The sequence below is a fragment of the Amphibacillus sediminis NBRC 103570 genome (assembly GCF_001552275.1).
Taxonomy (GTDB): domain Bacteria; phylum Bacillota; class Bacilli; order Bacillales; family Amphibacillaceae; genus Amphibacillus_B; species Amphibacillus_B sediminis.
The window spans coordinates 1-115,343 of the sequence record NZ_BCQW01000007.1; the positions used below are offsets into that span (position 1 = coordinate 1).

Consider the following 115,343-nt stretch of genomic DNA (forward strand, 5'->3'; position numbering starts at 1 on the left):
GCCCTTCGATGGGGCGAGTAATCGCAGCCCCAGCCAGTTACACTGCGATAAAATTTAAACTTTAACGCGTTTCAGTCTTAGAGCATTACTTACTACACTAACAGAACTAAATGCCATCGCTGCACCAGCAATCCAAGGCGCAAGCAGACCAAAAGCTGCTATTGGAATTCCCGCACTATTGTATGCAAAAGCCCAGAATAAATTTTGTCTAATGTTACGCATGGTTAACTTACTTAACTTCAATGCACGTGGTAAAAGTGTTAATTCACCACCTAGAATCGTTACATCTGCTGCTTCGATGGCCACATCAGTACCTGTTCCAATGGCTATACCTGTATCTGCCATAACAAGTGCTGGTGCATCATTAATTCCATCACCTACCATAGCGACACGATTTCCCCTTTCTTGTAGTTTCTTAATTTGCTCGGCTTTTTCTTCTGGAACAACTTGGGCAATGACCTGATCTATCCCAACCTCAGCCGCAATAGCCTGTGCTGTTATTTCGTTATCACCCGTTAACATAACAAGCTCAATGCCCATTGCCTTTAACTCTTGAACGGCTTGCTTAGCTGTTGGTTTTACTGTATCAGCAACCGCAATCATACCTTGATAATTCAAATCAATGCCAATAAGCATCACCGTTTTGCCTTGTTGTTCGAGCTCTTGCATTTGCAACTCATATTGTGAAGGATCGATACCGTGTTTGGACATTAGCTTACGTGTTCCCACGATGACATGACGACCAGCCACCTCTGCTTCAATTCCATATCCAGGTATAGCTCGAAAGCTAGCTGGTTCAACTAATTCTACTTCTTTATCCTTACCATATTGAACAATGGCTTCTGCCAATGGATGCTCAGAGCTATTTTCCGCACTAACAATTAATGGCAATACGTCATCATCAGCATGATAGTCTGTCACTACAGGCTTTCCATGAGTAATTGTCCCTGTTTTATCCAAAACAATCGTGTTGGTTTTCCCTGCTCGTTCTAAATGTTCACCACCTTTAAATAAAACCCCAATCTCTGCACCTTTTCCGGTTCCGACCATGATCGATGTTGGCGTAGCAAGTCCTAAAGCGCACGGACAGGCAATAACAAGGACAGCAACCGCAGCGATAAAAGCGGACTCAAAGCCACCAGTACCAACAAAGTACCATATGATGAAAGTTAAGATTGAGATAGCCACAACGACTGGAACAAAGATGCCAGAGATTGCATCCACTAAGCGCTGGATTGGGGCCTTCGAGCCTTGGGCTTCTTCTACAATCCGGATAATATTAGCAAGAGCAGTATCTTGTCCTACCTTAATCGCTTTAATTCGAATTGTTCCATTTTTATTGAGGGTAGCCCCAATAACTTGATCTCCTGCTACTTTTTCAACAGGAATGGACTCGCCAGTAATCATAGATTCATCAGTTGAGCTGTGACCAGACAGAATTTGACCATCTACCGGTATTTTCTCACCTGGTTTAACCATAATCGTATCTCCAACGATAACCTGATCGACAGGAATCATTAATTCTTCTCCATCACGTAAAACGCGAGCTTGCTTAGCCTGTAAATCTAGTAGCTTAGACAATGCTTCAGTTGTACGCCCTTTAGCTAGCGCTTCTAAATACTTGCCAAAAATAATCAGCGTAATGAGCATAGCGCTTGTTTCAAAATATAATTCGGCATGAACGGTATGCCCAGATCCTTGATGTCCTAAGGTTAAATAACCTTCATAGACACTATAAAAGTAAGCGGCACTTGTTCCTAAAGCAACTAAAACATCCATATTAGCTGAGCCACTTTTCAAACTTTTATAGGCACCTTGATAGAATTGCCACCCAATATAAAACTGGACAGGTGTTGCCAAAGTCATTTGAAACCACGGATTCATCAAGAAGTCAGGCATTTGTAATTGAAAAAGATGTACGCCCATCGTTAAAAAAAGCGGCAAAGTGAGAACAGCTGAAATAATCACCTTTCTTTTTAACTTTTCAATCGCTTTATTCTTAGCAGTAGCTCGATCAGTTTGGCTTACTTTCACCGCCGCGCCGTATCCGAGTTGGTCAATTCTACTAATCAGCTGATCTTGATTGGTTACCCCAGTAATATAATGGACTGTGGCTGCTTCTGTCGCTAAATTAACCGTTGCATCTGTTACCCCCTCCGCCTTGGATAGCACCTTTTCAATCCGATTTGCACAAGCTGCACAAGTCATCCCAGTGATATTTAATTCAAGTTGTTCAGTTTTTGCCCGATAACCAAGCTGGTCAATTTTATCTACAATAGCCTCTGGCTCGACTTGATTAGCATCATAATCTACACGAGCTTGCTCTGTCGCTAAATTAACATTAGCTGACACACCTTCTATGTTGTTTAACACTTTTTCAATCCGATGAGCACATGAAGCACATGTCATACCTTCAATATTTAATCGTGTACTTTTTATATTCGTCACCGTAACCCCCCTCTACTTACTAAACTGTTTAATCACATCAATTAATTCAGTAATCGACTCCTGACCTGACCCGGTTTGAATCGCATCTGATACACAATGGTGAACATGATCCTCCATCATTGCAAAACCAACCTTCTTCAACGCTGCATTAATGGCAGAGATTTGTACTAGAATGTCAACACAATAGCGGTCCTCCTCAACCATTTTTTGAATGCCTCTAACTTGCCCTTCGATTTTTTTTAATCTATTTAATAACTGCTTCTTATCTGGGTCAGAACGATGATGAACGTGTCTGACCTGATTCGGTGTTTGATTTTTCATTTAATCAGCTCCTTCACTTATACTATACCCCCCTATGGTATTAAAGTCAACCCGATAACTTAGCATAAAAATTTCTATTGATTTCAGCATAAAGTGAAACTTCGTTTAGCGGGGTTTCGACGCATAGGATGTGCTCGAGCAGACGTTGCGACACAACGTCGCGAACTTAGTTAGCTTCCTCTCTCCCCGCACTGAACATTAGTTGAACCAACCGGGCTGCCACTGCGATAAAGCGAAACTATTCTTATTTACAACAGAATAAAATTGAGCTACAATTTAAGCGAAGTTTAGCCTTTAAGCAATAATTGAACTACCCCACTTATCAACCTTGCGGTCTGATTGAAGTGGGAGATTCTGCCTTTAATGACCAGCTTCCGTTCGACTTTTCGAAATTGCTAAAGCGTGCGATAACTAAGGTATGCTAGTCAGCTATATCGACCTAAAACTCAAAATACCTGATATTTTAATTAAAAATTACTCCTAGCTATATTAGTTATTTTCTATCTAGAATTATTTATGCTATCATTTAGTTAGAGGGATAATAAAGTATTAGGCGTTGCAAAGTAGATTTAAATGACTATTATGCTGCCTTACTATGAAAGTTCCCTTTGTGGATATTCGATAGTATGGAAATGATAATTTTAAACCATTAGCCGGTGGGAAAAGTTTTAGAACATCTAAAGAAGGAAGGCGATCTGATGAATGTAGAACAAGCATTAGCCTTGCTGAAGGAAGCGGGTTACAAATATACTGACAAGCGAGCTGTTATTTTAGAATTCTTTGCCGAACAAGATCGTTATCGTACGGCAAAAGAACTGTTAACTTACATGAGTCCGAACTTTGAGGGTATCAGCTTTGATACGATTTATCGTAATTTACACTTATTTGATCAACTTGGAATTTTGGAATCAACTGAGCTTGGTGGCGAAAAACATTATCAAATGTGCTGTACACATCACCATCACCATCATTTTATCTGTAAGAAATGTGGTGTGACTAAAGAAATTAAAGGTTGTCCAATGGATAGTGTATCTAACGAGTTGAATAACTTTATGATTGACGATCATAAATTTGAAGTATACGGACTATGTCCTACTTGTCAATAAACTTGGTCATATCATGACTGACAATCATCATCTATTTTTCAGCAACTAGTTTCTTTAACTACAGGTCTTTTAAATTAACAACATAATAGATTTGAATGATCGAAAAAATAACTATGATATGTTCCCCCCTTAGGATAGACAGATATCACATTGAAACGCTGTTTTCATCTTAAGGGGCGTTTTATGTCCGAATCCTAGTCAGAATAACACGTTCTTTAATGGGTGCAGTTGTTATAGCTACTATAGCGTAACATTCTGCCATAGAAGGCTTATTAACTTCGCTTCAATTACTAAATGGAACACTACCTTTTTCAAGCAATCCCTGACTGAAGGAGGATCATTAATTTATCTTCTGAAAGATGACATTTTTTCTGATAAAGTGGGGGTTCGACTGATAGGATGTACTCGTACAAACGTTGCGAACTTAGTCAGCTTCCCCTCCCCACTGAACGTTAGTTGAACCAATCGGGCCCTTACTGGCTGTTGAATCTCCCACTTAGAGATGACGTGTTCCCTTATTTCTTGAAGCAGGAGGCTTACAAAAGTTCTTTGATGGGGCGAGTAATGGCAGCCCCAGCCAGTTACACCGCGATAAACGCAGACTTACTCCATGTCTGTTCTCTTTGTTTGCGATTTAAAGCACATTTGTTTTACTAACATCTTCATTGTTTTGATTACGTATGTATAGAAATAGTCTATTTACCGTGATCAGTAAAAAACCCAAAATGAAATAAACACATGAAAAAGCGATAATCGACAATGCCACATTTGCATAGCTACCAACACCTAGAGGAATTTCTCCATGAGGATTCAGAAAAAAATACGGATAAAAACCATCAAACAGACCTCTCAACAGTGAAACAATACTATAAATTAAAGGGTAAATTAACCAATAAAAGATACACGTATAACGATATCTTTTCTTGATTTCAAACACTAGCCAATTAATAAGAACCAGTATCGGAATGAAGTAATGGAGAGTAAAGTTCGTAACAATCCGAATTCCAGCATATTCCCCACCACTCGAAAGAAAGAAATGGTAGGTAAGAAAAGTTACAGCCATATAGATAATTGAGCAGCTTTTCAAATAATCTAATAATGCATTCGGATGCTTTTTTGATAAAATAGCAAAGCTACTGCATAAAAATGTTATAGAAACCAAAAGATTAGAGTGAATAGTGAATTTCGTTAAAGATACCAAAGGATCAGGTGAATAACCAATATGTAAGATAACACTAGTAAAACCTACGATTGAAATTAAGCTATGAACAATTAACTTTAATTGGATTATCATATCATTTTTTACTCCTTTATAAGCTAAAGTGAAACTTCGTTCAATGGGGGTTTCGACTGATAGGATGTACTCGTACAAACGTTGCGAACTTAGTCAGCCTTCTCTCTACCCACTGAACGTTTGTTGAACCAATCGGGACCTACTGGCTGTTGGATCTCCCACTTAGAGATGACGTGTTCCCTTATTTCTTGAAGCGGGAGGCTTACAAAAGCCCTTCGATGGGGCGAGTAATCGCAGCCCCAGCCAGTTACACTGCAGTAAATTAATCGTTTATCATTCTATTTTGCTTTCTTTATTCAGTAAGTTAGCAAACTGCTTCTTTCTAGTGAAATAAACAGCTGATTTAGCACATGCGCCTTGGCGTATTTGCGCCCAGATTCTATCGAGCTCCGCTCGATAAATTTCCGCTGAATTAAAAAAGCTGATTTTTAAAGACTTCAAACCTAAGTTAAAGTCCGTCTTTCCCCAAATCAAGTAAAGATCGTACCTAATCAATGATCGCTTCCATTGAAGATTGATCTAGATATTCAAGAAACTGTTCCTTTAAAATTACTTTAAACCCGCTCCTTTTAGGCAAGGCAGAAGTCTAACCAGCTGCCCTTCCCCATTATTGACCGTAAATTTTTACCCAATTAATATTAACATAAGTGCTCTTAGTTAAAAGTGTCTAAATATCTGCCTAAAAAAAGAGACCATCGTGATGATGGCCCCTTATTTCACTCTTGCATCTAATTTACAAAGCTATTTTATGCTTAATTTCTACTATTTAACTAAAAAAATTTAAAATGCTACCTTTCAATTTTCATTTCACAATCATAACTGGACAATTAGCTCGTTTAGCCACCTTATGACTGACACTTCCTAGTACCATTTCTTGTAATGTATTTAAGCCCCGGCTACCGATAACACAGATATCCACATTGTGCTCATTTGCATAATTAACAATAGTTGGACCAGGATCACCATGCAAAATGACAATTTCGTAAGGGATATTGGCTTGCTTCAATTTCCGTTCAGAAATAGCTAGTTTTTCTCTGCGACTTTTATCTAAATCCACTGCATTCCAATGATAGGAAGCCTCTGATTTAGATGTGGCTGCATCAACAACATATAAGACCGTCACTTTTGCCTCTGGGTTGTTGGATGCTAAAATTAATGCCTTTTCACAAGCACGAATCGCATACTCAGAACCATCAGAGGCTAACAGAATATGGTTAAACACGCTAATCACCCCTAACTATTTGTTAGTTATATTATACAACCTTTAACAATTTCCGTATAGCTATCCAATTATTTTTTATTATCAATTAAGTACTTTCCTAGAAGTGGTATCACATCCTTGTTCTCATGATAGATTTGGTCATAGAAATCTAGTGGTACGGGCTTCGGGCCAACTGATGGGGCAATTTCAATGGTGAAACAAGGCTTTTGAAAAGAAGTTAAAAACCAGTCTGTAAATCCTCCTCCACTTGGGTTTGGTCCAGGCTCAATTAATCGATAACCTGTCAATTTAGCCAAGCCTTCAGCTAATGGCCGATACTTTTCAATGATATCCCCTTGTAAATTATAACGCCAAAAAATCTCTTCTCCTGATGAATGATAGGCAATCGCACAATCGAACAGTTCATCTTCTGCTAGACGATAAAGCGCCTGGACTTCCGGCTCCGATAACGGCTTTTTCCCTTTGTAGTGACTTGACTTGGGTTCACCAGGATCTTGCTGAATATCTTCCCAACCTACTGGATATTGTCGATTTAAATCGACACCACGACTGTTTGCCTTCCAGCTTCGAAAATCGGTCGAGCCTTCATTCCAAGCAATTAAATCTTTATGATGAGGGAAACCACTCGCGCCTTCCTGAACCAGCGTTACCCCGTCGGGGTTTACCATTGGAACAAATGTTAATGCGAGTTGGTCTAACTGTTTCTCTCTCAAGGTTTTCCACGGGGCATCTTGGTCAGTAAAGAGTGTCTCAATTAAGTCAACAATTAGCGCAGAAGTAAGCCACTCACGTGCATGGTGGGCACCATGACAAAGCAACTTCTTATGACCCTTTCCTACCTTTACAGCAAAAATTCTCCTACCTTCAGCAGAATAGCCTATTGTGCTAAGACTAAGCTGATTAGCATAACGAGTTGCCAACCGATTTAGATCAGAACAAAGCTGGTAGTAACTGTACACTTGTTTAGGATTAATTATTTTATTCCCCATAAATACACCCCTTAACCATAAATATGTATGGTCAAGGGGTATTTAGTACGCTTTATTCAGATATTGCTCGTTTTGCTAGGAGCTGGATAACCATATCATCCATTGGCGGGTTATGTAAGCCAGCACGAACATCACGATAATACTGTTCGAAACGAAAGGCTTTTGATAATCCTCGTCCCCCGACAATACGCATAGCTAAATCAACAACCTGATTGGCTACATTAGTGGCAATCGTTTTTACTGCTGCCAAATCAGCTCCGAGTTCTTGACGCTGCTCTGGTGATCGTTTATCCCACTGATTAGCAACTTGGTACATAAAACTTCTTGCCTGTAGTAGCTTAAGTTCAATCTCACCAATTTTTTGTTGAATATGTGGCACTTCCGAGATCGGTGTCTTCAAGCTGTTGGGTTGAAAGCTTTTGGCAAAGGCAATCGCATCGTTACGTGCAGCTATTGCAATACCTAAGTAACATGCCGGTATATGTAGTAACCATCCTTTAGCTTGACGAGGATTAGCTTGTTTATTTAACTCGACAAGCATATCAGCTTCAACCTTAACCTGATCAAAGACCACATCATGGCTCCCGGTTCCTCTCATTCCTAGAGTATCCCATGTTTTGTCTATAGTAATACCCGCAAGGTCACTACTTATTAAAAAAGACCCTACTGTGTCCTTATCTTCAACATAAGCTGAAACAATATAATAATCTAAGACTGAAGCCATTGTAGCAAATGTCTTTCTGCCTGTGATTAAATAATGATTGCCTTGGCGAACCGCTTTCGTCTCTGGAACACCACCGCGGGTTGGACTTCCGGTCGCACGTTCCGAAGCAATCCGATTCACAAGTACTTGTTTTTCAGCAACTTGTTTAGCAAACCAATCAAATATTGAACGATCCCAAAGCTTCTCCTCGGCTAATTCTTTTACGATCCCCAGATGCCAACCAACCGATAAGGCCGTTGCTGCATCACCAGCCGCTAATCGTTCTTGAACAAGCAGAAAATCATAGAGTGATAATGCCTCACCCCCATATGTCTTTGGTAAGGTTAATGTCAAATAATGCTCAGCTCGCAGGTCATCAATGTTAGCTTGCGGTAAGTCAGCTGACTCCTCTGCCTGTTTAACGCGCTTGCTCATTGTGTCAGCTAGCCGCCCTGCCTTATCAACTAATTGTTGTTGTTGCTCATTTTGTATATAGGTATTAAACATACTCATTTAAGTTCTACCCCCTTAACGTCTATCCTACTATTTTATGCTTTTTTAGCAAAAGACGCAAAAAAAGCGTGAATTGGAAGTTCGATTTGATAACTAAAGTGAAACTTCGTTCAGTGGGGGACGACGCATAGGATGTGCTTGTGCAGACGTTGCGGACTTATTTCTTGAAGTGGGAGTCTTTCAAAAGCCCTTTGATGGGGCGAGTAATCGCCTGTTACACTGCGGTAAAACGTTTTCACACGGTCTATTTTAAGATTCGCCCGATCCCCTGATTGTACATCTACATTTTAGATAGAACTAAAAAACGTACACGAAGCTGCCGTTATCAACAGGTTCATGTACGTTAATTGTTAGTCTTGAATCCAATACGCCTTGGCATATTCACACACCCAGATTTTATCGAGCTTCGTTCGATTAATTCCTGTGAAAATCTGTGGTATTAGCCAGAGGCTTTAACTTGAATCAGACAAAATTTGAACTCCCAATGATGGAATACAAATAGCTCTTAGGCATTGATCTCACCACTTCGTAGAAAGGGAGACTTATGCCGGGACGTTACATAAAGAGTTCAGTCACACCTTTTTCAAAGCTTTTTTGTGTATCCTGAATAGCTTGTACAGATTGTGAGAGCTTCTCTGCATTCGCCTCTGTTTCAGCTATTCCAGCTGCTGACTCTTCTGCAACACTTGCTATATTGGTAATGGAATCATTAATCAGTTTCGTATTATCTAATACATCGTATAAAGAGTTTGACACAGTGGAGATTTCATCGCCGATTCCGGTAATAATCTTGTTTAATTTATTCAGGGTTTCTCCTGTCGTTTGGATTTGGTTTGAACCTTCACTCACAGCCTGGTAGCCCTCCTCAAGAACGTGTACAGCCGCGGTCGATTCTTGTTGGATACCAGTTGTTGTTTCAGTAATATCATTAACAGACAGACTTACCTGCTCTGCAAGCTTCCGTACCTCATCTGCTACAACGGCAAAGCCCTGACCATGCTCTCCAGCTCGTGCTGCCTCAATGGCTGCATTTAATGCTAATAAATTCGTTTGCTCTGCAACCTCTTGAATAACCGTAACAAGTTTGGTAATTTTAATGGTCATATCATCCAATCCTTTAACTTTATCCAAGGATTGCTTGATGGTTTTATCAATGATCGTCATCTTATTAATGGATTGATCCATCAAATTACGGCTCTCATTGGTAATGTTAAGCATTTCTGTTGATTCATTTTTAATATTTTCTCCATTTAAAGTAACGGACATGATCGTATTAGAAAACTGCTGCATCGTTTCAGTTAACGTAGCCGCAGACTGGGCCTGCTCGTCAGCTCCGCCAGAAATTTCTTGCATGGCAACCGTAATATTATTACTTCCTTCTGTTAGGTTTTTAACTGTTTCATCAAGTATTTCTGTTTGATAATTCATTTGTTCAGTTAGTTTAATAATAAAGTTAAACATTTTTGAATGCTTTTCATGTGCTTGAATAATACCCTCATTAATCTCAGTAAGTTCTTTATTATGTATTGAAACTTCAGGTAACTCAACTTCTTCGTCACTAGCTAATAAGATGATACGTTGCTCAATCTCTTTAAGCGCCTTCTTGTGTGATTGGCTAATCATAAAGGTTAGACCTATGCCAATACCTGTCACCAATACTCCCCCAATGATTACTTCAAGATAGTTCGCCTCAAGGGCATTTGTTGAAAATAAAATGTAACCAAACGCTAAAACATGTAGGATACTTACTACCAAGACTAGAATCAATAATTTAGCTTTCAATTTCATGAAGAACGCCCCTTTTCTCTTTATATTATTTATTTAATAAACAAGCTCACTAATTAGTGATATCGATAGAAAAACGCAAAAGATTCGCTATTCTTTTGCGCCTTAAACATTACGTCAAAACAAGGTAATTTTAAAGTATCTTTTCTATCGCTTGCTTAATCCGTTCTTGATCAAATGGTTTTACAATAAAATCTTTTGCACCTGCTTGAATTGCTTCGAGAACCATTTGCTGCTGCCCCATAGCTGAACACATCACAATTGTCGCATTGGGATCATTTTCTTTGATTTTACGTACTGCTTCCACACCATTCATTTCAGGCATGGTAATATCCATCGTAACAAGCTCAGGCTTTAATTCATTATACAAATCAACCGCAACTTGTCCGTTTTCTGCTTCTCCTACCACTTCATGTCCTAACGACTGAAAAATATTCTTTAATTGCATACGCATAAACGCTGCATCGTCAGTTACTAGTATGCGAGCCATTCTATTCTCTCCTTAGACCTCTTATTTCTCTTCAACAACTTGCTTGACTTCATTTAATTCCTCATGGTTTAATATGTAACTTAAATCAACTAATAATAATAAACGATCTTCAAGCTTAGCAACTCCGTTTAAGAAGTTAGCATTAACACCCTTAATCGTCGTAGGTGCCTCTTCGATGATCTCATCGTCAATATCAATGACATCTGAGGCAGCATCAACAATGAATCCAACTGAAACACCTTCCACAAGTGAAACTAGCATACGAGACTGATCTGTTTGCTCTGACCTTGGAAGACTCATACGTGCTTTTAAATCGATGACAGGGATGACCTCTCCACGCAGCTTGGTTATACCCTCAATAAAAGCAGAAGCTTGTGGCAAAGGAACTACTTCTTGTAATCTTTCAATTGAAACAATCTGTTGAATACTTGCGCCATAAGCTTGGCCATTTAATTGAAAAACGATATATTTATCCGTACTCATCCACTTACTCCTTTATCTTTAATTAGATATATGGTTTGCTTTTCCAGCACTAACGTCCTAAATTAAGCATAACCGCTTTAATGTGATAAATCAATAAGGATTTATGTCATCCTATTTTACTATTTATTAAGCAACAAATGTATCGCCAATTTTTGTTGGTCAGTATAGCTAACATCTACAAATAAGGCACGTTTAAAACCTGACAACGCCGCATCACCTTTCAAGACGGTGGGGTGTGTAATATCAGTTTTAATAGATTGTGTTGCTAAGTATGTAGCTAAACCTCCGGCAATCATGTTACCTAGCTCTCCTGCGAATGACTCCAGCATATCACCAGTGACTGGCATACCAAACATCGATTCACCAACAGTGGCAAAAAATTGATCATCCGCTTGTAGCACAAGCTCACCTTTAATATCACCAGTAAAACCGATTAGAACCCCAAACGCAACCTCCAAAGGTGGCTCAATGATTGCTGGGGCGCCAATTGCTGGCTCAAGGGGGATAGTTTTCTTCACTGTATCAATCGTTCCATTGTAGACATCTTTAATTATTTCATTTATACTTTTCTCTTCTACTACCATTAGATTTTCCCCTCCCAGAATAAAGTCATAAATAAATTAGACCTTATTAACTATATCTTTATACATGTTACTTATATTTTCGGTAAAATGTAATCACATATAAAGTCTTTTTCCCTATAATTTTATTTTTTGATTAATTAGACCTATTATAATGGTTGCTCAATCCTACAAATAGTAATAAAATGAAACTTCGTTCAGTGGGGGCGACGCCTAGGATGTGCTCGTGCAGACGTTGCGACACGGCATCGCGAACTTAGTCAGCTTCCTCTCTCCCACTAAACGTTAGTGTCCGTTACTGGTTGTTGGATCTCCCACTTAGACATGAAATATTCCCTTATTTTTTGAAGTGTGGGAGGCTTACAAAAGCCCTTCAATGGGGCGAGTAATCGCAGCCCCAGACAGTTACATTGCGATAAATAGACTAGATTAATAGCCAAAGATATAAAATGCTGGATTAGAGATACAACGCATTCATGCCAAAATAGTAAATTCCCGATATGTCTTTGTTAAAATAATCAATGAGGCTAACTAAATTCTTCGCTTTTGCGTGTGCTTTTAATGCTTATCCTAGACGACCTAATCCGTTAAGCTTCACCTTCATTCTAATCAAGAAAAGGACACCAAAAAAAGGACCTTAAGAGGAGAATCCTTCTTAACGTCCTTTGTTTTTAAACTGGAACGATCAACGTTCCCTTTTACCAGTCTTTACAACCATTAAATGCTCTTATTCAACAGCCGCTCGAATCTCAGCTATCATTTGGGTAACCGATTCAATTCCACCACTTGATAGATACCAATAATCCGGTGTTAAATCTACAATTTGATCTTCTTGTGCAGCATTCGTTTGGTTGATTAATTCGTTGTCTAGCGTAGCTGAGGCAGTATAGTCACCACCTGTAACCGCATTACGATCAACAACAAACAAATAATCTGGATTCATTTCAGCGACAAATTCAAAGCTAATGTTTTGTCCATGATTAGACTCTTCTATATCCTCAACAGTTGGTATAATACCAAAATCATCATGAATAATACCAAAACGAGAGCCTGGACCATAGGCACTAAGAGAACCATCATTTGTTAGGACAACCAAGCCCGTTTGATCTGTCGGGGCTAGTTCTTTTAATGCTTCCACATCAGCTTTTATTTGGGCAACGGCACTCTCTGCCTCAGCTTCTTTATCAAAAATTTCAGCCAAAGTCATGACATTACTTTCAAATGAAGTTATATAATCACCTGTATCTATCCCCAGATATATGGTAGGTGCAAGATTAGCTAATTCATCATAGGCTTCAGAAGTACGTCCAGAAATAATGATCAGGTCAGGATCAATAGCTGATAATGCTTCAAAATCCGGTTCAAATAACGTTCCAGCATTCTGGTATGTTTCATCTTCAAACTTGGCTAAATAGCTTGGAATATTTTGCTTTGGTAAAGCGATAATATCTACACCTAATGCATCAAGCGTGTCAAGTGTACCAAAATCAAAGACCACTACTTTTTCTGGATTGACAGGTACTTTAGTGACACCTAGGTCATGCTCCACTTCAATTTCAGTTTCTACTTCTGTTCCTTGTTGCTCTTGGTCTGAACTATTATTAGATTTATCACCAGAGCTATCTTTATTTGAACCACATGCTACGATAAACACAGTACAGATAAGCATAATGAGGATGAGTTGTAATTTCTTATTCAATTCTAAAACTCCCTTAATATAATTTATTTAAACAGATAACCGATTGCACCATCGAACAGCTTATTAATCAGGGCCCAGCCATTCATTTAAAAGGTTGTTCAATAAGTTATCTAGGTTTAACGATAAATAAAGTGAAACTTCGTTTAGTGGGGGTTTGGACACATAGGATGTGCTCGTGCAGACGTTGCGACACGACGCCGCAAACTTAGTCAGCTTCCTCTCTCTCCCACTGAACGTTAGTTGAACCAGTCGAGCCGTTACTGGCTGTTGGTTCTCCCACTTAGACATGGATGTGTTCCTTTATTTCTTGAAGTGAGAGGCTTACAAAAGCCCTTCGATGGGGGGAGTAACCGCAGCCCCATCTAGTTACATTGCGATTAAATGATCGTTATTGATCGTTAAAATGGCTTTACGAAAAATATAAGCAAATACGGCATTGATCAATATCTTGAATTTGAATATCCATATCATAAACTTCCTTCAAAACACCGTTATTAATAATTTCTTCTGTGGCACCCTTTTTAACAATTTTCCCATCTCTTAATGCCACAATATAGTCTGAGTAAACGGAGGCAAAATTCACATCATGTAAGACAATAATCACCGTTTTACCTAAATCATCAACTAATCGTCGTAATACTTTCATTATTTGAACAGAATGCTTCATATCTAGGTTATTTAAGGGTTCATCTAATAAAATATATTCTGTATCTTGAGCAATCACCATAGCAATATAGGCTCTTTGTTGTTGCCCACCACTTAACTGATCTAAGAATTTATTTTTAATATTATTTAAACCCATATAGCTAATGGCCTCGTCAATCATTTTTTGATCATGTTTGGTTAGTTTTCCTTGAGAATAAGGAAATCTTCCAAAGCTGACAAGCTGTCTCACCGTTAGACGCATATTAATATGGTTAGATTGACGAAGTATTGACATTTTTTTAGCGAGCTCTCTATTGTTCGCTTGGCTAACTTCTTCTCCATCAATCATTATTTCACCATGATCCTTAGCAATTAAGCGACTAATAATTGAGAGAAGCGTACTTTTACCAGCTCCATTCGGGCCGATAAATGATGTAATTTGTCCCTTAGGGATACTCATCGAAACCTGATCAACAACTGCCGTCTCACCATATCGTTTTGTCACTTCCTTAATCTCTACCATACGTTTTTCTCCTTTAATATAAGATACAAGAAATATATTCCACCAATTAAATTGATAATCACACTCAGGGTAGTTGAGAAGTTAAATAATCGATCAACGATTAATTGACCACCAACCAGAGCAATAATACTGATTAAACTCGTCCCTACTAGTAAAACCGTATGACGATACGTTTTAAATAACTCATAAGCAACGTTAACTACTAATATACCTAAAAACATAATAGGTCCTACTAAAGCAGTGGCTATTGCGATTAACACAGCGACAACGATCATTAAACGGCGTACCAAATAATCGTGGTCTAAACCTAAATTAATCGCATGTTCCTTTCCTAACGCCAAAACATCCAAAAATTTCAAGAAGCGAAATAAATAAATGAAAATTGCAACCAATAAAATAATGGCAAGGTAAAGCAAATCTGTTTGCACATTATTAAAGCTTGCAAACATTCGATTTTGTACGGAAAGAAATTCATTAGGGTCAATTAATACCTGCATAAATGTCGATAAGCTTTGAAAAAAGGTTCCAAAGATAAGACCCATAAGTAATAGTAGATAAATATTGTTTCCTTTTTTAAACAAAATTTGAAATAGCACTAAGGCAAAACCAACCATAATCGTAACAGAAAGGATAAAGTTAAGATTATGATTAATAACAGTTAAGCTTGTCGAGCCATAAAAGAAAATAATAAAGGTTTGAACCAATTGATAAAGGGAATCTAACCCGATTAAGCTCGGAGTCAAAATACGATTATTAGTAATAGTCTGAAAAATTACGGTTGAAACAGCAATCACACCACCCGTTATCACGATGGCTAACATTCGTGTCGCTCGACGGGATAGAATGTAACTTACATTTCCTTGTATATCCCAAAATAAATAAAGCAGGATCAAAATGAGTGTGATAGTTAGTAGGCTCCATATTTTAAAACGATTACTCATAAGCATTTCTCCTTATTATGAGATAGAGAAAGATAAAGCTTCCAATTACCCCTACAACTACCCCTACTGCAATTTCATAAGGAAAAATTATGACTCTACCCAAAATATCACACGCTAATAGAAATATCGCACCAACGAGAGCGGTATAAGGTAAGCTTCTTTTTAGATGATCCCCTTGATAAATCGAAACGATGTTAGGTACGATCAAACCGATAAAAGGAATGGTCCCAACAGTGAGTAGTACAACTGAGGTGATTAAGGCGACAATCGTCAAACCAAGATTCACTACCACTCGGTAGTTCAGTCCTAAGTTCTTTGAGAAATCTTCTCCTAAACCAGCAATCGTGAATCGGTTAGCAAAGATATAAGCAAGAATAACTAATGGAACACTTATATATAGCATTTCATATCGCCCTTCTAGAACTAAAGCGAAGTTTCCTTGCATCCAAGAGGACATGCTCTGAATCAAATCGTTACGATAAGCAACAAACGTTGTGATTGAACTGACAATATTACCAAACATTAACCCTACTAAGGGAATAAAGACAGCATCCTTTAATGTCACTTTCTCTAAAAGCTTCATAAAAATAAATGTACCTAACAAGCTAAACGCGAAAGCTACCAGCATACGCTGCATGGTGGTAGCATGACCGAAGGCGATCATAGCAACCAACATACCAAATCGTGCTGAATCCATTGTACCAGCTGTAGTCGGTGAGACAAATTTATTGCGACTTAGCTGTTGCATAATTAAACCACAAATACTCAGACCTACTCCTGCCATAATAATACTTAATAGTCGAGGAATTCGACTAATCAAAATAATCTGTATTTGCTGATCAGTTAGTGTTAGCAAATCTTTTGGAACAAGTGGAACAACACCAATAAAAATTGATAATGCTGATAGAATAATAAAAATAGGGATAAGATACTTAAACTTCATAACAAAATTCCTTTATACGATAATGAGATTCATTATCAATTAGATGTATTTAATTTTATCACGGATATGAAAACTGTCAATAGCATTTCCTTTTTTAATTAAATGTTTATTAAGTTTTTTATAATCTGTGTTAAAATAAGAGACAGAATAGATCTTGCTCTTTTACTAGTAGGATCTTTCATTTTAACAAAATATGATCATTTACAATAAAGAGGAGTGTTATGAATGGATGCATACCAAGCTTATATGCGTGAAGTTGCTCAACCAATGCGGGATGAGCTAACTAATAATGGTTTTACTGAGCTTACAACAGAAGCTGAAGTTGATCAATTTATGGCTGAAGCTAAAGGAAGCTCAATTGTTTTAGTTAATTCAGTCTGTGGCTGTGCAGGAGGGTTAGCACGCCCTGCTGTCCTCTATGCAATATCAGAGGGTGGGCTGAAGCCTGACAATCTAGTAACTGTATTTGCTGGTCAAGACCGAGAAGCAACCGCAAAAATGCGTGAATACTTTGGAGAAATTCCTCCTTCTTCACCATCTATTGCTATCTTACAGGATAACCAAGTCAAACATTTTATCCCACGCGAAGAGATTGAAGGGGCAGATGTAGAAAGTGTCGTTAATCATATTTTAACAGGCTTTCAAGCTAGTTAATCAACGCTATGCTGTTTTGTTCAAAATTGCCAAATTAGAAGCAAGTAGATCGAGGCGGCGATGGTTTGAGCAACGGAGCGTATGCCTTTAAATACGTGAGTCGCGCAAAAACAAGGCCAACAATGAGATACGACGATTATCATTTGGTAACTTTTTGAACTACCGCTAATAAAGGAGGAATGAGCACAAAACCAAACGCTCATTCCTTTTTTAAATGAAAACAGACATTAAACTTTTAGCCATAGGGCTTTGTCAAAAAAGTAAAGATAGCATTGCTCAACTGGAGCTTGATAAATGGTTTCTACCGCTTGCGTATACAACTTTAGCTGTGTTTGATATCTGTTTTTCAGCTTATCTTTTTCTAGCAAACTATTATTTATACGGTCTGTTTTATAATCAACAATTATCCAACCTCGCTCAGTTTGAATTAATAGATCAATGACACCTTGCAAAAAGATTTGTTCATCCTGCTCACCCTGCCAATCTAAGTAAACATCACGTGCTGGTAACATCAAACTAAAAGCGACTTCTCGTTTGACTTGATCATGTTGATTTAAAATTTCTGACATGAGCTCGGACTCTATAAATGCTAAAACGGCATCTACTTCAATTATGTCTGCCTGTTCCTGGGACAAAATCGCTTGTTCAACTAAACTTTGAGCAAATTCAGTAATCGTTTGTTTGCTCCACCCTTGCTTAAAGGGGATATGCTGCATGAGCGTATGCATGGCTGTTCCTTTTTCTGCAGCACTTAAACGTTGCTCTTGCTGCATAAAGCGAGGTCTCGTAATCATCGGTGCTTGAAATGCACGAATAATATCCTTGCCACTATTCTCGTCAATTTGCTCTTGCTGACGCTTAATTTCAGTAACAGTCTGTTTGGCCCGATGTAAGGTAGCTTGGTTGTATCGATATTGAAAAGCTAGCCGTTGTTCTACTTTTTGATCATGGTCAGACTCTGTTGTTATACGCTCTTGTCCTGTAATCACCTGTTCAAGATCAATAGCTACGGGCTCTTCTTCTTTGGACGCCATTTGGTAATCTGATGCAGATTGGAGTTTGATTTTCCAATTAGATTGATCCTGATAAATGTCTTCTGATAAAGCCGTGTAGGCATGTTCTCCCCTGATCTTCTCTGCGTGTTGATGCCTAATGATACTTGCTCCAATCCAATCCATGTAAGAGCTGGAATCTAACCGCATGGATGCCGGTAATACCCATTCCGAGTGATTAAGCACTTCTTGCCATTTAAGCTGTTTCTTTTCAAGATCATTAACGGTCCCAACCATCACCAATTTTTCTTTAGCACGTGTTAAAGCTACATACAGTACACGCATTTCTTCAGCCCATAATTCTTTCTGCAATTGCTGTTTAATCGCAAAATACATCAAGGTAGGGTACATAATACGATTAATGGGATCAATATATTTACTAGCAAAGCCATAATCTTTATGCAATAAATAGCGTTGGCGTAAATCCTGTTGATTGAACGGTTTATCCATTGCACCAAGGATAACGATTGGAAATTCAAGGCCCTTGCTTTTATGGATAGTTGTAATTCGGACAACATCTTCTTGTTCTCCTAAGGCTCGAGCCGCACCAAGATCCTCGCCCCGCTCTTCCATTCGCTCAATCATGCGTAAAAAGCGAAATAACCCTCGGAATGAGGTTTGCTCATATCCATGTGCTCGATCATAGAGGGCACGAAGGTTTGCTTGGCGCTGGCGCCCCCCTGGCATTCCCGCAACAAAATCATAATAGCCTGTTTCCCGATAAATTTGCCAAATGAGTTGAGCTAGACTCCCTTGACGCGCCGCATCTCGCCATCCCATTAATTGTCTTAAGAAACGCTCTAATCGCTGCCTTAGCTTGATCTGATCCGTTTGTTCCATCCATTTATGTAGCGCATCATAGTAACTAGCTTTTGGATCAGCCAATCTAATCTGAGCCAATTCATCTTCATTAAGTCCAACTATTGGTGATCTTAGCACACTTGCTAGTGGTATATCTTGTTTTGCATTGTCAATTACCTTTAATAAGTTAAGCATTACCTTGATTTCAATTGCTGACAAATAGCCTGTTGCAAGCTCGGCATAGACCGGGATGCCTTGCTTTTTAAGTTCTTCCATAATAGTAGGCGCCCATGTCATCGATCTAAGTAAGATGACAATATCTCGATATTGAGCGGGCCGACTGATTCCCTTGTCTTTATCAAAAATTAAGCTAGGCTCATTGCCATCAAGTCCAATCCATTTTTTGATATATTTAACATAAGCTCGTCCTTCTAGTTCCGCTTTCGCTAAATCTAATTCTGTTTCCTCTCTGCTTTCATCTGTACTTGCTTTTAATTTATCTGAACGATCAATAATGACTAGCTCAGCATCAAAATCTTGATTAGGAGCTTGATCATAGCTATGATTTCCATAAACCAACTCAGAGCCTTGATCGTAGTTCATTTCACCAACTTGCTCATCCAATAACTGTCTAAAGATAAAGTTCGCCGCCCAAAGGACTTCCTTTCGACTACGAAAGTTTTTGGCTAGCTCAATTTTCTTACCTGACATGGTTAATTCAGTAAACTGCTTATATTTCGTGATAAACAGAGAAGGCTCTGCATGACGAAAACGATAGATGCTTTGTTTCACATCACCTACCATAAATAAATTGCCCGGGTCCTCTCTTGTTACAAGTTGCAAAATGGTTTCTTGGACCATATTTGTATCTTGGTATTCATCCACTAATACTTCCTCATACTTGGCACGTAATGCTTTAGCAATGGCTGAAGGCTTAACCTGATCTTCAGTAGAAGAATCATCCATTAACAAGGCTAAAGCAAAATGTTCTAAATCAGAAAAATCAATTAATCCTTTTTCCTTTTTTATCTGCTGATAACTTACCTTAAATTGCTTAACCATCTTAACCAATTGAAGGATCGTTGGTTGCAATGCTTTCATCTCGGCTAAATAGGCTGATAATTGACGCGCAAATAGTTGTTCAGCCATATCTGTCAATCTTTTTTTTGCCCGACTTCTTAGCCCTTTAACTTGTTCTTTCTTATCTTCTGAGCAGTCCATTTTTTTACGTGATAAGGCTTTAAATGAGATAGATTGAAAGGCATGATATCCTTCTTCCCAGCTTAATTCAATGCTTGCCTTAATACGCTCAACCATAGCTAGGTCCTGTTCAATCGCCTCAGCATAATGTGAAGGTCCATCACTTTCTTGGGTGATCGCAATGGCCTTCTGTAGTTCGAGCATCGTTGCCTCTAATTGTGTTAGCACACCATCCTTTAAAATTCGCATCCATTTAAGCTCAGTAACATCCTGTTCATCGCCCACTGCATAGGTGGAAACAATACGATCAAGCCACACATCGGGCCATGGGCTTTGCGTAGCAAAATCATATAGATCTAATAGCAGTCTCTCTACCTCTTGATCACTACGATCACTAGAAAATCGATCAACCACCTCAAAAAATGCTTCTTGCTCCTCAAAAGACTGGCCATACCATTCCTCGAATAAAGACTCCAGCACCTCTTGACGTAATAAGTCAGCCTCAATCTCATCAGCAATTCTAAAACCTGGATCTAGGTCTAACAAATAGCTATGGCGCCTAACGAGGTCAAGACAAAAAGCATGAAGGGTCGAAATAGATGCCTGTTGTAACAAGGTTAATTGTTGCTTAAGGTGTTGCGACGAGGGATGTTGTTCTAATGATCGTTCCAATGCTTGAGCGATTCGATTACGCATTTCCTGAGCAGCGGCATTGGTAAAGGTGGCAACCAGCAGTCGATCAATATTGACAGGATTCACTTCATTCATCACTTTATGAATAATCCGTTCTACTAAGACTGCTGTCTTCCCTGACCCAGCAGCTGCTGCTACTAACGTATGCTGTCCTGATGTTTCAATCGCCTGTTTTTGGGCTTCTGTCCACTGAGGCATAGCGATTACTCCCTTCTAACATTTCTGTTAATAGTTGATCTTTGGGAAGCTCGGCTAACTTCCGGTACTGATTGTTTGGTAAGGAAGGGTCAAATTGACAAAGTGATTTAAAATCACAAAATTGGCACGCATTTTGTTGAGCGCGTTGATATGGATTTAGCTCGATATCACCGCTGGTAATAGCAACACCTGCCCTAACCATTAATGATCGGACATAATCTTGAAGGGTATCAAACATCTCAGTGCTTGCTACTTGTGAGCCGCTACGAAGCGTCCCATCCTTTTTTAATCCAGCAGGGATAATTGAACTCATACCAGTATCTAGCTCTTTATCCATTAAACTAATGACCTGTTCTTGATCAATCAATAAACCTTGCATTTTATACTTTTTGAAAAGCTTGTCCGCTACAGTGTCTGGACTAACAGCCTGTGATTCACTGAGAATGGGATCATGGACATGAAAATAAAGAACACCTGCAGGCATGGCCTTAATACCTAACCAATGTTCTGAATTGGCTAAGATTACATCTAAATAGGCGAGCATTTGTAATGCTAATCCATAATAGACCTCTATTAGATTCAAGCCCTTAGCACTTGATTTATAATCAATGATTCTTAAATACAGCTGATCTTCAAGCATCGCTTGATCAACCCGATCAATCCGTCCACGCAAAACAAGCTCATAACCATTGGGCAATGGCAGCCGAGTTGGTGGTAATGACTGATCAGTTAAACCAAAGCCAATTTCTAAACCGATAGGAGTAAACTGGCTTTTTCTAGACTGTTCACTTAATACGTAAGTAGCACGAGCAATGATTTGCTCAAGCTTTTTCTTCATATACTGATAACGATTTGAACTATGCAGAATTTGATGCTGCAAGATCGGGGCAAGCTTTGTGACTGCGCGAACCGCATACTGCTGTGCTTCAGCTTGATTTAACTCACCAAATGAACGACCCTCTAATTGAATCCACTCCGTTATCTGCTTTAGCGCTTCATGAAATAACTGACCGATATCCGGAGCATCAAGCTTATATGTGCTCCGTTCACTTAAGTTTAAGCTATATTTAGCAAAGTATTGATAAGAGCATTGGTGATAAGTTTCTAAACGTGAGACACTAGCCTTGACTTCTTTTGAATAGAGCTTATCCACTGTGTCTGGACTTAAAGGAGCAGCTTCATTCCGGTAAAATAAACTCTGTAAAATCGGTTCTATGGTAGGATCTTGATCCTTTCTACTCATAAACCATTTTAAAGCACTCCACCAAATCGAATCAATCGGATAAGCGCGTTGATATTTAGCTAGTTGTGCCGTTAATGCGGATAACGTTTTTCTCGGTGTTGTAATAAAACGCTCTGCCTCAATCATTTCTTCTGGATCTTGTAATAAAAGCGGTTCTGACAAATCTGGAAATAATGTTCTGATTCGTTTTATTAGCGAAGCAGGCATCATTGTCTTACCTTCATGGTCACTTAAAGGGCAACTTAACCAAAGACGATCTGTTGCCTTAGTCACTGCTAAATAAATGTAAAACCAATCATCAATTAACTGTTGGGTTTCACCATCAGCTAGAGTCAGTCCCTTTTGATTAAGCAACATGCGCTCTTCTTCTGATAGGATCGTATCCACTTTAGGCTTGCTTGGCCATTGCCCTTCATTTACTCCAAGTAAAAAAGCAACCTTCACTTGACTCATTCGTGATCGGTCAATTGACCCAACCACAACATGGTCCAGCGTTGGCGGAACATGAGCATAGGTCAACGTATCTAACCCTGCTTCTAACGTTTGCTGAAATAGTCCAATCGAAAGGGTTTCATCACCAATTAGCTCAACCATTTCATCTAATAGCTGGATAACAGCTTGCCAAACCTGCTCTTGCTCTCGAGCCTGCTCTACCTTCCCTAACTGATCCAGTTCATTTTTCCATTCTTCTAATTCTAGAGGAATACCAATTTGTTCAAGCCATTGGTACAAAGCAGTTGCCTGCTCTCGTACAGTTGTTGCCGCTCTAAGTGCCTGATCAAAAGGCGCGAGCATCGTTACGACTTGGTGTCGATAGCGGTTGACACGTTCCTGCATTTGTTTTTCATAATCTGTCTGCACCGCTTGATCAAAGCCTTTAAAACGCTGAAAAATCCAAGGCTCTTGACTTGTCCATTGCTTTCGTCCTCTAATACCATATTCGATAATATAATTCTCCAGTGTGTCAATGGCTTCTCGGTCAAGAGGATTAATTTGATCATTAGCGTTTAATAAGCCTGTTTTTAATAGGCGAAAGATTGCTTCATAACGCCAATTGCTCAGCACCACATCTAAAGCCGAGCGAATAAACTCTATTAACGGATGATCCAGCATTGTTCTTTTCTCATCAATAAATACAGGGATATGGTAATCCTCAAATAAAGTTGCAATCAAATGATGATACAACTCACTATCACGCATTAAAATGGCGATATCACGATAGCGATAGCCATGCTCACGAACAAGTTTGAGGATCTGTTGAGCTACACCCTCCACCTCAGCACGAGGATGGACAGCATAGGCAATGTCAATCGGTGCTTCTCCATAACTCGGAGGGGCTGGTCGCTTATCAAAGTAACGTTCAAGGTGAACGAGATAAGGCTGGCTTTGGCTAGATCGTTCAAGCTGCTCAATTCGGATCGTTTGCTTGTGATCAAGAGCTAGTTGATGTAATTGATCAAAAGTATCCTTGGTCTGGTTAAAGAGGTTAAACTTCTCTGTTTTTTTGGTTATCTGTTCTGGATCTAATGTTAAGGTAAACGTCATCGATGTTGCACGATCCATTAATGCTGCTAACACGGCCTGTTCTTGTGGGGTAAAACGGTGAAAACCGTCTACATAAATAATGGCATCCTTTAAAAAAGCAGAGCTTGGAATTTTTTCTGTTAATAAGGTCAAGCGATCTTCTCCATCCACATATTGATTGGCAAGCATGTCTGTTAAGCTAGCATAAAGATAATGAAGATCCTCTAGTTTCTGACTTAGCTGTGATACTGGTGCAGCTTCAGTCAGTGAAGTTGCTTGAGTCGCTATCATCTCCGGCGTAATCTGATAGCGTTTAAATTCAGTAATCATGGCTTCAACCTGTTCAATGAAGCCTCTTTTCTCAATCGATTTTTGGAATATTCTCCAATCTGTCTTTTTTTGCTCAATAATCTTGCGCAGCATCATTTGAATACCTGTTGAACTAATGAAGGGCTTTGTTACACCACCACATTCTTGCATTACTCGAAAGGCTAATCGTGAAAAGCTTAGTACTTGAGCTCTTATACTTCCCTTAAGCTTAGCACCTGCTAGTAAAGTATATTCTTGCTGAAATGTCATTTGATCAGGGACTAAATAGATAATGGGCTGTCCCTGTGGTTGCTCAGCTAACTGTTGGCGTATCTCTGTAACACAGTGGTCACTTTTAGAGGTTGTAGCGGGCCCTAATAAAAACCGAACCGTCATAAGTCTTCACCCTTTACTAAACGATCGATCACCTTTTTCTTATATCGATCATTTGTTCTCATACAAGTAGTGTAACATATTTTAATTTTGTTGTGTTAATTTCAGAGGGAATGATTAAAACTGGAAAGAGCTATATTAATGATTGGTTTACCTAATCATTCAATCCCATCATTAAAACCAACCAAAATTACCTGTTCATAGTATAGGAGATCGTTCTCCTGAATATCCCTTTACTAGATAGCTAGAAAAGCGATGAACAATTTGTAAAGAAATAAAAAATTGACATGGAGTTATTTTTCAGCGAGAGGTGGGAGCGGACCATTAACGGTCTGCTCAATTTGCTGACAAAGCTCCCTTTTCGGGAGGGCTTCAAGTTTTTGTGTGGAATCAATACAATTGAAAGCCTCAAAAGTTAGATACTTATTTGACTCACTCCAAGGGACACTTTCAGTGGGCACGACTCGATCGATCTCGGCAGAAAATTCTGCCTGTGCCGTCTGTGCTAGTTGCTCTTTTGCAGGAATCGTAATAATCATTAAAGTACATATTCAAGTAATTTCATGTTAACACGATAAAACGAGAGTCAATATGGTTTTGTAAACAAACCGGCAAAGTGGACGCTGAACTATATCAAAATGGGATATACTTGTACTAATTGTGTTCAGAAGGCTGTTTTATTTCACCTTTACGATATAATCGCTTCTCAATTTGTTTACCGAGTAGCCAAAATAATGAAATACCGATACCGACTAAGATTGTACGAAGTGGATTTTCGGCGAATGAAACCAAACTACTGCCTACGTAAGCCAACGAGAAAATCATCACTGATTTACCTAATAAAATAGCTAAGATAAATTGGTAAATACTAACGTTAGATAAAGCAGACACTAGGTTAATTATCGATGATGGTGAGAACGGAAAGCAAAGCAAAATAAATAATGGACCAAATCCATGTCGCTCAACCCAACTCGTTACTTTCCCGACCTGTTTATTATTATGTATCCACCTAAAAACCGCCTTATGCCGAAAACGTCGAATAACAAAGAAAAACATAATAGAACCTAGTGTTTCACCAATCCAAGAATATAAAAAACCTTTAAATAAACCATATGCAGCTGCATTAGTCATGACAATAACCGTTAATGGTAAAAAGGGAAGGAAGCTTTCGATAAACGGTAACAAAATCCCTGGTAATGGGCCGAACCCTTCATAAATAAATAGCAGCCTCTCGATAAGTACATCATATTGATTGGTTTCGAGGAGTTCACGAACTTGTTCAATTGTAATGCTTTGCTCTAATGCTTGCTTCATCTGCTCACCCCTCAGTACTGGATGTTTGCTGTTCACACCCTTATTATGATCTATTCCCAGAAAAAATGTAGTTATAACACTTTTATTTAGGCACGTTTTCGTATATAATAACAGAACACATGTTCTATAATCAATAAGGAGATGTTGATATGCGTTATTTAACTGAATCTGAATATGCTCTAGCCTCACGTTTCCTCTTTTTATCAATGGCTTTGATCGTCTTGCAAAAGGATTCAGCCAAGCTTGCTGACAACTCTACTTTAACAATCAAACAGCCCTACCTCGATTTGCTGACCAAAATGATTGATAAAGCCTTATTAGAACGACAGCAGCTCCGTAAATACATGCATGATCAAAAGTTAAAGATTATAACTTTAGAAAGAAATAACACCTTTACAGGTTATCTCTTTATCTGTCAAGGGCGTGAGGAACAGCGCAACTATTTCAACCCTGCTATTCGAAAAAAGGTTGAAGTAATTTTATCTGAGCTTATGTTAAATATACTTGAATCTCCCTCCTCTAGTAAATAAGGACGGAAATAATTTCTGATTAGTTTCACCAAAACTAAATCATGATATGACTGAAAGATAAGAAAAACGAAGGTTATCAGCTAGCTTAGCATGAAAACCTTCGTTTTTTTAGAGGGCCAAGGCCAGTCGAATCAAAGACTCCTTAGTATATTTGCGCCAGATTTTTTCGAGCTTCGCTCGCTAGATTCGCTTTGAAAATTTGTGGCATCGGCCGGAGGCTTTAACTATATTCGGCGCGGTTTAACCCCCCACTAAATGGAATACAAATAGGCAGTTATCTCACCACTTATAGAAGTAGAGACTTCTGCTAAATCATATGGCCGATGACCTTCATCATAGCATTTAAAGCGCCTTGTTGTTGATTGGGCTTAAGTTGCTCGGACAAAATAAAACGATATTGAGCCGTACGATTAACCTGATTTTGCATAATGCCTTCTGAAATAGGCAGCAGAAGCTCTCGACCATCACGAAATACAATCATTGAGCTACCATAGTCAGCTTTTTTAATCCTTCTAATGTGAGTATGAGAAATCCATGAACAGCTTATACTAGTAGGGGATTGAGTTGGAAAGAAGAAGATACCATTCGAGGAACTAATCGCAATTGGAGTTTTATTATTGAAGTCACAGAGTAGCTTTGCACCATCAAAGCGAGCAATCAACTCTTCACCATAATGGCGACAAGCGGATTCGATTAACTTCAGTGGTGAGGATTTAACCAGTATTGGGTCCTTTACCTCCTCTTCGTACACTAATGAACACCATAAACCATCGTACTCAGTTGCAATAAAAGCCATGGTGGTATGTGACAGCTCATGGGATGTTTTCAATTCTTGACTCATACACTAAACATCCTTTCTCACATAATTTTTATTAAAGCTTACATAACAATTATACACTTTTTTTTAGAAAAAAGTGATAGAAATAATATTTTTTATCAATCAAAATTTAATCTTTGAAAGCGATTTTTCTGTTATAATAAAAGTAATAACTCTAAAAGAAGGGAGTTGAAAGATCTTGTGGAACCCCTTTAAATTAAAGAAAAAAGAGCCCCATTATCCTGTCATTAATGTGTCATTAGGAGAACTAAAACATGCGATACATGAGTATACAACAAAATTACCTGATGACGTTCCGTTAAGTACATTAATTAATGAAGATTTATCAATCAATTACCAAAAACTAGCCCCTATCCTAAAAGGCATCCCTATTAAAACCTACTACATGTCTACTGAGACCTATGAGATTTTTGATGAAGAAGACAAGCACTTAGCAGAAGCATTTGATGATGTTCAACGTGCAGTCGATCGCTATATCGATTTAACCAATGATATCCCTGTTATTCACGGTGATCCCTATTTTAAAATCAGCTATCATAAACTAGCAAAGCAAGGATTATTAGATTATCGCCCGCATGTTGAATTCTATCTAAGTAAGCATGAACATTTAATTACAACCAAACGGCCAAAATAGCCCTTGATAATTTGTATTCAACAGAAGGGGTGGTATAATTTTCACTCCACCACCTCTTCCTTTTGACCTTTTTCATTATTATAAATAACCTATCCGAAAAACTAAATATGCCAACAGTTTCCGCTAGTCTTCTCCTCCTGTTTTCATTAATAACTAAAAACACGCCTGCTTTTAATCAGACGTGTTTAGGTTCAAGCTATTACTAATCTAGATAACGATTAATAGATTAAATCAATAAGCTCTTCTTTGGTAATTTTCCCTAGATAATGTGGAACGTCTACATCTGTCAGGGCCTCTTCAAGCGCCTGACGCTGATAGCGAACATTTACAAGCTTTTGCTCAATGGTCTCGACATCTCCAACACCAAAAAAATCACCATATATTTTACAATTTTTAATGATCCCTTTTGAGACATCCATCCGTACATCAACTAAACCAGCTGGAAATTTATGCGATTTTTGAATGTCAAAAGTAGGTGATTTACCAAAATTCCACTCCCATTGTTGATAGCGTTGCTCTGAGATTTTATCAATGTTTGCCCAATCTTCTTCAGTTAGCTTATAACGAGGAACATCTTCAATATTCTCGACATCGAACAAATGCCTCAATATATGGTCTTTAAATTGCTCCATGGTCATTTTTTCTGCTAAAAATTCTGAAATATTAGCAACTCGACTTCGAATGGATTTAATGCCTTTTGATTTAATTTTTTCAGCATTAACATTTAAAGCAGCCACAACATGTTCAATTTCCGAATCAAACATTAATGTTCCATGACTAAACATCCGTCCACGTGTTGTGAATTGTGCATTACCGGATATTTTCCGACCATCTGCAACCAAATCATTCCGACCGCTTAATTCAGCAGGAACACCTAAGGCTTGCAAGGCTTGGACAACCGGTTCAGTAAACTTGGCAAAGTTATGGAAACTGTCCCCGTCATCTTTAGTAATAAAACTAAAATTCAAGTTACCTTGATCATGATAAACTGCCCCACCGCCCGACAGGCGACGAACCACTTTAATATTGTGATCATCTACATATTTCGTGTTAATTTCTTCAATCGTATTTTGATTTTTACCTATAATAATAGATGGATCATTAATATAGAAGAGTAGAAATGTGTCCTTTTCACCAAAATTCTTTAACACATACTCTTCAATTGCAAGGTTAATATACGGATTGGTTACTCCTTCGTTATCAATAAACTTCAACTTTTATTCCTCCTTTAGCTTGTCCCACCATCTTATCAAATGCCCTTGGCGTATTTGTCCCCAGATTTTATCGAGCTTCTCTAAAAATTTGTTGTATCCGCCGAGTGCTTTAACTTGATTCAGCCTAGATTGTGCCGTACTAAATAGAGTACGAATAGCCATTCATCTTACTCCACTCGAACGAGAATACTTCTGCTCAATGCAGTTAATGGTGAGCTGCATTTACTGTTTCTTCCATTTGTAGCCAGAATGGGCTAACACGACGGACCCTTGATAAAAACGCTTCGCTTCCACTACCAGCTGTTCACGATCACCAAAGTGTGGGTGATGACTAAGCAACAATGTCCCAACATCAGCTGCCGTTGCAATCTCTCCACATTGTTGACTGTTCATATGTCCAGCCTCTTTGCCGTCCTGCCCTTGATAGAAATTACAATCTGTAATCAAAAGGTCAGCTGCTTGACTAAACGAGACAAATTCAGGTTTATAACTTGAATCAGCTGTATAAACAATCGTATCCTGTCCATCTGTAATCCGTACCGCATAACAAGGTACAGGATGATCAGTGGCCAAAAATTCAATCGTAAATGGCCCAATGACTAAACGACCAGTAGGGTCATAAGCCATCCCCTTGGTATATTGGTGATCGAGCATTGCCAAACCCTCTGAGTCATCAGCGTGTCCATAAATCGGCAACACTTTATCCTGTTTTTGGAGTCCATTTTGAACCAGCATGTGATATTGCAATACACCAATGTCTGCCACATGATCCTGGTGATAGTGCGTGAGTAATACAGCATCTAATTGATAGGGATTAACATATTTAGGTAACTGAGCCATGACCCCACTACCACAATCAATTAACAGATGGAAACCATCCTTTTCAAACAAATAACCGGATGTAGCTTCCCCTTGCTCGGGGTAAGCTCCCCAGTAGCCAACAACTGTCAAATTCATAATGTATCACCTCAATGCTAAAAATATTCTTATTCAAAAAAGTTCCCAACGAAAGCAACTAGCTCGAGACAGCTTGACTGCGCGATTCAGAGTCATTAGCATAAAACAGATAATAAAAGTGAAACTGCGTTCAGTGGGGGTTCGACGCATAGGATGTGCTCGTGCAGACGTTGCAACACGACGTCGCGAACTTAGTTATCTTCCTCTCTCCCCTACTGAACGTTAGTTGAACCAATCGGGCCGTTACTGGTTGTTGGATCTCCCACTTAGACATGACGTGTTCCCTTATTTCTTGAAGTGGGAGTCTTACAAAAGCCCTTCGATGGGGCGAGTAATCGCAGCCCCAGACAGTTACACTGCGATAAATATGTACCTCAACTTAGCATTTGGTTACTTTTTGACCAACTTTTATATAAGTAGTGTAACATATTTGACCTCTGATCAAAAACGATCAGCAAGGTATCTATTAGTCACGTAAAGAGAGTGTAGCTAGATTGGATTGATTACCTAGCTGATCAGTCTGGGCGTTATAGGGGACAACATAAAAGCTTGACTGTCTGAAAAGAGGTGGATTAACAAGGGTAAAGCTTGCTTCTCCCTGTACCTGACCAATCTGCTCCACTTGCCCTGCTTGATCAATTTGATAAATATAGTAAATGACACGGTCATCATCACTCGCGGTCCAAGCCAACTCACCTTGAATAAGACGCCATCCGCCAAATTTATAAGATACAGTTAAGTCGTTGATTTGTGGTAATTCAATCGGTGGTTCTAGTTCGTTTACATGGTCAGGTTTAGCAAAAGTAGCCTTAAGCGTCTGCTTTTGATCAAGCTGTGATAAGATCGCTTTCGTTAATTCAGTAGGTGCTTCACTCCCTATTGTTAAATAATGATCGGCATCACTATGATCATAGCCAATCCAGAGTGTGGTAACATATTCAGGTGTGATTCCGGCAAACCATGCATCCTTAACATAGCCAGGTGCATGAGGATGTTGAGTCGTTCCCGTTTTCCCAGCTAGGGCTTTATCATATACACCTGATTGAGCTGTTCCCTGCTTAACTACATTTTCTAGCATTCTAAGCATATGCCAAGCTACCTGATCAGAAAAAACAGAGCGTGCCTCAGGCTGAGCCTGTACGATCACTTCACCATGCCGGTCCCTAACTTCTGCTATAGTATGAGCCTCAATCCACTCTCCACCATGTGCAAAGGTTTGATAGCTTTGCGCAATTTGTATCGGTGTTAGGCCTTCACTTAATCCACCTAGACCGATGGCTAATCCCTGATCTGGAATAGTTAAGCCTAACATTTCTAAATACTGTTTACTTGTGTCGATCCCCAATTGATCCAATAACCATATAGCTGAAGTGTTCTTAGAAACCGTCAGTGCTTCGTACATAGACACCTGCTCCTGATATTGTCCATCAGCATTTCGAACGGAATAGCCCTCATAGTCTTGCTGGCTGTCATCAAGCAATGAATAGGGCTGATACCCTTCTTCTAAAGCAGGACCATAAACAGCCAAAGGTTTGATCACTGATCCAGGCTGTTGTTTAATTAACGCACGGTGATGATCGCCAATCTGAAAATCACGCCCCCCTAATGCCGCCTTTAGTTGACCTGTTTTATGGTCAAGCATCGTGAAGGCTGCCTCAATGTTTGGCTGTGCACCGTGAAAAAAAGAATCATCCTGAAACAGTTGATAGGCAATCTTTTGAGCTGTTTCATCCATATAAGCCGTAATCTGATAGCCGCCTCGTTGAAGTTCTCGCCTCGAAATTTGATAAACCTCTTCAGCCTCTCGAATCACAAGTTCTAAATAATCATCCAACCAGGGCTTTTCATTCTCATCATGGTCAGCTATATGTAATGTTTGGCCTTGTAAAGTAAGCATCTCCTCGAGGTCAAGATAGCCTACGCGTTCTAGTTGGCTTAGAACCAGATTCCGGCGTTCAAGCGCTCGTTCGTGATCAATATAAGGTGAATAAAGATTTGGTCCCTTCATCATCCCCGCCAACATGGCACCTTCTGTAATCGTTAACTGATCGACAGGTTTATCAAAAAAATACTTAGCTGCAGTACCTATTCCATTAATGCCATGGCCAAAATAGACTTGATTTAAATATAGCTCTAAAATTTCATTCTTACTAAAATGACGTTCCAAATATATCGAAGCCATCACTTCTTGTGTTTTTCGCATCCAGGACCTGCTCTGATCAAGAAAGAGATTTTTCGCCAATTGTTGCGTAATCGTACTGGCACCTTCTACTTTATCAAAGGCGCGGATATCTCGATATACTGCTCTAATCACAGATTTAAAATCTATGCCAGCATGCTGATAAAACCGTTCATCCTCAACTGCAATAAAAGCCTGCAGGACGTGATCTGGAATCTGGTCAAGCTCAACAAGCTGACGATTTTCCGTGTAAAGCTGGCCAATTTCAGTTCCATCCTCGGTTACAACACTGGTGGTAGCAGGAAGAATGAGTGCTTCTTGATCGACAATTAATCCACCACCATAAATAATAAATAAAAACCCCGCAAAACCTAAGGTTAGAATAGCTACTATAATCAGCGCTGGCCATTTCACCCATGGTCGCTTAATGGCTCTAATTATGTGATTGTATAGTTTGTAAATTTTATCCATAAAAAAACACCTCTAAACGTTTGATAGCTAGTTGCTATCAAACAAACATTATACGACAAATTCAGACTAAGCTAAAGTAAATAGCCTGAGTGTCTCATGTTTTAGAGGTGAATGAGATTAACTTGATTTGATTAATTGGTGACGATGGGCATAAACAGCCGCTTGAGTACGATCATGGACATCAAGCTTTCTTAAGATGTTGCTTACATGTGTTTTCACTGTTTTTATCCCGATAAACAATTGATCTGCAATTTCCTGATTAGATGCACCGTTAGCTAAGCAAATTAAAACCTCTCGTTCACGCTCAGTTAACTGTTCATGTAATTCTGGATCCTTGCGATGGAAACGTGTCATGACTTTATGAGCTACCTTCGGCTCGATAACTGTTTCACCATGATAAGCCTTTTCAATTGCTGCAACAATTTCTTCTGCCGATGCTGTTTTTAGTAAATAGCTAAACGCACCAGCTTCTAGCACCGGAAAAACTTGCTCATCATCATAATAGCTGGTTAAAATAATGACCTTACATTCTGGCAGTGCTTCTTTAATAGCTTTGGTTGCTTCCATACCACTACCATTCTCCATCATCAAGTCCATCAAAACAACATCTGGTCTTTTGTTTAGAACTGTTATTACTCCTTCATGGCCACTACTTGCTTCACCAACAATATCAAAGTGCTCTTCCGTTTCTAAATATGAAATAACACCTTTTCTAACGACATCATGATCGTCAACAACGACAATTCTGATCATGCCTGCTCCTCCTCGCATCGAAATGGTAGACGAATATCCATATATGTCCCTTCTCCTTGCTTTGTTCTTAGACAGAATTGACCACCTATTTCCTCACTGCGCTCACGCATCGTTTTTAAACCATACGACGTTTTTTTCTGATCTGCTATCGACCAGTCAAAGCCCTTTCCATTATCGGCTAAATGGATATAGATATGATTTGACTCACGAATTAAATACAATTTAACTTTAGTTGCCTCAGCATGGCGAAGTGTGTTAGACAAGCCTTCTTGAATAATTCGAAATAAATGTTCTTCAGTAAAGCGCGGTAGGCTAATATCATGATCAATTTTTAAATCAAACACTATCTCACACTTGCTCTTTAATTCTGCAATTAAATTAGCCAGTCCATCACTTAAAGATTGATCAGATAAATGAATAGGACGTAAATGTAATAATAATGCGCGCATTTCAGTCTGCGCTTTCATAGCTGTCTCGGCAACCTCTTCCATTCGCTCTTTGGCATTTGTCGGGTTTTTGGCTATCATTCTAACAACCGCTTTAGACATCATCGTTAATGCAAAAAGCTGCTGGCTAACTGAATCATGCAGATCACGTGCTAGCCGTTGGCGTTCTTCAATTGTTGCAATTTTATGTGCAGACTCTGCATAAGCTGCTTTCTCGTCAGCTAAGCGCTGTAAGAAACGAACTTGATCATCGAGCTTTTTCGCCAAATGATTCAATTCAGCACCAATCCGAGCAATCTCTCCCTCTGAATCTAATTGAAAGCGAGAACGATAATTGCCTCGTGTCAACTGCATAATCATGACTGATAAATCATCAATCCTTGATTTAAGCTGACCACTGGACCGAAACCCAATCAAGACAGCAAAGAATGAGCCCAATATAAAAAAACTCCCGACAAATAATACGATATTTAGCTGACTTAACCAAACCGGGTCAGCCACGATACTAATAACAGTTAAGATGACTAACATAGAAGCTGATGTGAAAAAAATCGATGATAGTTGAGATTGAATAAAAATATAGCGGATTGAGTTAAGCTTCCTAAACAAGCTACCACCCTCCCTAAATTCGATCTATCCTAATACTGCCTGCTTTTAGTCTTAAATCAAAGGTTAATTTTCTAGTCGCACTAGCATAGCCAGGGGTTTCAAGCGAAACGGAGCGATTAATGCCCTCCGAAGTCGTATCCAACACTACTATATTGCCAGCATTTACTTTAGCTATTACAGAAAAATCAACATGCTCAGGTATAACTATTTTGATATCACCAGCAAGGCCATGAATGATAATTGGGGTCTCCTGATCAGGAATAAAAGCCTTTGTGAAGTCCATGGTATGATCGCCAACAGCATTCCAAATATGGATTGGCTCTACCTTCCAATTGGGTTGATCATAGGAGTAGTCTCCAAAAATAACCTTACTATCTTTTATTTTTGATCCATGATCGCATCCATCGTGGTGATTAGAATCATAAATAAATTTAAATTTTCGTTTTTTACGTGACCAGCCTAAGAAATGAAGTCCAATAAAAATAAGAATCAACGGCCACAATTTATATAGATCCCAAAAACCAAAGTGAATATAACCCATTTGCCCCAAAAGCAATAGACTGCCAAAAATGATTAAAAACGTTGGCGTACCGAAACCGTTAAACCCTTTAAAAGCTTGAAAAAACCATTTAATTCCTAACACTATAAAAAAGACCGGGTAGAGGTAATGCCACCAATCACCAAATGACCAATTGAGTGTGCCTATATTGGTTAAGACCAGGATAATACCAAGTAATATCATGCCTAATGCAAATATATTTTCGAAGAAACGGTGTTTCATCTTTCCAGCCTCCTTTCTAACTCTCTCTATATATTGAACGATTTAACCTAAGTTGTTCGACAAGCCTATCAGATGCATTGCGACAGATCATTGTTAAAATGTTGTTCTATTACTCGATTGCCCGAATATGCGACCCACCTGCTTGCTTTCTTTGGTAGCCTGCGAACGCGTTCTATAAGATCCATTATACTCTAAAAAAACCCCACTGTAACGACCGTAAGAAGGGTTTTTACTCCGTCTTTAGTAGGAGGTATGTTATAATAATCATACATTTTAAAAGGGGGCAGGCCATATGTGGCAAGATATATTGGAGCAAGTCAATCATCAGTTTAACGAAATGGTCGAAATGAGAAGGTATTTACATCAGCACCCTGAGCTATCCTTCCAAGAGTTTGAAACAGTCAAATTTATTAAAAACTTCTATCAGAAATTAGCCCTCCCTTATCAGGCTCCAGTTGGAGAAAATGGGGTCGTGGCTCGACTCGAAGGTGGCAAACCTGGTAAAACAATCGCCATACGTGCTGATTTCGATGCCTTACCGATCCAAGATCAAAAAGATGTGCCCTATCGTTCCAAAAAAGATGGGGTCATGCACGCATGTGGACATGATGGGCATACTACGATTCTATTAACCTTAGCTAAGCTATTAAAGCAGTATCAAAACCAATTAGCCGGGAACTTTGTCTTCATCCATCAACATGCTGAAGAGCTAACACCCGGCGGAGCAAAGTCAATAATAGAAGCAGGTGCCCTTGATGATGTTGATGTTATTTTCGGCACACACCTTTGGACTGGAGCACCATTAGGCACAGTTCAGACTGCACCATCAAGATTTATGGCAGGTGCCGACAAATTTAAGATTACCATTTATGGACAAGGTGGCCATGGGGCCATGCCGCATCAAACAAAGGATGCTGTGGTGATTGGTTCACAGCTTGTTAATAACCTTCAACAAATTGTTAGTCGACGCCTTAACCCTCTCGATACTGCTGTTTTAACGATTGGTAAATTTCAAGCCGGTGATGCTTTTAATATTATTGCCGATCAAGCGATTTTAGATGGAACGGTCAGAACATTTGACCCGATCATGCAAGATCAAATGATAAAGGAAATGGAAGCAATAATTGCTGGTACTTGCCAAAGCTACCAGGTCGATTTTGATTTTGATTATATCAAAGGCTATCCACCAGTTATCAACCATCAGCAAGAAGCAGAGCTGGTGCTAAAAGCAGCTCAACAGGTTCCAGAGGTTCAGACAGCTACTTTTGTTAAGCCCACGATGACTGCTGAAGACTTTTCTTACTATCTTCTAGAACGTCCAGGCGCATTCTTTTTTACTGGAGCGCAACAAACAGGGCAGAATTATCCTCATCATCATCCAAAGTTTGACTTTGATGAACAGGCGATGAGGATTGCAGTAAAAACCTTCTTAAAATTAATTGAAGCTTACCAATAAAAGATATCATATCAAAAACATTAAAGAGCAAGCCTGGGCTTGCTCTTTAATGTTTTTAGGAAAATTAATGGACGCTTTTCCAATGCACGTTTGTCAGGAGCTGGTTATCAGTATAGCTTAATTTATTTGTTGCCAAGTTTATTTGGGATATAAAAACGACAAAAACCATAAATAAATGTTATACCTACTAGCATAACCGATAATAACTCTGTCCACTCTCTTAGTGCTACAAATACGATAAGATAGGCAGCTAGTTGAATCACTAGTAGACGTTCAATTAACTTCACTAAAGCCTTTTCCCGCTGCTGTTCAGCAATCGGATAGAGCCGTTGCCACAAATTGAGCCGATGATGGTACCAGAGCGATAGCAGTTGAACACCAGATAAATACATGAAAATGATTGGTATAACCAAGATAAAGATAAAATGATTCATATAGGCTAGCGCTAGACTTGCAATAGCCACTAACCTTATATAAATACCTAGATAATCACCAGAACGTATCAACGTAATCCGGTATAGGTAATCATAGCTTTGGCTCTGAGTAAACCCGATTGAACGCGTGAACCAATTAACCAATAGTCGACGTTTTTTTGCTGCAGGTTTAAAGTGCGGTACATCTGTAAACATACTAGCAAGACGATAAAAGCTTTGTAGCCGCTGACGATCCTTTTCAATTAACTGGTCCCAAGCAAATGCCTGCTGATGAGAAATAAAGTAAACCACTAGAAACAATCCGAATAATAGAATCGTTGCAATGATCATAATGGTGCGCTCATTAACGATTACACTGTAAAAAATAACAAATTGTACTATTAAACGTATACTATTGATGAATAACCGCTGGAATTGGTAGCGTAAGCGAAACAACCACCAGCTTGTACTGAAATGCCAAAGTTTAAAAAAGAAAACCAAAAAAATTAGGAGCGTATAGCTTTGGTTCGGATAGCTTGTCTGAACTAATGGTGCCAAGGCAGCAAGGACAAGCATCACTAAATAAAGCTGGGTAACAAAACTGTAAATTAACGTGTAATTAAAATATGATGTCAAACGTCTCTCAGCTGGTAATAAAAAAACTAAATCAGCTTCCTTGAGTAAGTTTTGGATAGGATTAGACACCGTTACAAGCGTCATGCAAATCGCTGTAATCAAAGCAGTTGGGAAGTTATTCGGAAGGTTGGCTAGTAATTGCTGATAGTAAAAAGCACCCGCTCCAACTAAGAAAATTAAAGCTATTGCAGTATGACCATTAACAATATATTTCAAGTAACGAATCGTCTCATTTAAGTGGGACTGTAATCGTTCTTTAAAGAGTTGTCTATTATTCATGCGTTAGACCCTTCCTTTGTTAACCGAAGATAGATGTCATCTAAGCTCGCATCAGAGAGACCAAATTGCTGACGTAACTGTTCAATATTACCGTTAGCTTTTATCTCACCATCATGCAAAATAATAAACCGATCGCAATAGCGTTCAGCTGTTGCTAAAATATGCGTTGACATTAAAATTCCTGCTCCGCGCTCTTTTTGTTCAACCATAAGATCAAGAAAGGCTTGAATGCCTAAAGGGTCAAGCCCAACAAATGGTTCATCAACTATATAGAGCGGTGGTTCAATTAAAAAGGCACACATGATCATGACTTTTTGCTTCATTCCTTTAGAGAAATGAACAGGAAACCACTTTAATTGCTTTTCTAGTCTAAAAATCTTTAAGAGCGGTTTCAGCCTAGCTTCAAATGTCTCCTCCTTGATCTGATAAGCCATTGCGGTTAATTTCATATGTTCATAAAGGGTCAATTCTTCATAAAGTAAAGGCATTTCCGGAATATAAGCAAATTGTTGTCGATAAAAATCTGGATCTTGTTGATAGGATTGTCCAGAAATAGTAATTTTGCCTGTTCTAGCCTGCATTAAGCCAATAATGTGTTTCAAGGTTGTACTTTTGCCCGCACCATTTAAACCAATTAACCCTACAATTTCTTTTGGCTTAACTCGAAAAGAAATACCATGCAAAACATTTTTATGCGTGTAACCGCCTGTCAATTGGTCAATATGTAATAAATCTGTCATGCTCGACCTCCTAATTAAAGTGATTGTTGACTATTATGATATCGCTTGAAATGTCATGTATTTTATTTTATAAAATAAGTTAATAACCTTCTACCACTGATTAAAATTTTACCATCTTCTAGAAGGAATGCAAACTTATTATCAAAACGTTTTTTGCTATAACATGGCGATTAATGCTAAAATAAAGATAATAATCGCTAAGGAGTGGAATTCATGACAACAATACAAAATTGTCTCTTTTGTAACATAATACAGGGCAATATTCCTGCCGCAAAAGTTTATGAAGATGAGGATGTATTTGCATTTTTAGATATCAGTCAAGTGACTAAAGGTCATACATTAGTCATTCCTAAAACACATACGGAAAATATTTATCAAACATCGGAGGATGTGGCAAGTCAAGTATTCGCAAGGGTTCCTCGCATTGCCAATGCGATCAAACAAGCCTTTCACCCTGCTGGTATTAATATCCTAAGTAACACTGGAGAAGCTGCGGGCCAATCTGTCTTTCATTTACATATTCATCTAATCCCCCGTTATGACCATACAGACGGTTTTAATGCCAAATGGGTAACCCATAACGATGACTATGATACCAATCAACTGGCTCACATTGCTTCTGACATTGCAGCACATTTAAATTAGGGCAGTTCCGTATTGGGTTTCTAAATAGGTGCAAACCTATCCCTAGTTACCTAGTTCATTTGTCCACTATCACATCAAAAATGACAACGTTTAGAGTGGGGTGAGCCTAGGCTTTTCACTCACGCTGGGTGTGTTTTAAATAAAGATTTTTAATTTTTTGTTATTTTTATGTTTGACCTGCCGAAATAAAGAGAAGATAATAAAGTAGAGGTAGAATTGAGGAGGAAGGAGTGTAAGCAATGGGTAAAAGTAAATCATTATTACTAGGGATTTTAGCTGGTGGTGTGGTTAGTGCAGCAGCTGTTCTATTAAGTGCACCGCAATCAGGTAAAGAAACCCGTCAACATATTAAAAGCTATACTGATGATTTAAAGCATTCTTTAGAAAATGTGAAAAAAAACGGTAAGGAGCTCTCTCAGCAAATTGCTCACGCGACAAAAGAAGGAGCAGCTTTAATAAAAGATCTATCCATTGACGTTAAACAATCGATTGAAAGCTGGAAATCTACTATTGAGCCACATCAAAGAAATATTCAGCTTTATTTAACGCAAATTGAAGAAAGGTTAAAAGAGCTGGAGGAACAGACTCAATCAGCGGAATAAGTCATGAGCTTTACCAATCAATCAGGATGTTTTTATCCAGAAATAAGCACATGCTACATACATAACGCCTAAGCTCCTTTAAGCTTAGGCGTTATGTGCTGTATAAACTTTTTAGCCAAAAAGATCACTAGGCTTACTCAATTCCCTCTAACCACTGATCCACTTTATCTTGGTTAGCTTCAATCCAGTTGGCAGCTGCTTGTTCAACAGTTGTACCTTCAGAGATTTCTAACATAACTTCCTCCATGTCAGAAGCTTCCCAATTAAATTGATCTAAAATTTGATAAGCGACTGGGCTATCTTCCTCAAGTCCTTCCCGAACCATTGTTTCAATTACTTCCGCACTACCAAAAGTTCCTTCAGGATCTTCTAAATATTTTAAATCATATTGGGCAAACTTCCAGTGTGGCGTCCAACCTGTGACAATAATCGGTTCTTCATTGTTAATGGCTTCACCTAAGGCAACTGCCATTGCACCACTAGAGGATGTTTCAACAGTCCAGCCTTCTAAATCGTAATCTTCAAGGGCTTGCTCAGCTGCTCCAACAACTCCTGCTCCAGGCTCAATTCCTGTAATAGTAGTTATCTCGTCATAGTCAGCTAAGTCTGCAATAGAATCAACATCCATGTATTCTGGTACGACTAAACCAATCTTAGCCCCTTCTAAATTCACTCCGAGCTCAACAATTTGATCACGATATTGTTCGTATAAATCACCATGTGTCGCAGGTAACCATGCTGCTACCATTCCATCAACATCACCAGATGCTACTGCTTCCCACATAATCGCATTATCAATTGGCGTCACTTGAACATTATATCCTTGTGATTCTAATACTTGTGCAATGACGTTGGTAGAGGCAACTTCAGAATCCCATTCTACATAGACAAGCTCAATATCAGTATTGCCTAAGTTAGCATCACCTTCATTGTCACCTTCTGTCCCTTCATTATTACCGTCTCCACATGCTACTAACACAAGTGAAAAGATAAGAATTAGAAATAATCCTGTTCTTTTCCATGTTTGTTTAAACATTGTAAAAAAGTCTCCCCTTTTTTGATTGTATTTATGGTAAATCCTCTAAATAGAGGATAGCCAACTTTTTATTTTGATTTATAAATATTTTGGGTAATACGATCAATAATAATAGCCAAAATAACGATCGAGATCCCTGCAACAAAACCAGGACCTGCTTGTGCACGCTGTAGTGCTGATAAAACTGGTCTACCTAAGCCCGGTGCTCCAATCATGGAAGCTATCACAACCATCGATAAAGCTAACATAACCGTTTGATTTATCCCGGCCATAATCGTCCCTTTTGCCATAGGCAGTTCCACTTTAAATAACCGTTGTGCTCCTGTACTTCCAAATGCTTCTGCGGCTTCCACCAACTCCGTTGAAACTTGTCGGATACCTAGATTAGTAAAGCGAACCGTTGGAGGTGTGGCAAAAATTAATGACGCAAATACGCCTGGAACCATTCCAATACTGAAAAAAGCAACCGCTGGTATTAAATATACAAAGGCAGGCATCGTCTGCATAAAATCGAGTACCGGCAAAATAATCGTCTCTGCAACTTTACTTTTTGACATTAATATACCAATTGGCACACCAATGATAACCGATAGTAAACTTGATATTAAAACTAAAGTGAAGGTATACATCAGCTCACTCCATAATCCTTGATTATAGATCAATAGTAAGCCAATGATTGAAAATACCGATAAGCCTATTCGCTTACCTGAAATAAAAAATGCTAATACTGCGACTAAAATAATGACGATTATCGCTGGAATTGAAGCCAACAAATCTGCCGTCCATGACATAAAGTCACCAAACTGATTTCGAATGGGATTAAAGATAAACGAAAATGTGCTCGTTAGCCAACTAGTAAATGAATTAACCCAATCAGATAATGGGATTTGTGGTAGATTATTCAGCATTCAAACGCACCTCACTCTCACCAGCTAACGCTGCTAGCACAGAACCTCTAATAATGATCCCGACTAGTTTTCCCTCTTCCACGACTGCAATTGGAACAGGTGAATCATAAATGATTTCAATAATTTCATTCATTGGTTTGTCTCGTTCAACAGTTGGAACATCTGTTTTTAAAATCTCTTTAATATCTCGTATTTCTTTTTTTCGTGCGATTGACGCATCATCGGCTGTTACATAACCTTTGAGATTACGTTTATTGTCTGTAACATAGATACTCGATAAGCCCTCTTCCCGCATTCGCTCTAGTGCAACTCGTGGACCATGCTTCTCAATATTAATTGTTTCCGGTCTTCTCATAATATTTTCAGCCGTTAACACCTTCGAACGATCAACATCTTCAACAAACCGTTCAACATAATCATTAGCAGGGTTAACGAGAATATCTTCTGGTGTTCCGATTTGGACAATTGATCCATCCTTCATTAAAGCAATCCGATCGCCAATCCGTAACGCTTCATCTAAGTCGTGTGTAATGAAAATAATCGTTTTTTTCATTGATTGCTGTAGCTCTAATAACTCATCCTGCATGTCTTTTCTAATTAATGGATCTAAAGCAGAAAAAGCTTCATCCATTAATAAGACCTCAGGGTCGTTTGCAAGTGCACGAGCCAAACCAACACGCTGTTGCATACCACCAGATAATTGATCTGGATATTGCTGGATGTAGTCACCTAATCCAACAAGCTCTAGTGCCTTTTTAGCCTTTTCTGCTCGTTCAGCTTTAGGCATACCCTGTACCTCAAGACCGTACTCTGCATTTTCGAGAATTGTACGAAATGGAAATAAGCCAAACTTCTGAAATACCATACTTAGTTTTTCACGACGAACGCGACGTAAGTTTTCTTTATTCATTGTCGCTAAATTCTCACCGTCGATCATTACACTACCTTCAGTTGGCTCAATCAAGCGATTAATCAAGCGAATTAATGTCGATTTCCCACTTCCGGATAGTCCCATAATTACGAAAATCTCACCAGCTTCTACTTCAAATGAAGCACGATTAACCCCCACCGTGTCTCCAGTTTGCTTTAGAATTTCATCTTTTGTTTTACCATCATCTAAAAGTTTTAAGGATTGTTTCGTATTCTTTCCAAAAACTTTTGAAAGGTTCTTTACCTCAATGACTGGCATAGTACTCACCTCTCTTCATTCATTACAACTACAAAACAAAAAAAGAAAATGGACGAACTCTTAACGGTTACGATCTTAGAATCACCGTCTTTTCTAATAGGTCCATATTCACATTTATCGAGACCGAATTTGTCTACTTTAATACTATACCCTTTTTCTTAACAAGCATTCAAACAACAAAAACGTTTAATTTTGCACATATTTTACGTACAGTTTAAACTGTACAAAAAATACATAGGATTTTCTTAATAATCCTAGTTTATCCTTTAAAATGCTCCATGATTGCCCATTTCCAATTAGAGCTAAATTTGTGTAAGCTAACTATAACATGACTGAAAGTGAAGGAGATGATCAAACATGACGCTCAACAAAATCACAGATGATCTTATCCATGAATTTGCGAAGACGGTCGAAATGTTTGATCTATCACTGGTCGAAGCGCGTTTATTTACGATTCTCTATTTAAATCATTCACCAATGTCACTGGATGAAATGAGTCAAACAGTTGGCAAGAGCAAAACATCAGTTAATAAAGCTATACGTAGCTTATCTGAGTTAAATTTAGCTAAACAAGTTTGGAAAAAAGGAACGAGAAAGGATTTCTATACAGCTAACGAAGATCTTTATCAACGATTTATGCAAACCTATTTAGAAAAATGGATTAACCACACTTCAATGCAAAAACAAATCCTTTGCCAGATTAAACAGAGAGCTAAAAAGCAGTCACAGGGAAAGTTGATTGATGATAAAATTGATGAAATGGTAAGCTTTCATTCGCTTATCGAAAAAACCTTCGTCAAGTTAAAGACACTAAGTGAAAAAATGCCACTACAGGATTAACAAGCCAATTGTAAATCCTGTTTTTTTATTAGTGAAATATCCAATTTTCTGGTAAAAAACGGATGACCTTGAGAAGCTTTTTTCAGTGCTTTTTTCAATCTATGCCTTACTTTTCGATTAACGGTTATTTCTTTTTCAAGTGCAATCTTGCTGGCTAGTCTGCTCCTTTGCCAAACTACAGCTCAACTTTTTATGAGGAGGGTGATTTTTTTTCAAAAAACTCTTGATTTCCATGCCTAAACGTACTATATTCGTTTGAGTAAAGTGAGCGAGCATTATGGCGGAGGGAATCAAATGAATTGCTGGAAATCTATTAACATACATAGAGATATGGAACAAAAACGGTTAAACATACTATCGGTTATAATAGCTGTCCTTTCATTTATCATCTTCTATTTACTCTATACTCGTATACATCAACATAGTGTCATAATAGAAATTGGACTCATTCCTATGTTGGTATTATTAGGCATCATGCCTTCGCTACATCGTCTTGTTCATTTTTTCTTTCTGAAGCTAGTCAGCCGACAGATGAAAATAGCGGTTTATTTTACACAATGGTACAGACCTAGAGTTAAAATTAAAGGGCAAATTCGAACAACTAAGCGAAATTTGATTATCGCCCTGTTCGCGCCAACCTTATTGGTTACACTACCCTTATTAGCTTTTGCCTGGCTCATATCGAGCATATTTGTCTACTGTTTAATCCTAGCGTCGGTCAATATCGGTTTATCGATAAAGGATTATATTCAAATGGAACGATTATTGAAAGCACCGCCCCACAGCTTTGTAGAAAGTGATGGAACCAATCTAGATATTTTGATTTCCCGGGGCTAACAAGCAAGTCCTATCATAATCATAAACACATAGTCCTTTACTAATAGAAAGTTCAAAACGAGGGTATCTCTTACCGTTCCTAGAATTCTATACTTTTTTAGTGAATTGCATATGTTTTCTTATATTTAGTCCATCAGAATTTTTAATACGGTGAAGGATACCTTGCTATAGCTTTATCCATTTTTAACGTGCAAAAAAGCAAACGCCCGGTTGTGGATAACTGGGCGTTTGCTTTTTCATTTGTAAATAAACGTTTTAATTATTGACAACTAACGTTAGTGAATTGTTCTCACTTGGCATACAGTGGCTTTTCGTCAAAGAGAGGTGACGATTAGCCATTTGAGATTAGTAGACCCAAGCAGCACCTACAATAATTAATAAAATAAATAGCACAACGATTAGGGCGAAACCTCCGCCATAGCCATAACCGCCGCCATATCCGCAACCTTGGCTCATTTTTTTTCCTCCCTTCTTTTTCACTCAATAGCATCATATGCATACACCCTAGCTTAAGTCTGGGCGAATCGTTTAAATTATGTAAAAAGAGAGAAATTTTAATTTGAGCTAGTTATTCCCTTTAAATTTATGGTATATTAACATTTGAGAAATAAAATTTGGACAAAAGTGTCTGAGTAAAGTGGGAGTGTTAGTTAAATATGAAGAAATTAGCTTTAGTCGCCACCATAACAGCCGGTGTTATTGGTTTATCTGCCTGCTCTTCTGGTGACCCCGAAGTAGTTGTAGAGACAGAGCATGGTAATATTACCAAGGAAGAATTTTATGATGAGCTAAAAGCTACAGCGGGAGAAAACGTATTACAAAATCTTGTACTAGCTAAAATTCTTGAAGATAGATATGAGATTGATGAAAAAGCTGTTGAGGAAGAACTTGAACAATATAAAGAAATGTATGGCGATAGCTGGGATGATGCATTATCTGCTAATGGTTTTAGTGATGAAGATGCTTTTCGTGATCAATTACGCATACAATTATTGCAACAAGAGGCTATGATTGATGGAATTGAAGTATCAGATGAAGAAGTTCAAACGCGCTATGATCGTATGCAGACAGAGATTGAAGCAAGTCATATCTTAGTTGGTGACGAGGAAACAGCCAATGATATACTTGCGCAATTAAATGATGGTGGGGATTTTGCAGAATTAGCAGAGGAACACTCCACTGATACTACTTCAGCCGTTGAAGGTGGACAACTTGGTTACTTTACGGCTGGTGATATGGTACCTGAATTTGAGGAAGCAGCCTATAGTTTAGCGATCGACGAAATTAGTGAGCCTGTCCAATCGACTTGGGGTTGGCACATTATTAAGGTAACTGATATTAAAGATGCTGAAACAGAACTTGAGGATTTTGCAGACATCAGTGATTCAATACGTATGGATATTGCCCTATCAAGAGTTGATCAGGCTGCATTTGCTGATAAACTCAATGAAATGATTGATGCCGCTAATATTGATGTTAAAATCGATGAATTTAAAACCATCTTTGAAAGAGAAGAACCTAACGTTCCAGATACAGATGGTGAATAAGCCACACCGTTACAGTGTATTGATCCAATCAATACACTGTTTTTATCTTCATAAGCCACATAAGTTAGCACCCTGGTTGTAATTGTTGAGCATGATCATTGAACATCTCACTTCTGTTTGATATGTTTTCTATAGAATAAAGTGAAGAATTGGAGGGTTTTTTTATGGCTTTTACATTAAAATTGGGAGAAAAAGCACCAGATTTTAAGCTACCTGCAACAGACGGAAAAACATACGGTTTATCAGATTTTGCTGATGCGAACGTTTTGGTGTTATTTTTCACTTGTAATCATTGTCCATTTGTTGTTGGTTCAAATGAAGTAACGCGAGCAACTGCAGAAAAGTTTGCAAATCAAGGTGTGAAGTTTGTTGGAATTAACTCTAACAGTGAGAAAACAAAACCAGATGATTCATTTGAAGTGATGGTTAAACAAATGGAAGAGCAAAAATTCCCTTGGGTCTATTTGCATGATCAATCTCAGGATGTTGCTAAGGCATATGGTGCTTTGCGCACACCACATTTTTATCTATTCAATCAAAAACGAGAACTGATCTATACTGGGCGTGCTTTAGATAATCCGCGGGAAGCTGAAAAAGCAACCATTAATGACTTGGAAAATGCCCTCTCTGAACATTTATCTGGTAAAGAAATAACCAGACCATTAACTAACCCGATTGGCTGTAACGTAAAATGGCATAATAAAGATGAGCATTGGATGCCTGCTGAAGCTTGTGATTTAGTTTAAAGCTAAATAGATCAATTGAAGATCGCAATCAGAAGAGACCAGTACCAAAAATATCATTAGATAAATGGAACCCGACTGTGGTTCTCTCACAAATACTTGCTTGCCACAGGCATTGGCTTCAGCTAATTGGGTGAAAAAAGACCACTTGACACAGTGGATCTTCAGTTCACGCTATTCCTGTAGGGATCAGGTATTTTGCCTATACTCGGTCAGATTGTTCGGATCCTTATTTTTGTCCTAGTCTCTCCAGTTTGTTAGCAGACATAGCTATTTGGATGACAATGTTGCATTAACCGAGTTGTTTAGCATCATTTATGATGTGAAAGTTTGACGTTTTTTCAACAAAAATCATATCAATCTCTCCTCCTTTCCGTTAAAATTAAGGAAGAAGGGAGTGGCTAATTTGGAAATTAAAAGTCCAGAACGCTATTTTTTTGACCTTATTCCAATTGATATTTTACTGGAGCCAGAAGAAATTAATGAGATATTATCTACTTTTCCTGCACCTGAGCTACATTTTACAAAAGACACATTTAAGCTTGACGATCAGCTTGCTGGCAATAACATTACCCAACGCGTATTGCTGAATGAATTTGAGGTTAAGTTAACTCGGACAGACAAGCAATACCTTAGATTATCCTTTAGCAATAATCATGGGATTATACCAGCAAAAATGTGGGACAATCAGGGGGCAGTCAATAAATATCTTCCCATTCTTGAACAGCATTCAATCTTCCATATTGAGGGGATTGTTGATGAGTATAATAATCAAAAATCACTGACCATTAGCCAATTAAATCCAGTCAGTGAAGCGATCGATCCTTTTTCATTATTGCCATATACTCGCGACGACTTCCCAAGCTTAATTGTAGAATTATTTAGCTACATAAAGCGACTTGATCAACCATATAGAACTTTAGCTGAGCAAACACTTAAGCATTTTTGGCATGACTTCCGACTTGCACCTGCAGCTAAGAGTCATCATCATAATTACTTAGGAGGTCTACTAAAGCATACTGTAGGCTTAATGCGCTTTGCCCATTATATTTCGACCTTTGATAAAGGGCATATTGAAGCTGTCATGACATTGATTCAAGTTGTCGAAAAGGCCTATAAAAAGGAGCTTTATCAATCATATAAATCAGACAATAGTAGCTCACGCTTTATTTGGCGAGATACTATTGATCATCTTTATGCCATGACTAATGGTGCGATGCAGTATAAAAATCAACTACCTAATTATCACATATTAATAACAGCAATCTTATTTCATGATCTTGGTAAGATACTTGAATATGATCATGCTGGACGTTCTGATACCGCTCTGTCCTTTCTCTATCCAACAGCAGATCTAACTTCCATTAAAAATAGGAAGCAAGCGGGAATCTCAATAAATGATCTAGGAGGGTTAATGGGTCATATTCCATATGGGGTCTTACTTTTAACTCGATTACTCGAATCCTACCAAATTGAACTTGATATCCAGGCTATTCATGAGCTTAGTCACTGTATTTTATGCCATCATGGTTTGCCAGAATGGGGTTCAGCGGTACGTAGACCGCAAACATTAGAAGGGTATCTTGTTCATATTGTAGACTACCTCGATAGTCGCTATGAAAATGCCTTATCTAAATGAAAGGTAAGAAAAGCTATGATGTCTTTCCCATGGAGACTAACTAAGATTAGCTGCTTAAACCCGATAACTAGAGCATGTCACAGCTAGATCAGATATAATATTAAAAAGTATATAGAATGAAAGGGGAAGATTCTCAGTAACTTCCCCCTTTCCTCTTGACCACGAACACACAACAGATTTAAATCATTAAGTATAACTCCTCTTACCATTCGTTGTTCTTTTCCATTAATGCTCCTGACTTTGTCCAAACTCATTCATTGCTTCTTGTACGAGAGTTACCGCCTGGCTCATCGCGGCACCTCCTCCAAATGCAGCTGTTACTCCGATAGCTTCCAATATTTCTTGCTCTGAACAGTCCTGATCGATGCACCCCTTGGTATGATAGATCATGCAATACTCATCCTGGGTAACTACACTAATACCAAGAGCAATAAGCTGCTTTTGCTTTTGAGACAGCTCACCTTCTGCAAAACATGCTTCGGTAAAATCAATATACTTCTGGGCAATCTCAGGCATTTTCTGCTGAAAGGTACCAAGCCCTTCTTTATAATCCAAAAGTGCCATTTCCATCGAATTTATTTGTTGTTGTTCCATTGTCTAAACCTCCTATTCCTTTCAATATTTTATAGTATGAGATCGATTCGGATCATTCATGCACGAAATACTTTTAACAGTAAAAAAAGATATAGCCGTATTCAATATAACCTTAATGTTATTTTTCTTGATAAGATCGTTATCCCCCCTTGTCACAAACGATTGACAAGAGGGGATTATTTCCGTTTTTTCGCTCATTTTCAAAAAATACCTTATCAATAGAGCAAAGCACTTTCAGAGCGAGCGTTTTTAGCTCGCTTAAGTTAGCTGAAGCCGTGCTCGTGTAAAGCGAGTCATTGGATGACCGATGAACATCACTCATCTCGGATTCAGGTTTATCATTGCTTTGGAACATATTGGAAAATTTCACCAGACTCAACAACTTGGATAAAGCGCATTAACCATCTATAATAATTCTGGGCATAACGTAAACGCTCGATATCCTTGGTAACCTTCTCTTTTAACTGTTGATCGTCAGTCACATGGTAAAGCTTCTCTAATTCTTGAATGGTTTCTTCAGCCTCTTCTATATTTGTTTCCGTATGATGACGCCAGCGATTTCCAAACAACGAGGTAAAAGATTTGTACCAATCCTCTTCAGATTTATACAAATCCTTTCGTACACCTTTACGAAAAGCAGGCTCAACCATCTTCATTTCAGATAGTGCTCTAACGCCTGTTGACATGCTGGTCTTACTCATCTCTAAGGCATCACGCATATCGTCTAAGGTCATTGGATCTTCATTAAAGTAAAGCTTACCATATAATCGACCTACCGATGGTGTAATTCCATATAAATTCATATTTTTTGCAATCATTTGGATAAATTTATCGATTGTTTCTTCATAACAAAGCCAATCCTTGCTTATTTCTTTATCAATCAAAATAATACCTCCATTACACAATTAAATACGATTTATGGTATTGATGAGCCTATTATACCAGCTACATTCTAGGTACAGCTATCATAATTGTATAAATTTATAATCCTGAATAACAGCGTGGTCTTCAACCGATTTAGTCAAGTAGAAGACTTGATGCTTTTTCGTTAAATGCTTGATTACATCTAACATGACTAGCTTCCGATCATGATCAAAATGAACAAAACCATCATCGATTAAAAATGGCAATTCATTTTGTTCAGAGTACCAAACACTTATCGCCAATCGTATGGCAATTAAGAGCTGATCACGCGTTCCTTGCGACAGTTCTTTTAATTGATATTGGCTACCATCCTTGGCTTGAATACATAATTGATTCGTATCAGGTTCAAAAAGCACTTGCTGATAGCGATGGCGAGTTAATGTTGATAGTAACTCACTGGCTTTTAGCAGGATTTGTGGTAGATAAGATGTTTGAAAGCGTGTCTTCGTTTTTTGAATGTGATCGAATGCCATTCGGTAGACAAGCCAGTTCCTTGCTTGCTCATTCAACTGATCTCTTAATTTATAATAATCATGCTTGACATGAATGAACTGCTCCGAGTGTTCCTCTTGACTTAGAAGCGCAGACTGATCGGCACACTTTTGTTGAAGTTCACTAATTAACCTTTGCTGTAGAGCTATTTTCTCCTGATAATCCGTCATTTTTGCTTTTAGATCTGCTAAAGCTAAATATTCCCCTGCTAATATAGCATCTGCTAATGTTGGTGGTAAATACAAGTTAATTTGTTGCCTTGCTTCCTCTCGTTGTTCAGTTAATTTCTGATACTGAGCATACTTACTTGCTCGTTCAAGAAAGGCTTCTTCACTATCAACTTCTGCACGTATCAATAACATGTCCATTTCTTCCTGATAAGGTTTTAGCTTTGCTAACACCGCTTGCTTTTGTTGCTGATAATCATTTAGTCGTTCCTGTAGGACGCCTTTTTGTTTTAAAAGCGATTCCTGCTCCATAAGTTGACTCTGCCATTGTTGAAGCTTGTCTGTAAAGCTAGCTTGTTTATTTATGATAAGATCGGAAAATTGATTAATCAGTTTTTGTTCAAATCGATTAAGCTGTTTAAGCACCTCGTCACGTTCTTTAACAAGCTTATTTTGTTGCTTGATCTGTTCAATCAAGTTGCTCAATTGCTGATAGAGCTTTGGCCAGTACTGAAGTGGTAGATGCTCCAAGAAAGGAAAGCGTTCAATTTGCTCCTCCTTTAATTGGATTAAGTGAATCTGGCGTTGCTCCAATAAATCGAGACGCTCAATCAGCTTCAACTGCTCGATTTGATTTTGCTTTAATTCCTGCTTTAATAAAAGGATAGTCTCTCGTTGCTGCTGGTATTGAGCAATTTGCTGATCAATACGCGCCTTTCGCTCTAGATGATCATGCTTTTGTTGATCGGTAGTTAAATCCGCCTGTTTAACTAATTTTATAAGTTTAACAGTCTGGCGTTTTTGGTAGATCAATAAGCCTAAACTTGTTAAAAGGATAACCAATGGAATCAACCAGAAAAATAGATTGAGAGCTTGCCATGATAGAAAAACTCCAGTTGCTGATCCAATAAATGTAAGGATAAAAATAGTGATCAGGAATTGACGCTGTTTTAATTGATTTTGTTGAATGTATCGCTGTGACAATGAATCATCGTCATTTATCTTTTGCTGAAGTAACTCACGTTCATGCTCTAGTTCGTGTAACTGCGTTTCCATTATCAGTGTCTGTTCAATTTCGTTTAGATCTGCTTGTAAAGTCTGCTCTTGTTGCTCTACCCGACCTAATTGCTGTTTGATTGGATAGAGCTGTTCATTTATATGCTCATTTTCTGCATGAATAAAACCCCACTGCTCTTCGGTCATGTATGAAAGTGGTAGTGATAATAACGCTTCAACACTTAAGCCCAATTTTAACTGATTAAAATAATCAGCAATCTTCTCCGCTAAATGATCGATTTGATCAGATAAGCTTTTTTTCTGAGTAAGCCATTTATAATAGTGATCGATCCCTGCTAAACTTTGTTTAAGTTGCTCTCGACGATTAGCTTCCATAAGTTGACTTAAAAGATCGGTTAAATCCTTGCTTACGTCGCTTTCTTTTTGAGAAATTAATTCTAACTCTGATGTTAAAGGCCGCAACGCTTCTTTTAGCTCATGAAAACGTGCTTGCCCTTGCTCAGGAAATACAAAAGGATCTGGGAATTTCTTTAATTGATCGGTTAACCGATGAACGGCTTCAATTGATGGATAAATACGTTTTTGCTCTTGTAATAGTCTTAATTGTTGTGTAAGTTCGTTTAATACGTGTTGCGCTTCGTCTAACTCGTTTTGATATTGATCTTTTAATTGTCGATTGCGCTCGTAATTCGACACCGCTGGTTCATATTGCCTTAACAGCTTAGCTTTGGTCGCTAATTTTTCTAATAATTGATTTAAGTGAGGCTTTTTCCCCTGGGGTTTAAATTGATCTTGCAGATATTGATTTAGCTGTTTCTCCGCCCGGTAGATCCGATCAGAGCCAATCATGCCGATGCTAAGTAACACTTCTCCCAGCTGTTCTGCTGAAATATCACGGTCATGCTGTAGTGATAAAGCATCAAAACTGAAAATCCGCTCAAACAGGTTAAAGTCGATTCGGTTTAATTGCTCGGTTAACCAATGCTTGGGCATTTTTTGCCCTTGTTTGTCACGACATATTGCCTCCCCACTATTGCGGTCATGAATCCGTTCAATCGTATATATATGGCCGTCGTTCACTGAAATTGTCAGTGTTCCGCCTAACTGTCCTCCATGCTTTGGTAAGTAAATGGAACGCTTTTGTGGCGTCAATCCAAATAAAAGATAAAGAATAAAAGCACGTAATGTCGTTTTCCCTGCTTCATTAGGTCCAGCTATAAGCACAAGCTTTTGTCCATCAAAATCAAAATGCTGATTCTGCCATTTTCCAAACCCATAGATATGTGCCGAATGTATTCTCATATTATACCTTTCCAACAAGCTGATATAAAGCAAGATCTAAAGCTTGTTTGTTGATTTGTGCTATTTCATCATCATGTAGCTCTAATAAAAAACGACGTGCTTGAGGGTGATGCCACAACTCTGCAGCGACCTCATCTAGATCAGCGTGTTCAAAGGACTGGATTAACTCTGCCATAAAGGGATCGTGATTCAACTGAGCTTGGTCGATAACAGATGCACGTTCAGATAAGGTGATCGCTTGAATCCAAATCCATGGTTTTTGGCTACTAAATCGTTCATTTAACATGTCTACGATATCCTCTATTTCGCCTTTATAATAACCTCGTTCTAGGGTTGCATTATATTTCTTTAGCGAGATAAATAAAATGGTGGATTTCGCTTGATAATGTGTTAATTGGGTCATTAATTGCTGATAAAGCTGATCAATGTGCTCACATGTAGAAACGTTAACTGTAAGTTCTCTAAATTCAATACGATCAAGCGGGATAAATCTTATATCTGCTTGATGTTGATTGAGTTCAACTACATAGCAGCCCTTCTCACCTTGTTCCTTGATCGAACGTCCTTGTGTATTTCCTGAGTAAACAATAAATGGTTGCTCACTTAAAATTGAACGCTTATGGATGTGACCCAAAGCCCAATAATCGAAGCCTTTTGCTTTTAGTTCACTGAGCTGAAAAGGGGCATATGGATCATGGTCTTTGCTTTGAGCGATACTACCATGAAGCATCCCAACCTGAAAAGGTACACCTTCTACCTTCTTATATGCCGGTGTTTTATTTTCAAATACGGCTCGTTCAGTATAGCTAAACCCGTGGATCGCAACAAGGGGCTTAGCATCTCTAGTGAACAGTTTATGTTGAACCTGACTACTTGTAAAGAAGTGGACATTATCAGGATAGTTTGCTAGCCGATGATGCGCTTGGCGAAAATCATGATTACCAAAACTAATATATACGGTAATATTGGCTTGCTTCAATCGCTGACAAGCTAATAAAAATTGCATCTCAGCATAGACACTTTGAATCGAGCTGTCAAAAATATCTCCTACGATAAGGATAAAATCAACTTGCTCCGCAATGGCGGTATCAACAAGATTGTTTAAAGCTGTAAATGTGCTCTTTTTTAATTGCTGATATAACTGATCAGGCAGTGTACTCATTCCTTTAAAAGGGCTATCTAAATGCAAATCAGCGCAATGAATAAATTTAACGTTCGTACCCATTTTGTTGTTCTCCTATCTCCCGTTAATCTTACCCATATTGTAGCAAAGCTCATGAACGAATGCACGTTCGTTTTTCAACTTTAGTCTTTGCCTAATGAATGTTATTACAGCTCGTTCTTGAGGAATTATCCAAACGATCTTCAAAGCTGAAATCAAATGCACCTTGGCGATTGCCAATGAAAATCTGTCGCAGCCTCCGGCGTCTTTTAGACAGAAAAAAGCCGACGTAGTCATTCATAGCCACGTCGACATTTCTCATCCGTAAAGGTAATGGAGAGTGGGGCAAAAATAGATTAAACATAAGCAAGCACTTTACTCATATTAAAAATTGCTTTGTCCCAACCCTGCCCAAAATTATTGATCTTTTTTTGATAGTTGTAAAGCACGTTTGAAATCTTTAAGGGATACCCCTCTTCCGTACATCAGCACACCACCACGATATACTCTTGCCCCAATAACTCCTAAAATGATAATCGAACCAACTAAGATCGCGATACTTAGGGCTACTTCCCAAATTGGAATATCTAACAGCCCAATTCGTAAAAACATAACAAGTGGTGTAAAGAAAGGAATATAAGATGTAATCGTTACAAATCCTGACTCTGGGAGGTTAATCCCGAACATAGAAATCATAAATGCCGCAACAATCAGCAAAATAATTGGCGTCATCAGCTGCCCGACATCCTCTACCCGACTTACCAAAGAGCCTAGCATAGCAAAGAGGGTAGCATAGAGTAAATAACCAAGTAGGAAAAAGACAACTGCATAAACATACGTTGAAATCGAGATGTCAGAAAAACCAAATACTTCAAAAAATTCCCCAACAAAATCACTTTGTCTACTTTGAATCATATAATAAGCTGCTACGATAAAAATCAAAATCTGTGTTAAACCGAGCAGTGCAATACCGATAATTTTTGCAAACATTTGACTAATCGGAGCAGAGCTTGAAATCAGGATCTCCATTACTCGTGAAGACTTCTCGTTAGCGATATCCATAGCAATCATATTACCATAATTAATCACAGCAAAATATAACACAAAGAGCATGACATAAACGAGTCCACGTGTAACACCAATTTCTTCTTCTGAACGAGCAGTGGTACCATCAGGTAACTCGATGGCTACTGTTTCAAAAGACACCGGCTCATAGATCGATTCAATAACAGCTGGGTCTATCCCCGCTTCATTTGTTGCCATCACGACTTTAATTTGTTGTAAAAAGTTTGTTAATTGAGCTTGATAGGACTGATTTAATAATTGGTCCGTATAATATTCGGCTAAAAACAACTCATCATCAGACTGTAAATGTAAGACTCCAACAAATTCTCCAGCTAAAACGGCTTCTTCAGCCTGTTCGAGTGTACCTTGGTAATCTTCTAAAGCAAAATCAAGTTCACTCCATTCAACCTGCTCTTCTAGCATTGAATACAGTTGGTCTGTTTCATCGATAACTGCTATGTTCTCAACATCATCATTTGCAAACAAATTTATAATTCTATCAAGATTACCTGCTAAAATAACAAATGCAATAAATAATAAGGTCGTGATTATGAACGATTTTGACTTAAATCGGCTAGTGTAAGTTTGTGAAAGTACAATCCAAAATTTATGCATAGGATTCACCTACCTTCTCAATAAAAATATCATTTAATGACGGTTCTTCTAAAGCAAATTTTCGAACAAAGCCTTTCTTATGAACGGCCTCAAGAATCGACTGTGAAACAGATTCATCTTCAATCTGTAATTTACATCCTTCTGGGAAGAGTTTTTGACTAACTACTCCTGGCAAGTCCTTTAAGAAGGTTAAATCAAAATCAGCATGGATAAATAAGTTTTTCTTACCAAATGAACGCTTAATTTCCTTTAATGATCCGTGCACGATTGGCTTACCGTGTTGCATAATACATAAATATTCACACAATTCTTCTACTGTCGACATTTGGTGTGAAGAAAATACGATAGATGTTCCTTCTTCTTTTAAGGCAATCACTGCATTTTTTAATAACTCCACATTAACAGGGTCTAATCCTGAAAATGGCTCATCTAAAATAAGTAATCTTGGCTTATGAATAACAGCAGAAATAAATTGAATCTTTTGCTGATTCCCTTTTGATAGTTCTTCAACTTTCTTCTCTAAATAATCAGTGATATTAAAACGCTCTAGCCATTTGTTTAATTCTACTAAAATTTCTTTTTTCTCCATCCCTCTTAACCGACCTAAATAAACAATCTGGTCCTTAACTTTTAATTTAGGGTAGAGACCTCTCTCCTCTGGCAAGTAACCAATTTCATCGGTTCGATCGTAATTAATCGGTTTACCTTCCCACGTAATTTTACCTTCTGTAGGATCTAGCAAACCAAGAATCATACGAAAAGTCGTTGTTTTACCGGCACCGTTAGCACCTAGAAAACCAAAAATTTGTTTTTCTGGTATTTCAATTGATAAATCATCGACCGCAGTAAATTTACCAAATCGTTTTGTTACCCGATTAATCTGCAAGGTCATCATTGTTACTCCTCTCAAATCATTTTTCCCGGTAAAATCTTTCATTATTAATCCTATGTAGAGTAGGCATTGGGCTTAATCATCGTTTATCTACCAATACCAAGCCTTTTAAGCAATAGATCAATACTGACTTTACCTTTTTTAGTCAAATCTCCCCCATAAAACGAGTCAATCGACAATTTTATAGGTCATTATGACAAGTTTTTTTGTCATAATCTATTATAAGCATGGCTAACTTATACTGTCAATGCTAATAAAATAGATTAGCTCAGAATTTAGTAGCAACACTTCCTGATTTAGGCAACAAGACAGCATTCCGCTCACATTTTCAAAAAATCGGCTAAAATCCTACCTTAATTGATAATTGCATGTCCTAATCAGCAAACACTGTGTTATGCATGTCCTGATCCTTCTCCTATTAGCATCCTACTCATAGCCTTCCTATTTTATCTCCATATGATTAATGCTTGATTCAGAAAGATTAGTAGTATAAGATGTCTCAACCTTTAAGCCTTATGTTAACCATTTAGCTTTCAGTTTTTTCGTAAAAGGAGATTTTGATCGCAGTGTAACGGCTGGGGCTGCGATTACTCGCCCCATCGAAGGGCTTTTGTAAGACTACCACTTCAAGAAATAAGGGAACACGTCAAGTCTAAGTGGGAGATCCAACAGCCAGTAACGGCTCGATTGGTTCAACTAACGTTCAGTGGGGGAGAGGAAGCTGACTAAGTTCGCGACGTTGTGTCGCAACGTCTGCACGAGCACATCTATGCGTCGAAACCCCCACTGAGCGAAGTTTCACTTTATTTCATAAGCATGATTTTTATTGAGGATGGTTCTCTAATACTCCCAAAAGCATCTAATAGTAGCCTCCCGCGAGCTGATTAAAAAAGCTTTCCAACCGGAAAGCTTTACGTTCTGTACTTATTAGTGGATGTTAAGATACATGCAAATCATTTACTGACATCGGTCACCTGATAAATAAAGAATTAGGAATGATTACTTAAAAAATTAGCTAATGTATCAATGGCTGCTTGGTCATCATCACCGTCACTTAGTAATGTAATCGTATCTCCGGTTGCAACCGCTAAGCTTAGTAGTCCCATAATGCTTTTGGCATTGACCCGCCTTTCTCCTTTTTCTAAAAATATTTCTGCAGAAAAATGATTGGCTTTTTGAACAAATTCTGACACAACTGTCGCCTGCAGCCCAGGCTCAACAGCAACAACTAAAGTTTTCTCTACCATTTAACATAGCTCCTTTCAACTTAGCCATCAAACTATACCAGTATATGTTCATTTATTTCCAAACAGACCATCCTAGATCGTAAATTTTATCTCTATTTCCAAATAGTGAATTTCATAACGGCTAAAATTCAAACAGGCTAATTTCGCTCCGGCTTTCATCCACTTGCTTAGCACTTTGCCTGACGATGCTTTTCCTTAGCATCTTGTTTACGCCTTCCTACACTAATATTGCGCTTTAACGATATCTCACACTTTATCGCAGTGTAACTGGCTGTAACAAGAAATAAGGTCATGTTTAAGTGGGAGAGCCAACAGCCAGTAACCGGCCCAATTGGTTCAACTAACGTTCAGTGGGGATAAAGGAAGCTAACTAAGTTCGCGACGTCGTGTGTCGCAACGTCTGCACGAGCACATCCTATGCGTCGAACCCCCACTGAACGAAGTTTCATTTTATTTAATTTTATAGTGGATTGTATTCGTGTTTTAGCTGTTCTGCAAATTGATCGATTTTTTTCAAACGATGATTTATGCCTGATTTACTAATCTTCCCTCCACTAACTAATTCGCCTAATTCCTTTAAAGTAGCCTCTTGATGCTCCACTCGCAGCCGTGCAATCTCTTGTAGTTTATCAGGTAATGCATTTAGTCCAACCGTTTTCTCTATAAACTTGATATTCTCAACTTGGCGAAAAGCAGCTCCGATTGTTTTGTTTAAATTTGCTGTTTCACAGTTGACTAGACGATTAACCGAATTACGCATATCACGCATAATTCGTACATCCTCAAATCTAAGCAAAGCCTGATGTGCTCCGGTATAATTCAAAAATTCAGTGATTTTTTCAGCCTCTTTAATATAAGAAATATATCCTTTACGTCGCTCCAAAATCCGCGCATGCAAATCAAAATCATTCATCAACTGACATAAAGCATCATTATGCTCTTGATAGGCATTAGCTATCTCTAGATGATAGGAGGAGGTTTCGGGATTATTTATCGACCCTCCAGCCAGAAAAGCTCCCCTTAGGTAGGCACGCTTACAGCATTCTTTTTCTAGATATTTCTTAGATATGGTACGTATTAGCGAGAAGGATGTAGTCAGAATATCGAGATCAACCAATATTTCCTTCGCACCCTTTTCAATTCGAACGATATAGACATTATTTTTTTTCAGTTTCATCTTTTTACGAACAAGTAATTTGATTGGATACGGATATAAAGATTTAAGCAACACATAAATCCGTCTGGCAATGGCTGCATTTTCAGTTTGTACATCTAATAAATAGCTTTGTCTTGCAATTGAAATGACACCATTCATTCGAATCAAAGCCGCCAATTCTGCTTCTTGACAGCAATTTTTATTTTCAATTTGAGTCATTTCCTTTTTTATTTCCGATGCAAATGACATGGTTTACTCACCTTTCTCACTATACATTTAGACATCAATTAAAGAGCAAAGCAATTGTGCTACTTTGTTGGTATCATGTCGTAAGCGGGTTTGCTTCTCATCGATAATATCTGCTTCAATGATTTCCATTCCCAATTGCTTTAACCGATCACGGTCGTATACGACTGGGTCCGCATTTTCTTCCGCATATTTAATTCGTGCTGCCTTCGTAATCTGTTTATTATGGACTAAGATTTTATCAATACAGCCTTTGCCAACATGGTCAATAATAGCTTGGGCATGATCAGCTGCACTATAGCCACCTGTCTCACCTGCTTGTGTCATGACATTACATACATAAACCACCTGACCTTTTGCTTCCCTTAGCGCATCTGCAATTTGAGGAACAACTAAATTAGGTAATGTACTTGTATATAAGCTTCCTGGTGAAATGACAACCAAATCTGATTCCCTTACTGCCTGAACAGCCTCTGGTAATGGTTCAACCGCTTTTGGTTCAACGAAAACACGCTTAATTCGCTTATTTGCTAATGGAATGTTTGACTCACCAATAACAATCTCACCATCAAACATTTCTGCATGTAAAAATACATTTTGATTAGCTATTGGATAAATGCGTCCCTTTACATTAAAAACACGAGCGATTTCTTTAATGCCATTATAAAAATCACCCGTTACTGCAGTCATAGCTGCCAATATTAAGTTCCCCATAGAATGTCCCATCAGTCCATTCCCATTTTGAAATCGATGCTGAAATAGACGTTCCATAATAGGCTCTACTTCGGACAAAGCCGCAATTACATTCCGAATATCTCCTGGTGCTGGCATTGACATCTCTGTTCTTAAACGTCCTGAGCTACCACCATCATCTGCGACTGTTACAATAGCCGATAAAGATATCGGATAATGCTTTAATCCACGAAGTAGCACCGGCATGCCGGTTCCCCCACCTAATACAGCCACTTTCTTTTTATCTTTACCATTTGCCATCTCTAATGTCCCTTTCTTTTGTCTATATCTCGATGTGATACATGTGTGATATATTGTTTGGAGTAATATTGGGCAATATGTTCTGCTAAAGCAACGGAGCGATGCTGGCCACCGGTACATCCAATCGCTATTACAAGCTGTGACTTGCCCTCCTTTTTATATTGAGGCAACATAAAAGTTAACAGATCCAAAAGTTTTTCTAAAAATTTTTGTGTCTCCGTCCATTTAAAAACATAATCTGCTACATCTGTTGTTAATCCCGTTAAGGGCTGGAGATGTTCAACATAATGTGGATTAGGTAAAAAACGAACATCAAAAACAAGATCTGCATCAATCGGCATCCCATATTTAAAACCAAAAGATATCGTATGAATAGAAAAGCGACGTTGCTCATCCTCACCATATTTAGCGATAATCTTTTCTCGTAATGCTTTTGGTTTTAAATGAGTCGTATCAATATAGTGCTGTGCGCGTCCGCGCAGTTCTCCTAGTATTTGGCGCTCTTGCTGAATGCCTTCAAGAGGTAAGCCTTCTGGAGCAAGAGGATGCTGTCGACGCGTTTCTTTATATCGAGAGACGAGTACCTTATCTTGAGCATCTAAAAACAAGATATGCTCCTCCAACCAATCAAGATCTGTTAGCTGGTCAAGAGCATCGAATAAAGAATCGAAGAATTCTCTACCTCTTAAATCCATAACAAGTGCAACCTTATTAATATTATTAGCTGCATCTTTCATCAATTCTAAAAACTTCGGAAGTAGGGCAGGTGGTAGATTATCGACACAATAATAGCCCAAATCTTCAAAGCTTTGGACAGCAACCGTCTTTCCTGCACCCGACATTCCCGTAATAATGACTAGCTTTGTCTCACGATTTTCAGTCATTGAATCACTTCCTTTCATCATCAATCTTAATTAAGTCGATAGCTAATTAATTGATCATGCTCATCTAACGCAAAGCTTGCAAAAAGCTGCTGGTTCAATTCAATCATATATTTATGGATAATCCGATCACTGGGGGCGGTAGGAATCGAAGCTAGTTCAGCCACATCAACCCACTCAAGCTCCCCTTCTGAACACTCTTTTACTAATTCTCCAGAAACCTTGTCGGCTTTAAAAGTGAACATCATCCATTCATCTTTAGGATATTGAGCTGATTTCTTCGTCATTGTTGCAACACTATATAATTGAGGGTTCGCTACAAGTAACCCTGTTTCTTCTCTAACTTCTCTAATTACGGATTCTTTAATCGATTCCCCTGATTCCATCTTTCCACCTGGCATTGCGTACCAACCATAGCGTGGTTTTTTTAATAATAGAACTTGTTGATTATTTATAATTAAGCAATTGGTTACACGCTGCAAGTCTATTCACTCTCTTCATTCATTTATATTCATTATACTATAACAGGAAGGTACTGACTAGTGAACGCCTTCCTATGCCACTACTATTATTGAAGCCTATTATAGCTACTTTTTTCGAGTCTAAAAATGAATTACCACTACTAATTATAAGATTACTGCTAATCAAGAAAAAACACCTGTAAAAGCTAATTCTTACTATGTTACTAATCTAAAACAAATTATGGAGTTTTATGAAGACTATATTGGAAGGACTATTTAGTACCCTTCTTAGGCTAGAATCGGATGATGTACCTTCCAAAATATTAATTTATCCTGAGGACTATCCGAAAATACCAAGAGCAAAACCTCGCTTTAAAGACGAATTCGTTCTATAGCAATTGAACAGTCACCTTGATAAATTACCTGATTATATAGCTACGATGACTATGATTGTTCAAGAATGTAGAATGAGATATGTGAATTGTGACCTTGAAAAAAGGTTGTCTATTAGAGGAAAAGATGGATCGCCATTAAAGCAAGAAACATTTAGAGGCGAGTTGAATAAATTAGCCTATGAGCAAAATATAGTGGATAAATCAGGTGAGATTTATAGATTCCATAATTATATGGAGATCTGTATAATAAAGAGTAGTTTAATTATTAATCTGTAGACATATTTTAGGAGTTGTTATAGGAATATTTGCAATGAGTTTGTGGAGAAATAATGAGGCAGATTGGCAACTTATGGTTAGTTTAATTATAGGGGGCCTCATTGCAATACTTATTGTATCAAGAATAAGAATGTATATTAAAAATGCGAAGGATGAAGCCAGTGAATAGTGGTTGCTTCAATTTAGGTAACGGGTGCATTAGAAAAACACTATAGAAGAATTGGGTTCTTTTGAATACCTATGCGAGTCTTTAAAATTAAAGCTGTGGGGGTTGAGCACATGAGAAATGGAAAAACTCATATTGTATTGGAAAACCGTTTTAGAAAAGTGATTCAAAAGGATAAAAATATACAAAACGCTTATATGCTAATCCATTCGGAAAAGCAGGGTATCCATGTGAATATGGCTGAAGGGTCAACAGGAAGTATACCTGCTCACCCTGAGCAACCTTACTTTATTGCAAGTATCGATAAGTTGTTTACTTCTGTGTTAATTGGTAGTTTGGAAGAGCAAGGAAAACTGTCCTACGAAGATGCAATCGCTTCTTATTTTGATTCAGAATTACTGCACAACTTACATATTTATAAAGGAAAAGATTACACAAACGAGATTAATAAAACATTTATTGAATCACACGTCTGGGTTATTTGGTGATGGCTTAGAAAAATCAAAACAGGGCACATCAATGATGGATTTGCTTCTTGATGAATCACCCCATTCCTGGACACCACATTATATCATTCAATGGTCTAAAGAAAACTTAACATCCCATTTTCCACCAGGTAAAGGATTTTATTATTCAGATACTGGTTATTATCTTTTAATTTTAATCATTGAGAAAATCACCTCAAAACCATATCATGAGGTACTTAAACAATCACTTTTTCAACCTCTTGAGATGAATCAAACCTATATGATTCAGCACTCTGAACCAGTGATAAAAAAAGAATATCCTGTTGCAGATTGTTTCTTACACAATAAAAATGTGACACAAGATATTCGTCTCGGGATGGACGAAACTGGCGGAAGAATAGTTGCTACAACCGAGGACTTATTGAAATTTATGAAAGCCTTAGTATGTAATAAACTCCTCCGTAAAGAATCAATGGAAAAAATGAAGGATTGGGCAAAATTTTCTATAGGTATTGACTACGGCTTTGGGATTATGAATTTTAAACACATCCCCTTATTAATGCCTAAGAGATATAGTGTATGGGGAAATGCAGGATCAAATGGCTCTTTTATGTTTTACCATTCTGAATTGGACGCTTATTTCATTGGTAGCTTAAACCATTTTAAATACCAGCGAAAAGGAATTATGCTCATGTTTAAAATGATTGATATCCTTTTAAAAAGTAACCCAATATAAGTATATAAAAATTGCAAGTAATAATAGTTTTTGGTATTACTAAATATTATAGAAACCAAATTAAGGGGAAGGTTGTGAATTATTGTACTTAACATAACGGGTGCGTTAACTGAACAACTTAATGATTTGAGGTTGGAGAGAGAACAAATGGAAAAAAAGAATGTCCTAAATGTAATAACAGTCAAGTAGAAAAAGGAGCAGTTAGAGCAAGAAATAGTGTAGTTCATATGTTTCCATATAATAATCTAAGAAGTCTATCATCACCAATATTCTCATACTACTGCTCGAATTGTGGGTATGTGTTAGGCTCATATGTTGAAAATCCTAAAAATCTTAAAAAGTGATATTCAATTAAATGGTGCTTTAGTTAAATGAATAAAAATCAGCCTGTATCTTATGTTACTATTAAGTAATTTAAGATACAGGTTTTACTATTTTTGAAATAATTACCTTTCACTTCAAATACATGTATTCTTCAAAGTGAAAGTATTGATTTAAATGATTCTTTTGTAATTTACTCTTGATAACAGCCAACGTCTGCACGAGTACAACCTATGCGTCGAACCCCCCCACTGAACAAAGTTTCACTTTATTCTTTCAATTCTACATAGCCTCGATACCAAAAGATCAAGAAACTCTCGGTATGGAATCGAATAGCCCGACTGGAAGGGGGGCAGATACAGAATAATACTTGCATTAGTGCCATCTTCATTGATGTCGTAACTATTTACTTTTGCTTAATTCAAATGAACATGCTACGGATTTCAGTTTTTTAGCAAGCAAGAGAGTGAGGATATTTTATTATGGGTTATGCTTAGAACATCTAAGACATACCTAGCTTGTAAACCCGTTAATGATTTTGGCAGGTTAATGACAGCTCTAGAGGCATTTGTTCAAAAAAAAGACACAGACTATGTTAGTCTGTGCGTCAATCTTATATATTTAAAAAAGGGGGTTAATTAATTAATTAATTAAAGTATACCCCATAAGTGTTGCATTCGTGTTACAGCGTGATTAAGATAAGGTAAAGATTGGTTTTATTCTAAAAAAAGCCAAGTATAACCTTTTTTACCAATTAATTAGTTGAAATTATGGTTTAACTTTTTAACAATGTTTCTTCTAATTCCTCAACATAGGCTTGAGCATTTTGCGCAGCAATACTACCATCACCGGTGGCTGTAACAATTTGACGTAATTCTTTGTCACGAATATCTCCAGCAGCAAATATACCCGGAATGGATGTCTCCATTCGTTCATTTGTTGGAATATAACCTTCTTCATTGATAATCCCTAAAGCTTTGAAAGGATCGCTTAATGGCTCCATTCCTATATAAATAAATACACCATCTGTTGCATGCTGATAAACTTCATTTGTTTTTAAATTCTTCAAGGTAACCGCACTAACCTTACCATCTTCCCCCTCGATCTCCGTAACTACTGTATCCCAGATAAAATTGATCTTCTCATTCTTAAATGCACGATCTTGTAAAATTTTTTGAGCACGAAGCGTATCACGACGATGGACAATGGTAACCTTGCTTGCGTAACGAGTCAAATAGACCCCTTCTTCTACAGCGGAATCACCACCACCAACAACGATAAGTTCTCTATCCTTAAAGAAAGCCCCATCACAAACGGCGCAATAAGAGACCCCTCGTCCTGATAACTGATCCTCGCCAGGAATGCCAAGCTTTTTATATTTCGCCCCTGTGGCAATAATAATCGCTTTAGCTTTATATGTTTTTTTGCCAGCTACAATGGTTTTATACTTCTCACCATCAATAACCTCTGTGATATCACCATATGCATACTCTGCACCAAATTTCTTAGCATGTTCAAACATTTTATTTGATAAATCCGGACCTAAAATGCTATCATAACCCGGGTAATTTTCTACATCTTCTGTATTCGCCATCTGGCCACCTGGAATACCTCGCTCAATCATTAGTGTATCCATATTTGCACGTGAAGTATATACACCTGCCGTCATACCAGCAGGACCTGCTCCAATAATTATGACATCATAGATGTGTTCCTCTGTCATCAACGATCATCCCTTCTCTCGTACTAAATCGCAATCATTACTGTACCCATTATCATATGTTCTTATTAAAACGTCTACTGATTTGCTCAAATTCTTTAGGAACGCCATGGCGTCTGCTCATTAGTCAATTCATGATGTAAACGGCAGCCTTCCTGCCAAACTTGCTCAGCAACTAAAGTTCTCCCCAGCCCATGAGCAGCTTTAGCCAAGGCTCTAAAATAGGATAAATGATTTTTCAACCTCGCCTTTGGTAAGCGCGATAAACGCTGAAAGCCTTGGTTATAACAACCAAGATGGACAAAAGTAATCGCAACTCTTAGTGCCTGTTCTATATGAATGGGATGGATATTCACCAATTCCTCAAGATAGTGCTTGGCCTGCTCGGTTTGGTTTTGCTCGTAATGGAATACAGCCAAGTTACACAAGGCAGGGAGCTTATCATGACATGTTTGATAAAGGTCCAACTCGTGCTCAAGTGCCCGTGAATGCTCTCCCGAAAAAAATAATGCATAACTATATTCATGTTTGGCGATATGATAATCTGGAAAACGCGTTAGCATTTCTTTTAGTAAAGGAAGTGCTGAGCTCCATTGCTTACGTTGAAGGTGATAAAAAGCTGTTTCCTGATGAGCCAATAATTCATCCTCTTGTTCAAACCATTCGTCTTCTTCCTCCAACCCTAATTCTAAAATGGTGAGCAACTGCTCAGTCTCTGAGCTAAATTCACCTTTTGGATCTTTTTCAAGGTAAAGTGCGGCATACTTTTTGGCATCTTTTAGTAAACCTAAATGAGCATAGTTATTAGCCATCAAATAATAACAATCAAAATAGTCACTTCCATGTTCTTTTATCACATCAATTAGGATTTGGTTAGCCGCATGGTAAGCGCCTATCTCGGTATAGACGATCGACATTTGCGACGGATAAAGTGCTTCAGAGGGATTTGCTTCAACAGCTTTCTGAAGCCACTTAAGTGCTAATTCAAATTTCCGTTTATAAAAAGCAGCTACTCCTTTTGAAAAATAAAAATCACCCTCAGGAATAAATGGTATTATTTTCTTATCCAGTTGAACGTCCTTCCATTTATTCTGCTCTTTTTGCTTACGTGTCATATATTTCCCCTTTACTACAGATTAATGAAGCGGTTAGATCTAATGGATGCTTGGTAATAGATCGTGATACAACCTAAACGACCTAAACATACAGATATAACTTCATTCAGCAGAAGGCTCCCTCTTCTATGAGTGGTGAGACGAATGCCTATTTGTCTTCCCCTTAGGGAGGATTTAAAACCCCAGCTAAATAAAGTTGAAAATCCGATGGATGCCACAGATCTTCAGCAGCAATTTATCGAGCACAGCGCGATAAAAGTGGACTCATTCAGTGGGGGGTTCGACGCATAGGATGTGCTCGTGCAGACGTTGCGACACGACGTTGCGAACTTAGTCAGCTTCCTCTCCCCCCACTGAACGTTAGTTGAACCAATCGGGCCGTTACTGGCTGTTGGATCTCCTACTTAGACATGATCTGTTCCCTTATTTCTTGAACTGGGAGGCTTACAAAAGCCCTTCGATGGGGCGAGTAATCGCAGCCCCAGCCAGTTACACTGCGATAAAATCTAGGCACAAATACGACAAGGCGCATTTGATTTGTTATTTTGCTATTGTCGAGTGAAGTATAACATATTTTTGCCAATCTTCCTATCACGAACTTGAGCCATTAATCTTTTTAAATTGTAGTATGTGAAACTTCGTTCAGTGGGGGATCGACGCAAGGATGTACTCGTGCAGAGACGTGTTCCCTTATTTCGTAGCGGGAGGCTTACAAAAGCCCTTCGATGGGGCGAGTAATCACAACCCCAGCCAGTTACACTGCGATAAAAAAAGCTCTCAAATCAAAAGGGAGCACCACTATTTGTTAGTGATACTCCTAGCCTCGGATCTTTACTTCTAATTATCTCGAAAATTACAAATAAAGCGAACAAGAATAAAGTAGTAACTTTAACACTAAACTAATTCTATTCACTTGCCGATTACAAGATAAAAACAAGGATAAGAAGAAACGGCAGAATCGGTAAATTACAAACAGTCATTTAACCAAATTCGGCACTCTCTTTCATAATAGGATCTTTCTTCTTGCGACCAACCTAGCTGGTTTTCCATATAGGTTAAAATGCCATGTAATTGTAACTGAATGTTGTTTTGATCACGTAAAAAAACCTTTATCCTTCTTTTCAAGAAATCGATAGGCTTATAAATGGCTTCATTTTCTAAGCAATAGACAAGCTCCGCAAATAATAATGGATTAAGTGCTCCATGGGCTTGCTCTTGGATAACCTGCTTTAGATAAAAAAGCACATGATCAATGTGTTCACCATAATGATGAAGCAAATAACGTTTTTCAGCTTCAGTAAAGCAATAGAAAGGATGATTTTCTAGAGCATTTAATGCTTCATCTGCCGGTTCGCCTATTAATCTAAAAGATCTTGTCTCTGATTTTGAGTAAAGAATATTTAATTGTCGTTTAAAGGATTTCATTAATAAGTCAACTACACGATTAGCTTGGTAACGATAAAAGATAAGTGGTGCTCCTATCACCGTGATTAATCCTGTTGTTGATTCAACTATACCATTATTAGGCAATTGAAATGGGTCATTATCAACCACATAAGTTAATTGATATGATTTTAAATCGTTTCGCTCTAGATCATCATTATCAGTAAACATCTGATCAAGTAGATTCGATAATCGAATCAACTCCTCTTGACTTAAGGTGCCATCTTCGATCACATGCCATTCCGCTGGCTCATAGGTCATGATATAAATCCATTCATTTATTGGAACAAGATGAACCATTTCACCACTTACCTGATTACGGAAGCTTACTCCCCTGTTTAGAGGGAAATTTGCACGAGCTAATCGCATCTGGATCATTTTTTTAATTTTTAGTGAAGATTTAATTTGTAAATCCGTTGAATCTAATTGACTTAATTTTGCCAATCGTGAGCCGGTCGCATTAATCACTTTACGGCTTTTAAATTGATATAATTCTCCAGTGACTTGATCTTCTGCTTCCACACCATTAATTATTTTTTGGTCATCGTATAGAAAACGGACAGCCTTCATATAATTAATCATTTGCCCACCAAATTGATTGGCTTTTTTCAATAGAGATAGGGTTAAGCGCATTTGGTCAAGATAGCTTTCATTATACCGGTTAACCGATCTTATCATCCGTTCATTTAACCGTGGTTCTAGATTGCGGATACTCCTTTTCGAGATAGCCTTATAATGATTAGGTTTATAACTTTTTTTTAGAGGCTCAATTAACTGCTGAGCTAGCGTTTTATTTGAAGTTAGTATTGGATCCATTTTATTGGTAGACTCTAAGACGTCAATTGGCCAACATAGTGGGCTAGCTATTTGTTCAATTATGGTTTTTTCCTGATATGCTTTTGACCATAATTTCCGACTTGGATACAACTGTTCACTTAGTAATGGTGTCAATTGCCCCGATGCTTCTGTTGCAAAGTCATCTTTCTCTATTAAAATGGTACTCATGCCTCTCGAACTCGCATCTAAGGCAATACTAGCCCCAGTTACACCTCCGCCAATAATTAACAGATCATACTTCTGTTCTGTCGCTGTTTGACACAGTTGCTCTCTGTTTAAGTTTGTCAAGGCCATCTTCATCCCCCTCTCCTAACTTTGTCTCTATCTTATTGTTACCAATAAGCACTGCAATGAAATGAAGTAGGCTTTAACTTTACCTCGTCCCTAGCAGCATCCCAATCGACCTAAAATAGCTATCTTATCCCTATTTTTATTACCAGTTTAGAATCAATCCTGATTAGAATCAGCCTGTTTTTGACGCTGTTTCATTTGTTCTGCTGTGAAAATAACGCGCATAGGGTTACCAGCAACAAAGCTGCCTGGCTCTACATCTCGGTGGACAACTGTTCCAGCCCCTATTACCGATCTATCGCCGATTTTCACTCCCGGTAATACGGTGCTGTTAGCCCCAATCATCACTTCGTCGCCTATTTCAATATCACCTATCCGGTATTCATCAATTAAATATTCATGTGTCAATAGGGTAGTATTATAACCAATTACCGTGTTATTCCCTACACGAATACGCTCAGGAAAAAGTAAATCAACCATAACCATTAATGCAAAAGCAGTCTTTTCCCCTACTTTCATCTGTAACATATGACGATATAACCAATTTTTCATAGGTAAAAATGGTGTGTAGCGAGCCAACTGGATAACGATAAAGTTTTTCATTACTTTCCAAAAAGACACGGTATCGTATAATTGCCAAAGTGCGTTTGACCCCTTAACCGGATGACGATCGGTCCGTCGCATTTAGACCACCTCTAGTATTGTTAATAAATCCTTCATCTGTTCTAACATATAAGTCGGCTTCAATGCTGCTAAAGTCTCTCTTCCTTTAATTGCCCAGGCCACACCTGCTGTTTGAGTACCCGCATTTTGTCCCGCTTCAATATCATGATAGTTATCTCCAACCATCAAAGCATCAAATGGCGTAGCGCCTAAAGCTTCAAGTGCCTTAAAAATCGGCTCCGGATGAGGCTTGGCATGCTCTACTTCGTCTAAACCAATCACAACATCGAAGTAAGGCTCCAGCCCAGTTTTCGCCAATCCTAATTTGGCTGTATCTGTTATTTTGGTTGTCACAATACCGAGTTTAAAGCCTTGTTGATGTAGTGTCTGAATGGTATCCACTACGGTTGGATAAGCTTTTACATAGTGATCGTGGTGGGCCAAATTATGCTCTCGATAAGTAGCCATCATCTCCTCCGCTTGAGTCTGATCTACTGCCGATAAGCTTTCAATAAGAGGAGGACCAATAAAAGGTAGAATTTCCTCTCTCGAGTAGGTACGACCTGTGTGTTTTTTTAACGTATGGTCAAATGAGGCAATAATCAGCTCATTTGTGTCAATTAGCGTACCATCTAAATCAAATAATATTGTTTTTATTGTCATTGTATACATATTCCTTTCTTTGTTTTGATTCTTTATATGACCATATCTGACTAATAAGGAGCGTAAGTAGTATGGCTGTGCATAAGCGAATAAGTAGTAATAGCCAAACCGGAATACCTAGTGGTGCAAAAATTAATGTGTCTTCAATGACCGCATGACAAGCAACTAAAAAAATAAAACTTAAATACATATCCTTCTTCGTCACACCGTCTTCTTTAACTGCCTGAATCATCATACCTGCTCCATAGGCAAGTCCAATCGTTAAACCTGCCACTAAGGTCATGGATGCATTAGGTTTAATGCCTAGCATTGACGTAAATGGGCGTAATAACCGCGATAGTTGATTCATCCAGCCTAATTCTCTAAAATACTGCATGATAATCATAAGCGGGACAACAATTAAGACTAACTGGGATACTTGACTTGTTGCCGTTAATATCCCCTTTAATCCAACTTCATACCAGCCATCTGGAATTTGTTGATCCACTTGGATAAAACCATACTGGGCTTGAGTATCGCCTCCCTGCCAAAGCCAATGAATCATAACGGCAGATAAACAGGCTAACACCAACCTTACACCAATTACAATTGGCCATTTAACACCAACCTTTATCGCCACAGTGGATTCAATAAATAAATTATGGGAAAAGGATAGCATAATCGCCATAATAAACACTTCTTTGATCGTAAAATCAAAGGAGACAATCGCAGCAATGCCTGCATATAAATTCAATGTATTCCCAAGCACAAGAGGAACAGCGGCTTGTCCTGGTAGCCCCAATAGACGCATAATTGGGCTAATCTGCTCAATTAACCATGGTAAAAAAGCGGTATGTTGCAAGATGGTAACTAACAAGGCAATTGGAAAAATCACCTTGCTCAAGGTCCAGCTTACCTGTAAGCCTTGGGTAACTCCACGTTTAAATGTAGCAATCAAAGTAACATCCCCTAATTCTTTTTTTCTATTATCAGGCTATCGAGATACACTGTTCGATATAGGCCTTGCTTTTTTTACTAACAAAATACCATCAATTATTTGTAAATAACCTGCTAATGATTACTCATCAGCAGGTTAAAAGGGTTAAGCTTTTTTACCATTATACCTTATCTTAGGATGATTCATCTTGCGACGATAAACAATCATGCCGATACCGCCTATTATTAAAATCAGTGAGATCACTTGAGCTGTTTGCAGCTGTCCAAATAGATATAGGCTATCGGTTCGTAAGTCCTCAATAAAAAATCGACCAACCGAATACCAGATCACATAATTTAAGAAAATTTCACCACGAATTGGATTTCGCCTTCTAAACCAAAGTAATCCAGCAAAGATAAGCAAATTCCATAATGACTCATACAGAAAAGTAGGATGATACAATACACCATCAATGGTCATTTGATTTTCGATAAAATCTGGCAAAAAGCGGAGGAAGTTATCATAGACGGTAGTAGAAACCGGGCCTCCATGTGCCTCTTGATTCATAAAATTTCCCCAGCGGCCAATCGCCTGTCCAATAATTAGGCTGGGTGCAGCGATATCTGCCACCTTCCAAAAGGGGACCTCTTTCTTACTACAAAATATGTAAGCTGTAATAACAGCACCAATCAAAGCACCATGAATAGCAATGCCACCCTCCCAAATGGCAAAAATACTCCACCATGGTCGGTCGACATAACGTTGCCATTCAAAAATAACATAGTAAATCCGTGCTGAAATAATTGCAATTGGTAAGGCCCACATTAACAGATCACTGAAAAAATCTTTTTTTAACCCTAAACGAACCGCTTCGTTAGTGGCTAGCCATAAGGCAATAACGATCCCTGACACAATAATGACAGCATACCAATAAATTGTAATAGGTCCGAGTTCAAGAAAAATCGGGTTAAGTGCAGTACTCAAAACAGGCAAGCTAATTCCCCCTTAAATTTAATCATAGTCAACACTCGAATTAAGATTGGCTTCCTCCTGGTTGATCATTTTAGTTAATCGAGCTGAAAATTCTTCAGCAGCATTAACACCTAGGCGCTTTAAGCGGAAATTCATCGCTGCTACTTCAATAATGACAGCTAAATTCCGACCAGGACGAACAGGGAGTGTCGCTTTAGGGACGTCCACGTCAATAATTCGTATCGTCTCCTCATCCATGCCAATTCGATCGTATTGTTTTTTCTCATTCCAATTCTCTAAATTAATGACAAAATCAATTTTCTTGTGGGATCGAACTGCACTTGCTCCAAATAGTGTCATAACATTTATAATACCAAGTCCTCTTATTTCAAGTAAGTGTTCAATTAACTCTGGTGAAGAGCCAATTAACCGATCATAATCTTCTTGGTGAATCTCCACACTATCATCAGCAACAAGGCGATGCCCTCTTTTTACTAATTCCAAAGCAGTCTCGCTTTTTCCAACCCCACTTTGACCAGTAATTAAGATACCCACCCCATGAATATCAACTAGTACACCGTGCATGGCTGTCGAAGGGGCAAACCGTGCTTCAAGAAAGTTAGTTAAACGGCTAACCACACGTGTTGTTTTATAAGGTGATCTTAACAAAGGTACATGACTTGCTTCACAAGCCTGCTTTAATTCTTCCGGTATTTCCATACCCCTCGTCACAACAATACACGGGGTAACATCTGTGCATAAGCGCTGGGAGCGATCCCGCTTTTCATCACTTGATAATTCATTAAAATAGGATAGTTCAGTTTTTCCAAGCACTTGTAGACGTGCCTTCGGGTAATAACGGAAGTAACCTGTTAATTCAATACCTGGTCTAGAAATATCGCTCATAATAAACTCTCGATCAAGTCCATTCTTCCCTGCAATAAGTTCAAGTTTAAATTGCTCTAATAAATCCTTAGTTTGTACTTTGGCCATCAGGCTTCCCTCCATCAACTCTGAAATACACATTCGTAACTATTGTAGCATTTTTTGATCAGGAGTGACACTAATTACGGTTATCAATTTTTCAATGTTTAGTAAATAGAATTGCTCAAGCTGACGATAAGATAGGTTACTAAATGATTCAAGGATAATTTATTTGGACTTCAACCCAACCACGTACCCCGTTAATCAACCAAATTTTATCAGCTTTCTCCAGTTCTTCTTTAAAGATAATTTGTTCATCAACCACCTTTTGATCAAGCAGCTGTTGTCTTAAAGTTCCTGCTAATAAGCCCGATTCGATAGGAGGCGTTTTATAGATTCCATTAGTTTCAATAACTAAGTTACCAATCGTAAACTCCGTTAATTCCCCCTCTTCATTCCATAACAATGTGGCGAAATTACCTGGCTTATCAATCATTAGCTTGTCATAATTGTCCCTTGCCGTTGTTTTGTGATAATAAAAAGGGTCATTTAAATCAATGGGTTGTTCAGCTAAATAACATTTAACAGGCTGCTGAATAGGCTGAACAAGCTCAAGTTCAACCTTTATCATACCTGTCCTTGCTACTTGTAAACGGACTTTATAACTAGCTGTTGGATAATCAACAGCTAACTGCTCTAGCCTGTCTTTAACCTGAGCTGGATCATAGTGGTAATTAAAATAAGTAGCTGACTGGCTTAAGCGCTCCAAATGATAGGAAAGTAAAGGGTATTTACCATGATTCAGCAAGATCGATTCCAATAAATCGAACTTTACATTTTTGGCAGTTAAAAGCGCAGCTTTTGTTTTTATTTCCTCGTATTCATGCTCCGTTGCTGAATCCCATGTAATTCCGCCACCAACCCCATATGTTGCCTGGGCCTTTTCTTGATCAATAACAACCGTGCGTATGGGTACATTAAAGATAGCATCACGATTTGGCGTAACGTAGCCAATGGCACCACAATAAACCTCACGGGGCGTGGTTTCTAAAGCATTTATATAACTCATTGTTTTCAGCTTTGGTGCGCCTGTTATAGAACCGCAAGGAAACAATGCATCAAACCAGTCCTTCATTTGGCTCTCAGGTTTTAAGGTAGCTTTAACTGTAGATGTCATTTGATGAACAGTTGGATAGGTTTCCACAGTTAATAACTCGGGAACATGCACTGTTCCTTCCACTGCTATTTTTCCTAGATCATTTCTAAGTAAATCAACAATCATTAGGTTCTCTGCGCGTTCCTTTTCTGATTTAATCAAGTAGGCCTTGTTAGCCTGATCTTCTGCTAGCGTTCGCCCTCTTTTAATCGTACCCTTCATAGGTCTTGTCGTTATTTCATTTTGATGAACTGAAAAGAATAATTCTGGTGAAGCTGATAGTACTTGAAATTCACCAATATCTAAATAGGCACTATAAGATGCCTTCTGCCGTTCTGTCAATTGATGATAAAATGTTTCCGGGTCAGTTGTAAAAGGACTAACTAATCGTGTTGTGTAATTGACTTGGTAAGTATCACCCTTTTGGATTGCTGTCTTTATCGCAGCAATTCCAGCCTGATAATCTTGATAAGATATAACAGATTGCCATTTCAAAATTGGCTCACAATCACGATTTGGCTTTGAAGGCGATGGAAGCAGCGGTTGTTCAAAGCTTGCAAACCAAAGGAGTGGCATTGTTGTCTGTTTTTTAACGGCAAAACGTGGTTCAAAAGCAGGTGCTGCCTCGTATGAAAGGTAGCCAGCCACATAACGCCCCTTCGTTAGCTCTATTTCAAGTTGTTCAAGGATCGGTTTTACTTCATTTAAATCTGATGTTGTATAAATTTGCTTTGGCTCTTTGAAAAGTAATAGTTGCTTTTCGAAGTCAAAACGTAGTTTAATGTTATCCATTTTGCGACTCTCCTTAATTAGCAGCATCCAACTAGCAAATTCAAGCATAATTCGGGCTAGGATTTTTCTCACTCTATTAGTGAATAACATCTTTAGTAAATAAAATCAATAAAAATTGACTATCTACTCAACTGAATGATAAACCCAACCAAAATGATTTGACTAAATGATTAGTGTCTGATAAATAAAACAAGCATGGAAAAAGCCGCTCCCATGCTTGTAGCTTACTTATTTAAAAGTATCGTATCCTTCACCATTTTGTTAAGGATTAAATTAATAAGTGAAATGACAATCGCCGCGAGCACGGCTAAACCGAAGCCATTAATAACAAATGTTGGCCCAACAATTGCTTGAGTTAACATAAGGGTAATGGCATTAATCACAAACAGAAATAACCCCAGTGAAATGACGGTCATTGGTAATGTTAGGATAATAAGAATCGGTTTTACCATTACATTCAATATCGATAGAATAAAGCTAGCTAGCAATGCAGTCCCAAAGGTTTCAATATAGAAACCGTCAAATATTTGTGCAACAACAATTAAGGTCGTGGCATTAAGGATTAGTGATAATAACCAACGTGTCATCATTAATACACATCACTTTTTGGCATGATGACAGCTGCTACTATATATAATACCAACAACGGGAATACTGCCGTAAAGATAGCTGCAATGACGTAGATTAAACGAACAATAGTAGCATCGAGGTTAAAATACTCTGCTACACCTGCAAGAACACCGGAAAGCATCACATTTTGATTTGAACGATAAAGCTTCTTGGTCATTTAATACCCTCCTCCAATTTCACATGATTATTTATTCCTTATATTCTTTAGAAAGCTTAGCCTATCGCGAAAGCATTTGTTTTATCTTAGAGTCTGATAGAAAATTTATTCACCCTTACTTTGTTAAAGTACTAATGCCTCCTAATCAAATGCGCCTTGGCGTATTTGTGCCTAGACTTTATCGCAGTGTAAATGACTGGGGCTGCGATTACTCGCCCCATCGAAGGGCTTTTGTAAAACTCCCACTTCAAGAAATAAGGGAACACATCATGACTAAGTGGGAGTCTTACAGCCAATAACGGCCCGATTGATTCTACTAACGTTCAGTGGGGGAAAGGAAGCTGACTAAGTTCGCGACGTTGTGTCGCAACGTCTGCACGAGCACTTCCTATGCGTCGAAACCCCTACCGAACAAAGTTTCACTTTATCGAACTTCACTCAATAAATTTCCCATGAAAATCTTTGGCTATCCGCCAGAGGCTTTAACTTTATTCAGCTGGTGGTTGGACTCCACTGCATGGAACTAAATATCCATTCAGCTCACAATGGGAGAATTCTTCTGAATGACATTAAAATACCCATTTATAAAAAGCTTCATGAGATAATTTATCTCTGACAATTTGGTCCAAGCTTCCAGGTCCTTGATTAATTCCACCAAGGATCCCAGATGCTTGTGATTTATGAGCTATAATCGCTTCAAATTTTTGAGTGAAGGTGGCTGTGATGTCAAATTGAAGATCCGGTTCCCCTAAATCGGCCTCTTTTCCTTTTTTTATTGCTAAAGCCCATAGTTCAGGGCGGTCGGCTTGATCCATTTGTGAAACAGCGGATACGGCTGCAGCACCAAAAGCATCATGGTCTGGATGGACAGCATATCCAGGATAATAAGTAATCACTAGTGAAGGCTTAAGTTTATTAAGATAGCCTAGTAAATGTTCAGCTATTTGTTGGCGATCCTCAAATTCAATCGTTTTATCACGATAGCCGAGCATCTCTAAATCAATGTCTAAGACTTGACAGGCTGCGATGAGTTCCTCCTTTCTGATTTCAGGTAAAGACTCCCGAGTCGCAAAGGTTGGGTTACCCATGTTTCGCCCCATTTCACCAAGTGTGCCACAAAGATATGTCACCGGAATACCTTGTTCACGAAAGCGAGCAATTGTGCCTGCTGCTCCGAAAGCTTCATCATCTGGATGTGGAAAGATAACAACGACATGTTTTTCCATTGGTTAAACAACTCCTTAACAGCTAAATTGAAAAAGGCTGATGACTAATTTCAAGTGTAACTAAAAGACGCCCCTGGTCATCATGACCTGCTAATAGTAAACAACCTGGCTGATCTAATTGGTAATCTCTAAGTCCTTCAGCATAGACCCAGCCGATTTCTGTTTTTAAGCCGACGCGATAATTAGTTGGATCACCACTTATTTTCGCCTGTGTAAAACACACCTTAGCATTGCGAATAAAAGCACCAACGTTATACGCAGCTCGATTATGATGCGTTGCATAAGCCCCATTTGTCGTCTCCAAATGTATAAAAACAGGTTGGTTTACAAATTGGTTTAGCTGTTCTTGCACAACTATTGGATCTATTTTATTCATATTATCCCCTCGCCTTATCACATTCTATTTTGCTAGTTGAGTGTTACCGTCATATAATTCTATTGTTCGTTGACGATCACGTTGCAAAATGGGTTTTAGATAATGACCGGTATAGGAACCCGTGACCTCAGCTACTTCCTCTGGTGAGCCAGTCGCTACGATCGTTCCGCCTCGATCTCCACCTTCAGGCCCTAGATCAATAATATAATCTGCCGCCTTTATTACATCTAGGTTATGCTCAATAATGACAACCGTATCACCATTTTCCACAAGTTGTTGTAATACTTTTAATAGACGGCTAATGTCGTCAACATGAAGTCCAGTGGTTGGTTCATCTAAAATATATAATGACTTACCATTTGAACGACGATGCAATTCGCTAGCTAGTTTAACCCGCTGTGCTTCTCCGCCTGAAAGTGTGGTAGCCGGCTGACCAAGTCGAATATAGCCTAACCCTACATCATAAACGGTTTGAAGCTTACGCTTGATCTTTGGAATATTAGTAAAGAAATCAAGTGCCTCTTCAATTCGCAAATCTAGAATCTCTGCAATATTTTTCCCTTTATATTTTACCTCTAAGGTCTCACGGTTATAACGCTTGCCATGACAAGCTTCACAAGGTACATAAACATCAGGTAGAAAATGCATTTCTATTTTAATAATACCATCGCCACGGCATGTCTCACAACGTCCACCTTTAACATTAAAACTGAACCGTCCTTTTTTGTAGCCACGAACTTTAGCTTCATTCGTTTGAGCAAAGACATCACGAATATCATCAAATACTCCTGTATAGGTAGCAGGATTAGAGCGAGGAGTACGACCAATTGGCGATTGATCAATATCGATGACTTTTTCTAAATAATCACTGCCCTTAATCGCCTTGTGCTTTCCAGGCTTCTGTCGAGCTCGATTAAGCTCCATCGCTAATTTCTTGTGTAATATCTCATTAATTAGCGTACTTTTACCTGAACCGGATACACCAGTAACAGTTGTAAACAAGCCAATAGGAATTTTAACATCGACTTTTTTTAAATTATTCTGTTCTGCTCCCTGAATCTCAAGATAGCGTCCATCTGCTTTTCGACGCTCTAAAGGAATTGGAATAAATTTATCCCCGGATAAATACTGTCCAGTCATGGACTTTTTATTTCTCATCACTTGTTTAGGTGTACCACTAGCTACCACCTGACCGCCATGCTCTCCAGCACCAGGTCCTATATCTATTAACCAGTCAGCTGCTAACATTGTGTCCTCATCATGCTCGACCACAATAAGCGTATTACCAAGATCGCGCATTTGTTGTAACGTACTAATTAATCGGTCATTATCCCTTTGATGTAAACCAATAGATGGCTCATCTAATACATATAAAACACCTGTCAATGCTGAGCCTATCTGTGTTGCCAGGCGAATACGTTGTGCTTCGCCACCTGATAATGTCCCTGCAGCTCTAGAAAGCGTTAAGTAGTCTAACCCAACATTCGTTAAAAAGGTTAAGCGATTGTCTAGCTCTTTTAAAATCATTTTAGCAATTTGTTGCTCTTTATCAGTTAAAACAAGGTTTTGCAAAAAGCGGTTAGCTTCAACAACCGACATTTCGGTAACTTGTCCAATATGCAAATCATTAATACGTACAGCCAATGCTTCCTTCTTTAAGCGATAGCCTGAGCAGGTCGGGCAATCTTTTTGCGCCATATATTTTTCCATCTGTTCACGAATATAATCTGAGCTTGTTTCACGATAACGACGAGCAATATTATTGAGCACACCTTCAAATTGAATATCGGTTTCTCGCTTCATACCGTAATCATTTTCGTAACTAAAATGAATGGTTTCCTTGCCACTCCCATGTAAGATCTTAGCTAACTGGTCCTTTGGCAAGTCAGCAACAGGTACATCCATATCAATCCCATAGTGCTGACAGACACTTGCTAATAGTTGAGGATAATATTGAGAAGTGGTTGGTTGCCATGCTAATATTGCTCCATCATTCAAGCTAAGCTGTTTGTCCGGTATAACTAAATCAACATCGACCTCTAACTTCGTGCCTAATCCATCACAGTGCTCACAGGCCCCATAAGGACTATTAAACGAAAACAAACGTGGCTCAAGTTCACCAATAGAAAAGCCACAAATAGGGCAAGCGTGGTGCTCACTAAAGAGTAATTCATCTTGACCGATTACATCAACTAATACTTTTCCTTCACCAAGCTTAAGAGCTGCCTCTAAAGAGTCTGTTAATCGACCAGATATCCCCTCTTTTACTACAATACGATCAATCACAACTTCAATCGAATGCTTTATATTTTTCGCTAATTTAATATCATCGCCTATCTCCATCATATCGCCGTCAACACGTAGACGAATGTAGCCCTCTTGCTTGAGCTTATCTAACAGCTTAACGTGCTCACCTTTTCGCCCAGAGACTACTGGAGCAAGGATTTGGAGTTTTGTTCGCTCGGGATAACTTAATATGCGATCAACCATTTGCTCAACAGTCTGTGAAGCAATTTCCGTACCGTGTGTCGGACAAATCGGGCGTCCAATACGTGCATATAAGAGACGTAAATAATCATAGATTTCAGTAACAGTTGCAACGGTTGAACGCGGATTACGGCTGGTTGTTTTTTGATCAATCGAGATTGCAGGTGATAAACCTTCGATAGTATCTACATCAGGCTTATCCATCTGTCCTAAAAACTGACGGGCATAGGCAGAAAGGGATTCAACGTAACGGCGTTGCCCCTCTGCATAAATCGTATCAAAGGCAAGTGACGATTTTCCTGAGCCAGACAAGCCTGTCAGAACAACTAATTTATCTTTAGGAATGTCTAAATCAATATTTTTCAAATTGTGAGCGCGAGCTCCCTTTATAGAAATATGTTTTTTCGCCATTTATTCTCATCCTTCCGCTTTCAATTCAAGTACGAGATCACGTAATTCAGCTGCCTTTTCAAAATTAAGCTCACGGGCGGCCTGTTTCATTTCTTGTTCTAATTTTTCAATTAACTTGTTGCGCTCACTTTTTGTCATCTTAGCTAATTTTGGCGCATCCTCTTGGTAAGCTGGTGAATCCTCAGCAACCATTGTTGCTCGAATGACATCACGTACTTCCTTGTTAACGGTTTGTGGTACAATCCCGTGTTTTTGATTATAAGCTTGCTGAATTTCTCTACGACGTTCTGTTTCATCAATAGCTCGGCGCATTGAATCTGTGATATGATCAGCATACATAATAACCTGACCTGAAGCATTTCGAGCTGCCCGTCCCATCGTTTGAATAAGTGAACGATCTGAACGCAAAAAGCCTTCTTTATCCGCATCTAGGATTGCAACGAGCGATACTTCTGGAATATCTAACCCTTCTCTTAACAAATTAATTCCGACTAATACATCATACTTACCTACACGTAAATCACGAATGATTTCAATTCGTTCTAATGTCTTAATTTCAGAGTGAAGGTAGGCGACCTTCATTCCTATTTCCTTAAGGTAATCGGTTAAATCCTCAGACATTTTTTTGGTCAAGGTTGTGATTAATACACGCTCATCCTTTTTAATTCGTGCATTAATTTCACTAATTAAATCATCGATTTGACCATCAATTGGTCTAACATCGACCTTCGGATCAAGTAATCCAGTCGGTCGAATAATTTGTTCCGTCATTTTCGGCGTATGTTCTAACTCATATGGACCCGGTGTTGCTGAAACAAAGATAAATTGGTTAGCCTTTGCCTCAAATTCTTCAAAGGTTAACGGTCGATTATCCAAAGCAGATGGGAGGCGAAAACCATGGTCTACCAGCACTTGCTTCCGAGCCTTATCACCATTAAACATCCCCCTTACTTGTGGTAGAGTCACGTGTGATTCGTCAATCACAATCAGGAAATCATCAGGAAAATAGTCTATTAAGGTATATGGTGTTGACCCTGGCTCACGTAAAGTGAGATGGCGCGAGTAATTTTCGATTCCAGAGCAAAAGCCCATTTCGGCCATCATCTCTAGATCATAGCGTGTCCGTTGTTCAATACGCTGTGCTTCCAGTAACTTGTTATTCGCTTTAAAATACTTTAACTGTTCTTCGAGCTCTGCTTCAATGTTCTTCATCGCCATTTTTAACTTATCTTCACCTGTCACGAAGTGTGAGGCTGGGAAGATGGCAATATGCTCACGATCACCGATAATTTCGCCAGTTAAGGCATCGACCTCACGAATACGATCTATTTCATCACCAAAAAATTCGACCCGAACACAATGTTCCTCTCTTGAAGCTGGGATAATCTCAACAGAATCCCCACGTACTCGAAACGTCCCACGCTGAAAATCAATGTCATTACGTGCATACTGGATATCGACGAGATTTCTTAGTAATTGATCACGATCCTTTTCCATGCCTTTGCGTAATGAAAGGACTTGTCTACCGTACTCCTCTGGCGACCCTAAACCATATATACATGATACACTCGCCACGATAAGCACATCTTCACGTTCAAATAAAGCAGAAGTGGCTGAATGTCGTAATTTATCAATTTCATCATTGATGCTGGCATCTTTTTCAATGAATGTATCTGTAGAAGGAACATAAGCTTCCGGTTGATAATAATCGTAATAACTAACAAAATACTCTACAGCATTATTCGGAAAGAATTCCTTAAATTCACTATACAGTTGCCCCGCAAGTGTTTTATTATGCGCAATTACAAGCGTTGGTTTTTTGACCTCCTGGATTACATTGGAGACCGTAAATGTTTTACCTGTTCCGGTAGCACCGAGCAATGTTTGCGAACGTTTACCCGCATTGATTCCGGCAACAAGTTCTTTTATCGCGTTAGGTTGGTCTCCTTTAGGCTGATATTTTGCGACCAATTCAAATTGATGTCCCATCACTTTTTCCTCCAATCTTTTCTCTATCTTTTGCCTATCCGATTTTGTTATAAACCTATTATACACAATTATACCGAAATATGCGAACGAACATTCGGTATATTTGAAAATTATCTGTTTATTATTTAAATATGTGTTCAAAAATGTTGGATAAGAACTAGTAGAAGCTGGGTGAGTGTTTTAAGCAAAACTAATCGCCCTACTTAACTAGTTTATTTGATTCCTTCATTAATCACAAATGAGTAGCTTGGAAACTCACTTAAGTCCAGCAAAAGTAGACGGGCAAGCCTATGCTTACCCGTTCCGAGTTTTTCTCTAGATCTACGCTTTATTTAACTTTATCGCAGTGTGACTCTTCCACTTCAAGAAATAAGGGAACACGTCATGTCTAAGTGGGAGATCAACAGCAGTTCAGTGGGGGTTAAACCCAGTCAGAGCAAGTTAACGTCTCATGGTTGTCATAGAATTTCAGTGGAAATTTATTGAGCAAAGCTGGCTTAAATACGTCAAGGTCATTTGATACGTATTATCAGCTGTTACATTATTCTATAGCCTCATAATGGGCTCGCCTTGCTTCAAACAAATCAATCAGCTCAATCTCCTTATGCTTGTCTTGAAACCACTTTAAAGCAAAATCATTTTTAAATAAAACAAGAAAAGCACCTTCACGATCCTTTACTAACATATTTCGTTCATCAAAGAGCTGTGGATCAATATTGTCCTGATTAAGCAAACGCGGGATACGTTCACCAATTGACTCAAGGTGGACTTCTACATTATATTCATGCTTCATTCGATGCTCAAATACTTGATATTGTAGCTCTCCAACTGCTCCAATAATATAGTGCTCCATCGGATAGCCTGTAAATAATTGAATAGCTCCTTCCTGAACAAGTTGTTCAAGTCCTTTTTTAAACTGCTTTGCTTTCATTACATTCTTGGCTGTGACACGTTTAAACAATTCAGGTGGAAATTGAGGAAGCTCATCATATTGAAAGCTATTTTTACCCGCTAATAACGTGTCGCCGATCCGATAAAGACCCGGGTCGTAGATCCCAATGATGTCACCAGGGTAGGCCTCGTCTACTGTATCTCGGCTTGAGGCGACAAATTGCTGTGTTTGATTTAACTTGATCATTTTATCAGTGCGTACAAGTCTAACAGTCATCCCACGCTCAAACTTACCAGAACAGACTCTTAAAAAAGCAACACGGTCGCGGTGAGCAGGATTCATATTGGCTTGAATCTTAAAGATAAACCCTGAAAAGGTTGGCTCGTGTGGCTCCATTTGTCCTGTTGTTATTCGTCGAGGCTTTGGGCTTGGCGCCATATCGATAAATGTATCAAAAAAAGTTTGAACGCCAAAGGGTGCGAGGGCACTTCCGAAAAAGACCGGTGTCTGTTCTCCCTTTAATACAGCCGCTAAAGAAAATTCATCTCCTGCTTCATCAAGGAGGGCCAGTTCTTCTTTAGTCTCAATAAACGTAGGATCTGATGTGAAATCCAGATCTTGATTTTCTGTTAATTCTTGATACGGGATCACCGTTTCCTGTTCATTTCCATTAAATTTAACGAATTGGTGATGAAACCGATCAAAAATTCCCAAAAAACGTTTACCCATTCCAACAGGCCAATTGATTGGATATGTCTCTATCTCTAACACCTGTTCGATTTGTTCAAGCAAAGCCAACGGTTCACGTCCTTCACGGTCCATTTTATTGATAAAGGTAAAAATGGGGATACCTCGCATTTTACAAACTTTAAACAGCTTAATGGTCTGGGCTTCAATTCCTTTAGTGGCATCAATTATCATGACCACACTATCAACAGCTGTTAGTGTCCGATAAGTATCCTCGCTAAAGTCTTCATGCCCTGGTGTATCCAAGATATTCACTTTATAGTCTTTGTACTGAAAATTCATCACACTCGATGTGACTGAGATTCCACGTTGCTTCTCAATTTCCATCCAGTCCGAGGTTGCATATTTACCAGACTTTTTCCCTTTTACTGTCCCGGCTGACCGTATTAAATTTCCGAATAATAATAGCTTTTCGGTTAAAGTTGTTTTTCCCGCATCAGGGTGCGAAATGATCGCAAATGTTTTTCGTTTATTCACTTCTGTAGCTATCGTCATGGTTAAAACCCCTTCTTTCGTTCATTCGTTTAACTTTATTCAGCAGAATTCTCCACTCCTATAAGGGTGAGATGAATGTCTATCATTATTCCAATCAGTGGGGCTCAAACCCCGGCTGAATAAAGTTAAAAACCTCCGGCTGATACCACAGATTTTTCAGTAGAAATTTATCGAGCGAAGCTCTTTAAAATCTGGGCATAAATATGCCAAGGCGCTTTTAATTAGCTATAAAGATCTGTATATCGGGATTTTACATTGGCACATGACTCCTTTTCTATTTTTCCATTCTGCTTATTGAAAGTAGCATAATTAGTTGAAAAAAGTCAATCTTATAGCATAAATTCAAAAAACCTATGACATAAAGCCGGAACGGGAATGTATGCCTTAAATATGTATAAAACGAAAAACAACGAATAATGCTTGCCGCTTGTTCTTTTTTATTATAAACCAGATTCACAGCCTGTTACTAGAAAAGGCAAAATGATTGAATATTTCAGCCAAATAGCTAAACAAGACTGATTCAATAAAAAAACCATTTACTGAACTATATTCATTTTCTGATAAATTTGCTAAAATTATAGGATATACCTTTTTATCGCTGTGTAACTGGCTGGGGCTGCAATTACTCGCCCCATCGAAGGGCTTTTGTAACACTCCCACTTCAAGAAAGAAAGGGAACACGTCATGTCTAAGTGGGAGATCCAACTGTCAGTAACGGCCCGATTGGTTCTACTCACGTTCAGTGGGGGAAAGAGGAAGCTGGCTAAGTCCGCGACGTCGTGTCGTAACGTTTGCACGAGTACATCCTATGCGTCGATACCTTCACTGAACGAAGTTTCACTTTATATTTATGTAAGGGAGTTAATTATGACAACTTTCTATCTTGAAACAGAAGATATCATTAAAATTACAGGACAAAGATTCTATAAGCGTGGACTTGATTATTATAAAAAAGGACGTGTCCATCGTCTTAGTTATAACCAAAGTATTGATTCATGGAGTGCAGTAGTCAAAGGGGCTCAAACCTATCATGTTCGTATTTTCTTCTTTGAACACGATGATTTAGAAGCAAAATGTAACTGCTCAGCTTACGAAACCCATTTTACCTGTAAGCACATTGCAGCGGTCCTACTTGCAATCAGTCATCAGCAGGATCCATCTCAGTCTGCAATCAAAGAGGTTATCGCGCAACCAACTGATCCTTTTCCATTAAGGATGATTGAAATCTTTGAAGTGATGGACCGGGCTATTGTTGAACAGCAAACAACGTTACAAATGGACTATACGATTATAGAAACAAAACAAGCTGGCCAGCAAGAGCCCCATTTTAAAGTTGCTTTGAAATGCGGGATGAAACAATTATACATTGTCAAAGATATTCAGGCTTTTATCTTAGCTATCAAACAAAAACAATCTTACTCTATTACTGATAAATTTATGTACCACCCAACAGAACATAAGCTAACAACTAACGATCTAAGCATGCTTGATTTAATTAACCAAGCCATTGGACAAGCCGTTATCTATGCTGATGACTATTTCGATCAGAATAAACGAGAGGTTATTATTCCACCTTTTCTGATTAATCGCTTTTTATCAAGTTTAGAATCCTGTTCGTATCAACTGATAAAAGAAGACGGTACACCTATATCAAAGCTTATTTTGCATGATCGTTTATCTGAGATAAAATTTCCGATTCAGTATGATAACAATCTTTATCACATTGATTTTTCCGATTTATTTAGCTATCGCTTCTATTCTAGCTATGGTTTATTGATGAAACAATCACACGTTTATCCATTAACGACTGAGCAAAAAGAAGTATTAGCACAAATATATCGTATTCTTCCCTATCGTCAAAAGCACCAGTACCTGATAAGTCGAAATAAAATGGCCCACTTTATTGGACATGTCCTGCCAAAGCTTGAACAATTGGGAACCACCGAATTTAGCCCTGAAGCTAAAGAAACGATTGAGCAGAAGCCGTTACAAATAAAGCTTTTCATCGAAGAAATTAAACAAACGTTAAGTGCTACGGTCGTTTTTCAATATGGACAGGTTGAACTAGCACCTTTTCAAGCGCAGACAGCTGGTGAAAAAGTATTGGCTCGTGATTTCAAAAAAGAAAATGAATTAATTCAAACATTAAAGGCAAGCGGTTTTTATTATTTGAATCAACGCTTTCAGCTTTTCAGCCATGACCATATTTATCAATTTGTCAACACGGTTTTACCTCAGCTAAAAGAGCAAGTAACCGTCTATTTATCTAAAGAGGTTCAAGCATTAACAGAAGAAGTTCCCTCCGATTTGGAGACTTATATACAAATGGATCATTATACCGGAATGCTCGATGTCCAATTTAAAATGGATGGCATATCGAAAAATGAGATTCAGTTAATATTACAAGCATTAATTGAAAAGCAATCGTTTCATCGCTTAGAGAGCGGCACCTTACTCAAATTAAATGATGATCGCTTTAAGGCATTTCAAAGCTTGGTCGATCAGTTACATTTACGAAAAAAAGATGTGGTGGACGGGCATATTGAATTACCCACAGCGCGCAGCTTTCAAGTTAAAGAAGCATTAGATCCATTTAATGTTAATTATTCACAAGCATTTCAGCAGTTAATGTCCGAATTAAACCAAACTAGGAATGAACAGGCTATCTTGCCGACTAGCCTTAAAGTAAAATTACGTGATTATCAGCAGCACGGCTTTAACTGGTTCAAATCATTGTCACGCTATCGATTGGGTGGTATTCTTGCTGATGAGATGGGATTAGGAAAAACGGTACAAGCCATTAGCTTCATTGTCAGTGAAAAAGAAAAGAATAACACAGATAAGCTACCTTCACTCATTCTCGTTCCTGCCTCGCTGATGTATAACTGGAAAAAGGAGTACGAAAAGTTTGCGCCAAATTTAAAAGTTAAGGTCATGATTGGGCCTAAAGCTGAGCGAAAAAAAGCAATTGAAAAGGCAAATGATTACGATATTTTGATTACTTCTTATCCATTACTGCGACAAGATATCGCATTATATGATAACCTCATTTTCGATATTATGATTTTGGATGAAGCCCAAGCAATTAAAAACCATCTCACATTAACAGCTAAAGCAACTCGCAGACTAAAAGCTAAACTGCGTTTTGCTCTTACAGGAACACCTATAGAAAATCGGCTTAATGAATTATGGTCAATCTTTAATACGATCTCACCTGGCTTTCTTGGTTCGAAACAACAATTTTCGCAATACTCAAGTGACTATATTAAAAAGATAACCCGACCGTTTATTTTGCGACGACTAAAAGCAGAGGTATTGCCAGAGCTGCCAGAAAAAATTGAATTTGAGCAATACGCTGAGCTTACAATAGATCAAAAACATCTTTATTTAGCCTACTTAGAGCAGCTTCAACAACAAGTTGATACACGTATTGCCCTTAATCAATTCGAGCAAGGCAAGCTAGAACTGTTAACAGGCCTAACTCGATTAAGACAAATTTGCTGTCATCCTCAACTATTCTTAGATGATTATCAAGGTGAATCAGGTAAGCTCGAGCTATTAAAAACTTTGTTAGAACAGCTATATGAACAAAATAGACGTGTGCTGATTTTTTCTCAATTTTCAAGTATGCTTCAGCTTATAAATCAAGAGCTGACAGCAAAAAGCTATCAAACCTTCTATTTAGATGGCCAAACACCAGCTAAGCAACGTGTCGAGATGGCAGATGCCTTTAATAATGGTGAACGGGATCTCTTTCTAATCTCACTCAAAGCAGGTGGTACTGGACTAAACTTAACGGGAGCTGACACGGTTATATTATATGATTTATGGTGGAATCCTGCTATCGAAGCTCAGGCCGCAGGAAGAGCGCATCGAATTGGTCAGACTAAAAACGTAGAAGTGATTCGATTAATCACAGAAGGAACCATTGAAGAAAAAATCTTTCGCCTCCAAGAAAAAAAACGACAACTCGTCGATGAGATCATTGAACCAAATGAGACCCTACTCTCATCACTTAATCAGGAAGACTTACAGATACTACTGAGTTATGATCGTGAAATTGATTAACAAACTGTACAAACAATATGTATATGGTAAGTGACACCGTAAAGTAATTAAGAAAAGCGATATTTCCTAGGAAATATCGCTTGTTTGCTCATTTAATTGTTCTTGATGGTCAATTGCGAAAATGATACCTAATTCATGATGCTCATTTTGATACAATGCACGCTGCACAAAACGTAATTCCCCTCGTTCATCCAAGACCTCTAGCTTACAAAATGCGCGATTGGTTTGAAGTGCCCGGTAAAAATCATCACGTTTCACAATATCAATACCATTCACTTTGACAATCGTTTCACCAACCCTTAAATCCATATCTATAGCTGGTGAGCCTGGTGTAACAGCTAATACCTTTATTCCTTGTTCGGATGGATTAAACAGCGCAGGCTGCCTTTGATCTTGAGTTCGAAGCCGATAGCTTAACCATTCTCGTCCAGCAAGTGCGATGATCACACTGACTAAGGTAAAAACGCCGAAATAAAACCCTGACAAGGCAACTGCTACAACGACTAGCCCTAAAATAAATAAAAACTGACTAAAGCGTTTGGACATGTGTGTGGGCAGGGCTCCTTTTACAACCTGTTCGAATCCTATAATGAGAGGAAACAGAACAAAACCATAGCTTGTTTCTCCAAAATTAAGAATAGGCCACCAATCCGCAGCAAAATCTAACTGTCCAACTGGCCAGATTAGTACCAATGGAATTAAGCTAATACGTTTAATTCGATGTTGTCCAAGCATCTTTCCTCGAGCACCACGAAAAATCTCAGGAAAGGTTTGGTCTACCTTCAATGTTCTAAGCATTGAGGCTTCTATCAATAAAAGCAGACCCATTAACGTTGTAAAACTCACCCATTGCAGGGTAGTCAGCTCCAATTGAAGTGGAGCCGGTAAATAGGCTTGAAAATATGGATAAAACAATAAGGTAATCGAAGTAAAACCAAACGTATAGGCGCTAGATAACCAAGAAAAGCGCTTTGAGATTGAAAACAATACAGAATAAAAGATAATCCCAAGTAGCATCAATGGATGTAACATAACAGTTAAAAATATCGCGATAACGGAAAGCAAAACACCATAAAGAAACCCTCGTAAACGATGTCCATACATTTCATCCATCATAGGAAAAATTTTGTGACCAAATGATCGCCGTTCCTGCTTAATCCGAGCTGCTGACGCTAATGCAGTTATCATAAAAAACCAATAAACGAGCGGATTTAAAAATAATCGTCCAATCGCTTTAGCTATTTCCCATAACCATATTTCCATAACCATACCCCCACCCAACAAAACAATTCTACATTGTTAATTCGCTATATCATGTGATAATCCTGCATTAAAAAGCAATTAATTTCCACTATCACATCATTTTTATTCAATTAATCAAATAAAGCTTCAAGTGCAGCTTGCTTTTGCAAATCATCCTCGTTCCCACGAATACGATCAATAATATCATACTGTAACAATTCTGCTGTATCCTGGTCAAGGTCACCAGTAGCATCTAAATCTCGATCTGTTTGATAGTCAAGAAGTGCAGACTTAGTAGCCTCACTAAAGTAACCGTCCTTACGGTCAACCTCATAACCAAGACCATCAAGCATAATTTGAGCAAATTCGATGTTGTCATCACTATGATCAAAGCGAAGTGTTTGATCAAGCTGAATAGGTGCTGTATAGTAATAATCTGGCTGTGACACTTCAATCGTAGGGGCTACCCCTACTTCATGAATTGAATTTCCTTCTGGGGATAGCCACTTTAAAATCGTAATTTTTATTGAGCTACCATCTCCCATTGGAATAGTCTGTTGGACAGTTCCTTTTCCAAAACTGTTCATCCCTACAATTTCTGCATCAACTGTTTCCTTTAACGAAATAGCTAAAATTTCTGAAGCAGATGCACTTCCTTCATCAATTAAAACACTGATCGGATAATCTTTAGCTTGATCAAGGTTTGAAAAATAACGTTCTTTATTATCCGTACCATCAGTAATTTGCATATACGGTTGATCCTTCGTTACAAATAGCTTTAGGATATCTTCAATAACTGGCAATAAACCACCTGGGTTGCCACGAACATCAATGATTAAACCTTCCATCCCATCAGCTTCAAGCTGGTCAAGCTCTTCTTCAAATCGCTCTGCCGTATGCTCTGAGAATGAAGTCATTTGAATAACGCCAGCCTTTTGACCTTCTACTTCAATCATCTCTGCATAAACGGTCTCTAAAGGAATGGTATCACGTTTTAATGTAAAGGTAATTGGATTAGAAACACCAGGTCGTTGAATTTCAATAGTCACTTCAGAACCTTTTTCTCCTCTAATTTTAGCAACAGCTTCTAATAAGTCTAATCCTTCCACGCTTTCACCATCAACTGAAAGCACCTGATCATTAGGTCTTAACCCTGCCTTTTCAGCAGGCGAATCTTTAATGGGTGCGATAATCGTCACTTGACCATCGATCATGCTGACCTCAGCACCGATCCCCTCAAAAGAGGACTCGATCTGTTCATTAAACTGGGCCATTGTTTCCTGATCCATATATTCACTATAAGGATCATCTAAGGTTGCAAGCATTCCTCTTACAGCACCTTCGATTAATTGCTCATCCGTCACATCATTTAAGTAATTCTCTTGAATAACGTTAAATGCCTGAAGAACCTTAGGTAAACTAACCGATTCAGTCAATTCTTCTAATAGATCTTCATATTCAGCCTCTGTGAACGCCTTTCCCTTATTCTCCGACTCTAATTGGGTATCACTAGTATACTCAATGATAAGGTACGTCCCAAAACCACCAATCGCAAAAGCCAATAGTAATAAAAAAGCAAGCATACTCCTCTTTAGTTGCACTTGTTTCACCTCGATAAAAAATCTTGTCCCTCTAGTGTACCATAAACTGTTCAAAAAAGGCATCACAGCAAAATGTGCGATGCCTTTAAATTTATTTTATGTTTAACTTTAATTAATCATTACGGTAAAAACGGCATTGGGTCAATTCCGCCACCTTGACTCCATCCACCATTATGAACCTCAAAGTGGAGATGGTTACCAGTTGATATCCCGGTCGTACCCATGGTTCCAATCTGTTGTCCCTGCGATATTGATTGACCGTAACTTACGCTACGCGTATGTAAGTGTGCATAGACGGTTGTTTTATCAATATCAGGGTGATAAATATAAATCACATTTCCATAGGATGATGAAAAGTCTGATCGTGTTACAGTTCCTGAGGCAACAGCTTTAATTGGTGTCCCTTGTGCATTTGCAATATCGATACCACCATGGAAGCTACGCACTCCTGTGACAGGGTGTGTTCTCCAACCATAACCAGAGCTTAGCCGACCTGTGGCTGGCCAAATAAAATTAGCATTACCGCCTCCACCTCCACTTGGTGTCGATGGATTATTATTCTCTGATCCCTGGCCCTGCTGTTCTTGTGCCAATTGTTCAGCCTTACGTTGTTCTTCCTCTTTCTCTCGTTTCAGTTTTTCAATAACAGCCTCTTGATCAGCTAAGACTTGACGCTCTTCCTCAAGTGACATAGTATAATCTTCTAACTCAAAATATTCCTCTTCAAGACTCCCTAACAGCTCTGATTGTTCCTGTCGTTGTTGACTTAGCTGGCTTTGTAACTCAGCCAATTCTTGTTGCTGTGCAACTAAATTATTCTGCTGTTTTTCTAGTTCTGCTTTATCATGGTCAAGCTTTTCCTTATCGGCAACAAGCTGCTCTTGCTTCTCTTCAACCTCAATACGCTTTGCTTCAAGATCTTCTTTATCTGCCTGTTGGGCCTCGAAGATATTGCGGTCAGAATCCATAATCTTATTTACCGCTGTTATCCGATTAATGAAATCACCGAAGCTTTGTGCCCCAAAAAGCACCTCTAAATAGGATATATTACCACCGTTTTGCTGAATTGAGCGTAACCGACTCTTAATTAATGCATCACGCTCTTCTATCCTAATGATGAGCTCATCAATTTCTTCTGTTAATGTATCAATCTCTTGCTCAGTTTTGGTGATTTCCGCTTCTGTCTCAGCAATAGACCCCTCTACTCTACTAATCTCGCCAGCTGTTGAATTAATCTCACCTTGTTTTTCTTCGATATTAGCCTCTGTTGTCGCTAAATCATTATCAATCTCAGAAATTTTATTTTTAACTTCTTTTTGACTTTTCTCATTTTCAGCAATTTTTTCTTGAGCATTACTAGCATTCTCATCGATATTTTTCCGCTCTTTTTGTAATTCAGCTAGTTCTTGCTCCAACTCGCTAATGGTTTGTGCAGAAACAGAATCACTCATTGGAATTATCACTTGCAACAAAAGGATGACTGTTAATATGTAGTATATGATTTTTTTCATCATAGCTTTCCTCCATTCAAGTTTCTGTTCTATGTATAAAAGGTAAGTCTCCTAGATTAAGAGACTTACACTTTAAGAAATTTACGTACACTCATGACACTGCCCCATATACCTATACTTGCGCCGATTAATAGAACAATTCCTGACAATTGCCAGACAAACGGATGATAAGGCAAGATTTGGATGAAATCGAACTGGTCAAGTCCTGCACTATGATTAAGGTAATAGTAGCCGCTAAATAAAATCGCAATGGGAATGATACTACCTAGTACACCTAGTAGTAAGCCTTCAACAAAGAAAGGCCAGCGAATAAACCAATTTGTCGCACCAACAAGCTTCATAATCTCAATTTCTTTACGGCGCGCGTAAATGGTTATTTTAATTGTGTTAGAGATTAGAAAAATAGCCGTAAAGACTAAGGCAATAATTAAAACTAAGCCAATATTTCGGGCAAAATTATTAAACGTGAACAAGCTCTGGATAATATCCTGTCCATAATTTACACGCTCAACCCGATTGAATCCTTCAATTTCTTGGGCAATCATTTCGGTATCTTGAGGATTTTGCGCCTTTACTACATAGACATCGTTTAATGGGTTATCCTGTTCAAACATTTCCCAAAAACTACCTTGGTCACCCATGCTCGTCATTAAATTTTGTAGTTCTTCATCACGAGATGAAAATACAATAGATTCAACATGTTCAAGTTGATTTAATTCATCGCCAAGCTGTTCTGTTTCTTCTTCTGTCGCCGTGACATCAACCAATACTTTAATTTCAACATCCTCTTCAATACTATTAGCGATATGATTTATATTCATAATAATCGTTAGAAAAGTCGCAACAAGGAGAAGTGTGGTTGTTACCGCTGCTATAGATGCTAATGTCATCCAGCTATTTCTCCAACTATTCTTTAAGCCTTCTTTAAAATGTCTTTTTAATGTTCTAAGCCTCATAACCGTATTCACCTCTATGCTGATCACGCACAATTAAGCCACCTTCTATGGCTATAACGCGACGCTTAATCGTGTTAACAATATCTTTGCTGTGTGTAGCCATAATAATCGTCGTACCTGAAGCATTAATCTCTTCGAGTATTTTCATGATTCCCCAAGACGTATCAGGGTCTAAATTACCAGTTGGCTCATCAGCAATCAGCAATTTTGGGTAATTCGCAATAGCACGCGCAATAGCAACCCGTTGCTGCTCTCCTCCAGATAGTTCATCTGGTATAAATCGAGCTTTATTTTTTAAGCCTACTTGATCTAATACTTCCATAACACGCTTGCGAATATGACGGGGTGATTCCTCAACAACCTCTAATGCAAAAGCCACATTTTCATACACAGATAGCTTAGGCAGAAGTTTAAAATCTTGATATACAACCCCAATATCGCGACGCAATAGAGGTACTTCGCGCCATTTCATATTTAACAAATCTTTTCCATTTACTTCTATTTTCCCACTTGTTGCAACCTCTTCACGAAAAATAAGCTTAATAAAAGTTGATTTTCCAGCACCACTTTGCCCAACTAAATAGACAAATTCACCGTCTTCAATCGTTATACTGACGCCATTCAACGCTGAAACGCCATTTGGATAAGTCTTTTGTACATCCTGCATCTCTATCATAAATTAATCACCTTATTAGTTATTTGAGTAAATTAAGCTGAGTCGTCCGAGCTATTTAAGAAAATTTGAACCACTCAATTTACTACATTATAACACTTAAATCTACTTTTTTTGTTACAATTTCATTTCAAAGTGTGTAAGTATTTGTTTAATTATCGAAAATATTACTAATTATACTCCAAAAGTATGGTATCTTTTTTCCTAAATAAAGAAAGGGTTTAGCTTTTGCTAAACCCTTCTCCAATTACTTCACTTGCGTTCATGACAACGATGAAGGCACTTGGATCAATACTTTTTATAAACTGAGTCGTTCGACTAAATTCGCTTTGAGTGACCACACACATGATTATTTTCCTGTTTTGCTTGGTATAGCCTCCTTCAGCATGCCAAACCGTAACACCACGATCAATTTCATTTAACAAGGCCTGACGAACCTCATCAACACGTTCAGTAATAATCATAATATTCTTTGAAGTATTTAACCCAACTTGGACAAGATCTACGGTCCGACTTGTAATAAATAAACCGATTAACGCATATAGCCCTTGCTCAATTGAGAATACAAACATAGATGTTAAAACAATAACACCATCAAATAAGGCAATACAAATGCCGAATGGAAGTGGGACAAATTTATGTAAAATTTGTGCCGCTAAATCAATACCTCCTGTTGAGCCCTTTCCTTTAAATACAGTACCTATCCCTAGACCAGCTGCCATTCCACCAAAAATAGCTCCCAATAGTGGATTAGGCGTAGCTGGTGCCAACGTACTCGTAAGTGCAACAAACAATGGCACAAAAATAGTTCCAACTAATGTCTTCAGGCCAAAATTCTTACCTAAAATAAATGTCCCTAAGAAAAATAATGGAATATTAATTGACCACTGAACAAATGAGGGTTGCCAGTCAAATAAAGCATTTAGAATTGTACTTATTCCGATTACACCACCGGAAGCAACATCATTAGGTAATAAAAATAAATTGAAGCCAATCGCAATAAAAAAGGATCCTAAGAGGACAAGACCGTATTCTAGTACAACCATTACTTTACCTGATAATGATTGACGTCGATTTTTTGCCATCATCTATTTACACCTCTATTTTCAAATTTAAACCTTTAGGAGTATAACACGGGCTACATCTGTCGGACAAGTATCAAAATGAAAAGAGTTAAATTGAGATACTTTCTCGAATTTCACTGGAAATGCACTGTTTTTGCTAATATCTCTGCGTTTTTTCTCTAATTAGGCTCTATCTTGCCAATTGACTTACAAGTTTAATCATTTCTAAGCGATATTCACTCAAATCTCCCTTGACATATTTGCGCTCAGGTTTTATCGCGCTTCGCTCGAAAAATTCCCACTTAAAATCTGTGGTGTCCACTGGCGACTTCAACTTGATTCAGCCGGATTGTCCCCCATTGAACGTTAGTTAAACCAATCGGGCCGTTACTGCTGTTGGATCCCCCACTTAGACATGACATGTTTCCCTTATTTCTTGAAGGAGGAGGCTTACAAAAGCCCTTCGATGGGGCGAGTAATCGCAGCCCCAGCCAGTTACACTGAGATAAATAATACAAAAAAATGGGCCCTGTTTATTAACAAAGCCCATCTCGCATACTATTTTATTTGCTGTCGCAAATACGCATCAATAAATGGATCGATTTCGCCATCCATAACAGCTTGAGTATTGCCCATTTCAAGATTGGTTCGATGATCCTTAATCATCGAATATGGGTGAAAAACATAAGAGCGGATTTGGCTTCCCCAGCCAATCTCCTTTTGTTCACCACGAAGCTCATTGAGCTCAGCTTGTTGCTTCTCTATTTCCAGCTGGTAGAGCTTGGCCTTTAACATTTTCATTGCTTGTTCACGGTTCTTAATTTGAGATCGCTCCGATTGACATGTTACCACTGTGTTGGTTGGTATATGTGTAATACGGACAGCAGAATCGGTTGTATTGACATGTTGACCACCAGCACCACTAGCACGGTAGGTGTCAATCTTTAAGTCTTCATTGTTTACATCGATGTCAATTTCACCGTCTAACTCTGGCATCACATCACAGGAAGCGAATGAGGTATGACGTCGTCCAGATGAATCAAATGGAGAGATTCTTACTAGACGATGAACACCCTTTTCAGCTTTTAAATAGCCATATGCATTATGTCCTTTTATGAGTAATGTTACACTTTTAACGCCTGCCTCTTCACCTGGAAGATAGTCGAGTGTCTCAACCTTAAAATTCTTCTTTTCTGCCCACCGTGTATACATACGTAAAAGCATGCTAGCCCAATCCTGCGATTCGGTTCCACCTGCTCCTGGATGTAATTCAAGGATAGCATTGCTCTTATCATAAGGCTCACTTAAGAGCATAATCAATTCAAATTCATTTAATGCTTCACCAAGTTGTTTAAGTTCTTCCTCTAGTTCTTCTTTTAAATCAGCATCTTCTTCCTCTTTGACTAGCTCATAGCTTACCTGTAAATTTTCTAGCATTTCCTCATGCTTATCGAAGGCTTGAACCAATTCTTTGATACTATTGGCTTCATTGATAACCTTTTGTGCAGCTTGTTGATCATTCCAAAAATCAGGATCAACCATTTCAGCGTCAAGCTCGGCAATGCGTGTTCGCTTCTCTTCTAAGTCAAAGAGACCCCCTAAAATCCGCCAGACGGTTGCTCGTTTTCTCAAGCTCTTGTTTAATTTCAACTAATTCCATCTTAACCATCACCTCATTAATTAATAGCGTAATTTCTTAGTTATAATTTTCAATCACTAGGATATAGTACTAACTTAGCCTAAATTAGCAGTTTCACAGCGTTCTACACTTGACTTCTACTTTAGACCAAACAAATGGCAGCTAACATAAAGTGAAACTTCGTTCAGTGGCGGTGTAGCCGAATAGGATGTGCTCGTGCAGACGTTGCGACACGACGTCGCCAACTTAGTCAGCTTCCTCTTTCCCCTACTGAACGTTAGTTGGAACCAATCGGGCCGTTACTTGCTGTTAGATCTCCCACTTAGACATGACATGTTCCCTTATTTCTTGAAGTGGGAGTCTTACAAAAGCCCTTCGATGGGGCAAATAATCGCAGCCCCAGCTAGTTACACAAAAAGACTTAGAGCGAGCTAGTCGAGACTTGCTTCTCACACTTTTCTCAGTCAGAGAAACCTTAACATAACTATAGTTGGTTATATTCCGTTTCCCTGACAAATCAGCTCTCTAAGTCTTATCCACCCACTATGCTTACACGTAAACGTTTGTCCATCCTTAAGTCAAAGCTTATCTTCGTTTCGCCGAAGTGACAAAGAACGGTCATTACCGACCATGACAGTGCTTATACTTTTTACCACTGCCACACGGGCATGGATCATTACGCCCAACTGTATCAGCTTTAACGAAAGGCGTTTTCTTCTTCTGTTTTTTACCTTGGTCACCAGACACAGCTGTTGCATTTTTGGCTACTTCTTGACGCTTGAGATTTTCTCTCACCTGTGCCTTCATGATATAACGTGCTACATCTTCATTAATGGAAGCAACCATGTTTTCAAACATTGCGAATCCTTCCATTTGATATTCCCGTAACGGGTCATCTTGACCGTATGCACGTAAATGAATACCTTGACGTAATTGATCCATTTGATCAATATGATCCATCCATTTTGTATCAACTGTACGTAATAATATAACTTTTTCAAATTCACGCATCTGCTCAGAGCCTAGCTCTGCCTCTTTAGCGTCATATTTAATCAGCACTTCTTCCATAATCGCATCAATTATAGCTTCTGGCTCCTTGTCTTTTAGGTTTGCTTCAGTTAAAGCATTATCTTCAACAAGGTTCGCATGAATATATTCCTCAATCGCTTGTAAATTCCATTGGGTTTCATCATCGTCCTGAGTATGCGCTTCGACCATATCACGAACAACCGTTTCAATCATCTTAATAACAATATCACGTAAATTCTCTGAAACAATCACATCATAGCGCTGTTTATAAATAATTTCACGCTGCTCACGTAATACATCATCATAGGAAAGAACGTTCTTACGGGCATCAAAGTTGTTACCTTCAACCCGCTTCTGAGCAGCCTCTACTGCACGGGTAATCATTTTGCTTTCAATTGGCTGTGAATCATCCATATTAAAGCGATCCATCATGGCCTTCATATTATCAGAGCCAAAGCGACGCATCAGTTCATCTTCCATTGAGAGATAGAATTGGGTTACTCCTGGATCACCTTGTCGACCAGAACGACCTCGTAACTGGTTATCAATTCGACGTGATTCATGTCGTTCTGTCCCAATAACAGCAAGACCGCCTAAAGCTTTAACACCTTCACCAAGCTTAATATCAGTACCACGTCCAGCCATGTTCGTTGCAATTGTAACTGCACCTGCTTGACCGGCATCTTCAATAATTTCTGCCTCACGATAGTGATTTTTTGCGTTAAGGACATTATGCTTAACCCCGGCCTTTTTCAACATCTGGGAAACAAGCTCAGATGTTTCAACAGCAACAGTACCGACTAATACAGGTTGTCCTGTTTTGTGGCGAGCTTTTATCTCTTCGACAACAGCCTTAAACTTACCTGACATCGTCTTGAAAATTAAATCAGGCTTATCCTCACGCACAATCGGCTTGTTTGTTGGAATAGCAACAACATCCATATTATAAATATTTCTAAATTCCTCTTCCTCTGTCTTTGCCGTACCTGTCATACCGGCTAATTTAGCATACATACGAAAAAAGTTTTGGAATGTAATCGACGCTAAAGTCATGCTTTCATTTTGAATATTTAACCCTTCTTTGGCTTCAATTGCTTGGTGTAAGCCATCACTATAGCGACGGCCCTTCATTAAGCGCCCCGTAAATTGGTCGACAATGACAACTTCGCCATCCTCAACGACATAATCTGTATCACGATGCATTGAAACATGAGCTTTTAAAGCCTGGTTAATATGGTGTGTCAGTGTCACGTTCGTAAGTTCAAATAAGTTGTCAATACCAAAGAAGCGCTCACCCTTAGTAATTCCTTCTTCTGTTAGCTGTACCCCTTTTGTTTTCTCATCATAGGTGTAATCTTGTTCCTTCTTCAAGGTTCTAACAAACGAATTCGCTTGCTGGTATAACGTTGCAGATTTCCGAGCAGACCCAGAAATGATTAACGGAGTTCGGGCCTCATCAATTAAAATCGAGTCAACCTCATCAATAATGGCAAAACTCAATGGACGTTGAACCATTTGCTCTTTATAGAGCACCATATTATCTCGCAAATAATCAAAGCCAAATTCATTATTTGTTCCATAAGTAATATCAGCTTCATAAGCTTGACGTTTTTCCTCTTTGGAAAGACTGTTAACGTTTAAGCCAACCGTAAGTCCTAAAAACTTAAATAATTCTCCCATTTCACGTGCATCACGGTCTGCTAAATATTCGTTAACGGTAATAATGTGAACGCCTTTTCCTGTTAAAGCATTTAAATAGGCAGGCATTGTCGATGCAAGCGTCTTTCCTTCACCTGTTTTCATTTCTGCGATATTTCCACCATGTAAAACTACGGCTCCAATCAATTGGACCGTGAAAGGGCGCATATTTAACACACGCTTTGATCCTTCACGTACAACAGCATATGCTTCAACTAATAAATCATCAAGCGTTTCGCCAGCTTGATAGCGTTGTTTAAACTCCTCTGTTTTCGCTTTTAGTTCTTGATCAGATAAACGTTCGTAGTCACTCTCTAACGCTTCAATTTGATCAACGGTTGATTGAATTTGATTTAATTGACGTTGATTTCCATCAAATATTTTTTTAAGTAATCCACGCATTTTATACGCTCCTCTATCGATTAAAAATGGCTCCAGATAAGCCTAATTGTCTAAATTTTATCATAACACTTGGTAGTGCTAAAAACAAGAAATTCATTGCTACCAGACATGATCGACGATTTTACTTAACGATAATGATTTGACGAATATTGATAAAGCTCGTTATTTTTAAATATCATTCGGTTTATTTCAGACATACAGAAACACTTCTTTATGCCGAATCCACATTTAAAGGAGTTTTATTGGTTAATTAAAGCAACCAAAGCCGATTCATCTGCACTACTAAAGGCGCAAGTATTCTCGGCTAATTGATAAAAAAACTGTCCGCTATATGAACTAGCGAACAGAAGTACAACTAAGATAGTTTAACTTATATCAAATGCGCCTAGCTTTTTTATGCTCAGATTTTATTGAGCTATTGAACAAAGCTATATCATTTTCCTTAAAAATCTGTGACAACCACTAGAGACTTTAACTTGATTCAGCCGAGGTTTGCATCCCTACTGAATGGAGGATAATAGGCGTTCATTAGAAGTGGCCTCATGCTGAATGAAGTTAGCTTTTCTGATCAGATAATAAAAGATTTAGTACAATTGCAATTAACGCAGCTGGAATCACGCCTGAGGTTAGCACCATTTGTAGATTGAATGGCAGCTGGGCTGTTGCTTCAGGCACCATATTAAATCCAACACCAACCCCTAGAGAAATCGCAATAATAAGCATATTTCTGCTGTTGAGATTGATTGATTGCAGCAAGCTGATTCCTGATACAGCGACCATAGAGAACATCGCTATGGCTGCCCCTCCAAGTACTGGCTCGGGCATAATCGATATAATCGTTGATATTTTAGGGATTAATGCCATTAAAATCAATAGAAAAGCCCCGACTTTTACAACATGCTTACTAAAGACACCTGTTAGGTTTACTACTCCAACATTTTGAGTATAGGAAGTATTAGGAAAAGCGTTAAAAATTGCCGCAATACTGCTTGAAAGACCATCTGCCATAATAGCTCCAGACATTTCCTTATCGGTCGGCTCTCTTCCTTCTGCCCCTCTTGTTAAAGCAGAAATATCTCCCATTGTTTCAATCGTGGTTGCCAGATACATAAAAAGCATTGAAAAAATCGCAACCGGCTCAAATGACCAGCGATACTGAAGGGGATTAGGAAAGGAGAGCCAATCACTATTCGCTACTTCATTAAAATCTACCATTCCTAAAAAGAACGCAACAAGATAGCCAAGGACAATGCCTAAAAGAATTGCTGACGATTTCAACAGCTTATTTTTACTCTGATGAAAAACGATAATACTCACCAAAACAATCCCGGCTACAAGGAAATTTTTCGGGCTACCAGTATCAATATTACCTGCTGCCTGCCTGATCCCGACTGGCATAAGTGTAATACCTATAGTTAAGATGACAACACCACCTATCAGTGGTGGAAAGAAGCGCTTCAACCGATTGAGATGACGACCAATTAAAAATTCAATCAAACCGCCAATGAAGGTAGCTCCCAATACAGCACCAATTCCAAAATCATTTGCAATGGCTAAGCTTGTTGAGATAAAGGCATTACTTGTCCCCATTACAATGGGTAAACCAGACCCAATTCCCTTAAAACGTCCGATCTGTATAAGTGTGGTAACACCAGACATCAATAGAGCAGACTGGATTAAAATGGTGGTTTGTTGGGGCGTTAAGTTCAAAAGGGACCCCATTAATAGTGGTAACGTCGCATTCGCCGCAAACATTGCTAAAATATGCTGAAAGGCTAATGGTATACTTTTCTTCATACTTGGTTTATCGTTTACATGATAAATAATGTCTAACTCCGATTGTTGCTTCATTTCATCATCACCCAACATTAAGTAATAATTGTGCTTCTATAGGTAAATATATCAATTGCGCCTTGGTGTATTTGCGCCCATGCTTCACTCGATAAAGTGAAACTTCATCAGTGGGGTGTTAACCCTCACTGAATGGTAGACAAATAGTATTGATCTCGCGACTTATCGAATGGCAGACTTTGGCTGAATGAGCTTAAACAAAAATTAGTGCGATTATAATAACGAAAACGAGCATACCAACAACGTACTTGGCTTGATCTTTAATAATATCCATAATATCTTTATTAAACCCTTTCGCAAGTGCAGCTACATTTATTTGCACAGGGCTTACTTGGGTCCCAAGACCAGTTGCAATCGCTACAAAGCCCATGGCTTCTGACGGGAGCCCTAAGACAGCTAATGTAGGTAAAGTCAATGTCAATACCCCGGCTGTAAAGGCACCTGATGGAATAGCAATTAAAAATGCAAGAATCATAGCAACAGGTAACACTAAGCTAGTCGGAACATGACTGGCTAATTCAGCTACTTGTTCAAAAACACCTAGTTCGGCGATCATATTTATAAAACCTAAAAAGATCCCTACAGAAAATAAAGTGGTCAAAATAAATCTAGATCCATCAATTAAAGCTTCACTCGTTTGGTCACTAGACAAAGGTGTTAAGAGAACGGTAGAAATGGCTGTGATTATAATAATTGTAGCAGGAGTGAAGATAGTTGTCCCAAATAATTGATTGAGATTCGAGCCAAAGACAACCATAATTAGTAACAGCAAAGCTGGAACGGAATACTTAAATAGTTGAGCATTAGAGCTTTCATTAATTGCTCCAGTTTCTTGTTCCTTATTTGTCAAGGCACCACGCTTGTACACACCATAGATGGCGAGCCCAATCGCAATTAAATAGAAGACAATAACAAAAGGCAACATAGCAGAGGCATGGGCCGTAACCTCTCGTCCGGCACTTTCTGCTGTTAATACCGTTTCTGTCGAGGCAGGAGATGTCGTGAATCCAATAGCAGAAATAATCGCCATAGCTGCAATAACTTCAGGAACCGCTCCAACTGCTGCTGCCATAAGTGGAGCTGTAACCATCGTGTTCCCTGCTCCCATCCCCGCCATGTAAGTTGCTAATCCTTGAATTAAGACAATGATGCCTGCTAATAAACCAAGTTTACCTTTTAACGATCGACGTGCTAGTTCAATCAAAGCTTGTATACTCCCTGCCTTCGATACCATAACTGCTGCAGATGCGTATAAAATAGGTATGGTAATAGACAACATATTTGATATTCCACCCAAGAAAATCCCAGACATTTCGTCAATAGATAATTGACCAATAATCATCGCAATAATTCCACCAATAAGACCGGCTATTAACATATGCTTTCTGAGAAATAATAAGGTTAAAACAACAATAATGGGAATTAAATTTATTAATAAATTCATAACGATCACTCCGTTTCTGCAATTTAATTACCGTAACTGATTTTTAAAATAAATAAAGAGGGTCATGCCCTCTTTATTCATTTGCGTATTATCACAGAGATTGGCCCTCCGCCAGCTGGACCCTGGTGTTCAGCACCTCCGGATACATAAACCATAGGATCTCCTACAATTGCAGCAATTACGCCATTGACTACCGCTCTTGCCTGACGGGTATGATTAATATCTGAATCGGTTAGCATAGTGGTTCTTCGCTCCCTAACCTGACCATCCGGTGCTGCTTCCGCTTTCGCTAGCACATTAACGATCTTAGCTTTATCGGTCTCATTTGGTAATCCATGTAGTTGTAGTCCACTATTTGCTATTGCTTCTAACACACTGTCTAAATCAATAGCATCCTGCATCACACTATGGCCAATTCTAAACGGACTAACCGATTGAGCAGAGTTTCCCATTAAAATAACTTCACAATTTAATAACTCAACCCCTGCAGATGTTGATGCAACCGATGAATACAGTGACCAATCAGTTAAGATTGCCTCATTAGTTACTTTATCTGCTGCTACCTCATTTAACGCAACGGCCACACCTAAGGCTGAAGCTCCACGAGAGTAGCCCATTGATTTATACGTATCATCAACGACCACCGACTTCCCTCTACTTCTCGCATCACTAATCCGCTCTGAAGTTAATAACGGACACTTAATTTGGACAAAGTGAACATCATCTTTACTTTCAATGCCAGCTTCTCCAATTAGTCGATCGACCGTTTTACGTACTTCTTCTACCATAGTGGTTGTCCCAATTTCTTCTGGAAGAAAGTCCCGGGTAAAGCCTACACTAACAGCAAGAGACTTTTCTCCATTTGTCTCTACTTGCTCTACTTCTTCTTGTGTAAAAATCATTGCATGCGGTGACATCACACCCTCAGTTCCACCTGACATTACAAATGCTACTTTATCAGCAATTTCCTGCTCAGTAGTAGCAAGCTTTTGGGCGAGGTAGTGTTTAAAAACAAACGTGGAAAAGCCACGAGTAAAATCGTTTACACAACCATTCCCTTCTGTCTTAGCTAATATGGCAACAATGTGTTTAGGGTTTATTTGTCCTTCTGAGATCAAACGGTCTAATTCAGACATATCATCCGGAGACGACATCGCAATTTTAAATACGTTAACATTCATCATTTAAATTCACTCCTACCTGTATTATGGTTATGGTAGCGCTTTCTGAAAAAGTTGCATTTACACTTGTTTACTTGTTTAAGATAACATGTGTCACGTGCTTATTCATTGTCGAATAATGACAAAACTCATCCTATCTTTTTGTTGTTTTTCAACTATTCAAAACAGGTGTTTAATCCTGTCGTTCACGATAGATAACGGTTCCCGTCTTTCCAAGCACAGCATCTTTGGCCCGCTCCAGTGACGAAATAATTGCTTTCCGCTCTTTCTTTGATTCAACAAATTTGAGCGCTGCCTCCACCTTTGGCAGCATGCTACCAGGCGGAAATTGTCCTTCTTCAATATACTGCCTAGCTTCAGTGACAGACATCGAATTTAGTGATTGTTGATTGGGTTGTCCAAAGTTAATCGCCACTTGATCGACAGCGGTCAAGATAAATAAAAACTCCACATCTAATGCCTCGGCCAAACATTCACTTGCCAGATCTTTATCAATAACAGCCTCAATTCCCTTTAATCGGTGCTCTCCTTCCTTAATAACAGGGATACCGCCACCACCAGTGCCGATAACAATATGACCTGAATCAACTAAATCTTTCATCACCTCTTTCTCTACTACTTCAATAGGAACTGGTGATGGGATAACCTTACGATAACCACGACCTGAATCCTCTATATATGTGTCACCAGTTTCCCTCATAAGTTTCTCAGCCTCTTGTTCTGTATAAAAAGGACCAATCGGTTTAGTTGGTTGATCAAATGCTGGATCATCAGAACTTACAACAACTTGACTAACAATTGAAGCAACGGATTTAACGATACCACGCTTAGCCAATTCTTCTCGTAATGCATTTTGAAGGTGATAGCCAATGTATCCTTGGCTCATCGCGCCAGATTCAGCAAACGGCATCTTCATTTCATGTCCTTTATCCTCAGCATATTTGCTAAAGGCTAAATGAATAGCTCCAACTTGTGGTCCATTGCCATGTGAAATGATGACATCATGCCCTTGTTCAATCATATCGACTATTGGCGTAGCGGCTTGATACGACAACTCTTTTTGTTCTTTAGCATTGTTCCCCAATGCATTACCACCTAATGCAATTAATATCCTACTCATTTTGCTCACCTCGGTACTTTGCTGCAAAAGTTAATAAAGCCTGTTCAAAGCAAGCGAATGGTGGGTGGACAATCCCCGCACCAACTTGTCCTATACCAGCTTCCTTATGTGCCATACCTGTATTAATGACTGGTAATATATTCGTATCGACTACTTTACGAATATCGATGCCGTAAGCTCCACCACGGAAATTCAAAGCCGGAATCGAATAGTTGCTGTTTTCTCCTACAGTAATCTGATACATCTGCTCACTATAATCAATCGCGTCCTCAACTTCTCCTCCAACAAACTGCACAATTGCCGGGGATCCCCCCATTGCAAAGCCACCAATACCCATGGTTTCCGTAATGGTACTGTCTCCTAAGTCAGGTGCAGCGTCAGCTTCACTATAGCCTGGGAAAAATAAACCTTTAACAAAATTAGCTGGGGCTGTAAACCACGTTTTCTGATCAAGCCCACTAACACGAATACCAAACTCGACACCGTTTCTCGCCATTGTCGTTACGACTGTTGAATAAGGAATACCGTGTGCAGCATCTAATGCAGATTTACATGCAGGCATTGAGAGGTTTAAATAATAATGCTCATTATTTTTGATAAATTCAATCACTTGACGCAAATCGGATTTGTCTAAATCTGTTTGTAAAAAGTAATCGATAATCTCTCGATAAAATAAACTCGTTGAAGCCTTATTGCGATTATGACATTCATCGCCCATGTGTAAAGCTTGTGAGGTAATTGACTTAAGATCAATTCCATTTGATTGCTGAAGTGCAGCTTTTAAGGCTGGAGCAAAAACTGTCTCAATCCATTTTAAGCGTGTAATCACATCTTCTGAATTTGCTCCAAAGCGTAGTACTTTACCTAACCCCTCATTTACCGTGCAATAGGCTTTGTTGCCATGGGTACGATTTTCAACCACATGAACAGGCATTGATGGTGAAATAATTCCTGCCATTGGTCCAACAGCTGAATGCTCATTAGCTGGGGCAAACTCAATCTCTCCTGATTCTGCTAGCCTTGCTGCCTCTTGCTCATTGTCTGCCAATCCTTCATAAATTAGCGCTCCAATAATTGCACCTTTAGCAGGTCCACACATATTCTCCCAAGTAATAGGCGGACCAGAGTGGAGGATTTTCTTTGCATGCATACCAGGGATCACCTTGACCGCGGGCTCAATATCAACTAAATAAGGATGTGCATCCTTGATTCGTTTAATCGCCTCTTGATTGGCCATTTCAATCTGCTCATGGTTCTGGAGCCAATCAAGTGCTTCTATTAATTGGGGATTCCCACCTGCCGGAGGTCGCCAATCGTATTGGATAGAATCAATATTTTGCAAATCTAAGTCTTCTTTAAACTTGGCTGCTCCTATATTTATAACCTGCAATCTTTGCTGGAAAATTTGATCTATTCGACTCATTTTGCTACCTCCTTATTGGCAATCATGCACGCTAGTCTACTAGCCATTTCATTTGAGCTAGCAACGTAAACACCAGCCTCTTTGAGCTTTTGCTCCTGCTTACGGTAATCTTGCTTATCGGTTTCAGTTCCACATAAATAGGCAACAATCGGTAAGTAACGACCAGCATCTATCGCCTGTTGCTTAGCTTGTTTGATCACTTCTATGGATTCACCAACTGGATCGTCGTGTGAGCCATAACCAAGCTCAAAATCAAGTAAAAGAACGGCTGTTTCTGGATCTTGCGCTTCAATTAATAGGCGTTCATTTCTCAAAGCAGGCTCAATCATTGGGTGCGGCTTCCCTTTCGTAAAGTCATCATCCCCCATATCAAGCAAAGTATGACCAACACTTAAGCTAAGGTTGTCGATTTTTTCTTCGGCTTTTTTGGCAACATTGCTCTTAACTTGTAGTCCCCTCGCTCGCATAATTGAGAGTGCTTCAGAAGTTAACGTGCCACCACAAAATAGACCTCTAACATAACGCTGCTGAGCTGTTAGATTATGCGTCACCTGCTCTACCCAGTCAATAGCGGCTTGATCTAGCTCACTTGAAATCGTTGCGGTCGGATCAACTAATGAAACGGCTTGTCTTGCTGCGTCAATTAAAGTAGGGGCAAACGTAGCACCTACAGCTTCAATCGCTTCACGGTCTCCGTCTAAGAAACCAACCACAACCGGTTTTGTCACCTTCTTAATTTCATTTAAGATTTTATCTTGTACAGGCTTAGCCGGTGGCTTTGAAATAAGTACAATAACATCAGTTGCATCATCATCAGCCAATGCTCTCATTCCTTCAAGCATCATAATCCCACCAATATCTTGATGTAAATCTCGCCCACCCGTACCAATCGCCTGCGTAATACCATAGCCAAGCCGATCGATTTGTACGGATACCTCTTGTAAACCAGTACCTGAAGCCGCTACAATCCCAATGCCACCTTGGTTGATTTGATTAGCAAAACATAAACCAACCTGATTAATAATGGCCGTTCCACAATCTGGCCCCATCACCAGCAGACCTTTTTCTTGGCCAAGTAGCTTTAGTTCACGTTCAGCTTCGATCGTCACATTATCACTAAATAACATGACATGTAAACCTTGATTAAGTGCTTGCTTTGCTTCTTTAGCAGCATACTCACCTGGAACAGAGATAACAGCCATATTCGCTTCAGGCAAAGCATCAATAGCAGCTGGTAATGTTTTAACAGACTTGACACCATTTCCTGACTTGTGCTCTTTTCGTGCATGTAAAGCTTCATCAACTAAACGAAGCACCTGCTCAACCGTTTCATCCGTATCTGCCTTCACAGCAATAATGAGGTCATTTTCAGTGGCTTGTTCAGCTTCCTCTGTCAATAAAGAAATATTCCCTAGTAACGATTTATTCATCTCAGTTGCCATTGAAACAACTGCTTCTTCAACGCCATCCTTTGCCAATAGCTTTCCTGACAAAGACATTAATGTGACTGAATCGTGATAGGCATTCTTTTCAACGATAACCTTTGACGTCATCTTCTTTATTCCCCCTTTGGAATTTACTCTTAATAATTAATTGTAAGCCAATTAAAACACCTACTAGCATATCTGTACCTGAACTTGAACCGATCGCGACCAAAGTCTGTAAATCATTCTTATTGACCAACGCCCCCTTGGTTATAACTGTTTTCAATGCTGTGTTGATCCTTCCAAAGAAACAGTGTTTTAACATCTGGCCACTAACAAAAGTGGTATGTTGTTTAATCAGATCAAGCCAATCCTGCTTAGAATCCACTAACTCAAGTTGGTGGTTTTGCCAATATTGCCAAGTAGCTAAGAAACCTGTTAAAAAATCATCACCAGATGGTGTTAGTCCAATCCCCACTCCTAAAAAATTCTTTAACACTCGTGTATCTCTTTCTACGCACAACTGGTTCAATTGCTCAGCCAAATAACGTTGATGAATGGATAACTTGTCGACACGATCTTGCTGTAAACCATATAATGCAGCCAAAATCCCTTGTCTATTACCGTAATCCATAAGAAAATGGTCAATGGTCTCAACTTGACTTTTTAATTGGTCATAAACTGGAATAGCCGAACCAAGCTGACTGCTCCAAACGGTAGCTTGGCTAAAATCAAGGACAAAATGACTCACACGCAATTGCTGACGACCAAGATAGATCATTTTTTCAGCAAAAATGGTACGGTGCCAAAATCGTCTAAAGCTATCCTCATCAGCTATCTTGATCATGCTTGGAGCTGGAACAATCGAATCCATGGCCATGGATATCATACTTTGTTGATCAGTTGTGACAAAGTTAATTACCCGTCTATACTTGCGGTTTAATTCCCCAACAATTGTTCCAGCATTATTGCCAATCAGTTGCTCTTTTAGCTGACCATCCAGCTCTGTAACGGCGATATGCATTTACAAACACCTACCCTTTGACCATACACTTCTCCTACCATAGTAAGAAAGAGACTGTCGATCTCATCAATCCAGCAAACAGTAGCTTGCTCCCTTTAAGATAGCGGTTTCATTTCATCCTCTAGACTAAGCTCTACTCGTGTAATATGACCCGTGTTGCCATTGATTAACTTGATTATAACAATCACTTGCCGAACAAACATTGTCATTTCACTACAAAAAAATAAGCTTTTTTCAGCATTATTAGACAATTAATCATAGCTACTTTCTCAAGTGAGCAGTAATCGACTGAAGCAAGGTTGTTTATCACAGTGTAACTGGCTGTCATGTCTAAGTGGGATCTCCAACAGCCATTAACAACTCGGAAGTTACATTTTATATGGATAGAAAATCAGCAAAAGGGAGGCGGAGATTTGATGTTTTCACCAAATGGCCGGCAAATGGGGGGCAATCTGCTTCAACAGGCATCTCGCAGATTAAAGAAATTAATGTTAATAGGTCAAAGAAAAAACCGAATAATAAAAGGAGTTAAATCCAGTTATCATTCGATGTTTTCTTTTGATCCAAAGCAGTTAATGATTTGCTAAGCATTCTTAATGCGGACTAGCTCTAATAAGGAGATAAGTAGCTTAGGTAGTTAAATATTGATGAAGCTGGCAGGCTACTGCTATTTCAGTAAACTCTTGCCCATCATCTAAAATAAGTCCTAGCTCTTTCAGTTTATTTACCCGATAACGCAAGGAATTGTAATGAATAAACATATCATCTGCTGTTTTTTGCAAATTGCCATTGTGTTTAATTAAATAGACTAGAGTGTCGAATAAATTAATATCACGTTGCTGGTCATAAGCAATCACTTTACCCAATTTATCCTGAACAAAGTCTTTCAGCTGTTGCTGATCGTTAATTAAGTGGAATAGTTTATATAAGCCTAGATCGTCATAAAATTGGACAAAAGAGCTTAAACCTAGTTTTGAACCAAATATTTGATGCACGAGTAAAGCGTGTTGATAGGCAAGCTTTACTTGATCAATTCGATAAATTGTATCAGATATCCCAATCGCTAACTCACCGTAATCTTTAAAAGTGGAGCAAAGTGACTCACCCACACGTTCTAATCTCTGCTTTAGTCGAGTCTCAAACGCAACACCTATAAAGCAAAGCAGCTCGTCATTAAAGTAGGTTACTTTACAATTTTGTGAAGGCACATCGAATATATCAGCAATAATAGAGGGGATCTTATCAGAATCTAAGATTTTATAATAAGTTGACAGCCTTTGACTACTATCCTGAATATTCGATTTAATGACTAAAATGATGTTGGGAAAATTAAAATTCCAACGAAAGACCTTTGCCTTTTCAATAATTTCTGACTGAGAGTGGTAACGTTCATTGATAATATCTCGAATAAAGCTATCCAAATAATGCCGTTCCTTCTGAATAATTGTCTGTTCTGTCTGAAGTAAAAAAGCAAGTAGAATGATTGCTTGTTCTACAACAATATCCAGATGCTTGGTTATCTCTTCAGGTCGGTCAATTAAAACAACTAAATAACCTAAGCCTTTCTTACCAGCGGAAATAGCTTGAATAAACAGTTGATTAGCATGATAGCCCTTATCATTAATTGCTAAGACTACCTGATTAGCATGATCATATTGCTTACGATTCGCCCAATTGTCGAAAGCATCGCGATCGACGTGGAGCTGATCATAATTATAGTCTAAAGATGATTGAATACAGTTTAATCCATTATCAAGAATAAGAATAGAGGCACCAGTAATTTGAGAAATGTACTGAACAAATTGAGACATATCAGCGCCATGTAGCAGCAAACTGTGCAATTGATGTGAAATCGCTTCGCGAAATTCCAGCAAACTCGTTTTCATACCTAATAAAGTCGTTAAAATGTGGTTGGTTAGAGTGGATAAGTTTGCTTCGTTAGGCAGTACTAAAATTGGAAAATTTAATTGATTTGCTTGGTCGATCATATAAGCTGGTACCTCTGGCACATAGCGACCTAATTTAATCGCCACACCGGCCAATTGATGCTTAGCTAATTCTACAATAAAGCTTTTTAGTGCCGCTTCGTTGTCAGCGATCGGATACAAAGTAGTAAATAACAATCCATCCTTATCAATATATGAGAAAATATCCGGAACTTCCATAACATATACATTTTGGACCTGTCTCTCTAAACCACTTTGTCCAGCTATGACGATTACATCTGAAAATGCATCCATTTTTAAGATATTATTAACCGATACAGACACACGATTACCCCATTTCTCCACAATGGTTAGATATCAAATACGCCTTGGTGGATCTGCGCCCAGATTTTATTCAGCGAGGCTTAATAAAGTGAAACTTCGTTCAGCGGGAGTTTCGACGCAACGTATAGGATGTGCTAGTGCAGATGTTGCGACACGACATCGCGAACTTAGTTAGCTTCTTCCATCCTCCACTGAATCGAAGACAAATAGACATTTACCTCACCACTTTTAGCAGTGAGAGACTTCTACTGAATGAAGTTAAAGCAAAGCATTCTTTCGCTTAAGCATTTCCTTAAAAGAGTTACCATATTCTAGAGATTGACTACTTGATCCAAGTACGGAGATTCTCGCTCTTGTTATTTAGTAACTTCTAATGTACCATATACTATTAGTAAAAAGAAGGAGAGATAAGATGACCAAAAAAGTACATGTCTTTAATCACCCCTTAATTCAACATAAACTTGGGATTGTTCGTGATAAAAATACTGGACCAAAGGAATTTCGCGAGTTAGTTGAAGAAATATCCAAACTAATGGCTTATGAGATTACACTTGATTTACCTCTTGCTGATGTCGAAATTGAGACACCGGTTTGCTCAACCACAGTCAAGCGGTTAAGCGGTAAAAAACTTGGAATTGTTCCGATAATGCGTGCCGGCCTTGGCATGGTTGATGGGATTTTAAGCTTAATTCCTGTTGCAAAGGTAGGCCATATCGGTCTATATCGCGATCCCCAAACACTTGAACCCGTAGAGTATTATGCCAAGCTACCAGAAGATATTGGCGAGCGTGACTTAATTGTCGTTGATCCTATGTTAGCAACAGGCGGTTCTGCATCTGCGGCGATTCAGGCAATTAAAAACCGTGGGGCAAAGCATATTAAGTTTCTATGCTTAATCGCTGTTCAAGAGGGGATTGATCGTATCCATGCAGATCATCCAGAAGTCCCTATTTATACCGGAGCTCTTGATCCTGGTCTTAATGAAAAGAGCTATATTACACCTGGTTTTGGTGATGCAGGTGACCGTCTTTTTGGTACGAAATAATGCTCATTTAATAGTACCCTGTTCCCGAAAAACTAAACAACAAGATGCGTTGATCTAATTTGTAAAAATAAATCCTCTTATCTGATTTGGTGAGATCATATAACTAACGCCTGATTCCAACCCCTTTTGCCAACAAACGGTAACACCGCTTAAGGCAAAGTAATATTGGAATCAGGCATTTTATTCATCACGTTAAACCTCTCATGACTAAAGCAAATCTTCAACATTCTATCCACCCCGTCTAGCTTAATAGCGAAAATTAAGCAAGAGGTTAGAGCAACGTACAATTGACATAATTTTCGCCATAGAGGCTACAGGTAGAGATGGTCACAGGAATCCACCAATTCAAATGTCGTTTAAGTGGCGTTTAACTTTTCTCTAATAGCGTTACGCATACCAGAAACCGGTATAGCCTTTTTCCAGTCGCAATAACGCTTCTAAATAAAAGTAGTCCCCCCAAATCGTATAGTCGTCCGGTGATTTATTTTCCCTGACACTATAAGAACCATGATCGATCAGCCCTTCAGATCCATGCTCGGTAGTATAATCGGCAGTCAAAGATTGCATCGTTTTTTCAATTGCCTGACTAAATTTAGTATAGTCACTGTCCTCCGTACCTAGCCATGTTAATAACTCGTGCATGCCACATACAGCAATCGCCGAGGCAGAGCTGTCTGGTTTGATCTGGTCATCGATTGGAACATCAAAGTCCCAGTGGGCGACATAATTTTCTGGTAAATGCTTAATAAAGTAACGGGCTGCCCGCTTAGATGTTTCTAGATATGCTGGATTATGAGTATACCGATATGCAAGGGCAAAGCCATAAATCGCCCATGCTTGACCGCGTGTCCAGGTCGATCCATCTTTATACCCTTGTTGAGTTGCCCCACCAATAGGTTCACCTGTGACTTGGTCAAAGTAAAACGTATGATAGGATGAATCATCACCACGCATTAAGTAGCGCCGGGCTTTTTCAATAAATTGAACCGCTGCTGCTTGATAATGATCATGCTTTGTTTCTTGACTTGCCCAAAACAATAATGGCATATTCATTAAGCAGTCAATGATAATCCGACCACCTTGATTCGGATCACCGAGCGGTCCCCAAGCTTGAATAAGCCCCAGTTCTTTACGATAGCGCTTCATTAGGCGATCAGCTGCTTTAATTGAAGCTAATCTAGCCTGCTGATCTTCATCAATCATCCATTGGGC

93 protein-coding genes and 1 pseudogene (1 of these 94 running past the window's edge) are annotated in these 115,343 nt (G+C 38.6%); 18 read left to right on the plus strand and 76 right to left on the minus strand.

What is annotated here, in order from left to right; all coding sequences use genetic code 11:
• Nucleotides 1-54: 54 nt before the first annotated feature.
• Both ASE01S_RS06430 and ASE01S_RS16055 read right to left on the minus strand, forming a co-directional pair.
• On the minus strand, nucleotides 55-2,448 hold the full coding sequence (locus tag ASE01S_RS06430) for a heavy metal translocating P-type ATPase (protein ID WP_067840115.1): 2,394 nt from the start codon (nucleotides 2,446-2,448) through the stop codon (nucleotides 55-57).
• Between the two features lie 12 nt (nucleotides 2,449-2,460).
• Nucleotides 2,461-2,769: a metal-sensing transcriptional repressor gene (locus ASE01S_RS16055; protein WP_067840117.1), complete on the minus strand. Its 309-nt coding sequence runs from the start codon at nucleotides 2,767-2,769 to the stop codon at nucleotides 2,461-2,463.
• A gap of 698 nt (nucleotides 2,770-3,467) precedes the next feature.
• Between ASE01S_RS16055 and ASE01S_RS06440 the strand changes: the two genes are divergently transcribed.
• Entirely contained in the window at nucleotides 3,468-3,875 is a 408-nt protein-coding gene (locus tag ASE01S_RS06440) for a Fur family transcriptional regulator (protein ID WP_067840119.1), read from the plus strand.
• 634 nt (nucleotides 3,876-4,509) lie between these two features.
• Here ASE01S_RS06440 and ASE01S_RS06445 read toward each other — a convergent pair.
• The 12 genes from ASE01S_RS06445 to ASE01S_RS06505 all read right to left on the minus strand — a co-directional run bounded on the left by ASE01S_RS06445 (nucleotide 4,510) and on the right by ASE01S_RS06505 (nucleotide 16,686).
• Nucleotides 4,510-5,169 carry a Pr6Pr family membrane protein gene (locus ASE01S_RS06445; protein ID WP_067840121.1) on the minus strand — a complete coding sequence of 220 codons (660 nt, stop codon included), beginning with the start codon at nucleotides 5,167-5,169 and terminating at the stop codon, nucleotides 4,510-4,512.
• 802 nt (nucleotides 5,170-5,971) lie between these two features.
• The gene (locus ASE01S_RS06455; protein WP_067840125.1) at nucleotides 5,972-6,391 is read right to left on the minus strand and encodes a universal stress protein; all 420 of its coding nucleotides are present in this window, start codon (nucleotides 6,389-6,391) and stop codon (nucleotides 5,972-5,974) included.
• A gap of 68 nt (nucleotides 6,392-6,459) precedes the next feature.
• Nucleotides 6,460-7,380, minus strand: a complete 921-nt coding sequence (locus tag ASE01S_RS06460) for a M14 family metallopeptidase (protein ID WP_067840127.1) — start codon at nucleotides 7,378-7,380, stop codon at nucleotides 6,460-6,462.
• 52 nt (nucleotides 7,381-7,432) lie between these two features.
• On the minus strand, nucleotides 7,433-8,596 hold the full coding sequence (locus ASE01S_RS06465) for an acyl-CoA dehydrogenase family protein (protein WP_067840129.1): 1,164 nt from the start codon (nucleotides 8,594-8,596) through the stop codon (nucleotides 7,433-7,435).
• 555 nt (nucleotides 8,597-9,151) lie between these two features.
• On the minus strand, nucleotides 9,152-10,384 hold the full coding sequence (locus tag ASE01S_RS06470) for a methyl-accepting chemotaxis protein (protein ID WP_067840132.1): 1,233 nt from the start codon (nucleotides 10,382-10,384) through the stop codon (nucleotides 9,152-9,154).
• 130 nt (nucleotides 10,385-10,514) lie between these two features.
• Nucleotides 10,515-10,871 carry a response regulator gene (locus tag ASE01S_RS06475; RefSeq protein ID WP_067840134.1) on the minus strand — a complete coding sequence of 119 codons (357 nt, stop codon included), beginning with the start codon at nucleotides 10,869-10,871 and terminating at the stop codon, nucleotides 10,515-10,517.
• 21 nt (nucleotides 10,872-10,892) lie between these two features.
• Nucleotides 10,893-11,354 (minus strand): chemotaxis protein CheW, encoded by a 462-nt coding sequence (locus ASE01S_RS06480; protein WP_067840136.1) that lies wholly within the window; start codon nucleotides 11,352-11,354, stop codon nucleotides 10,893-10,895.
• Nucleotides 11,355-11,473: 119 nt separating this feature from the next.
• Entirely contained in the window at nucleotides 11,474-11,938 is a 465-nt protein-coding gene (locus tag ASE01S_RS06485) for a chemotaxis protein CheX (RefSeq protein ID WP_067840138.1), read from the minus strand.
• Nucleotides 11,939-12,662: 724 nt separating this feature from the next.
• Nucleotides 12,663-13,604 (minus strand): siderophore ABC transporter substrate-binding protein, encoded by a 942-nt coding sequence (locus tag ASE01S_RS06490; RefSeq protein WP_083512042.1) that lies wholly within the window; start codon nucleotides 13,602-13,604, stop codon nucleotides 12,663-12,665.
• A 439-nt stretch (nucleotides 13,605-14,043) separates the two neighbouring features.
• Complete coding sequence (locus ASE01S_RS06495; protein WP_067840142.1) at nucleotides 14,044-14,802, minus strand: iron ABC transporter ATP-binding protein; 759 nt, start codon at nucleotides 14,800-14,802, stop codon at nucleotides 14,044-14,046.
• A complete protein-coding gene (locus ASE01S_RS06500) occupies nucleotides 14,796-15,743 on the minus strand; it encodes an iron chelate uptake ABC transporter family permease subunit (RefSeq protein ID WP_157065153.1) in 948 nt (315 codons plus the stop codon). Before ASE01S_RS06500 ends, ASE01S_RS06495 begins: the two co-directional genes overlap by 7 nt.
• The gene (locus tag ASE01S_RS06505) at nucleotides 15,736-16,686 is read right to left on the minus strand and encodes an ABC transporter permease (RefSeq protein WP_067840147.1); all 951 of its coding nucleotides are present in this window, start codon (nucleotides 16,684-16,686) and stop codon (nucleotides 15,736-15,738) included. The genes ASE01S_RS06500 and ASE01S_RS06505 overlap by 8 nt, the downstream gene beginning before the upstream one ends.
• Nucleotides 16,687-16,911: 225 nt before the next feature.
• Here ASE01S_RS06505 and ASE01S_RS06510 point away from each other — a divergent pair, with 225 nt between their 5' ends.
• The gene (locus tag ASE01S_RS06510; protein WP_067840150.1) at nucleotides 16,912-17,340 is read left to right on the plus strand and encodes a BrxA/BrxB family bacilliredoxin; all 429 of its coding nucleotides are present in this window, start codon (nucleotides 16,912-16,914) and stop codon (nucleotides 17,338-17,340) included.
• 227 nt (nucleotides 17,341-17,567) lie between these two features.
• Here the strand turns inward: ASE01S_RS06510 and addA are convergent, their stop codons facing one another.
• The 4 genes from addA to ASE01S_RS06530 all read right to left on the minus strand — a co-directional run bounded on the left by addA (nucleotide 17,568) and on the right by ASE01S_RS06530 (nucleotide 26,067).
• Nucleotides 17,568-21,284: a helicase-exonuclease AddAB subunit AddA gene (addA, locus tag ASE01S_RS06515; RefSeq protein WP_067840153.1), complete on the minus strand. Its 3,717-nt coding sequence runs from the start codon at nucleotides 21,282-21,284 to the stop codon at nucleotides 17,568-17,570.
• The gene (gene addB, locus ASE01S_RS06520) at nucleotides 21,247-24,756 is read right to left on the minus strand and encodes a helicase-exonuclease AddAB subunit AddB (RefSeq protein WP_067840155.1); all 3,510 of its coding nucleotides are present in this window, start codon (nucleotides 24,754-24,756) and stop codon (nucleotides 21,247-21,249) included. Before addB ends, addA begins: the two co-directional genes overlap by 38 nt.
• Nucleotides 24,757-25,046: 290 nt before the next feature.
• Nucleotides 25,047-25,292, minus strand: coding sequence for a hypothetical protein (locus ASE01S_RS06525; RefSeq protein WP_067840157.1), 246 nt, complete (start codon nucleotides 25,290-25,292; stop codon nucleotides 25,047-25,049).
• Between the two features lie 115 nt (nucleotides 25,293-25,407).
• Nucleotides 25,408-26,067: a TVP38/TMEM64 family protein gene (locus tag ASE01S_RS06530; RefSeq protein ID WP_067840159.1), complete on the minus strand. Its 660-nt coding sequence runs from the start codon at nucleotides 26,065-26,067 to the stop codon at nucleotides 25,408-25,410.
• 149 nt (nucleotides 26,068-26,216) lie between these two features.
• Here ASE01S_RS06530 and ASE01S_RS06535 point away from each other — a divergent pair, with 149 nt between their 5' ends.
• A complete protein-coding gene (locus tag ASE01S_RS06535; protein WP_067840160.1) occupies nucleotides 26,217-26,597 on the plus strand; it encodes a YhjD family protein in 381 nt (126 codons plus the stop codon).
• Nucleotides 26,598-26,904: 307 nt separating this feature from the next.
• Here ASE01S_RS06535 and ASE01S_RS06540 read toward each other — a convergent pair whose 3' ends face one another.
• On the minus strand, nucleotides 26,905-27,438 hold the full coding sequence (locus tag ASE01S_RS06540; RefSeq protein WP_067840165.1) for a competence protein ComK: 534 nt from the start codon (nucleotides 27,436-27,438) through the stop codon (nucleotides 26,905-26,907).
• 175 nt (nucleotides 27,439-27,613) lie between these two features.
• Between ASE01S_RS06540 and ASE01S_RS06545 the strand changes: the two genes are divergently transcribed.
• Nucleotides 27,614-28,069 carry a DUF3939 domain-containing protein gene (locus ASE01S_RS06545; protein ID WP_067840167.1) on the plus strand — a complete coding sequence of 152 codons (456 nt, stop codon included), beginning with the start codon at nucleotides 27,614-27,616 and terminating at the stop codon, nucleotides 28,067-28,069.
• Between the two features lie 218 nt (nucleotides 28,070-28,287).
• Here ASE01S_RS06545 and lplA read toward each other — a convergent pair whose 3' ends face one another.
• From lplA to liaF, 7 genes are all read right to left on the minus strand, one after another.
• Nucleotides 28,288-29,283, minus strand: a complete 996-nt coding sequence (gene lplA, locus ASE01S_RS06550; protein WP_067840169.1) for a lipoate--protein ligase — start codon at nucleotides 29,281-29,283, stop codon at nucleotides 28,288-28,290.
• Between the two features lie 3 nt (nucleotides 29,284-29,286).
• Nucleotides 29,287-29,445, minus strand: a complete 159-nt coding sequence (locus ASE01S_RS15740) for a hypothetical protein (protein ID WP_157065154.1) — start codon at nucleotides 29,443-29,445, stop codon at nucleotides 29,287-29,289.
• 60 nt (nucleotides 29,446-29,505) lie between these two features.
• Nucleotides 29,506-30,240, minus strand: coding sequence for an MBL fold metallo-hydrolase (locus ASE01S_RS06555; RefSeq protein WP_067840172.1), 735 nt, complete (start codon nucleotides 30,238-30,240; stop codon nucleotides 29,506-29,508).
• A 466-nt stretch (nucleotides 30,241-30,706) separates the two neighbouring features.
• Nucleotides 30,707-32,890, minus strand: coding sequence for a transglycosylase domain-containing protein (locus ASE01S_RS06560; protein ID WP_067840174.1), 2,184 nt, complete (start codon nucleotides 32,888-32,890; stop codon nucleotides 30,707-30,709).
• A gap of 117 nt (nucleotides 32,891-33,007) precedes the next feature.
• Nucleotides 33,008-33,643 (minus strand): response regulator, encoded by a 636-nt coding sequence (locus ASE01S_RS06565; protein WP_067840176.1) that lies wholly within the window; start codon nucleotides 33,641-33,643, stop codon nucleotides 33,008-33,010.
• Entirely contained in the window at nucleotides 33,640-34,698 is a 1,059-nt protein-coding gene (locus ASE01S_RS06570; RefSeq protein ID WP_067840178.1) for a HAMP domain-containing sensor histidine kinase, read from the minus strand. The genes ASE01S_RS06565 and ASE01S_RS06570 overlap by 4 nt, the downstream gene beginning before the upstream one ends.
• 13 nt (nucleotides 34,699-34,711) lie before the next feature.
• Nucleotides 34,712-35,479: a cell wall-active antibiotics response protein LiaF gene (liaF, locus tag ASE01S_RS06575; protein ID WP_067840181.1), complete on the minus strand. Its 768-nt coding sequence runs from the start codon at nucleotides 35,477-35,479 to the stop codon at nucleotides 34,712-34,714.
• A gap of 292 nt (nucleotides 35,480-35,771) precedes the next feature.
• Between liaF and ASE01S_RS06580 the strand changes: the two genes are divergently transcribed.
• Nucleotides 35,772-36,935 (plus strand): M20 family metallopeptidase, encoded by a 1,164-nt coding sequence (locus ASE01S_RS06580; protein ID WP_067840183.1) that lies wholly within the window; start codon nucleotides 35,772-35,774, stop codon nucleotides 36,933-36,935.
• A gap of 122 nt (nucleotides 36,936-37,057) precedes the next feature.
• On the opposite strand, the gene ASE01S_RS06585 is transcribed toward ASE01S_RS06580, so the two are convergent.
• Complete coding sequence (locus tag ASE01S_RS06585) at nucleotides 37,058-38,263, minus strand: ABC transporter permease (protein WP_067840185.1); 1,206 nt, start codon at nucleotides 38,261-38,263, stop codon at nucleotides 37,058-37,060.
• Nucleotides 38,260-39,003, minus strand: a complete 744-nt coding sequence (locus ASE01S_RS06590) for an ABC transporter ATP-binding protein (RefSeq protein WP_067840187.1) — start codon at nucleotides 39,001-39,003, stop codon at nucleotides 38,260-38,262. The genes ASE01S_RS06585 and ASE01S_RS06590 overlap by 4 nt, the downstream gene beginning before the upstream one ends.
• 213 nt (nucleotides 39,004-39,216) lie before the next feature.
• Here ASE01S_RS06590 and ASE01S_RS06595 point away from each other — a divergent pair, with 213 nt between their 5' ends.
• Nucleotides 39,217-39,648: an HIT family protein gene (locus ASE01S_RS06595; protein WP_067840190.1), complete on the plus strand. Its 432-nt coding sequence runs from the start codon at nucleotides 39,217-39,219 to the stop codon at nucleotides 39,646-39,648.
• 239 nt (nucleotides 39,649-39,887) lie between these two features.
• Nucleotides 39,888-40,250 (plus strand): YtxH domain-containing protein, encoded by a 363-nt coding sequence (locus ASE01S_RS06600; RefSeq protein ID WP_067840192.1) that lies wholly within the window; start codon nucleotides 39,888-39,890, stop codon nucleotides 40,248-40,250.
• Between the two features lie 133 nt (nucleotides 40,251-40,383).
• Here ASE01S_RS06600 and ASE01S_RS06605 read toward each other — a convergent pair whose 3' ends face one another.
• The 3 genes from ASE01S_RS06605 to ASE01S_RS06615 form a co-directional block, all read right to left on the minus strand.
• Nucleotides 40,384-41,286: a glycine betaine ABC transporter substrate-binding protein gene (locus ASE01S_RS06605; RefSeq protein WP_067840195.1), complete on the minus strand. Its 903-nt coding sequence runs from the start codon at nucleotides 41,284-41,286 to the stop codon at nucleotides 40,384-40,386.
• Nucleotides 41,287-41,354: 68 nt separating this feature from the next.
• Nucleotides 41,355-42,194 (minus strand): ABC transporter permease, encoded by an 840-nt coding sequence (locus ASE01S_RS06610; protein ID WP_067840197.1) that lies wholly within the window; start codon nucleotides 42,192-42,194, stop codon nucleotides 41,355-41,357.
• On the minus strand, nucleotides 42,184-43,383 hold the full coding sequence (locus ASE01S_RS06615) for a quaternary amine ABC transporter ATP-binding protein (protein ID WP_067840200.1): 1,200 nt from the start codon (nucleotides 43,381-43,383) through the stop codon (nucleotides 42,184-42,186). The genes ASE01S_RS06610 and ASE01S_RS06615 overlap by 11 nt, the downstream gene beginning before the upstream one ends.
• A 357-nt stretch (nucleotides 43,384-43,740) precedes the next feature.
• Here ASE01S_RS06615 and ASE01S_RS06620 point away from each other — a divergent pair, with 357 nt between their 5' ends.
• Together ASE01S_RS06620 and ASE01S_RS06625 are read left to right on the plus strand one after the other, a co-directional pair.
• Nucleotides 43,741-44,223, plus strand: a complete 483-nt coding sequence (locus ASE01S_RS06620) for a GbsR/MarR family transcriptional regulator (protein ID WP_067840202.1) — start codon at nucleotides 43,741-43,743, stop codon at nucleotides 44,221-44,223.
• 294 nt (nucleotides 44,224-44,517) lie between these two features.
• The gene (locus ASE01S_RS06625) at nucleotides 44,518-45,060 is read left to right on the plus strand and encodes a metalloprotease family protein (RefSeq protein ID WP_067840204.1); all 543 of its coding nucleotides are present in this window, start codon (nucleotides 44,518-44,520) and stop codon (nucleotides 45,058-45,060) included.
• Nucleotides 45,061-45,405: 345 nt separating this feature from the next.
• On the opposite strand, the gene ASE01S_RS15500 is transcribed toward ASE01S_RS06625, so the two are convergent.
• Complete coding sequence (locus ASE01S_RS15500) at nucleotides 45,406-45,516, minus strand: YjcZ family sporulation protein (RefSeq protein ID WP_083512038.1); 111 nt, start codon at nucleotides 45,514-45,516, stop codon at nucleotides 45,406-45,408.
• A gap of 200 nt (nucleotides 45,517-45,716) precedes the next feature.
• Here ASE01S_RS15500 and ASE01S_RS06630 point away from each other — a divergent pair, with 200 nt between their 5' ends.
• The 3 genes from ASE01S_RS06630 to ASE01S_RS06640 all read left to right on the plus strand — a co-directional run bounded on the left by ASE01S_RS06630 (nucleotide 45,717) and on the right by ASE01S_RS06640 (nucleotide 48,989).
• Nucleotides 45,717-46,607 (plus strand): peptidylprolyl isomerase, encoded by an 891-nt coding sequence (locus tag ASE01S_RS06630; protein ID WP_067840206.1) that lies wholly within the window; start codon nucleotides 45,717-45,719, stop codon nucleotides 46,605-46,607.
• 164 nt (nucleotides 46,608-46,771) lie between these two features.
• Nucleotides 46,772-47,353, plus strand: a complete 582-nt coding sequence (locus tag ASE01S_RS06635) for a thioredoxin family protein (RefSeq protein ID WP_067840209.1) — start codon at nucleotides 46,772-46,774, stop codon at nucleotides 47,351-47,353.
• 403 nt (nucleotides 47,354-47,756) lie between these two features.
• Nucleotides 47,757-48,989: an HD domain-containing protein gene (locus tag ASE01S_RS06640; RefSeq protein ID WP_083512043.1), complete on the plus strand. Its 1,233-nt coding sequence runs from the start codon at nucleotides 47,757-47,759 to the stop codon at nucleotides 48,987-48,989.
• 225 nt (nucleotides 48,990-49,214) lie between these two features.
• Here ASE01S_RS06640 and ASE01S_RS06645 read toward each other — a convergent pair whose 3' ends face one another.
• The 11 genes from ASE01S_RS06645 to ASE01S_RS06700 form a co-directional block, all read right to left on the minus strand.
• On the minus strand, nucleotides 49,215-49,583 hold the full coding sequence (locus ASE01S_RS06645) for a carboxymuconolactone decarboxylase family protein (protein WP_067840211.1): 369 nt from the start codon (nucleotides 49,581-49,583) through the stop codon (nucleotides 49,215-49,217).
• Nucleotides 49,584-49,921: 338 nt separating this feature from the next.
• The gene (locus tag ASE01S_RS06650) at nucleotides 49,922-50,401 is read right to left on the minus strand and encodes a GbsR/MarR family transcriptional regulator (protein ID WP_373277937.1); all 480 of its coding nucleotides are present in this window, start codon (nucleotides 50,399-50,401) and stop codon (nucleotides 49,922-49,924) included.
• 147 nt (nucleotides 50,402-50,548) lie between these two features.
• The gene (locus ASE01S_RS06655) at nucleotides 50,549-53,485 is read right to left on the minus strand and encodes an ATP-binding protein (RefSeq protein WP_067840216.1); all 2,937 of its coding nucleotides are present in this window, start codon (nucleotides 53,483-53,485) and stop codon (nucleotides 50,549-50,551) included.
• A gap of 1 nt (nucleotide 53,486) precedes the next feature.
• Nucleotides 53,487-54,710, minus strand: coding sequence for a metallophosphoesterase family protein (locus tag ASE01S_RS06660; protein ID WP_067840218.1), 1,224 nt, complete (start codon nucleotides 54,708-54,710; stop codon nucleotides 53,487-53,489).
• 354 nt (nucleotides 54,711-55,064) lie between these two features.
• Nucleotides 55,065-56,327, minus strand: coding sequence for an ABC transporter permease (locus ASE01S_RS06670; RefSeq protein ID WP_067840222.1), 1,263 nt, complete (start codon nucleotides 56,325-56,327; stop codon nucleotides 55,065-55,067).
• Entirely contained in the window at nucleotides 56,320-57,219 is a 900-nt protein-coding gene (locus ASE01S_RS06675) for an ABC transporter ATP-binding protein (RefSeq protein WP_067840225.1), read from the minus strand. The genes ASE01S_RS06670 and ASE01S_RS06675 overlap by 8 nt, the downstream gene beginning before the upstream one ends.
• A gap of 989 nt (nucleotides 57,220-58,208) precedes the next feature.
• Nucleotides 58,209-58,466, minus strand: coding sequence for an HPr family phosphocarrier protein (locus tag ASE01S_RS06680; protein WP_067840227.1), 258 nt, complete (start codon nucleotides 58,464-58,466; stop codon nucleotides 58,209-58,211).
• A gap of 460 nt (nucleotides 58,467-58,926) precedes the next feature.
• Nucleotides 58,927-59,871: a DNA-binding protein WhiA gene (gene whiA, locus ASE01S_RS06685; RefSeq protein ID WP_067840230.1), complete on the minus strand. Its 945-nt coding sequence runs from the start codon at nucleotides 59,869-59,871 to the stop codon at nucleotides 58,927-58,929.
• 27 nt (nucleotides 59,872-59,898) lie between these two features.
• On the minus strand, nucleotides 59,899-60,861 hold the full coding sequence (gene mgfK / locus ASE01S_RS06690; protein ID WP_067840232.1) for a gluconeogenesis morphogenetic factor MgfK: 963 nt from the start codon (nucleotides 60,859-60,861) through the stop codon (nucleotides 59,899-59,901).
• Nucleotides 60,862-60,863: 2 nt separating this feature from the next.
• Nucleotides 60,864-61,745 carry an RNase adapter RapZ gene (gene rapZ / locus ASE01S_RS06695; RefSeq protein ID WP_067840234.1) on the minus strand — a complete coding sequence of 294 codons (882 nt, stop codon included), beginning with the start codon at nucleotides 61,743-61,745 and terminating at the stop codon, nucleotides 60,864-60,866.
• A gap of 26 nt (nucleotides 61,746-61,771) precedes the next feature.
• A complete protein-coding gene (locus ASE01S_RS06700) occupies nucleotides 61,772-62,224 on the minus strand; it encodes an 8-oxo-dGTP diphosphatase (protein WP_067840236.1) in 453 nt (150 codons plus the stop codon).
• Nucleotides 62,225-62,354: 130 nt separating this feature from the next.
• On the opposite strand from ASE01S_RS06700, the pseudogene ASE01S_RS15505 reads away from it, so the two are divergent.
• The 4 genes and pseudogenes from ASE01S_RS15505 to ASE01S_RS06705 form a co-directional block, all read left to right on the plus strand.
• Nucleotides 62,355-62,823, plus strand: a pseudogene (locus tag ASE01S_RS15505) (hypothetical protein); the annotation flags it as partial.
• An 85-nt stretch (nucleotides 62,824-62,908) separates the two neighbouring features.
• The gene (locus tag ASE01S_RS16315; protein ID WP_281176883.1) at nucleotides 62,909-63,043 is read left to right on the plus strand and encodes a hypothetical protein; all 135 of its coding nucleotides are present in this window, start codon (nucleotides 62,909-62,911) and stop codon (nucleotides 63,041-63,043) included.
• A gap of 110 nt (nucleotides 63,044-63,153) precedes the next feature.
• Nucleotides 63,154-63,528, plus strand: coding sequence for a serine hydrolase (locus tag ASE01S_RS16320; protein ID WP_281176884.1), 375 nt, complete (start codon nucleotides 63,154-63,156; stop codon nucleotides 63,526-63,528).
• Nucleotides 63,500-64,243 carry a serine hydrolase domain-containing protein gene (locus ASE01S_RS06705; protein ID WP_281176885.1) on the plus strand — a complete coding sequence of 248 codons (744 nt, stop codon included), beginning with the start codon at nucleotides 63,500-63,502 and terminating at the stop codon, nucleotides 64,241-64,243. The genes ASE01S_RS16320 and ASE01S_RS06705 overlap by 29 nt, the downstream gene beginning before the upstream one ends.
• A gap of 1,096 nt (nucleotides 64,244-65,339) precedes the next feature.
• Here ASE01S_RS06705 and trxB read toward each other — a convergent pair.
• From trxB to ASE01S_RS06785, 16 genes are all read right to left on the minus strand, one after another.
• Nucleotides 65,340-66,287, minus strand: a complete 948-nt coding sequence (gene trxB / locus ASE01S_RS06710; RefSeq protein WP_067840239.1) for a thioredoxin-disulfide reductase — start codon at nucleotides 66,285-66,287, stop codon at nucleotides 65,340-65,342.
• Between the two features lie 95 nt (nucleotides 66,288-66,382).
• Nucleotides 66,383-67,399, minus strand: a complete 1,017-nt coding sequence (locus ASE01S_RS06715) for a tetratricopeptide repeat protein (RefSeq protein WP_067840241.1) — start codon at nucleotides 67,397-67,399, stop codon at nucleotides 66,383-66,385.
• 966 nt (nucleotides 67,400-68,365) lie between these two features.
• Nucleotides 68,366-69,973, minus strand: coding sequence for an FAD-dependent oxidoreductase (locus ASE01S_RS06720; protein WP_067840244.1), 1,608 nt, complete (start codon nucleotides 69,971-69,973; stop codon nucleotides 68,366-68,368).
• Nucleotides 69,974-70,126: 153 nt separating this feature from the next.
• Nucleotides 70,127-70,654 (minus strand): acyltransferase, encoded by a 528-nt coding sequence (locus tag ASE01S_RS06725; protein ID WP_067840246.1) that lies wholly within the window; start codon nucleotides 70,652-70,654, stop codon nucleotides 70,127-70,129.
• Nucleotides 70,655-71,296 carry a pyrophosphatase PpaX gene (gene ppaX / locus ASE01S_RS06730; RefSeq protein WP_067840248.1) on the minus strand — a complete coding sequence of 214 codons (642 nt, stop codon included), beginning with the start codon at nucleotides 71,294-71,296 and terminating at the stop codon, nucleotides 70,655-70,657. It abuts the gene before it with no gap.
• The gene (locus tag ASE01S_RS06735; RefSeq protein ID WP_067840249.1) at nucleotides 71,271-72,233 is read right to left on the minus strand and encodes a nucleoside recognition domain-containing protein; all 963 of its coding nucleotides are present in this window, start codon (nucleotides 72,231-72,233) and stop codon (nucleotides 71,271-71,273) included. The genes ppaX and ASE01S_RS06735 overlap by 26 nt, the downstream gene beginning before the upstream one ends.
• 144 nt (nucleotides 72,234-72,377) lie before the next feature.
• Nucleotides 72,378-73,205 carry a prolipoprotein diacylglyceryl transferase gene (gene lgt / locus ASE01S_RS06740; protein WP_067840251.1) on the minus strand — a complete coding sequence of 276 codons (828 nt, stop codon included), beginning with the start codon at nucleotides 73,203-73,205 and terminating at the stop codon, nucleotides 72,378-72,380.
• A gap of 18 nt (nucleotides 73,206-73,223) precedes the next feature.
• Entirely contained in the window at nucleotides 73,224-74,177 is a 954-nt protein-coding gene (hprK, locus tag ASE01S_RS06745; RefSeq protein WP_157065155.1) for an HPr(Ser) kinase/phosphatase, read from the minus strand.
• A 148-nt stretch (nucleotides 74,178-74,325) separates the two neighbouring features.
• Entirely contained in the window at nucleotides 74,326-76,056 is a 1,731-nt protein-coding gene (gene pabB / locus ASE01S_RS06750; RefSeq protein WP_067840253.1) for an aminodeoxychorismate synthase component I, read from the minus strand.
• Between the two features lie 224 nt (nucleotides 76,057-76,280).
• Nucleotides 76,281-76,646: a phage holin family protein gene (locus tag ASE01S_RS06755; RefSeq protein ID WP_067840256.1), complete on the minus strand. Its 366-nt coding sequence runs from the start codon at nucleotides 76,644-76,646 to the stop codon at nucleotides 76,281-76,283.
• Nucleotides 76,646-76,843, minus strand: a complete 198-nt coding sequence (locus ASE01S_RS06760; RefSeq protein ID WP_067840258.1) for a PspC domain-containing protein — start codon at nucleotides 76,841-76,843, stop codon at nucleotides 76,646-76,648. Before ASE01S_RS06760 ends, ASE01S_RS06755 begins: the two co-directional genes overlap by 1 nt.
• A gap of 569 nt (nucleotides 76,844-77,412) precedes the next feature.
• On the minus strand, nucleotides 77,413-78,069 hold the full coding sequence (gene bshB2, locus ASE01S_RS06765; RefSeq protein WP_067840260.1) for a bacillithiol biosynthesis deacetylase BshB2: 657 nt from the start codon (nucleotides 78,067-78,069) through the stop codon (nucleotides 77,413-77,415).
• 22 nt (nucleotides 78,070-78,091) lie between these two features.
• Nucleotides 78,092-78,445 carry a YojF family protein gene (locus tag ASE01S_RS06770; protein ID WP_067840263.1) on the minus strand — a complete coding sequence of 118 codons (354 nt, stop codon included), beginning with the start codon at nucleotides 78,443-78,445 and terminating at the stop codon, nucleotides 78,092-78,094.
• Nucleotides 78,446-78,469: 24 nt separating this feature from the next.
• Nucleotides 78,470-81,343 carry an excinuclease ABC subunit UvrA gene (gene uvrA, locus ASE01S_RS06775; RefSeq protein ID WP_067840265.1) on the minus strand — a complete coding sequence of 958 codons (2,874 nt, stop codon included), beginning with the start codon at nucleotides 81,341-81,343 and terminating at the stop codon, nucleotides 78,470-78,472.
• A gap of 6 nt (nucleotides 81,344-81,349) precedes the next feature.
• Nucleotides 81,350-83,332: an excinuclease ABC subunit UvrB gene (gene uvrB, locus ASE01S_RS06780; RefSeq protein ID WP_067840267.1), complete on the minus strand. Its 1,983-nt coding sequence runs from the start codon at nucleotides 83,330-83,332 to the stop codon at nucleotides 81,350-81,352.
• Nucleotides 83,333-83,873: 541 nt separating this feature from the next.
• A complete protein-coding gene (locus ASE01S_RS06785) occupies nucleotides 83,874-85,466 on the minus strand; it encodes a peptide chain release factor 3 (protein ID WP_067840268.1) in 1,593 nt (530 codons plus the stop codon).
• Between the two features lie 867 nt (nucleotides 85,467-86,333).
• Here ASE01S_RS06785 and ASE01S_RS06790 point away from each other — a divergent pair.
• Entirely contained in the window at nucleotides 86,334-89,534 is a 3,201-nt protein-coding gene (locus ASE01S_RS06790; protein WP_067840270.1) for a DEAD/DEAH box helicase, read from the plus strand.
• Between the two features lie 66 nt (nucleotides 89,535-89,600).
• Here ASE01S_RS06790 and ASE01S_RS06795 read toward each other — a convergent pair whose 3' ends face one another.
• The 16 genes from ASE01S_RS06795 to ASE01S_RS06870 form a co-directional block, all read right to left on the minus strand.
• Complete coding sequence (locus ASE01S_RS06795; protein WP_067840272.1) at nucleotides 89,601-90,797, minus strand: PDZ domain-containing protein; 1,197 nt, start codon at nucleotides 90,795-90,797, stop codon at nucleotides 89,601-89,603.
• A gap of 110 nt (nucleotides 90,798-90,907) precedes the next feature.
• A complete protein-coding gene (locus ASE01S_RS06800; protein WP_067840274.1) occupies nucleotides 90,908-92,377 on the minus strand; it encodes a S41 family peptidase in 1,470 nt (489 codons plus the stop codon).
• 119 nt (nucleotides 92,378-92,496) lie between these two features.
• On the minus strand, nucleotides 92,497-93,888 hold the full coding sequence (locus tag ASE01S_RS06805) for a murein hydrolase activator EnvC family protein (RefSeq protein ID WP_169793092.1): 1,392 nt from the start codon (nucleotides 93,886-93,888) through the stop codon (nucleotides 92,497-92,499).
• 65 nt (nucleotides 93,889-93,953) lie between these two features.
• Nucleotides 93,954-94,844 (minus strand): permease-like cell division protein FtsX, encoded by an 891-nt coding sequence (gene ftsX, locus ASE01S_RS06810; RefSeq protein ID WP_067840278.1) that lies wholly within the window; start codon nucleotides 94,842-94,844, stop codon nucleotides 93,954-93,956.
• Nucleotides 94,834-95,520 (minus strand): cell division ATP-binding protein FtsE, encoded by a 687-nt coding sequence (gene ftsE, locus ASE01S_RS06815; protein WP_067840281.1) that lies wholly within the window; start codon nucleotides 95,518-95,520, stop codon nucleotides 94,834-94,836. Before ftsE ends, ftsX begins: the two co-directional genes overlap by 11 nt.
• A 218-nt stretch (nucleotides 95,521-95,738) precedes the next feature.
• Nucleotides 95,739-96,605, minus strand: coding sequence for a YitT family protein (locus ASE01S_RS06820; RefSeq protein WP_067840283.1), 867 nt, complete (start codon nucleotides 96,603-96,605; stop codon nucleotides 95,739-95,741).
• Between the two features lie 534 nt (nucleotides 96,606-97,139).
• A protein-coding gene (prfB, locus tag ASE01S_RS06825; protein ID WP_157065156.1) for a peptide chain release factor 2 occupies nucleotides 97,140-98,241 on the minus strand; the annotation gives its coding sequence in 2 pieces (ribosomal slippage) (nucleotides 97,140-98,168 and nucleotides 98,170-98,241; 1,101 coding nt in all).
• A gap of 600 nt (nucleotides 98,242-98,841) precedes the next feature.
• Nucleotides 98,842-101,349: a preprotein translocase subunit SecA gene (gene secA, locus ASE01S_RS06830; RefSeq protein WP_067840285.1), complete on the minus strand. Its 2,508-nt coding sequence runs from the start codon at nucleotides 101,347-101,349 to the stop codon at nucleotides 98,842-98,844.
• Nucleotides 101,350-101,904: 555 nt separating this feature from the next.
• The gene (locus ASE01S_RS06835) at nucleotides 101,905-103,200 is read right to left on the minus strand and encodes a uracil-xanthine permease family protein (protein ID WP_083512040.1); all 1,296 of its coding nucleotides are present in this window, start codon (nucleotides 103,198-103,200) and stop codon (nucleotides 101,905-101,907) included.
• 193 nt (nucleotides 103,201-103,393) lie between these two features.
• Entirely contained in the window at nucleotides 103,394-104,644 is a 1,251-nt protein-coding gene (locus ASE01S_RS06840; protein ID WP_067840290.1) for a hypothetical protein, read from the minus strand.
• Between the two features lie 77 nt (nucleotides 104,645-104,721).
• On the minus strand, nucleotides 104,722-105,828 hold the full coding sequence (atzD, locus tag ASE01S_RS06845) for a cyanuric acid amidohydrolase (protein WP_169793093.1): 1,107 nt from the start codon (nucleotides 105,826-105,828) through the stop codon (nucleotides 104,722-104,724).
• 169 nt (nucleotides 105,829-105,997) lie between these two features.
• Nucleotides 105,998-106,945, minus strand: coding sequence for a carbamate kinase (gene arcC, locus ASE01S_RS06850; protein ID WP_067840292.1), 948 nt, complete (start codon nucleotides 106,943-106,945; stop codon nucleotides 105,998-106,000).
• On the minus strand, nucleotides 106,938-108,368 hold the full coding sequence (locus ASE01S_RS06855) for a YlbE family protein (RefSeq protein ID WP_067840294.1): 1,431 nt from the start codon (nucleotides 108,366-108,368) through the stop codon (nucleotides 106,938-106,940). Before ASE01S_RS06855 ends, arcC begins: the two co-directional genes overlap by 8 nt.
• Nucleotides 108,365-109,921, minus strand: a complete 1,557-nt coding sequence (fdrA, locus tag ASE01S_RS06860; protein WP_067840296.1) for an acyl-CoA synthetase FdrA — start codon at nucleotides 109,919-109,921, stop codon at nucleotides 108,365-108,367. The genes ASE01S_RS06855 and fdrA overlap by 4 nt, the downstream gene beginning before the upstream one ends.
• On the minus strand, nucleotides 109,899-110,816 hold the full coding sequence (locus tag ASE01S_RS06865; protein WP_067840298.1) for an oxamate carbamoyltransferase subunit AllH family protein: 918 nt from the start codon (nucleotides 110,814-110,816) through the stop codon (nucleotides 109,899-109,901). Before ASE01S_RS06865 ends, fdrA begins: the two co-directional genes overlap by 23 nt.
• Nucleotides 110,817-111,445: 629 nt before the next feature.
• Complete coding sequence (locus ASE01S_RS06870; RefSeq protein ID WP_067840301.1) at nucleotides 111,446-113,086, minus strand: PucR family transcriptional regulator; 1,641 nt, start codon at nucleotides 113,084-113,086, stop codon at nucleotides 111,446-111,448.
• A 412-nt stretch (nucleotides 113,087-113,498) separates the two neighbouring features.
• On the opposite strand from ASE01S_RS06870, the gene upp reads away from it, so the two are divergent.
• Entirely contained in the window at nucleotides 113,499-114,131 is a 633-nt protein-coding gene (gene upp / locus ASE01S_RS06875) for a uracil phosphoribosyltransferase (RefSeq protein ID WP_067840303.1), read from the plus strand.
• Nucleotides 114,132-114,518: 387 nt separating this feature from the next.
• Here upp and ASE01S_RS06880 read toward each other — a convergent pair whose 3' ends face one another.
• A protein-coding gene (locus ASE01S_RS06880) for a glycoside hydrolase family 88 protein (protein ID WP_067840305.1) crosses the window boundary here: on the minus strand, nucleotides 114,519-115,343 show its 3' portion. 294 nt of this gene lie beyond the right edge of the window; the window shows 825 of its 1,119 coding nt (coding positions 295-1,119); its start codon lies beyond the right edge, outside the window — the gene reads right to left on this strand; the stop codon is at nucleotides 114,519-114,521.

What these genes read in the sequence shown, in the direction of transcription:
- ASE01S_RS16055 (WP_067840117.1), bottom strand. Translation starts at nt 2,769, where the DNA reads ATGAAAAATCAAACACCGAATCAGGTCAGACACGTTCATCATCGTTCT.
- ASE01S_RS06440 (WP_067840119.1), top strand. Translation starts at nt 3,468, where the DNA reads ATGAATGTAGAACAAGCATTAGCCTTGCTGAAGGAAGCGGGTTACAAA.
- ASE01S_RS06445 (WP_067840121.1), bottom strand. Translation starts at nt 5,169, where the DNA reads ATGATAATCCAATTAAAGTTAATTGTTCATAGCTTAATTTCAATCGTA.
- ASE01S_RS06460 (WP_067840127.1), bottom strand. Translation starts at nt 7,380, where the DNA reads ATGGGGAATAAAATAATTAATCCTAAACAAGTGTACAGTTACTACCAG.
- ASE01S_RS06465 (WP_067840129.1), bottom strand. Translation starts at nt 8,596, where the DNA reads ATGAGTATGTTTAATACCTATATACAAAATGAGCAACAACAACAATTA.
- ASE01S_RS06470 (WP_067840132.1), bottom strand. Translation starts at nt 10,384, where the DNA reads ATGAAATTGAAAGCTAAATTATTGATTCTAGTCTTGGTAGTAAGTATC.
- ASE01S_RS06475 (WP_067840134.1), bottom strand. Translation starts at nt 10,871, where the DNA reads ATGGCTCGCATACTAGTAACTGACGATGCAGCGTTTATGCGTATGCAA.
- ASE01S_RS06480 (WP_067840136.1), bottom strand. Translation starts at nt 11,354, where the DNA reads ATGAGTACGGATAAATATATCGTTTTTCAATTAAATGGCCAAGCTTAT.
- ASE01S_RS06485 (WP_067840138.1), bottom strand. Translation starts at nt 11,938, where the DNA reads ATGGTAGTAGAAGAGAAAAGTATAAATGAAATAATTAAAGATGTCTAC.
- ASE01S_RS06490 (WP_083512042.1), bottom strand. Translation starts at nt 13,604, where the DNA reads ATGCTTATCTGTACTGTGTTTATCGTAGCATGTGGTTCAAATAAAGAT.
- ASE01S_RS06495 (WP_067840142.1), bottom strand. Translation starts at nt 14,802, where the DNA reads ATGGTAGAGATTAAGGAAGTGACAAAACGATATGGTGAGACGGCAGTT.
- ASE01S_RS06500 (WP_157065153.1), bottom strand. Translation starts at nt 15,743, where the DNA reads ATGAGTAATCGTTTTAAAATATGGAGCCTACTAACTATCACACTCATT.
- ASE01S_RS06505 (WP_067840147.1), bottom strand. Translation starts at nt 16,686, where the DNA reads ATGAAGTTTAAGTATCTTATCCCTATTTTTATTATTCTATCAGCATTA.
- ASE01S_RS06510 (WP_067840150.1), top strand. Translation starts at nt 16,912, where the DNA reads ATGGATGCATACCAAGCTTATATGCGTGAAGTTGCTCAACCAATGCGG.
- addA (WP_067840153.1), bottom strand. Translation starts at nt 21,284, where the DNA reads ATGCCTCAGTGGACAGAAGCCCAAAAACAGGCGATTGAAACATCAGGA.
- addB (WP_067840155.1), bottom strand. Translation starts at nt 24,756, where the DNA reads ATGACGGTTCGGTTTTTATTAGGGCCCGCTACAACCTCTAAAAGTGAC.
- ASE01S_RS06525 (WP_067840157.1), bottom strand. Translation starts at nt 25,292, where the DNA reads ATGATTATTACGATTCCTGCAAAAGAGCAACTAGCACAGACGGCACAG.
- ASE01S_RS06530 (WP_067840159.1), bottom strand. Translation starts at nt 26,067, where the DNA reads ATGAAGCAAGCATTAGAGCAAAGCATTACAATTGAACAAGTTCGTGAA.
- ASE01S_RS06535 (WP_067840160.1), top strand. Translation starts at nt 26,217, where the DNA reads ATGCGTTATTTAACTGAATCTGAATATGCTCTAGCCTCACGTTTCCTC.
- ASE01S_RS06540 (WP_067840165.1), bottom strand. Translation starts at nt 27,438, where the DNA reads ATGAGTCAAGAATTGAAAACATCCCATGAGCTGTCACATACCACCATG.
- ASE01S_RS15740 (WP_157065154.1), bottom strand. Translation starts at nt 29,445, where the DNA reads ATGGCTATTCGTACTCTATTTAGTACGGCACAATCTAGGCTGAATCAA.
- ASE01S_RS06555 (WP_067840172.1), bottom strand. Translation starts at nt 30,240, where the DNA reads ATGAATTTGACAGTTGTTGGCTACTGGGGAGCTTACCCCGAGCAAGGG.
- ASE01S_RS06560 (WP_067840174.1), bottom strand. Translation starts at nt 32,890, where the DNA reads ATGGATAAAATTTACAAACTATACAATCACATAATTAGAGCCATTAAG.
- ASE01S_RS06565 (WP_067840176.1), bottom strand. Translation starts at nt 33,643, where the DNA reads ATGATCAGAATTGTCGTTGTTGACGATCATGATGTCGTTAGAAAAGGT.
- liaF (WP_067840181.1), bottom strand. Translation starts at nt 35,479, where the DNA reads ATGAAACACCGTTTCTTCGAAAATATATTTGCATTAGGCATGATATTA.
- ASE01S_RS06580 (WP_067840183.1), top strand. Translation starts at nt 35,772, where the DNA reads ATGTGGCAAGATATATTGGAGCAAGTCAATCATCAGTTTAACGAAATG.
- ASE01S_RS06585 (WP_067840185.1), bottom strand. Translation starts at nt 38,263, where the DNA reads ATGAATAATAGACAACTCTTTAAAGAACGATTACAGTCCCACTTAAAT.
- ASE01S_RS06590 (WP_067840187.1), bottom strand. Translation starts at nt 39,003, where the DNA reads ATGACAGATTTATTACATATTGACCAATTGACAGGCGGTTACACGCAT.
- ASE01S_RS06595 (WP_067840190.1), top strand. Translation starts at nt 39,217, where the DNA reads ATGACAACAATACAAAATTGTCTCTTTTGTAACATAATACAGGGCAAT.
- ASE01S_RS06600 (WP_067840192.1), top strand. Translation starts at nt 39,888, where the DNA reads ATGGGTAAAAGTAAATCATTATTACTAGGGATTTTAGCTGGTGGTGTG.
- ASE01S_RS06605 (WP_067840195.1), bottom strand. Translation starts at nt 41,286, where the DNA reads ATGTTTAAACAAACATGGAAAAGAACAGGATTATTTCTAATTCTTATC.
- ASE01S_RS06610 (WP_067840197.1), bottom strand. Translation starts at nt 42,194, where the DNA reads ATGCTGAATAATCTACCACAAATCCCATTATCTGATTGGGTTAATTCA.
- ASE01S_RS06615 (WP_067840200.1), bottom strand. Translation starts at nt 43,383, where the DNA reads ATGCCAGTCATTGAGGTAAAGAACCTTTCAAAAGTTTTTGGAAAGAAT.
- ASE01S_RS06620 (WP_067840202.1), top strand. Translation starts at nt 43,741, where the DNA reads ATGACGCTCAACAAAATCACAGATGATCTTATCCATGAATTTGCGAAG.
- ASE01S_RS06625 (WP_067840204.1), top strand. Translation starts at nt 44,518, where the DNA reads ATGAATTGCTGGAAATCTATTAACATACATAGAGATATGGAACAAAAA.
- ASE01S_RS15500 (WP_083512038.1), bottom strand. Translation starts at nt 45,516, where the DNA reads ATGAGCCAAGGTTGCGGATATGGCGGCGGTTATGGCTATGGCGGAGGT.
- ASE01S_RS06630 (WP_067840206.1), top strand. Translation starts at nt 45,717, where the DNA reads ATGAAGAAATTAGCTTTAGTCGCCACCATAACAGCCGGTGTTATTGGT.
- ASE01S_RS06635 (WP_067840209.1), top strand. Translation starts at nt 46,772, where the DNA reads ATGGCTTTTACATTAAAATTGGGAGAAAAAGCACCAGATTTTAAGCTA.
- ASE01S_RS06645 (WP_067840211.1), bottom strand. Translation starts at nt 49,583, where the DNA reads ATGGAACAACAACAAATAAATTCGATGGAAATGGCACTTTTGGATTAT.
- ASE01S_RS06650 (WP_373277937.1), bottom strand. Translation starts at nt 50,401, where the DNA reads ATGATTGCAAAAAATATGAATTTATATGGAATTACACCATCGGTAGGT.
- ASE01S_RS06655 (WP_067840216.1), bottom strand. Translation starts at nt 53,485, where the DNA reads ATGAGAATACATTCGGCACATATCTATGGGTTTGGAAAATGGCAGAAT.
- ASE01S_RS06660 (WP_067840218.1), bottom strand. Translation starts at nt 54,710, where the DNA reads ATGGGTACGAACGTTAAATTTATTCATTGCGCTGATTTGCATTTAGAT.
- ASE01S_RS06670 (WP_067840222.1), bottom strand. Translation starts at nt 56,327, where the DNA reads ATGCATAAATTTTGGATTGTACTTTCACAAACTTACACTAGCCGATTT.
- ASE01S_RS06675 (WP_067840225.1), bottom strand. Translation starts at nt 57,219, where the DNA reads ATGACCTTGCAGATTAATCGGGTAACAAAACGATTTGGTAAATTTACT.
- ASE01S_RS06680 (WP_067840227.1), bottom strand. Translation starts at nt 58,466, where the DNA reads ATGGTAGAGAAAACTTTAGTTGTTGCTGTTGAGCCTGGGCTGCAGGCG.
- whiA (WP_067840230.1), bottom strand. Translation starts at nt 59,871, where the DNA reads ATGTCATTTGCATCGGAAATAAAAAAGGAAATGACTCAAATTGAAAAT.
- mgfK (WP_067840232.1), bottom strand. Translation starts at nt 60,861, where the DNA reads ATGGCAAATGGTAAAGATAAAAAGAAAGTGGCTGTATTAGGTGGGGGA.
- rapZ (WP_067840234.1), bottom strand. Translation starts at nt 61,745, where the DNA reads ATGACTGAAAATCGTGAGACAAAGCTAGTCATTATTACGGGAATGTCG.
- ASE01S_RS16315 (WP_281176883.1), top strand. Translation starts at nt 62,909, where the DNA reads ATGAGTTTGTGGAGAAATAATGAGGCAGATTGGCAACTTATGGTTAGT.
- ASE01S_RS16320 (WP_281176884.1), top strand. Translation starts at nt 63,154, where the DNA reads ATGAGAAATGGAAAAACTCATATTGTATTGGAAAACCGTTTTAGAAAA.
- trxB (WP_067840239.1), bottom strand. Translation starts at nt 66,287, where the DNA reads ATGACAGAGGAACACATCTATGATGTCATAATTATTGGAGCAGGTCCT.
- ASE01S_RS06715 (WP_067840241.1), bottom strand. Translation starts at nt 67,399, where the DNA reads ATGACACGTAAGCAAAAAGAGCAGAATAAATGGAAGGACGTTCAACTG.
- ASE01S_RS06720 (WP_067840244.1), bottom strand. Translation starts at nt 69,973, where the DNA reads ATGGCCTTGACAAACTTAAACAGAGAGCAACTGTGTCAAACAGCGACA.
- ASE01S_RS06725 (WP_067840246.1), bottom strand. Translation starts at nt 70,654, where the DNA reads ATGCGACGGACCGATCGTCATCCGGTTAAGGGGTCAAACGCACTTTGG.
- ppaX (WP_067840248.1), bottom strand. Translation starts at nt 71,296, where the DNA reads ATGACAATAAAAACAATATTATTTGATTTAGATGGTACGCTAATTGAC.
- hprK (WP_157065155.1), bottom strand. Translation starts at nt 74,177, where the DNA reads ATGGCCAAAGTACAAACTAAGGATTTATTAGAGCAATTTAAACTTGAA.
- pabB (WP_067840253.1), bottom strand. Translation starts at nt 76,056, where the DNA reads ATGGATAACATTAAACTACGTTTTGACTTCGAAAAGCAACTATTACTT.
- ASE01S_RS06755 (WP_067840256.1), bottom strand. Translation starts at nt 76,646, where the DNA reads ATGATGACACGTTGGTTATTATCACTAATCCTTAATGCCACGACCTTA.
- ASE01S_RS06760 (WP_067840258.1), bottom strand. Translation starts at nt 76,843, where the DNA reads ATGACCAAGAAGCTTTATCGTTCAAATCAAAATGTGATGCTTTCCGGT.
- bshB2 (WP_067840260.1), bottom strand. Translation starts at nt 78,069, where the DNA reads ATGGAAAAACATGTCGTTGTTATCTTTCCACATCCAGATGATGAAGCT.
- ASE01S_RS06770 (WP_067840263.1), bottom strand. Translation starts at nt 78,445, where the DNA reads ATGAATAAAATAGATCCAATAGTTGTGCAAGAACAGCTAAACCAATTT.
- uvrA (WP_067840265.1), bottom strand. Translation starts at nt 81,343, where the DNA reads ATGGCGAAAAAACATATTTCTATAAAGGGAGCTCGCGCTCACAATTTG.
- uvrB (WP_067840267.1), bottom strand. Translation starts at nt 83,332, where the DNA reads ATGGGACATCAATTTGAATTGGTCGCAAAATATCAGCCTAAAGGAGAC.
- ASE01S_RS06785 (WP_067840268.1), bottom strand. Translation starts at nt 85,466, where the DNA reads ATGACGATAGCTACAGAAGTGAATAAACGAAAAACATTTGCGATCATT.
- ASE01S_RS06790 (WP_067840270.1), top strand. Translation starts at nt 86,334, where the DNA reads ATGACAACTTTCTATCTTGAAACAGAAGATATCATTAAAATTACAGGA.
- ASE01S_RS06795 (WP_067840272.1), bottom strand. Translation starts at nt 90,797, where the DNA reads ATGGAAATATGGTTATGGGAAATAGCTAAAGCGATTGGACGATTATTT.
- ASE01S_RS06805 (WP_169793092.1), bottom strand. Translation starts at nt 93,888, where the DNA reads ATGAAAAAAATCATATACTACATATTAACAGTCATCCTTTTGTTGCAA.
- ftsX (WP_067840278.1), bottom strand. Translation starts at nt 94,844, where the DNA reads ATGAGGCTTAGAACATTAAAAAGACATTTTAAAGAAGGCTTAAAGAAT.
- ftsE (WP_067840281.1), bottom strand. Translation starts at nt 95,520, where the DNA reads ATGATAGAGATGCAGGATGTACAAAAGACTTATCCAAATGGCGTTTCA.
- ASE01S_RS06820 (WP_067840283.1), bottom strand. Translation starts at nt 96,605, where the DNA reads ATGATGGCAAAAAATCGACGTCAATCATTATCAGGTAAAGTAATGGTT.
- secA (WP_067840285.1), bottom strand. Translation starts at nt 101,349, where the DNA reads ATGCGTGGATTACTTAAAAAAATATTTGATGGAAATCAACGTCAATTA.
- ASE01S_RS06835 (WP_083512040.1), bottom strand. Translation starts at nt 103,200, where the DNA reads ATGAAGCAACAATCGGAGTTAGACATTATTTATCATGTAAACGATAAA.
- ASE01S_RS06840 (WP_067840290.1), bottom strand. Translation starts at nt 104,644, where the DNA reads ATGAATTTATTAATAAATTTAATTCCCATTATTGTTGTTTTAACCTTA.
- atzD (WP_169793093.1), bottom strand. Translation starts at nt 105,828, where the DNA reads ATGATGAATGTTAACGTATTTAAAATTGCGATGTCGTCTCCGGATGAT.
- arcC (WP_067840292.1), bottom strand. Translation starts at nt 106,945, where the DNA reads ATGAGTAGGATATTAATTGCATTAGGTGGTAATGCATTGGGGAACAAT.
- ASE01S_RS06855 (WP_067840294.1), bottom strand. Translation starts at nt 108,368, where the DNA reads ATGAGTCGAATAGATCAAATTTTCCAGCAAAGATTGCAGGTTATAAAT.
- fdrA (WP_067840296.1), bottom strand. Translation starts at nt 109,921, where the DNA reads ATGACGTCAAAGGTTATCGTTGAAAAGAATGCCTATCACGATTCAGTC.
- ASE01S_RS06865 (WP_067840298.1), bottom strand. Translation starts at nt 110,816, where the DNA reads ATGCATATCGCCGTTACAGAGCTGGATGGTCAGCTAAAAGAGCAACTG.
- upp (WP_067840303.1), top strand. Translation starts at nt 113,499, where the DNA reads ATGACCAAAAAAGTACATGTCTTTAATCACCCCTTAATTCAACATAAA.